We start from the raw sequence: 115,343 nt of genomic DNA on the forward strand, positions 1-115,343 counted from the left end.
GCGCCTGATACGCTTCGACGCCAGCCCTGTTGGGCTGGCGTTTTTGTTTGGCATGCGCCCGTGCAGCCGGGCATACCGTTTCGTCCGCACGCCACGTGTGTGGAATCTGTGAACAATGCCCACTATGTATAGGCGGCCCACGAGCGGACCACCCGACTGAGTACACTTCAATCTGTTCGAAGCATTTGTGTAGGCAAGAGTCAAGTAAGGCGAAGATTGGCAAGCGAAGAGTTTCCCGCGGCGAAGACCGCGTTGGAGGAATACGAGAACATCGAACGCCAGATGGGCGAGCAGGAGGTCTGGTCGAACCCCGACAAGATGCGCAAGCTCGGTCGCAGGCAAGCGCAGCTCGGCACCATAGTCAACGCATACCGCACATGGCTCAACATCAGGAACGACCTCGACGCGGCCCAGGAGATGGCCGGAGAGGATCCGGATTTCGCACAGGAAGCCAAGCGTCTGGAGTCCGAGCTGCCTGAGGCGGAGGAGAAGCTGCGTACGGCGCTCATTCCTCGTGACCCGGACGACGCGCGCGATGTGATCATGGAGATCAAAGCCGGCGCGGGCGGCGAGGAGGCGGCGTTGTTCGCCGGCGATCTGCTGCGCATGTACATGCGGTACGCGGAGAAGCGCGGCTGGGGTGTGACCATCCAAAGCGAGAACTCCACCGAGCTCGGCGGCGTGAAAGACGTGCAGATGGCCATCCGCGCCAAGGGAAACCCGTCTCCGGAAGAAGGGGTGTGGGCATCGCTCAAATACGAGGGCGGTGTGCATCGCGTGCAGCGCATCCCGGTCACCGAGTCGCAGGGACGCATCCAGACCTCCGCCGCAGGCGTCATCGTGTTCCCGGAGGCCGACGAAGACGACGATGAGATCGAGATCGACCCGAAAGATCTGAAGATCGACATTTTCATGAGCTCCGGTCCGGGCGGCCAGTCCGTCAACACGACGTATTCGGCAGTGCGTATGACGCACATTCCCACCGGCATCGTTGTGAGCATGCAGGACGAGAAATCGCAGATTCAGAACCGCGCCGCCGCACTGCGCGTGCTCAAGAGCCGTCTGCTCGCGATGAAGCACGAACAGGAGGCCGCCGAAGCCGCCGACATGCGCCATTCGCAGGTGCGTTCGCTCGACCGTTCGGAAAGAATCCGCACCTACAACTTCCCGGAGAATCGCATTGTGGATCACCGCACGAACTACAAGGCGTACAATCTGGACGCCGTGCTCGACGGCGATCTGCAGGCGGTGATCGACAGCGACATCCAGGCTGACGAGGAGCAGCGGCTCGCAAGTCAGCAGCAACAGCAATAGGCATGCCTGCCGACTTTGGCATGTATCCCAACTGCATTCACACATTACGGAAAAGCCCAGATGACCACAGACCAACTCATTCACCGTTGCGCCGAATACCTGCGCGAAGCCGGAGTCGACACCCCCGAGCATGACGTCAAGCTGATCATGGCGGATGTGCTCGGATGCTCGCCCTCCGATGTCGAATCGGCCGCAATCATGCGCACCGACGTGCGTGCGCTGTGTGCGAAGTACGGCAGGGACGACGACGCGGAGCTCGTGCACACGTTCAAGCACATGGTGTGCCGGCGTCATGCACGCGAACCGTTGCAGTACATCGTGGGCCATGCGCCGTTCCGCTATCTCGACCTCAAGGTGGGGCCCGGGGTGTTCATTCCGCGGCAGGAGACCGAACTGATCGCACAGGACGCCATCGAGTGGGTGACACGGCATGGAATCTATTCGCCACGAATCGTGGACTTGTGCGCGGGCAGCGGTGCGTTGGGACTGGCATTGGCCACCGAGATTCCGGGAGCCCAGGTGTGGGGCGTGGAACTGAGCCCGCAGGCCGCGGTGTGGACGCGCCGCAATATCACGCAGATCTCACGCACATACCCCGATATCACCGCGAACTACCACTTGGAGATCGCCGATGCCACCTGCCCGATCACGCTCGCGCATCTCGACGGTACGGTCGACGTCGTGGTGAGCAACCCGCCGTACGTGCCGCAGTCGCAGGTGCCGCAGCAGCCGGAAGTGCGTGATTTCGACCCGTCGCTCGCGTTGTACGGGGGATCGTCTGATGGCATGCTCATTCCCGAGCAGATCATTCGGCGTGCCTATGCGCTGCTTCGCCCGGGTGGCCTGTTCCTCATGGAGCACGACATCTCGCAGCCCGACCGCACAGTGGCCTTCGCGCGCGCCAGCGGATTCAGTGACGCCCGCACGGGGGCCGATCTCACTTACCGGCCGCGCTATCTGGTGGCGACCAAGTAGGAGACATCCTTTCCCGTAGAACCATGAACATAGCGGCATCACAGCGAATACACAGCTCCGGCGCGTACAATACGGCAGGTCGGAGCGGACACAGCTGGCAACATGCCAGATAGGCAGGAGGCAAGGCACATGGCAGACGTGCGCAGTGCAGACGAACAGACGCTGGCCGACGCAAGGCGAATCATAGCCGATGGCGGTCTGGTGGTCATTCCCACAGACACCGTATACGGCATCGCCTGCGACCCGTGCAACGCCGCGGCCATAGCGCGCATCTACGCCGCCAAGCATCGGCCGGCTGACAAGGCGTTGCAGGTCATTATGCCGGACCTCTCGGTGCTGCCCAAGCTCGGTCTTGCGCTTCCCACGCCGCTCGATGCATTGGCTCGCCGTTTCCTGCCCGGCGCGTTCTCGCCGATTGCCGTGGCTGATGACGATTCGCCGCTGCTCACGGTGCGTGTCGACGATTCCGGCGCGCGTACCCAAGGCATTCGAGTCCCCGATTCCGAGGTGACCTTGCGTGTGCTGCGTGCAATCGGCCCGGTTGCGGCGTCGAGTGCGAACCGCTCCGGCAACGAAAGCGCGCAGACCGTCGATGAGGCTGTTGCGGCGTTGGGTGATTCGGTTGACCTGTACATCGATGGCGGCCCGACCGTGAGCCATACGGCAAGCACCGTGGTGGCCGCCGATCCCGATGCTCCGGATGGGATTGTGATCCTTCGCGAGGGGCGATTGGAAGCCGACGCAGTCAGACGGGCGGTGCGTGAGGAAGCGCGGCATGGGGGTACGGCCGGTCAATGAGGGCCTACATATTCATTGCCATGGTGGCCATGGTGGCCACGTACCTGTACACGCCGCTCATCCGTCACCTCGCCATTCAGCTCGGTGCGGTGGGCGAGGTGCGTGCCCGTGACGTGCACACCGTGCCAACGCCACGCATGGGCGGCGTGGCCATGCTGCTCGGTTTCATCACCGCCATGTTCTTCGCCTCCAGGCTCAACTTCCTGCAAGGCGAATTCCGCCAGAACCACCAGGCCTGGGTGGTGATGGCAGGCGCCGCTATGATCTGCCTGCTCGGCGTGGCCGACGATGTGTGGGATCTCGATTGGATGCTCAAACTCGCCGGCCAGCTGCTCATCTCGGTATTCGTGGCATGGGGAGGTCTGCAGATCATCTCGCTGCCTATCGGCGGCCTGCTCACCGCGTCCCCGATGATCTCCATAGCGATCACGGCCTTGCTGATTGTGGTCTCAATCAATGCGGTGAACTTCGTGGACGGACTCGATGGCTTGGCCGCAGGCATCGTGGCGATCGGCGGCATCGCATTCGGCATATACTCCTATGTGCTGTCACGCCAGCAGGTTTCGTATGCATCAATGGCGACGCTCGTCGACGTGGCGATGGTGGGCATCTGCCTTGGCTTCCTGCTGCACAACTGGCACCCGGCGAAACTGTTCATGGGGGACTCCGGTTCGATGCTGCTCGGCTACCTCATCACCTGCGCGTCGATCATCATCACCGGGCGTCTCGATCCGGCGACGATCAACACCTCGGCCTACGTGCCGGCATTCATGCCGATACTGCTGCCCGTGCTCGTGCTGTTCCTGCCGGTGCTCGACATGCTCATGGCAATCACACGACGCCTGCGCAAGGGGCAGTCACCCATGCATCCCGATCGCATGCATCTGCATCACCGCATGCTCCGCATAGGCCATACTGTGCAGGGGGCCGTGCTTATTCTGTGGGGCTGGGCCGCGTTGATCGCGTTCTCTTCGATGTTCCTGCTGTTCTTCAGATTCGTGGATGTGCTCATCGGGTTCGTCGTGCTGGCGGTGCTACTCACCATCGCCACGCTGTACCCGTATTTCAAGCGCATGGGTCCCGGTGCTCACAGCAATGACGGCGTACTGCCGAAAAGCAATGCACCCAAGCACGTCCAGGAGTCCGGACGGGCATAACCGCCAGCTTCGATCTTCGTGCAAATCCCCGCAATTTCTCTTCCCCCCCCTTTGCCTCCCCGCTTGCTGTTTCCCCTGCGCTTCCCCTGCGTAATTTGGGTCATCTGGATGCCCGATTCTGTCTCTTTTTACGCAGATTGGCAGATTGGCAGATTGGCTGCGTAATCGGGGACAGGTGGAGGGCGTCTTCCGCCTCTTTGCAGGCGGAAGACGACGCGAAAGACATGCGGATTCATAGAGCGGACGTGTGTTTTGGCGTTGGTCGGCGTGGCTCCATATAGTGTTGCTATGGCTACAATTCCTAATGCAGAATCCCCATACACCCCCCTCCCCCCAATCTTCGCCCAGCTGGGCCTCGCCTATGACGATGTGCTGCTGTTGCCGAACGAAACCGACGTGATTCCGTCGGAAGTGGACACCTCCACCCATCTGACCCGCAACATCACGATGAAGGTGCCGGTGCTGTCCGCTGCAATGGACACGGTGACCGAGGCCGACATGGCCATCGCGATGGCACGCAACGGCGGCATCGGCGTGCTGCACCGCAATCTCTCCATCGACGACCAGGCCGCCCAGGTGGATGTGGTCAAGCGCAGCGAATCCGGCATGATCACCGATCCGTTGACGGTGAATCCCGACGCCACGCTCGCCGACCTCGACAAACTGTGCGGCAAGTTCCACATCTCCGGTCTGCCGGTGGTGGACCACGACAACAAGCTCGTCGGCATCATCACGAACCGCGACATGCGCTTCATCGCCTCCGAGGACTACGACCATCTGCGCGTCAAGGACGTGATGACGAAGGAGAACCTCGTCACCGGTCCGTCCGACATCTCGAAGAAGGACGCGCACGACCTGCTCGCGAAGAACAAGATCGAAAAGCTGCCGCTCGTCGACGGCGAAGGCCACCTGACCGGTCTGATCACGGTGAAGGACTTCGTGAAGACCGAACAGTACCCGGATGCCACGAAGGACGGCCAGGGACGCCTGCGCGTCGCCGCCGGCATCGGCTACCTCGGCGACGCATGGCAGCGTGCCTCCGCGCTCATGGAGGCCGGCGTCGATGTGCTCGTGGTCGACACCGCCAACGGCGAGGCGAAGATCGCGCTCGACATGATCCGTCGTATCAAGAACGATTCCGCATTCAATGGCGTTGACATCATTGGCGGCAACATCGCCACCCGACAGGGTGCCCAGGCGATGATCGACGCGGGTGTCGACGCCGTCAAAGTGGGTGTGGGCCCTGGCTCAATCTGCACGACGCGTGTGGTGGCGGGCGTGGGCGTTCCGCAGCTCACCGCGGTGTATGAGGCGGCGCAGGCATGTCGCGCCGCAGGCGTGCCGTGCATCGCCGACGGCGGCATCCACTACTCGGGCGACATCGCCAAGGCGCTCGTCGCCGGCGCCAGCTCCGTCATGCTTGGCGGCGTGCTTGCCGGCACCGAGGAGGCCCCTGGCGAAAAGGTGCTGCTGCATGGCAAGCAGTACAAGCTCTACCGTGGCATGGGTTCAATGGGAGCCATGGCACCGCGAGGTAAGAAGTCGTATTCCAAGGATCGTTACTTCCAGTCGGACGTCACGAGCACCGACAAGATCGTGCCGGAGGGTGTCGAAGGCGAAGTGCCGTACCGCGGTCCGCTGGGCGCCGTGCTGTACCAGATGATCGGCGGCCTGCACCAGTCCATGTTCTACATCGGTGCCCACAACATCGCCGAGATGAGCGAGAAGGGCCGCTTCATTCGCATCACCGACGCCGGCCTGCGTGAATCGCATCCGCACGACATCGTGATGACCGCCGAGGCGCCGAACTACTCCGGCCGCTGAGCACATATCCAACACGGTGGCTCTTAGGAGCCGTATGCAGCCATAAGCGCCGTGACGCAGATACAATCTGTGTCACGGCGCTTTTCCATGCCGGGCACCTGCGGCGACTACGCTATGAGAAACACCGCATATGGGTGAGGCGTCTACAATATGAGCACGAATGGTCCATGAAGGAACCGGCAGGAAAGAGGAACATGGTAGACGCAAACGACGCGCTGACGTATTCGCCTGAGACATCGCGCATGATCTGGATCGACTGCGAGATGACCGGACTCGACATCTTCCACGATGAACTGTGCGAGGTCTCCGTGGTGCCCACGGATTTCGAGCTCAATGTGCTCGACAAAGGAATCGATTTGGTGATCAAGCCGTCGGAGGCCGCTGTCGCCCATATGGACGATTTCGTGCGTGCGATGCACACCCGTTCCGGCCTCATCGACGAGTGGGAGAACGGCTTGTCGGTGCAGGAAGCCGAGCGTCAGGTGATCGACTATGTGCAACAATTCATTCCGCAGGGCGTCAAACCATTGCTCGCCGGCAATTCGGTCGGTTCCGACAAGAAGTTCCTCGACCGCTTCATGCCGAATCTCATGGAGTACCTGCATTACCGCGTGATCGACGTGAGCACGATCAAGGAACTCGCGCGCCGCTGGTACCCGGCGGTCTACGAGAACCGGCCGCCGAAGAACGGCGGCCACCGCGCATGGGCCGACATCGTCGAGTCGCTTGACGAGTTGCGGTACTACCGCGCAGCCATCATGGCGCCCGAACCCGGTCCCGACACCGTGCAGTCCAAGCGCATCGCCGAGCAGATCGTCGCGACGAGCGTGATGAATGAGGCCGAATAACCATCTGCAGTATCGCGGAGCCGGTCATGCACCGCTATACGGCAACGCCGCGCAATAACAAAGGAGCGCATATGGCAGAAGTTGAATGGACGGAAATCAAGGAACCACAGGACATCAAGCTCGTCGTGGCAGACATGGACGCGACGCTGCTGGACGCCGACGGGCAGATTCCCGCGGGGTTCTGGCCGATGCTCGACAGGCTCAACCAGAAAGGCGTCACCTTCGTGCCGGCGAGCGGTCGGCAGTACCAGACGCTGCAGCAGATGTTCTCGCGCAGTGTCAGGCCGATGTCGTTCATCGCCGAGAACGGCAACATCGTCTCGCTGGACGGTAATGTGATCGAAACGCATACGGTGAGCCGTGATCTGGTCAAGCAGGTCATCGACATCTGCGACAAGGCCGCCGAGACGGGCGAATACAACATCGGACTCGTGGTGTGTGGTCTCAATGCCGCGTATATTCAGCGCACCGACGAGGAGTTCATCGCCGAGGTGAGCAAATACTACGCGAAGGTCGAGCCGGTGAACAATCTTCGTGAAGTGCTCGACTACGTCGACGAGAAATTCCTCAAGCTCGCCATCTTCGATTTCGAACCGGCCGAGCCGATGGCCAAGGATCTGCTCGCCGGCATCGAGCAGCCTTACGAATACGTGCTCTCGGGCAAGCATTGGGCGGACATCATGGATTCGCGCGTCTCCAAGGGAGACGGCGTGGTCGTATTGCAGAAGGCGCTTGGCGTGGGTGTCGACGAGACCGCCGTGTTCGGCGACTATCTCAACGACGTGCCGATGTTCGAACACGCGCGCTATTCGTTCGCCGTGGCCAACGCCCACCCGCAGGTGCGCGCGGCCGCCGCCTACATCGCGCCGGCGAACACTGAGGAGGGCGTGATCCGCGTCGTCGACCGCATCGTCAGGTGACAGCTGTACAGCGTAGCGTCACGGCCCTATTGTAGAGAGCATGAAGCAGAGCGAAGCCCTTGAGATTATGCTTGCCGGCGCCAGCGCGTTCCTCACCGGAGCGCCCGGAGCCGGCAAGACGTATGTGCTCAACCGGTTTGTGCAGGCCAAACGCGAACAGGGCTCCACGGTCGCGGTGACGGCCACGACCGGCATTGCCGCGACGCATGTAGACGGCCAGACGATTCACGCATGGAGCGGCATAGGGGTGGCCGATTCGCTCACCGACTCGCTCATCAAGACGATCCGCACACGCCGGCGCAAGCAGATCAAATCGACTGACGTGCTCGTGATCGACGAGATCTCGATGATGCACGCGTGGCTGTTCGACATGGTCGACGAGGTCTGCCGCATCATACGCAAGGATTCGCGCCCCTTCGGCGGCCTGCAGGTGGTGCTCTCCGGCGATTTCTTCCAGTTGCCGCCAGTGGGTGCCTCGCGGCGCAACACGGCCATGACGCCCACGCCCGAGTATGTGTCGATGCGTGAGCGGTATGCGCAGGCGGGAAAGAACCCGGAGGGATTCGTCACTGAATCCTTTGCTTGGGACGCGCTCGACCCGGTGATCTGCTATCTCGATGAGCAGCATCGTCAGGACGACGGGCAGCTGCTGCGTGTGCTCACCGATATTCGTGGCGACATGGTCTCGCAGATCGACAAAGACATTCTCATCACCCGCTACCAGGTGCCACTTGAAGAGGGGAAGCAGGCCGTGTCCCTGTTCCCGCAGAACCGGCAGGCCGATCTTGTGAACGAACGCCAGCTTGCGCAGATTGACGGCGACGAGCATGAGTTCTTCGCCGAGGCGCGCGGGCAGGCGAATCTGATCGAACGGCTCAAGAGGAACATGCTCGCTCCCGAGCACCTCGTGCTCAAGAAGAACGCCGTGGTGATGGCCGTGCGCAACGATGCCGAGGGCCGCTATGTGAACGGCTCGCTGGGCATGGTGATTGGATTCCTCAAGGATGCGCGCGGCGGTTGGCCCATCGTCGAATTCGAGAACGGCAACGTGGTGACCATGAAGCGCGCCGATTGGGAGATGATGGATGGCGATGACGTGCTCGCGTCGGTGTCGCAGGTGCCGCTGCGGTGCGCCTGGGCGATTACGATACACAAATCGCAGGGCATGACGCTCGATTCGGCCATCATGGATCTGTCGCGCACCTTCGCACCGGGCATGGGTTATGTGGCGCTCTCTCGCGTGGAGAAGCTCGACGGGCTGTACCTCAACGGCGTGCATAACCGCATGTTCAATGTGAGCGCAGACGCCGTTCTGCTCGACGATGCGTTGCGTGCCGGATCGGCCCGTGCGGCCGCGCAGCTCGCGGAGCAGGGGGCGGATTCGTTCTCACATCGTTCCCCGGACCATGCCGTACTCGGCGCGACGGGTGAATCCGGCGCAGCGGAATCCACGCAGACCTTGTTCGACGCGCTCGACGAATTCGGTGGCACGGGCGAACCGGCGTTCTGAATTGCTGCACAGATACCGTCGGCTCGCTTTCGTCACGCCCGATGAGCCGCACGATTAGAATGGAACAGTATTTCGTACTGACAGAGGAAAGAGGAAATCCATGAAACACTCGGCAATGTACATCATCTCAGGAATCGGCGCGCTCGTGCTGTTCGTGGCGTTCCTGTTCTACACCTCTGCACCGGTGAATCTGGTGGGCTGGTTCAAACTCTCCGATCTGCTCACGATCATTGGCGGACTCATGTTCATCATTCCGTTCTACATTGTCTCCGTGCGGCGCAAAATGCGCGACAACGCGCCGAATCCGTGGGCGTGGCAGTATCTGCCGGTGATCGGCATGGTGCTCATGGTGATCGGCTTGATCTTCCCGAATGGCAAGCTCACCGTCGGTGTGATCGACCTGTGCGACGTGCTGTACCTGTTCGGTTGCGTGTTCATGCTGATGATCTTCGTCTACCCGTTCGGCTCGGTGAACGAGGAGATGCTTGAGAGCGACGTGGACGAACGCGTTGACGACGACGCGCGCCAATAGGCTCGCAGACCGTTCCGATATCCGGGCGCACCGCTGGCATTCGCTGGCGGGGCGCCCGCTTGCATACACCGGCGATGTCGTGGAATACGCATAATTTGAAGGGTATGACCAAAGCTCTTCGAATGTCCACACTGTTCCTGCGCACGCTGCGTGAAGACCCCGCAGACGCAGACGTCGATTCCGCAAAGCTGCTCCAGCGAGCCGGTTATATTCGCAAGGCCGCCCCGGGCATATGGACGTGGCTGCCGCTCGGCCTCGCCGTTCTCAACAAGATCGAAGACGTCATTCGCGAGGAGATCAACGGCATTGGCGCGCAGGAAGTGCACTTCCCGGCCCTGCTGCCGCGCGAGCCGTACGAGGCGACCCACCGTTGGGAGGAGTACGGCGACAACATCTTCCGCCTGAAGGATCGCCATGAGGCGGATTACCTGCTTGCACCGACGCATGAGGAAATGTTCACGCTGCTCGTCAAAGACATGTACTCGTCGTACAAGGACCTGCCGGTGACGCTCTACCAGATCCAGACGAAGTACCGCGACGAGTTCCGCCCCCGCGCGGGTCTGATTCGCGGCCGCGAGTTCATTATGAAGGATGCCTACTCGTTCACAGTGGACGAGGAGGGCATGCGCCAGGCGTACATGGATGAGCGCGGTGCGTATGAGCGCATCTTCCAGCGTCTCGACTTGAAGTATGTGCCGGTGTTCGCGATGTCGGGCCCGATGGGCGGCTCCGCTTCCGAGGAGTTCCTGGCGCCGATGCCGATTGGTGAGGATACGTTCGCCCTGGCCCCTTCCGGCAAGGCCTGGAACGTGGAGGCTCTGCACACGCCGGCTGTCGAGGCCGTGGATTGTTCGCAGACCCCGGATGCCACCAAGCGGGCCACGCCGAACGCGCGCACGATCGACGAGATGATCGCGTTCGCGAATGCCGAATACCCGCGCGAGGATGGCCGTGACTGGCAGGCCTCAGACATTCTCAAGAACGTCGTCATCGCCGTCAAGCATGCCGAGGACGACGAGCATGACGAACCATGGCGCGAACTGGTGGTTGTGGGCATCCCGGGAGATCGTACGATCGACATGAAGCGCTTGGAGGCGCAGTTCGCCCCGGCCGAGCTCGAGGAGGCCACCGAGGACGACCTCAAGGCGCATCCGGAGCTGGTACGCGGCTACATCGGGCCTATGGGCTTCGGCCCGCAGGCGCGGGGTGACGACGGGACGGCCGAGACGTTGCGGTACCTGATTGACGCGCATGTGGCTGAAGGCTCTGCATGGTTCACCGGCGCCGACGAGGAGGGCGTGGATTACTACGACCTCGTCTATGGTCGCGATTTCAAGGCCGACGACGTGGTGGAAGCCGTTCAGGTGCGCGACGGCGACATGAGCCCGGATGGTTCAGGCCCGCTCAGCTTCGAGCGTGGTGTGGAGATTGGTCAGGTGTTCCAGCTCGGTCTCAAGTATTCTGAGGCGCTCGACCTCAAGGTGCTCAACCAGAATGGCAAGACAGTGCCGGTGTGGATGGGCTGCTATGGCATTGGCGTGAGCCGTGTGCTTGCCTGCATCGCCGAGACGCACCATGACGACAAGGGTCTGGCGTGGCCGATGAACATCGCCCCCGCCCAGGTGCATGTGATGGCCACCGGCAAGGACGAAGCGGCATTCGAAGCCGCCGAGAGGCTGGTCGATGAACTTTCGGCCAATGGCATCGAGGTGCTCTACGACGACCGCAGAAAGGTCTCGCCGGGCGTCAAGTTCAAGGACGCCGAACTCATCGGTGTGCCGATCATCGCCGTCGCCGGCCGTGATACGGTGAACAACGGCACGATCGAGGTTCGTGATCGTGACGGTTCCAACAGTGAGAACATCAGCGTCGATTCAGTGGCGCAGGTGATCGTCGACCGCGTGCATGAGGCATTGAAGTAGGTCAAGGCGAAATATGTGGCAGTGGGCTCCGGGAAACCGGGGCCCATTCATTTCCTGCCATGGCCACCCGAGTTATGCACATGCCTGTGGACGGGTGTGGATAATGGGTCGGTCATCCACCGTTGTACCAACACGCCGTCCTCCGACCACAATGCCCTGTTCGGCTTGGCACGCCGGGTCTCTTGCCTGAAGATGGAACCAAGAACACATCGCACGGAAAGAGGCTTACATGGCATTACAACAAGGAGCGGTCACGATCACGGGGTATCTTGGCGCAGATCCCCAACAGTATGGCAGGAATCCGAGTCGCCCTGCATGCACGTTCCGACTGGGATCCACACGCCGGTATCAGGATCGTAATGGCGTATGGCAGCAACTGCCGACCACATGGCTCACCGTCAAAGCCTTTCGTGGCCTAGCGGCCAACATCATGCAATCGCTGCATAGAGGCGACCCGGCCATAGTCACCGGATTGCTCAACACCGAGCAATGGCGCGACGAGCAGGGTGTGGATCATTCACGTCTGGTGCTCGAGGCGAGCAACGTCGGTTTGGACCTGAACTACGTGGTCACGATGTCGATGCGCACGCCGCGGGAAGGGTACACCGGACAGCAGGCTCCCTCACAGATGGCATCTGACGAGCAGGGTTCCCCCATGCGTCCACAGACCCAGCAGGCTACGTCGGCAGCTCCTCAATCAACCCTGTCACGCTCCTCTATGGCACCGGGCGATGACGGCGGCAATCCCGTGGATCCCTTCAACCAGATGCCGCCGGATTGCCTGTCTCCCGATGCCGCTGCGAGCATGCCACAGCAAGGGGATCAACGGGATGCGGCCCTGGAGCCATTGGTAGGCAACGGGATGCCGCCGCAGGATTTGGAACACGGTTGCGCAACCGACACGACGAACTCGCGAAAGGAGGTGAGGCCTGAGGATCAAGACGAATTCTAATCGCTGCACTTGTTTTCATATGGTTGTGGGGCCCTACGGGCCCCACAACCATATGTGGCCAATATGCTCATTGGCAAGCCTGCCAGAGACTACCAGATGCGCACGCGTTCCTCTGGTTTGAGCCACATGCGGTCGTTGTCGGTGACGCCGAAGGCCTTGTAGAACAGATTCACGTTGCGCGCGATGCCGTTCGTACGGTCCTCGGCGGGGGAGTGCGGGTCGATCTGCAGGTACTGCTCTGCGAGCTCATCGCGCATCTTCGTTCGCCAGATCTGTGCGTACCCGAGGAAGAAGCGCTGCAATCCGCTGAATCCATCGATCTCAGGGGACATCTCCAATGCTCCTTCGATGCCGGACGGCGAGGCGTCGACAGGCAGCCCGTGCTGCTCGTCCAGCGCGAAGGCATAGGCCTTCAACGCGATGTTGACGCCACTGAGATCGCCTATGTTCTCGCCAATCGTAAGCGAGCCGTTGACATGTGGCATCTTGTCGGGCTCGTCGGCGTACTTCTCACGCAGTTGCACCGGCACGAACTCGTCGTACTGGTCGATAAGCGCTTGTGTGAGCTGCTTGAAATGCTTGCGGTCCTCGTCGGTCCACCAATCCTCGAGTTTGCCGCTGCCGTTGAACTGGGAGCCCTGGTCATCGAACCCGTGGCCGATCTCATGGCCGATTACGGTGCCGATGCCGCCGTAGTTCACGGCGTCCTCGGCCTGCGGATTGAAGAACGGGGGTTGCAGAATGGCGGCTGGGAACACGATGATATTACGGGTGGGCTCGTAGTACGCGTTCACCGTCTGCGGGTTCATGAGCCATTCGCCCTTGTTCACAGGCTTGCCGCTCTTCGAAACCTGATAGCCGAACTCGTAGACGGCCGCCGCCCTCATGTTGTCCATGAGCGGGGCATCGGCATGCACGTCGAGCGCCGTGTAGTCGCGCCAATCGTCGGGGTAGCCGATGTACGGCTCGAAGGAGTTGAGCTTGTCAATCGCCTTGCGCTTGGTCTCCTCGCCTAGCCAGTCGCTGTTCACAATCGAGATGTGGTAGGCCTGAATGAGGTTGCTCACCAGTTCCTGCATGCGCTTCTTCGACGATTCCGGGAAATGCAGCTTCACATAGACCTTGCCGACATCTTCGCCGCATATGCCATTGACGAGCGAGACGCCGCGCTTCCACCGATCACGCTGCTGCTTCGTGCCAGAAAGAACCTGCCCGTAGAACGAGAAGTTCGTCTTGTCGAACACGGAGCTCAGCATGCTCGCGTTGTCGATGATCACATGCACGCGCGCCCACAGCTTCAGGTCGTCGAGGCTCGCTGCAGCCCAGAATCCGTCAAGGCCGGTGACGAAGCTCGGCTCGTCCACAATGATGTTCGCGAAGGCTCCGAGCATGTCAACCGGCATCGTGCGGGCGGCATGCGAGGTGTCGTAGCTTTCCTGCACGGCCTTGATCCAACGCTCAATGTCGAAATGGATGAACATGGCCTTGAGCTCGTCAAAAGTGGTGGGGTTGTTCGTCGCCTGCGGGTCCCTCGTCTTCACATTGTCCCAATGGTGCGAGGCGATGCGAGTCTCGACGTCGAGGAACCGTTCGGCGAGATCCTGGGCCTTCTCCTCGTCGTCGGCGTAGCCGGCGTTGCGCAGCTGCTTCGCGACCATCGACACATACTCCTGACGGATCTGCTCATGGTGGTCTTCGCGGTAGTATGCTTCGTCGGGCAGTCCGATGCCCCCCTGGCCGAGGTAGAGCACATTCGTCTCAGGGTGGTTCATGTCGCCGAACACGCTGAAGCCGAAGAGGTCCGGACCGCCGAACGGGCTCAGCCGCCCGAGCACATCGATGAGCCCCTCTTTCGTCCGTGCTTCGTCAATGGCAATGAGATCGGCGCGAATCGGCTCGATTCCAGCTGCTTCAATCGCGTCGGTGTCGAGGAACGCATGGTACAGCGCCTTCGATTTCGACGCCTCCTCGGAATCCGTTTCGAGAATGTCGCGAATCTGCTCCTCGGCGTTTTCCGACAGTCGATTGAAGGAACCGTAGCTGGAGCGGTCATCGGGAAGGCGGTACGTGTCGATCCACGGACCGTTCACATAGCGGAAGAGATCGTCCTTGGGTGAGATCACGGCGGAGAACGAGGCCGGATCGATGCCTGATTGCAAAGTGGTATCCATAACTTCACACTATAGATGTTTCCCGACAGCGCGGCGCTGGGTCACGGTGTAGAATCTGGCACCCGTACAAGCTGAATGGACATATTTCTCGTCCGAAGTCAACTACGCTCGTTGGAGAATACACGGGCGAAACTGTGCAAACAGACCGCGGATAGATAACACTGTAAGTAAACATATCCGCGAATGCAGTCGCCATGCCGGAAAGCATCCGGAGCGCCGGTGCGTTCAGAGAATCTGAAGGAGGAGATATGTCGGAACCGAATCCGCAATATCAAAACCAGCAATACAACCAAAGCCCATTCCGACTGTTCGAGGGAATGCTGCCGACCGGCGCGAAGAACCTCGTGCGCGGCACATACGGCGTCATCGGCGTCGCCGCGCTCGCATTGGGCATCTGCCTGCTCGTGTGGCCGGGCATCACGCTCAAGGTGGCCGCCATCGTGCTTGGCATCTACTTCCTCATTTCGGGCGTCGTGCGCATCGTCAGCTCGCTCGTTGAAATGGGACTGCCCGCCGGCTGGAGGATCCTCGGCGTGCTCATCGGCATCATCCTCGTGATCGGCGGCATCGTCATCTTCAAGAACGTCACGATGTCCACCGCCATGCTCGCCATCATGTTCACGCTCATCGTGGGCATCTGCTGGATCATGGAGGGCGTGATGGCACTTGCCGAATCGTGGAGCGTGCCGAGCTCGGGCTGGGCGATCGCCTACGCGATCATCTCGATCATCGCCGGCTTCGTGCTGCTGTGCATGCCGATGGCGTCCACGCTGTGGCTGATCATCTTCGGCGGCTGCGCCATGGTGGTCATGGGCATCTGCGCGATTGTGCGTGCCTTCACCTTCGGCCGCGTGAAGAAGAACAACTGAAACTCCTTATGAATATATGCGAAACCCGGTGCCATATGCGCCGGGTTTCGCATATCTGCGCGAATATGCGCGGCGTCTCCCATTACAATGTAAGGCGTGCAGATTAGTCTGAAAACGGTTTGGCAAAAGCTTGCTGGAAAAGAGAACACGATGATCGAATTGAAGACACCCCAGGAGATCGAGGAAATGAAGCCGGCCGGCCATTTCGTCGGCAGCATTCTCAACGAGCTGCGTGAGAAGACCAAGGTGGGCACGAATCTGCTGGAGATCGATGAGATTGTGCACAAGCGCATTGCCGACAGGAAGGGCGCGCAATCCTGCTACGTCGACTACGCGCCGGACTTCGGCACGGGACCGTTCGCCCATTACATCTGCATTTCGATCAACGATGCGGTGCTGCACGGTGTGCCGTATGACTACACGCTCAAGGACGGCGATCTGGTCAGCCTCGACCTCGCCATCAGCGTCGACGGCTGGGTGGGTGACTCGGCCATCAGCTTCGTGGTTGGCAAAGACAAGGATCCAAGTGACCTGCGTCTCATCAAGTCCACCGAGGAGGCGCTCGCCGCGGGCATCGCCGAAGCCATTCCCGGCAACCGTCTGGGTGATATCTCCCACGCGATCGGCGAAGTGGCGGCGGAATACGGCTACCCGGTGAACCTCGAATTCGGCGGCCATGGCGTCGGCCACATCATGCACGGCGACCCGCATGTGCCCAACGACGGCAAGGCACACCACGGCTACAAGCTGCGTCCGGGCCTCGTCATCGCCATTGAGCCATGGTTCATGAAGACCACCGACGAGATCTTCCAGGACCAGCGAGACGGATGGACGCTGCGTTCGGTGGACGGCTCGCGTGGTGCCCATAGCGAGCACACGATCGCCATCACCGAGAACGGACCGATTGTGCTCACTGCACGCGAGGGTGATCCGCTGTCAAAGCTCTACAACTGATCGCCACACACCTCAGATTCAAGCCCGCAGATCATGCGGGCTTTTTGTATATTCAGGCCCCGAGTACCATGAGCGTCCACTGGAATTCTGCATATACTTGCATGAGATGGTATATTAAGTGCAAACTTGCGATATGAGATGGAAACGCCGCGGGCAATGTGCGTGCCCTATAGTGTTCGGCAAACCGAATACGGCGAATGCCGACGGGCGAGTAGAGGAGAGCTATGGGAGAAGCGCATCTGCATGTGGAGGCCGACGAATTCAAGCTGCCGGTGGTCAAGGCGACCGCCGGCCCCGATGGCATCGTCATGTCGTCGCTGCGCAACAACAACTGGGTCTCCCTCGACCCGGGCTTCCTCACCACGGCGCAATGCGAATCCAGGATCACGTATATAGACGGCGAGCATTCGATTCTGCGATACCGGGGCTACCCGATCGAGCAGCTGTGTGAGCAGTCGGACTTCCTGGAGGTCTCATGGCTGCTGCGCAATGGTGAGCTGCCCACAAAAGCCGAGTACAACCGATTCGTGGAAGACATCAACCACCACACGATGGTAGGTGAGGATTTCCGTACGTTCATGGGCTCGTTCCCACGCGGGGCGCAGCCGATGAGCGTCATGGCCTCCGCAATCAACGCGCTCGCCGCCTTCAACCCCGACACCACCGACATCAGCGATCCGGAACAGCTCGATGAGGCCGCCATGATCATCATGGCCAAGGCGCGCACGGTGGTCAGCTACATTCTGCGCAGGCGCCGCGACGAACCGATGCTCTACCCGGACTATGCGCGCGGCTACGTCGACGACTTCATTCGCATGTGCTTCGCGGTGCCCTACGAACGCTTCGAATCCGATCCGCTGTATGTGCATGCGTTCGGCCGTCTGCTCATCATCCACGCCGACCATGAGCAGAACTGCTCGACGTCGGTGGTGCGCATCGCCGGCTCCGCGCACGCGAATCTGTATTCGGCCGTCGCCGCTGGCATCAACGCGCTCTCGGGCCCACGGCATGGCGGCGCGAACGAGGCGGTGCTGCGCCAGCTCATGGCAATCCGCGACTCCGGCATGAGCGTCAAGCAGTTCGTGGAGAAGGCGAAGGTGGAAGGCAGCCGCATCTCCGGTCTCGGCCACCGCGTGTACAAGTCGTACGATCCGCGCGCGGCCATCGCCAAGCATTATCTCGAGAAGATCATGGAGAACAAGGCGACGCTCAAACTGCTGCCAGGCGACGAACAGCTCTTCGACGTGGCGTTGCAGCTTGAGGACATCGCGCTCAACGACGATTATTTCGTCTCGCGCAACCTGTACCCGAACGTCGATTTCTACACCGGTCTCATCTACCGTGCAATCGGCTTCGGCCCCTCCATGTTCACGCCGCTGTTCGCGCTGGGACGCATCCCCGGATGGATTGCCCAGTACCGCGAGATGCTCGCCGACCCGATGACGAAGATCGGCCGCCCGCGTCAGGTGTACACCGGTGCCGTGCTGCGCGACTACGTGCCGATAGACGAGCGGTAGTCAACGCCGTTCTATTTGTGTCTATTTGTGATAGGGCTCGTGCGCGTTGATCTTGAACGCGCGGTAGATCTGCTCGAGCAGAATCACACGCATGAGCTGGTGCGGGAACGTCATCTTCGAGAAGCTCAGCGGCATGTTCGCGCGCCTCAGCACACGCGGGTCGAGGCCGAGTGAGCCGCCAATCACGAACTGCAGGTGGCTGACGCCGTGCAATCCCCACTGCGCGATGCGTGCCGCGAGCTGCTCACTCGTCAGCTGATCGCCTTCGATTGCGAGCGCAACAACGAAGGCACCGTCGCGCAGATGCTTGAGGATGCGCTCGCCCTCCTTCTCCTTGATCTGCGCGTTGAGCGTGTCGGAGGCGTGTTCCGGGGTCTTCTCGTCGGCCACCTCAATGACGTCGACCTTCGCGAAGCGCGACAGGCGTTTGCGGTATTCGTCGATTGCGTCGCGCAGATAGCGTTCCTTGACCTTGCCGACGCAGACGATGTCGATGTTCATGTCACTCCTTGTATGAAAAAGCCCCTCCTCAGCCGGGATGGATTCGCAATGTCCGCGAGATTCCGCCGTTTCGCGAAACCTGTTTCGGCTGGGAAGGGGCTTTTGCCGTCAGTTCTTGTGAAGTGCGTCGTTGAGCGCGATGCCGGTCTTGCGCGGACGTGCCTGGATGGCGCCGGTGAGAGAGTTGCGAATGAACAGGATGTTGTTCTTCCCGCTCAGGTCGGCGCCCTTGACCACATCGAGTGCGACCCCGGCCGCCGCCTTCTCCTTGTCCCACACCTCGATCTTCGTGCCGGCGGTCACATAGAGACCGGCCTCCACGACGCAGTTATCTCCGAGCGAGATGCCGATGCCCGCATTGGCACCGAGCAGCGAATGCTCGCCGATCGAGTTGCGCAGCTTGCCGCCACCCGACAGCGTGCCCATGATCGAGGCGCCACCGCCGACGTCGGAACCGTCGCCGACCACGACGCCCTGCGAGACGCGGCCTTCGATCATGCAGGTGCCGAGCGTGCCGGCGTTGAAGTTGACGAAGCCGGCGTGCATGACCGTCGTGCCTTCGCTCAGGTAGGCGCCCAGACGCACACGGTCGCCGTCGCCGATGCGCACACCGGTGGGCACCACGTAGTCGAGCATGCGCGGGAACTTGTCGATGGCGAGCACGTTGACCTCGGCACGCATGCCCGGCATCCCCGCGCCCGCATTGCCCTGCATGACGGCCAGGCGACGCTGTGCGAAGTCATCGACGGCGAACGGGCCGTAGTTCGTCCACACGACGTTGTTGAGCGCTCCGAAGATGCCGTCGAGGTTGAGCGTGTTCGGTTTGGCCAGGCGCATGCTGAGCAGGTGAAGGCGCAAGTAGGCGTCGGGCGCGTCGACCACCGGGTCGTCGAGGCGCGAGACGGTGAAGACCGGCATACGACGCACGCCGCGCAAGTCCTCGCCCTCATGAACCAGATTGCCGAACCCATGGTTCGGCTTGGCTGCCGGCGCCTCTCCCAATGTCAGTTTCGGATACCAAACGTCAAGCACGTTGCCGGCTGCATCAATGCTCGCCAGACCCCAGCCCCATGCACTGCGCGACTGTGTCATCGCCACTCCTTGTCTATTGGATTGTCATATGCCACTGTATACCGCGCACCTGCCGTGGCGCGCCTCGTGTCCGTTCGCGGCACGTCTGCCCACCCTATGCTGCGCTGTCTATGGCAAACGACAGACCATGGTCGGTTACTGCACACGCATGCAACACAACGACCATGGCCGCCGAGCTTTCGTCATCTGCCAGCAAAGAGATGGGCGAGTGGAATAACGGGGCGGGGTATCCGGTTGGCTGAAACAGAAAGCCACCTGCTACACTTGCATATCGCCTGTATGTGAGTGACAAACAAGATAGGGAACCGTGAAAAAGCAAGACAACACCGAGGGACGCCAGACCCGGCGCAGCTACAATGCCACGCGCATTGTGGCCATTGTTGTTGTGTGCGCAATGCTGGTCGGCTTTGCCATGCCATTGATCTTCGCCGGGCTTTGACGCTCGCGCTGTTCGCCACGCAGCCATACTCCGGTGGCGTCCGCTTTCCCGCCAAGGCAACGTTTGCCTGTGACGGTATCTTATATTTCAGTTGAGCAATGTGAACAGATTCCACCGCAACGGTGTTTGCAGTGGACGAGCAAGTGAGAGATTATGGCAGAATTCGATTATTCGCAGGCGATTTCCGACGCCCGCGCCAAGTACGAGTCCATCGCCCTCGCGTTGGACACCGATCGTCTGAAGTCCCAAGAGGCCGAGCTTGAGCAGCAGGCCTCCGCTCCTGGACTGTGGGATGACTCCGAGCACGCGCAGAAGGTGATGAGCCAGCTGAGCGCATGCCAGTCCCAGCTGAAGCATCTGTCGAGCGCCGCGAGCCGTCTCGACGATGTGGCCACGCTCATCGAGCTCGGCCAGGAGGAGAACGACGCCGACACGCTCCACGAGGCACAGACCGAGATTGAAAGCATCCAGAAGGATCTCGACCAGATGGAGATCGAGACGCTGATGGACGGCGAATACGATTCCCGTTCCGCCGTCGTGACCATTCGATCCGGCGCAGGCGGTGTCGATGCCGCGGACTTCGCCCAGATGCTGCTGCGCATGTACCTGCGCTGGGCCGAGCGCAATGGATACAAGGCCAAGGTGATGGACACCTCGTATGCCGAGGAGGCGGGCATCAAGTCCGCCACATTCCAGATCGACGCCCCGTACGCCTATGGCCGCATGTCGGTCGAAGGCGGCACGCATCGTCTGGTGCGCATCTCGCCGTTCGACAACCAGGGGCGTCGCCAGACCAGCTTCGCCGCCGTCGAAGTGGTGCCGCTCGTCGAGGCCACCGATCACATCGAAGTGCCCGACAGTGAGATCCGCGTGGACACCTACTGCGCTTCGGGCCCTGGCGGCCAGGGCGTGAACACCACGTACTCTGCCGTGCGCATCACTCACCTTCCGACCGGCATCGTGGTGACCATGCAGGACGAGCGTTCGCAGATTCAGAACCGCGCCGCCGCCATGGCCGTGCTCCAGTCCAGGCTGCTCGTGCTCCGCCATGAGGAGGAGGCCAAGAAGAAAAAGGAGCTCGCCGGCGACATCAAGGCCAGCTGGGGAGACCAGATGCGCTCCTACGTGCTGCACCCGTACCAAATGGTGAAGGATCTGCGCACTGGTTGCGAGACCTCGCAGACTCAGGCGGTGTTCGATGGCGACATTGACGAGTTCATTCAGGCCGGCATCCGCTGGCGCCACGAGCAGCGGCTCGAAGCCGCGGCCGAGGAAGCCAACGAGTAAATCGCGGCCCGGCGGCAAGCGATGCAAGCAGGGAGGAAGTAGCCCATGGCACTCATCTCAATGGAACATGTGAGCAAGATCTATCCGAATGCCAAGAGACCGGCGTTGCAAGACATCGATCTTGAGATCAGCCGTGGCGAGTTCGTGTTTCTCGTGGGCGCCTCCGGTTCGGGCAAGACCTCGTTGCTGCGCCTGCTGCTGCGCGAGGAGGAGGCGACCAGCGGGGAGATCCGCGTGGGCGGGTACGACCTGCGTCGCCTCCCGAACCGTCAGGTGCCGCAGTACCGGCGTTCCATAGGCATGGTGTTCCAGGACTACAAGCTGCTCAACAACAAGACTGTGTGGGAGAACGTGGCGTTCGCCCTCGAGGTGATCGGCACCTCACGTTCCACGATCAAGTCGCTGGTGCCCAAGGTGCTTAAGACGGTGGGTCTCACGGGCAAGGAGAACAACTACCCGCGCGAGCTCTCCGGCGGTGAGCAGCAGCGCGTCACGATTGCGCGCGCCTATGTGAACCACCCGCAGCTGCTGCTCGCCGACGAGCCCACCGGCAATCTGGACCCGACCACCTCGCTGGGCATCATGGAGGTCCTCGATGCGATCTCCCGAACCGGCACTACCATTGTGATGGCCACACACAACGAGGAGATTGTCAACTCGATGCGCAAACGCGTGGTCGAGCTCAACAAGGGCAGCATTGTCCGTGACGAGAAGAACGGCTCTTATGATTCCGCCATGTACTTCCCGGATGAGCAGGTGGCCGCGATGTCGCATGCGGCGATCAAGGCCGAGGTCGGCATCGGGGCCGTGGCTGGCAGTGAAACCGGCGCGGTGATCGAACCGGCAACGAATCAGCAGAAGTCGCACAGCGGCAAGCATGAGCGTGATGAACGGGCGACCACCATGGTCGACTCGGTCAATGAGATCCTGCAATCCGAGCACAGCAACGAGGGCATAGCCCGTCTGGCCCAGAGCGTGCATGCCGGCAAGACCGGCCGTTACGGCGAGGCATTCGCAGATGTCGAACAGACGCTCACCTGGGGTGGAGGCCTCTCTCTCGAGGAGCTCGCCGAACAGGAGGGCATCGACACCAGCAAGACGCGAGAGGTCTCGACCGCCGCAAAGGCGGACGCCTCCATGGAGCAGGATTCCGGGAAGGCATGGGGAACCGTGACCCTCGAGGAGCCGCGGGGCGAAGCCGACTCCACCGGCAATGCCTCCGCTGGGAAGACGACGCCCGTCGAACAGACGCAGGCGATGGCCCCCGTGACGAAGGAGATCGAACCATCCACGCCACCTATGCCACCGAGTCCGCCGAAGGGGCGGCATTCGCGACCGAGAACCCCGGATGAGCCGAACAAGGACGAGGAGTAGAGCATGCGATTCCGTTTCATTCTTTCGGAGACATGGACGAGCCTTAGACGCAATGTGCCCATGCTGCTTTCGGTGATGCTCGTCACGTTCATCTCGTTCCTGTTCATCGGGGCATCGTTGCTCACTCAGGCGCAGATCACGAAGGCCAAGGGCGATTGGTACGACAAGGTCGAAGTCGTGGTGTGGTTGTGCCCGGACGGCAACAGTCAGTCTGCGAACTGCTCCACAGGCAAGGCTGCCACTACCGCGCAGATCAACGAGCTGCAGAAGGTGATCCAGCAGGAATTGCCGAACGACGTCTCGCAGGTCACGTTCATGAGCCGTGAGGACTTCTACAACAACTCCTTCGTCAAGCAGTACCCGAAGGGCGAATACCAAGGGCGCACGCTCACTGCGGCCGACATGCAGGATTCGCTGTGGCTCAAGCTCAAGAACCCTGAGAACTATCGCGTGGTCTCCGAGGTGCTTTCGAATCGTGATGGGGTTGAGGAGGTGGTTGACCAGCGGCAGATCTTCGAACCGGTGTTCGCCATACTCAACCGCGCCACCGTGGCCACCGGAGGTTTGGCCGTCATCATGGTGATCGCGGCGATCATGCTCACTGGTACGACGATTCGTATGTCGGCTGCGTCGCGAAGAGAGGAGACCGAGATCATGCGCTTGGTCGGCGCCTCCAACTGGACCATCCGTCTGCCGTTCATTCTCGAAGGCGTCATTGCCTCGCTGGCGGGCTCCCTGCTTTCGTGCGGTGCATTGGCATTGTTCGTCAAGGTGTTCGTGACCGACTGGCTGGCGAAGTCGGTGACATGGATTCCATATGTGGACCAGACCACGGTGTGGCTTGTCTCGCCGATTCTCATTGTGGGTGCCATGGTGCTTTCGGTGCTTGCCTCGTCTATCGCCCTGCGTAGATATCTCAAGGCGTAACGGCTCGTGTTTTCCGCGATTCCATTGGCATTGCCGCTTTGTTAATTGTGCAGATTCTGTGAATGAGTTGAATATGGCATGGCGTCCGCCCATTTTCAAGAATGTGATGATACGCTGGTGAGCAGCGTATTAGAAAGGGACTCGATGACGAACAGGAAACGGACCGTACCTGTAGTGGCATCCTCGCTGGCCTCTGTCCTATGCATAGGCGCATTGGCGGTGCCGATGTCGACGTACACGCCTCAGGCATACGCAGACACCTACAGTGACTTGGTGAACGCCCAGAACAGCCATGCCCAGAGCAAGCAGCGCGAGGCGGCGCTACGTGAACAGCTCGCCGGAGTGAACAGCGATCTGGCCGACAAGATCGTGGAACTCGACGACCTCAACAACAACAAGATCCCCGCCGCACAGGCCAAGGTGCAGCAGGCGAACTCCGATGCCGCAGCAGCCAAGTCCGAAGCCGATGCCGCGGCGGAGCGCCTCAAGGCCGCCGAGAAAGACAAGGCCGATCTCGAGGCCAAGATCAAGCAGACCGGCGAGGACTACGACGACGCACATGCCGCCGTGGCACAAAGCGCTCGTGAGTCGATGCATGGCTCAGACACCTCCGATGTCATGAGCGTCATGACCGGCTCGAAGGACACGAAGGACTTCATCAAGTCGATGCAATCGCGTGACGCTCTCGCCCGTAACGAGGCGAATGCGGCATCCGATGCCGCCGTCGACCTCAACACTTCGATGAACCGCGCCGACAGGCTCAAGGCAATCGAGAAGCGAGTCGAGCAGTGCAAGAACGACGCCGATCAGAAGTCCGCCGCCGCACAGTCCGCCGCAACGCAGGCCCAGCAGGAGAAATCCAGCCTCGACAAACTGCGTGCAGCCGGTGAGAGCACACGAGCCGACCTGGAAAACCAGAAGAGCAGCCTCACCACGCAAGCCGCCCAGCAGGCCGCGCAGACCGTGATGCTGCAGTCTGAGATCGATGCGAAGAACCAGCAGTGGGCCGCCGAACAGGCTGCCGCTGCGGCGCAGGTGCAGGAACCTGAGCCACAGGGTACCGTCGAGGCACCTGCTGCTGCGGCACCCCAGCCGTCCGTTCCCCAGCAGACGCAAACGCCGTCCCAGCCGGCGCAGACTCAGCGTCCGTCCACGCCATCACAGCCGTCCACGCCCCCGACTCCGGTCGTCACCCGTCCCTCTACGGGCGGCCAGGGCACATCGAACGGCGATTACGGGAATGCATACGCAGCAGGCCAGTGCACGTGGTGGGCCTATGAGCGTCGCAAGCAGATGGGCATCGGCACGCCATCGTATCTCGGTAACGGCGGCCAGTGGTGGAGTACGGCCCCGTCGTACGGGTTGCGCGTCGACCATAGCCCTCAGGTCGGGGCCGCTCTGTCGTTCCTGCCGGGGCAGGAGGGCGCCTCGAGCCCATGGGGTCATGTCGCGGTGGTCGAGCAGGTCAACGGCAACAGCATCCTCATCTCGGAGTCGAATGTGGCCGGTCTGTACACCATCACATACCGTACGCTGTATAATCCGGGACGGTTCTGGTACGTCCACTGACAGCCGCCAATAACCAAGCATCCATTCGGGGCCCGATATCACAGTATCGGGCCCCGAACTCATATGCGCACCTTCCGCTAGGCAATCCTCGGCTGCAAACTCTCATTTTCTCATCCGCGTTCTCATCTGCGTGGTCCCCAGATGAGTAGTCGTCATGTGTGTGGTTCTCAGATGGGTGGCCTTCATCAGTGAGGCCTTCATCTGAAGAGTCCTCGTCTGTGTAATCCTCGTCTGCGTAAAAAGAGACGAATCTAGTCCCTAGATGTCTCTTTTTACGCAGAGAGTGGAAGAAGGTGAAGGGGAGATAAGGGCCGGCGGCATGGGAAAGCGGGACAGTCGCAGAAGAACGGGGGACTGGTAGGTAGACTGGTTCCCAGAACAATCGAATAGGAGCAACTGTGGCGAAGAAAGAGCAGAGCAACGAGAAGATGATCGCGCAGAACAGGCGCGCGCGGCACGACTACGAGATCGAAGACACCTATGAGGCGGGCCTTGCGTTGACGGGCACCGAGGTGAAGTCGCTGCGCGAGGGGCGTGCCTCGCTGGCGGAGTCGTTCATCTCGATTGACAAGCGGGGTGAGGTGTGGCTCGAAGGAGCGAACATTCCCGAATACCTCAACGGCACATGGAACAACCATGCGCCCAAGCGCAAACGCAAGCTGCTGCTGCACGGCGCGCAGATAGACAAGCTGCGCCGGCAGATTCAAGCGAAGGGCTACACCATTGTGCCGCTGCAGCTGTATTTCAACGAAGACGGCCGCGCGAAGCTCAAGATTGCGCTCGCCCGTGGCAAGAAGGAGTACGACAAGCGGCAGGCGTTGCGTGAAGAGCAAGACAAGCGCGAGGCGTTGCGCATGATGCGCTACAAGAACATGCATGCCCGCGGCTGACTCCTGAATCCGTGAATCTGCGTAAAAAGGGACAAATATAGCCTGTATTCGTCCCTTTTTACGCGGGGAAGCATACGCATGCAGGGGAAGTGTATGCGTGCGGGGGAGGCGTACGCAGCGGAGGTGTATGCAGGGGAAGTGTGCGGCACGGAAGAGATGACGCATGGGTTCGTGCGTAATTTGGGTCGATCTTTGCGCATAGTTGTCCCTTTTTACGCAGATTGGCAACGTGAGCTGTGTGTGGGTGACGCCACATTCGAGAGATTACTTCCAGATTACGAGATTCCTCGGGTGCCGAAACGCGCTGATAACATGTGATTCCTACCCTGACTCGTGTTTGAAGCCGAACACGGAGGAGAGAGCCATGAAGAACACTTGGAAAGCCACGGCGGCATTTGCTGCCATCGTGTTGTGTGCGGGCATGTCAGCATGTGGCACCAGTGATGCAAGCGACAGCGGCAAGTCCAGCGGCACCAGCAGCAGCTCGGCGGCCGCGTCGTTCGACCCGAGCACTGTGGAGACCGACGAGACGATCGCCGCACTCGTGCCGGACTATGTGAAGAAGGACGGCAAGCTCACCGTGGGCACCGACACCACGTATGCGCCGGCGGAATTCATTGGGGAGGACGGCAAGACCGCCGTCGGCTATGATGTGGACCTCACGAAGGCGATCGCCAAGGTGATGGGACTCGAACCGGAGACCGCGGTGTCGGAATTCGACATGATCATCCCGTCCATCGGCAGCAAGTACGACATTGGCATTTCGTCGTTCACCGTGACCCCCGAACGTCAGGAGGCCGTCGACTTCGTCACTTACTACAAGGCCGGCTCCACGTGGGTGACCCAGAAGGGCAATCCCGACAAGGTCGACACGAAGGACCTGTGTGGCGTCAAGGTCGCAGTGCAGACCGGCACCACCCAGGAGGAGGAGCTCAACAAGATGAACGAGCAGTGCAAGGCCGATGGCAAGAAGGCCATCGAACTGCAGACCTTCGCCAAGCAGACCGATGTGACCACCGCCGTCGTTAATGGCAAGGCGGCCGTGTTCTATGCGGATTCGCCAGTCGCCGGCTATGCGATCGAGCAGACCGATGGCGCGCTCGCACCGCTGGGTGCCGACGAAGGCGTGACCGAGGAAGGCATCATCGTCAAGAAGGGCGACAAGCAGATGGATGAGGCCGTCCAGAAGGCCGTGCAGAAGCTCATGGACGACGGCACCTACCAGAAGATCCTCGAGAACTGGGGCGTGAGCTCCGGCGCGATCGACAAGGCCGAGATCAACCCGACCAAGTGAGCGCACGAATCCGCACGCTGAACGCAATCTGACATATATTCGCCGTCGGCAAACATAAGCATCGCATAATATGCATATCTAGGCATATGTATACAGTGTAAGTGTTTGAAAACGGCGACTATTTTTGCCATAGTTGCTTGAGAATACTGAATATATGCAGAACTTCGCCATGTGGAGCACATGGCAGGCACATGAGGAAAAGGAACGCTGACACATGTTTGGCAACGCACAATCCACGATGAAGAAGGTCGCGGCATTCGCACTTGGTGCCGCAGTCATACTCGGTTCCGCGGCATGCGGTACGACTGACGAAACGCAGACCGCGGCAAAGGACTCGCAGAACGCGACCTCGATTGTCGACTCGGTGAAGAAGGACGACAAGATCGCGGCCATGCTGCCGCAGAAAATCGCCGAGTCCGGCAAACTCACCGTCGGCATGGAGATGACCTATGCACCGGCGGAATTCGTGGCGGAGGACGGCAAGACCCCGGAAGGGTATGATGTGGACCTCGCCAAGGCGCTTGCCAAGACCCTGGGCGTGAAGGCGGACTTCATCTCGTCGAGCTTCGATTCGATCGTGCCGAGCGTGGGCAGCAAGTACGACCTCGGCATCACAGCGATGACGATCACCGAGGAACGTGAGGATTCCGTCGATTTCGTGAGCTACTACAAGGCAGGCTCGATGTGGGTGGTGAAGAAGGGCAATCCCGACAAGGTGGACGCCAAGAACCTGTGCGGCACGAAGATCGCAGTGCAGGTGGGCACCACGCAGGAAGAGGATGCCAACAAGATCAAGGAACAGTGCGCCGCCGATGGCAAGGCCGCGGTCGAGGTCATGCCGAGCAAGCAGCAGACCGATGCCGCGACCAACGTCGTGACCGGCAAGGCGGACGTGTTCTATGCGGACTCGCCGGTGGCAGGTTACGCGATCTCGCAGACCGACGGACAACTCGAGGAACTCGGTGAGGTCGAAGGAACAATCAAGCAGGGCATCGCCATCAAGAAGGGCGACACCCAGCTCGCCGAAGCGGTGCAGGCGGCCATGCAACATCTGATGGACGACGGCACCTACATGAAGATCCTCAAGGCGTGGGGCGTGGAGTCCGGTGCGCTCGACAAGGCCGAGATCAATCCGAAGGATTTGAGCTGAAGAATCCGAACGCGTGCCGGCCGGCCGCATATGGAACGTGCGAATCAGACGTGAGCCATATGCGGTCGGTCGGCGCCGTTGCGTAACGGGGTACGTTACAATACTCACATATCGTAGGTAGATGTCTGGAACCGCAACGGCGCAAGCCGGGCGCGCACGGCCGAATGCCACGGAACGCAGAGAAGAAGGAAGGGCGATGCCACATCACGTTGAACACGACAGCGAAGGGCTGCCGATCCCCAATCGCATCAAAGCCAAGCCGGTCAAGCGCCCGGGCCAGATCGTCGCCGCGATCATCGTGGTCATCTTCGCCGCCATGATCGTCAAGGGACTCATCACCAACCCGCGCTTCGAATGGAACGTGGTGTGGAAGTACCTGTTCAATGAGCGTGTGCTCGAAGGCGTGGGCTACACATTGCTGCTCACGGTGATCTCCATGGTCGTGGCCATCGTGCTCGCCGTGGTGCTGGCCGTCATGCGCAAATCGGTGAATCCGGTGCTCCGCGGTGTCAGCTGGTTCTACATTTGGTTCTTCCGCGGCACCCCTGTATACACGCAGTTGGTGTTCTGGGGTCTGTTCGCCGTGCTCATCCCACGTCTGTCGCTGGGCATTCCGCTCACGTCGGTGGAGTTCTGGAGCATCGATTCGCAGGCGATCATAACCGCGTTCAATGCGGCATGGATCGGTCTGGCGTTGAACGAGGCCGCATACCTGGCCGAGATCGTGCGCGCGGGCCTCGACGCCGTCGATCCCGGGCAGGAGGAAGCCGCCAAGGCGCTCGGCATGAAGCGTTCGATGATCATGCGCCGCGTGATTCTGCCGCAGGCCATGCGCATTATCATCCCGCCGACCGGCAACGAGACGATCGGCATGCTCAAGACGACCTCGTTGGTGCTCGCCGTGCCGTTCACCCTCGATTTGCAGTACGCGACGAACGCGATCGCCAACCGCATCTACAAGCCGATTCCGTTGCTGCTCGTGGCCTCGATCTGGTACCTGTTCATCACCTCCATTCTCATGGTGATCCAGTCGATGCTCGAGAAACACTTCGGCAGGGGATTCCAAGCGCGTCCGGTGGGGCCCAAGGGCAAGCAGCCGCCGCTGCCGGGAAAGACGGACGGCGAGCCGAAAGACGACGTGAATAAGACGAACCAGGCCGAATTCATGGGGTATACCGCCTAGCGGTGCCGTGGGCATAAGGAGAGACACATGAGCGAAGCGACGAGAAAAACCAAGTCGAACAGCGACGAATCCACTGCAACGCAAACCCCGAAAGCCAGCGTGGCCACCGACATCGCCGCCGCGATTCCAGCCGTGGAGGCCAAGCAGGTGCACAAGGCATTTGGCGATTTGCACGTGCTCAAGGGCATCGATCTGACCGTCGAGCCGGGCACCGTCACTGTGATTCTCGGGCCGTCCGGTTCGGGCAAATCCACATTTCTGCGTCTCATCAACCAGCTGGAGACGATCACCGGCGGCGAGATCGACGTCGATGGCGAGATGATCGGGTACAAGAAACTGCCGAACGGTGAATTGCAGACGCTGAACGACAAGGAGATCGCCCGCCAGCGCGCCAAGCTGGGCATGGTGTTCCAGAAGTTCAATCTGTTCCCGCATATGACCGCGCTTGAAAACGTGATGGAGGCACCGGTGCACGTGCTGCACATGCCGAAGGCGGAGGCACGCAAGCTTGCCATCAAGGAACTTGAGCGCGTTGGACTCGGCGAACGTCTCGACTACTACCCGGCCCAGCTTTCCGGCGGTCAGCAGCAGCGAGTGGCGATTGCGCGCGCGCTCGCCATGAAGCCGGAGATCATGCTGTTCGACGAGCCCACGTCGGCACTCGACCCCGAGCTCGTCGGTGAGGTGCTCAATGTGATGCGCTCGCTCGCGAACGACGGCATGACGATGATCGTGGTCACGCATGAGATCGGCTTCGCTAAGGAGGTCGCCGACCAGATTGTGTTCATGGACGGGGGAGTCGTGGTGGAACGCGGCACGCCGGACATCATCGATCATCCCAAGGAGGAGCGTTTCCAGGACTTCCTGCAGCACGTGCTGTGATCCGTGCGCCGCTCGTATTCGGACACTCCGTGTGAGGGTCGGCTTGCAAAGATGATTATCTGGGCGTTGCCATGTGCGCTTTGTTGAGTGCGGAGTTGCAAAGGTGGCCATCAGAGAGGCGATTCGTTTGCCGGTGCGGAATCTGCACTGCAAGCGAGACCATCGTGGAAGCTGATAGGTGGTCGTGTTTGCAGATTCGCTCTCGCTCACGCAAAAGTAGATCCCGCATGGTGGTTCGTGTGGGAGTCGGCATGCGAAAGCGGCAATCTGCAGACTCGTCCGTTTGCTGGAGCGCGGCCCAGTGTGCAAGAGCGGCAACCTGGGGACTGATTCACATGTCGCGGGAAGATTCAGTTTGCAAAGGCGACCGTTAAGAAATAATCTGCATGTCTCTGTGAGAACGGAATTGCACAAGCGACAATATGAGCGCATGGAACAGCGGCCGGCGCAAGACATATATAGCTCGGCGCGCGGCTAGGAGACGTAGGGTACTCCTGCTTGCTCGAGTTTGCGGCGAAGCTGATCGGGGTGCATCACGTCGTTGTATGAGAAATGCACGATCTGCGAAACGCCGCAGCGACGGAGCGCCTCATCTCGCTCACGTTCTGCCAGCACGCGCTGCTCAATGGTTTTTGATCCTACCATCTGCGGATTCACGTATTTCTCCATGCCATCGAACTCGCCAACAATGGCTCTGCCGTCGGCCAATCGCCACAGGTAATCCGTGCGATATGTCTTTCTTGTCACGGGGTCGAAAAAACTGATCTGCAATTCCGGAACCACAAAACCCAGCACAATAATCACGGCACGCGCCTTCGATTCGCCGCCGCTCTCACTGCGAGGATCTGCGAAATGCAACAGTCGTAAGACGGGACTCACATCACGCGACATGGTTCCCATGACTTCCATGATCTGTTTGAAGTGCGTGGTGGACGCGGAATCGAACATCGGCAGCGTTTCTTCGAAAGGCAGCAACAAAGCGCAATCTACCAATGTGTGTGCCGGATTCGTGACCAGCAATCCCTGCATGCTGATTGCCGAGTCCATATCCGTGTAAATATGCTGAGTCCGTTCGGAAGTCCAGTTTCGTCGTGCGGCACAGACGATCGTGCCGTCGTGCACTGCGTGGCTCAATGGGAAGCCAAGCAGGGTGGCGGCGGTCTTGCCGGCAAATACCACGCCGGGATTGTACTGATTCACCGTACGGCAGATATGCCATGTTCGCTCTGCCGGGCGCAGGGAATCCCAGTAATCTGGCCGCACATAACAATTCCTGAACACTTGGTTGAGCTCGCCGGATCTCGCTCTGCGGGCTAGCGCGACTCGCTCGTTGCGATTGCATGCATATGCGCAACGATGTCCATGCTGGGCGGAGTCAAGCAGTTGCTCGACCACTCTGTTCCTGCGCATCTCGCCTCCTTTCGTGTGGCATGTAGCCATCTAAGCAGCGTGGGGCGGTGGTGTACAGCGGAATCGGGCATTGTGGTCGGAGGACGCATTATTCACAACGGCGGTCGTCGCAATTGTGGACAGTCACGTGCACGCCCTGCAAAAGCGCTGGCAAGAAGACGAGCGTTGATGAAGTCTGTCGCGATGGATTGCGGGATGTCTTGTAGTGGTTTCAGATGCAAAGATGAATATCGAGATTGTTTTCACGTGCTATATCGGAGTTCATTTTGCAAAGGAGACTCTTCCTGAACCTCTTCGTGTGTCGTAGTAGGACCTGATTTGCAATAGCGGTCAGATAGCGGTTGTTCATATTGCAGGTAGAGCAAATGAAATGCAAGGAAAGCAATATGAGCACTGATTCGCATGCCGCGGTGAGGCTTATTCGCAAAGGTGACTATCGTGATTCTGCTGTACATGCGCAGTTGGTAGCGGAGTTGCAAAGCCGGCTATCGAGATCTTGTTGCGTGTACGCAGTTGAGGGTGAGTCTGCAAGGATGGCTATTGGGATTTTGCTGCAAGTGTCCAGCCGGGAGTGGAGTTGCAAACGCGACTGGCGGAATCTAGCTGCAGATGTTCAACTGAGTGCGGAGTTGCAAAGGTGACTGTGGAAATCCTGTTGTGCTGGTCCAGCTGGGAGCGGAGTTGCAAGTGTGGTCAGGCAAGAGAGTTTCGTTTGCTGTGACGAGATTGCGATTGCAAAAGAAGCAATCTGATGAGTTACCAGAGGGTCATGTTTGCAGATTCGCTCTCGCTCGCGCAAAAGTAGGGCCCGCATGGTGGTTCGTGTGGGGTTCGGTTTGCAAGAGTGGCAGTTTGCAGGCTTGTCTGTTTGCTGGAGCGCGGCTCGGTGTGCAGGAGTGGCAGTCTGGAGACTGATTCACGTGCCGTGGGAAGATTCAGCTTGCAAAAGAGACCGCTAAGGAATTCTTTCTATGCCCTTATGAGAGGGAATCTGCAAAAGAGGTAATCCTCCTTATATGCTTATATGCCGCGGTGGGACTCGGAGTGCGAGAGCGACACTCTAAGGAGCGTCGCGATGCCGTAATGCGGTTCAGTTTGCAAAAATGGCACTCTGGAATCGTCTCACAGTGTTGTACGTGCCCTTATGCTGTATGCGTCTCCGGCTGCATATCGAGTGGCCGCATATCGAGTGGCTGCGTAACAGGGAAGAGAGAGCCGCGAGTGCGCAGTCTCACACCGCATTCCATCAGCATTGCGGATTAGCACAGCGCGGTGCCTCCTCACAGTTTGTTGAGTCAGCCCATTTCCACGATGTCATCAAAGGAAAGTGCCGCGGGCATCCGTGCCCCTTCGCACGGATGCCCGCATTGCCCTAGAATCTCGCCTACGGGGGAGATGCCCTTCTCTCTCGCCAGTTTTCATTGTAAAAGAGCGGCATTATAAAAACCATTGATTGTAGTCCCACAGACTACAAAACTGCTCGGCGTGTCGAAAATTCACAGTTTCGTTTTGCGGGACCATGACGCCACCGCCTCAGCCCGTGATTTCGCGCGGAGTTTGCGCATGGCGCGGCTGATGTAGGTTTTCACCGTGGATTCACTGTCGCCGGTCTCTTCAGCAATGGTGCGCGTGGAAAGTCCCTCCGAGCACAGCTCCATCACGGCCTGCTCGTTCGGTGACATGCTCATGATTGCAGGTTTGCCTTGCATGAGCAGTCTTTCGTGTGCCTGCTGCGGGGTCTCGTATGGCATGCCGTTCGACTTGAGCAACGGCTGGCCGCTCAACAATGTACGCATTCCGTCGGCCAGTTGAGCGAGTTCGTTTTTGAGCAGCAGGCCCTGCATGCCATTGTTCACCGCGTCGCGCTCGTACGGCTCGATCATGTAGGAACTGCATCCGAGAATGGGCGTATGGTCGTTCTCGAATCGGATTGTGGCGCATAGTTCGAACCCCGACATGCCGTGCATAGACAGGTCGGTGACAATCAAATCCGGCACACAGTTCGTGCAGGCGATGCTGTGGTGGTATGCCTCCACAGCATCCCTTCCGCTTTGCATGGACCAGCAGATGTTGAACTCGGGCAGCCCTCCCAAATAGGTTTCCAAGTAGCTGCGCACCAGCGCGTCGTTGTCCACCAGGGCAATGTTCCACGGTTCAGAATCGGGGTTCATATTGGTATACATAACGTGTAACTCTCTTCGCGGCAGGCGAATTCGTGGCGAAGCGGGCGCTTCGTCGCGTCACGTATTCGGCTCCTGCTCATTACAGTGTACTTGAGCAGCATGTGATTTGCGCGGGTTGATTGCCATATGAGCCATGCCATACCGTGTTTCAGATGAGTATTGAGATATTCAACGGTATTCGATGTGCCTAATTTGCAGATTTTCGTAAGACTTGTCGTTTTGCCCTGATGGTATGGGCTTTTGCAGCATCTTCTGTTATGCTGTTCGGCATGTGTGGAATTGTGGGTTATGCAGGTAGTGTTCTTTGTCCTTCGGATAAGCCGCTTGAGGTGTGTTTGCAGGGCTTGGAGCGGCTTGAGTATCGTGGGTACGATTCGGCGGGTGTGGCGCTGGTGGCGCCGGGCATGGATCGGGTGCGGGTGAGGAAGAAGGCCGGTCGTCTGAGCAATCTGGTGGCGGATATCGAGTCGGATCCGTTGCCGGAGGCGACGGTGGCGATCGGGCATACACGTTGGGCGACGAACGGTGTGCCCAATGATGTGAACGCGCATCCGCATTCGAGCATGGATGGCAGGGTCGCGATCATCCATAACGGGATCATCGAGAACGCCTCGCAGCTGCGTTTGGATCTGCAGGCTGAGGGGTACCGGTTCGTGTCGGGCACCGACACGGAGGTGGCGGCCAAGCTGCTGGGCAAGATCGTGGACGCGGTGATTGCGGAGACGGGCGGGCCGGACCTGTTCGAGGCGGTGCGCCGTCTGGGCCGCATGCTCGAGGGTGCGTTCACGATCCTGGCGATCGACTGCCGCCAGCCGGGTGTCGTGGTCGGTGCGCGTCATGATTCGCCGCTCGTCGTCGGCCTTGGGGAGGGTGAGAACTACCTGGGTTCGGATGTGGCGGCGTTCGTCGCGTATACGAGGACGGCGATGGAGATCGATCAGGACCAGGCGGTGATGATCAGCGCCGGGGGTGTGACGGTCACCGATTTCGATGGCAACGTGGTGGAGGATCCCACCGTGTTCGAGGTGGATTGGGATGCGTCGGCCGCGGAGAAGGGCGGTTGGGATTCGTTCATGGACAAGGAGATCCATGAGGAGCCGGCCGCGGTGCAGCGCACGTTGATCGGGCGCCTGGACGATACCGGCAGCATCAACCTGGACGAGGTGCGCATCGATGAGCATGATTTCACGATGATCGACAAGATCATCGTGATCGGCTGCGGCACGGCGTCGTATGCGGGTCTGGTGGCCAAGTACGCGATCGAGCATTGGGTGCGCATCCCGGTGGAGGTGGAGCTGGCGCATGAGTTCCGCTACCGTGACCCGATCCTGACGCCGCGCACGCTGGTGGTGGCGATCTCGCAGTCGGGTGAGACGATGGACACGCTGATGGCGTTGCGTCATGCGCGTGAGCAGGGGTCGAAGGTGCTGGCGATCTGCAACACGCAGGGCGCGTCGATCCCGCGTGAGGCGGATGCGGTGCTGTACACGCATGCGGGCCCGGAGGTGGCGGTCGCCTCGACGAAGGCGTTCGTCGCGCAGATCACGGCGACCTACGTGCTGGGCCTGTACCTGGCGCAACTGAAGGGCACGGTGTTCCGCGACGAGATCCGCCAAACCCTCGACTCACTCAAGGCCATGCCCGCCAAGATCCAATGGGTGCTCGACACGCAGCCGGACCGCGTGCAGCGTGCCGCCGAGCAACTGCAGGATGCGCAGTCCTTCCTGTTCCTTGGCCGTCACGTGGGCTACCCGGTGGCCTTGGAGGGCGCGTTGAAGCTCAAGGAGATCGCGTACACGTTCACCGAGGGCTTCGCCGCCGGCGAGCTCAAGCACGGCCCGATCGCGCTGGTCGACGAGGGCGAGCCGGTGGTGTTCATCGTGCCTCCCGCGCGCGGCCGCAACACGCTGCATGCGAAGGTGATCTCGGGCATCGAGGAGGTCAAGGCGCGCGGTGCGTACATCATCGCCGTGGCCGAGGAGAACGACAAGGACGTGGAACGCTACGCCGACATGATCTTCTGGCGTCCCGAATGCCCCACGCTCATGAGCCCGCTCGTCGACATCGTCCCCCTGCAGCTGTTCGCCATGGACATGGCCAGGCAGAAGGGCTACGACGTCGACAAGCCACGCAACCTCGCCAAATCCGTCACCGTCGAGTGAACGGCGCTCATCGCTGGGTGATCGAGGAACCGCACATCCCGTTCGATCTCACGGTGGTCTATGAGAACGAGCGCATCATTGTCGTGGACAAGCCGCATTTTCTGGCAACCACGCCTCGCGGCATGTGGTATCGCGAAACGGCATTGATGCGCTTGCGCGAACGGTATCGGGAGCCGAATATCATCCCCGCACACAGACTCGACCGTCCCACCGCCGGCATTGTGGTATTCGTGCGGGACCCCGCTGCCCGTGGCGCCTATCAGATGCTGTTTCAGGAGCATCGCACCAGGAAGTGCTATGAATGTCTGGCACCGATTCGTCCGCTTGCCACGCCCCGCACCGGCACCGTCGTGCACGGGTCACCTCCGCGAATCTGGCCATTGGTGCGCCGCTCGCGTATCCGAAAGACGAGGGGCGTGCTGTGCGCGCAGGAAATACCGGGGCAGGTGAATGCGGAGACGGCGATCGAGCTCGAAGCATTGCATGCCCGCATGAGTGCGCGAATGGGCATGTCGATCGGCGTATACCGGCTTCTTCCCCGTACCGGCAAGACCCACCAGCTTCGCGTGCACATGAATTCGCTGGGGTTGCCCATTGTTGGCGATGATTTCTACCCGCGCATAGAGGAACGAGCCTACGACGACTTCTCCCAGCCGCTCCAGCTCGTTGCCCGTTCGTTGGCCTTCACCGACCCGTTCACCGGCGATCCGCTCGAATTCAGCTCAAAGATTGAGCTGGGGATCTAGATTCTATACTGTTGTCGAATTCGAAGGACGGGGAGACATGAACGCGCAGATTTGGTATGTGGTTTTGCTCAGCGTAACCGTGATCGCCGCGCTGATCGGCACCTCCATTGTGCTCGGGCAATCGAAGAACGGGCCAGGGGAGGATCATTACATCGATCTGGATCCGCAGATGCAGGGCGAGCCCTACGCCACGCCTGTCATCGTGGGAGACGACGGCGTGACACGGCAGAAAGACATTGTGCATGACATCAAGCAGATGCCAGACGACACGGCGATTGTCGACGTGCTCTACGCCGGCTCGAAGAAAGGCAGCAAGGACGATACGAAGGCTGAGCACATGACGATGAAGAAAGTGGATGTTCGCCGTCTTGGCCTCAAACCCGGCACCACCGTCACCCTGCATGTTGTGGATGGTGCAATCACGCTCATCGAGCGGTGACGGAGGTCACACATTCTTCGCGTAGATCGAGGCCATGCCTTTGAAGATGAGCGTCGGGTCGACGATGTCGATGAGCGGGCAGTCGAAGATGCGCGACATGCCACCGGTGGCGACCACCTTGAAATCGGTGTCGAGCTCCTCGCGGAACTGTGTGATCGTGCGTTCGATGCCACCTAGGCAGTCGTAGTAGAGTCCGGCCTGCATGGCGTCTTTCGTGTTGGCGGCGAGAATCGATTTGGGTCGTGTGATCTGCACTTCGGGCAGCTGGGCGGTGTTCGAGGCGAGCGCTGCAGCCGCGGTGCCGATGCCGGTGGTGATGAGTCCTGCGAGAATGGCGCCCTTCTCGTCGACGTAGTTGTAGGTGGTGGCAGTGCCCATGTCTATGACCAGCACCGGGCCGCCATAGGTGGTGTAGGCACCTGCACAGTCGGCGAGCAGGTCGGCGCCGAGGGAGCGTGGGTCGTCCATGCGAATGTTCATGCCGGTTTTGATGCCCGGACCGATGATCATTGGGTCGATGCCCAGGAATTTGATCATCGAGGAGATGAACGAATGCATCACTTTCGGCACAACGGAGGAGATGATCGCGTCCTGCACGTCGTCGGGCGAGGAATTGCTCAGTTGCAGGAATTGGAGGATCATGAGGCCGTATTCGTCGGACGTGTGGTTCGACCGTGTGGTGATGCGGTAGGTGTCAACGGTCTCGGTGCCCTCCATGAGACCGATCACAATGTTCGTGTTGCCGATGTCGACTGCCAGAATCATGCCTGCTCCTTGTGCTCGATGCCTCCAACTTAGCAGACGACCCGACGTCCGGGCGGCCGGATGCGATACAATGATCGCGGTGACCGACCCGCCGAGGCGGTCAACCGACAAAACCATGCAGCATACGGGCCCAGTGCGCCCTATGCCGCATATGAACATTAGAGGTACCATGACAGAACCGAAGAACGGCTTGCAGAACAACAATGAGCCGAAGCCGCAGAACGCCGACAATGCGTCTGCGAGCGAGAACAAGGCTGGCAACGCAAGCGCAGCCAGCACCGATGCGTCATTGCAGGCGCACGAGAAAAGCGGGAACACGCATTCGGGTTGGAAAGGCTGGGTGCTTGGCGCCATAGCCGTAATCATCGTGGCGGCAATCGTGTTCGCCGTGGTGAACCATACGCGTGCAGGCAAGGAATCTGCAATCCAGACGGGAACGCCGGCACAGACGGTCACGATCGGGCTCAAGCTGGCGCCGACGAATCTGGACATTCGAAACACCGCGGGCTCGTCACTCGATCAGGTGCTCATCGGCAACGTGTACGAAGGACTGGTGAGCCGCAACGAGGAGAACAAGGTGGTCCCAGCCCTTGCCAAAAGCTGGGAGGTGAGTGATGACGGTCTCACCTACACGTTCCACCTCAATAAGGGCATGCACTTCTCGAATGGCGATGAGCTCGATGCGGACGATGTGGTGTGGTCGATCCAGCAGCTGGAGGAGAAGCAGTACCATGACGCGGACGCGCTGCGCAACTTCAAGTCGATCAGCGCCCCGAACGCAGACACCGTGGTGATCACACTGACCAAGCCATACTCGCAGCTCCTGTGGGCATTGAGCGGACGTGCGGGTCTTGTGTTCGACAAGGACGCCAAGTATGTGGCGAAGACGCAGGCAGTGGGTTCCGGCCCATACAAGGTGGCCAAGTTCACGCCGAACAACTCGATCGAGCTCGTGGCCGACGAGAACTACTGGGGATCGAACAAACCGAAGACGAAGAACATTGTGATCCGTTACTTCGCCGACGACAATGCAGCCGTGAACGCGCTCAAATCCGGCGATGTGCAGGTGCTTGCGCCAATCACTTACGCGCTTGCCGAATCCGCGCTCGACGCCCGGATCGAAACCAAGTCGTCGGATTCCAACGGCACCGAGCACTCCAAGGAGTCGGGCGACCCCACCTCGCGATTCGTGGTGAAAGTGGGCGACGGCACCGACAAATACGTGCTTGCCATGAACAACGCCAAAGGCAAAGCGACTGCCGACAAGAAAGTGCGCGAGGCCATTCGGTACGCCATAGACCATGACCAGCTCATCGCCTCGCGCGGGGGCGTGGATGCCAAGCTCGGCGGCCCGATCCCCTCGCTCGACCCGGGCTACCGGGATCTGAGCTCGAAGTACCCGCACGACATCGAGAAAGCACGCGAACTCATGAAGCAGGCCGGCTATTCCGCCGACCACCCGCTCAAACTCACGTTGACCTACCCGAACACCTACGGCACCGAGCTCGGCGAACAGCTGCGCTCGCAGTTGAAGGAGGCATACATCGAGCTCAAGGTGAACGTGGTCGAATTCTCCACGTGGCTGCAGGACGTCTACACCGACAAGGACTACGACCTGTCGATGGTGGACCACAACGAGAGCCACGATTTCTCGCAGTGGACGCGGCCGGACTACTATTACGGCTACGACAACCGGAAGGTGCAGCAGTTGTACGAGGAGGCGATGGGCGCCACAAACGACGACGAGCGTGATGCCAAACTCGCCGAGGCCGCGCAGACCGTGAGTGAGGATGCCGCGGCTGACTGGCTGTTCAACTACCGCGTCGCCACGGCGATGGGCAAGGGCGTGGAGGGCTTCCCACTCAACATGAACCAGACGTTCATGCCGTTGGCGCAGCTCACCTACACGCCAACTAAGTAGCAAACGGCCTCATAACGGTCTCAAAGGACGCGTGTCTTCATGAAATATGTGTTGCGACGCATCGCCATGTTCCTGGTGGCGCTGTTGGCGATCTCGCTCATCGTGTTCCTCATGCTGCGCGTGCTGCCGGGAGACATCGCCGCCGTGATGGCGGGCACGAACTCGCCGCCCGAGCGCGTGGCCCAGTTGAGGGCCCAGATGGGGCTCGACAAGCCGCTTCCACAGCAATACTTCGAGTGGGTCGGCGGACTGTTGCACGGCGACTTCGGCATGACCATGCTCACCGGCCAGCCCGTGGCTTCCGTGGTCGCCTCGCGTGCCGCCATCACGTTCCCGCTCATTGTGTTGGGCATGCTGGTGGCGCTGCTGTTCGGAATCCCGCTCGGCTACCTCGCCGTGCGCACGACGAACCGTGCGGCCAAGGCACTGTTCCAGACCATCGCGATCATTGGAGGCGCCATTCCGGCCCTATGGGGCGGTCTGCTGCTCATTCTGCTGTTCGCGCGCGGACTGGGCGTGTTCGAAGTGTTCCCGGCGCAGGGATTCCCGAGTCGTGGGTGGACCGATCCGTCCCGCGCATTGCTCAGTCTGGTGTTGCCGGCACTCACCGTGGGCATGATCGTCGGCGCCACGATCATGCGTTATACGCGTTCCTCGTTGCAGACCATCGCCTCCTCCGGCTATGTCGAGATGGCGATGGCATGCGGCATGACGCGCAGACAGGCGTTGTGGCATGTGGGCATGCGACTGGCGATGCCGCAGCTCGTCTCAGTGATCGGCCTCACTTTCGCCGAGATGGTCACCGGAGTCATGGTGATCGAGAACCTGTTCGCATTGCCGGGCATAGGCACCGGCTTGGTGAGTGATCTTGGCCATCGCGACCTCATTGCCGTGCAGAGCGAGCTGTTCATGTTGGCCGCGTTCTTCCTGGTAATCGGACTGCTCGTCGACCTGACACACCGGGCACTCGACCCGCGATTGGGGGAGGGGAGCAATGAATAGGCAATCTGTACGCACGCACTTTCGCCGCGTGGGCATCGTCGTCTCGACGATGTGGTCGCGCGGCACCGGCAGGTTCTCGTTGATCGTGCTCGGCCTGTGGGTGCTGGTCTCGCTCGTCTCGCTGTTCTGGACCCCGCGGTCTTTGTGGCAAACCGATGGCTACAACGTATGGGCGAAACCGTCACGCGAGCACTGGCTCGGCACCGATGGCACCGGTGCCGATGTGCTCAGCTGGCTCATGGCCGGCTCGCGCACGAATCTGGCCATCGTGGTGCTCACCGTCTGTTTCGCCCTCGCCTTCGGTCTGCTGCTCGTGTCGCTGATGGTCTCGCACAGCACATTGCTGGCGAACGGAACCGTGGTGGCGATTGACGCGCTCATCTCGATTCCCACCGTGCTCATCGCGCTCATGCTCGCCGTGCCGCTTGGCGCTTCGATTCTGGGCATTGTGCTCGCCTGTGGTTTCGGGTATGGGCTCAATCTCGCCCGCGTCGCCCGCCCGCAGGCCATGCTTTCTGCCAGAAGCCTGTATGTGGAGTCGGCGCTGTCGAACGGCGCGTCTGCGGCACGGGTGTTCTTCACGCATGTGCTGACGAACATTCGGCCGGTGGTCACGGTGCAGTGTTCGCTCGCCGCAGGAACCGCGGTGTTGGCGGAGACGGGGCTCACCTACCTCGGTGTGGGTGTGCCGTCCGGTGTGCCCAGTTGGGGGTATTCACTCGCCTCGTCGGTCAAGTTCATCACGATCTACCCGCTCACGGTTGTGTGGCCCGGCCTGATCGTCACCGTGGTCGTCATGGCGCTCAATCTGTTCGGAGACGCGTTGCACGATGCCGCCGACCCGCTGAGCAACCCGAGGTTGAGGAGGGTCTCATGAGTGTGGATCTGCAATCCGTGAATGTGTCGATTGCGGGCAGGCAGATCGTTCGCGATGTCTGCCTGCAGATTCGCGACGGCCAGCGTGTGGGACTGATCGGCTCCTCAGGCTCCGGCAAATCGATGATTGCACGGGCGATCATGGGACTGCTGCCGCAAGACACCCAGCTGAGCGGGTCGATCAATGTGAACGGCACGCAGACGGTTGGCATGAACGACGTGCAACTCGCCAGGCTGCGCGGTGCGGCGATGGGCATGGTGTTCCAGAATCCGGCGGCTTCGCTCAACCCGCTGTTGCGCGTGCGCGAACAGATCGAGCTTCCGCTCAAGTTGCACTACGATCTGCCTGCGCAGGACCGCGCCGAACGTGTGGCGAACATGGCCGCGAAAGTGGGTCTGCCGGCCGATGTGCTCGACAGATTCCCCCACCAGCTTTCCGGCGGCCAACAGCAGCGTGTGAGCATCGCGACGGCGCTGATCACGTCACCACGCCTGATCATTGCCGACGAGCCGACCACCGCGCTCGACTCGATCACCCAGCAGCAGATTCTCGAATTGCTCGTCGGACTGGTCGATGAGGCCGGTGCGTCCATGCTGTTCGTCACGCATGATTTCTCCGTGCTGGCGAGCGCCACCCAGTACTGTTATGTGCTGCGGGAAGGGAGTATTGTCGATGCCGGACGCACCGATGCATTGCTTGCAGACCCGGCCGACGAATACACGGCAATGCTGGTGACGGCCGCGCGCGCACTCAGCCTGCATGTCGACGGTAGCGGGGGTGCCAATCATGATTGAGGAACAGCAGAAGCCGGCCGCGCTGCAGGCAAATGCAGCGGTCAAGAGCTTCGGAAGAGGGCGCGGGCGCCATCAGGTGCTCTTCGACGTGAATGTCGAGGTATGGCCCGGCGAATGCCTGGGGATCATCGGCGCCTCCGGTTCAGGCAAATCGACCCTCACGCGCATCATGTTCGGCTTGGAACAACCCGATTCCGGTGATGTGCTGTTCAACGGCGTCAGCATTCTGGGAGCGAGCGGTCGTGCCCAGCTGCGCAGCTTACGGGCAGCTTCGGGCATTGTGTACCAGAATCCGTTCGCCTCACTCGACCCGCGCTGGACGGCAGGGCGTTCGATTGCGGAGCCGTTGCGCCTGGCGGGGGAACGCGACGAGCGCGGTATTGGGGGCCAGGTGTCGCGAGCCATGGAATTAGTGGGCTTGGAGCCATCGGAGTTCATGGGCCGGTACCCGATGGACATGAGCGGAGGTCAGGCACAGCGTGTGGCCATTGCGCGCGCAGTGGTGAAGGATCCGCAGGTCATGTTGGCCGACGAGGCGATGAGCGCCATCGATGTGGCGGCCCGCATGCAGATTCTCGATGCGTTCGCGGCGATTCGCGAACGTGACCCGAACATGGCCATGGTGCTTGTCTCCCACGACCTCGGCGTGGTGCAGAACATAGCCGACCGCATAGTCGTCATGCATGAGGGGCGCGTCGTGGAAAGCGGCCCGTCTGCGCAGATTCTCGAGCAGCCGCAGCAGGAGTACACCCGTCTGCTCATTGCGGCAGCAAGTCTGTGAGTCAGTCTTCTGAAAAGGGGGCCTGTACCCCCAACGACGGTTATGGGGTACAGGCCCTCTGCTCAATGGAATGGTGAGCTCATACTGTTTCAGAGCTGCTGCAGTGCCTGCTCCAAGTCGGCAATGAGATCGCCGTCATCCTCGATGCCGATGGACAGACGCACGAGGTTGGCGGGAACCTCGAGTGTTGTGCCTGAAACAGAGGCATGGGTCATTGCCGCCGGCACTTCAATGAGCGATTCCACGCCGCCAAGCGACTCGGCGAGCGTGAACAGCCGCGTCGAGGAGGCGAAACGCTGTGCCGCTTCAGGGCCGCCGGCAAGTTGCACTGAGATCATGCCGCCGAAACCGCCATGCATTTGCCGCGCGGCGATCTCGTGACCCGGATGGGACTCGAGGCCCGGGTACCAGACGCGCTCGATCTCGGGGCGGCGTTCCAGCCATTGCGCGATTTCCAAGGCATTCGCACTGTGTTTGCGCACGCGCAGGCCAAGTGTTTTCAATCCGCGAATGTCGAGCCACGAATCGAACGGAGACGGCACTGCGCCGGCGGCGTTCTGCAGGAAGGCCACGGCGTCGGCGACCTCGGGGTCGTTGACGAGCACCGCCCCTCCGACCACGTCCGAGTGGCCTCCGATGTATTTGGTGGTGGAGTACACCACGGCGTCGGCGCCATCCGCGAGCGGATGCTGCAGAATCGGTGATGCGAACGTGTTGTCCACCACCACTTTCGTGCCGTGTTCATGGGCGAGCTGAGCCGTCAATGCGATGTCGGTGATGCCAAGCAGCGGGTTCGATGGCGTCTCCACCCATACATACCGATACGATTTGGCACCCAGGGCCGCATTCAGCGCCGCGACGTCGGTGGCATCCACCACGTCGAGTTCCACGCCCCATGGCACGAACACTTTGGACAGCAGGCGATATGTACCGCCGTACACGTCGTTGCCAATGAGAATCGAGTCACCCGGGCGCATTGTGGCACGCAGCAGCACATCGATCGCCGCCAGTCCCGACGAGAAGCTCATTGAGAACGCCGCGCCCTCCACTGCGGCAAGCTGTTCGTCGAACGACGTGCGCGTGGGGTTCACCGACCGTGAGTAGTCGTAGCCGCCGCGCAATCCGCCCACGCCGTCCTGCTTGAACGTCGAGGTCATGTAGATGGGAGTGGAGACGGCGCCGGTGAGCGCGTCCGGTTCCTGCCCGGCATGGATTGCGCGGGTCGCGATGCCGTCGTGAGCGTAGTTGGTGTCTGCCCTGGTCATGATATGCCTGTTCTCGAAAAGTATGTCTGTGTTGATTGTGCTTGGTTGATTGTGCTTGCTGTGTTCGTGTGTGCGATCATACCTCGAGCAGCACGCCGTCGACGAGCGATGGCCGGCTGGTGCGTGCCACGATGTCGGCGTACCCGTGTTCGATCATCCAATCGTCATTGAAAATCTTCTCCAAGTACCCGCGGCCGGAATCCGGCAGCAGCACGACCACGGTCGCGGACTCGTCAAGGTCGTGCTCCCGGGCATACCGGACGGCCGCCGCCACCGCCATACCGCTCGAACCGCCCACAAGAAGCCCTTCCTCGGCAGCCAGACGCCGCGTCATCAGGAATGCCTCGCCGTCGGTGACCTGCTCGACCGCATCGGGGATCGTCTGGTCAAAGGCGCTTGGGTAGAAGTCCTCGCCCACGCCCTCGATGTCGTACCCATGCACATTGGCTGGGCTCGAGTAGATGGAGCCCTCGGGATCGGCGCCTATCACCGTGACCGCGCCATTCGAGACTTCCTTGAGATAACGGCCGGTTCCCGAGATGGTGCCGCCCGTGCCAATGCCTGCCACGAAGTGGGTGACACCGCCCTCGCTTGCCTCCCAGATCTCGGGTCCGGTGGTTTCGTAATGCGAGCGCGGACCGTTGAGATTGCTGTACTGGTTCGGTTTGAACGCGCCGGGAATCTCGCGGGCGAGCCTGTCGGAGACGCTGTAGTACGAACGTGGGTCGTCGGGCTCGACGTCGGTCGGCGTCACCACCACTTCGGCACCGTATGCGCGCAGCACCGCGCGTTTCGTCTCGCTCACCTTGTCGGGCAGCACGAACACGGTGCGATACCCGCGCTGCTGTGCGACGAGCGCGAGTCCCACGCCGGTGTTGCCCGACGTCGGTTCCACGATCACGCCGCCCGGCCTGAGCTTGCCCTCACGTTCGGCGGCGCCGATGATGCGCTCAGCGATGCGGTCTTTCGACGAACCGCCCGGATTGAAGTACTCCACCTTCACGGCGATCTTCGCTCGCACGCCATCGGTGACGTTGTGGAGTTCGACGAGCGGGGTGTTTCCGATGAGTTCTGCAACAGTGGTGTGAATAGCCATAATGAGTCCTTAGAATCCTGATATGCGTGATTGTTTATGTATATTTTCAGATTTCAAACACGCCGCAGGTTTGCGTCGTCACTGACTGCAGTACAGCTGATCTCGATTGCCGTTCATCGACCATGCAGTGGATTCGCCCGCAGATTTTCCAGTACTGCCAAGCGTTTTCGATGTTGGAATGTGTGCATGAAGTGCACAGGTGAAATCGATCTCAAGTTATGCGTCGGTAACCGCGCGCCTGTGGCGTTCGGTCAGCGACAACGACAACATGAGAAATTCGTCATATTTTCAAGAAACACCATGGCGTAGACAAACTTCATAATTCGGCTCACGGCGTTCCGTAATGTGGACGCATGGTCTGCCATCATGGCGAATGGCGGGGCGCTCACGAGGCATTGTCGAAGATTCGAATGACCTCCATGAACCGTTTGCCGTAGCGTTCGAGCTTGTTGGCGCCCACGCCGTTGACCTCGAGGAACTCCTTCGACGTGTGTGGGTGCCGTTCGGCCATGTCGCGCAGTGCGCGATCCGAGAAAACAATGTAGGGCGGTTTGCCTATCTCGCGTGCGATCTGCATGCGCAGGGCACGCAAGTGCTCGAACAGTTCCGCGTCCACGCCGGTGTTGGCGCCCAATCCTGCGGCGGCACGTTCGCCGGCGCTCAGTTTCGTGGACTTCGCGTCTCCGCCGCTGCTTCGTGACTTCGACTTGCGCTCCGATTTCTTGATCTCGTATCGGAACGTGGGTGCCACTGTTTCGGCGGCTCGGGGGCCGAACTGCACGAGTGGCAGCCGCCCTTCACTCACTACGAGGAAGCCGTCGGCCACCATCTGGTTGAGCACGTCGCGAATCTTGGCTTCGTTCACTTCGCTCAGGCGGCCGTACGTGGGCGCCGCATCCAATCCGCGATTGGCGAGATCCTGCGCTTTGGAGCCGCGCAGCACCTGCACGACCTTGCCCATGCCGTAGTGCTGGCCCAGATCGTGCACGCACATGCTGATCGCGCGTGCGACTGCGGAGACGTCCACCGTTTCGAAGGTGCTTTCGCAGTTGACGCATCCGCCTATGCAATGGCCGTCCGCCGAGCGTTCGGTTCCGTTCGATTCCCCGAAATACCGTGTCATGTAGTCGTGCAGGCAGTCCGTGGTTCTGCAGTAGCCGATCATGGCATCGAGCAGTTGCCGTTTCGAGCGCCGCACCACCTCCTGCTCCTCGGGGGTGAGCCGCTCGTTGCGATCCGCCATGTCGAGCAGGCGACGCCGTGTCACAATGTCCGACTCGTTCCACAGCAACGTGCATCGGCTCGGTTCGCCGTCGCGCCCCGCGCGCCCGGCCTCCTGGTAGTACGCCTCTATGCTCTCGGGCATGTTGTGGTGGATCACATAGCGAACGTTCGATTTGTCGATGCCCATGCCGAACGCGTTCGTCGCAACGACGAGCGGCACCGTGTCGGTGACGAAATCACGTTGCGCGCGCTCGCGAACATTCGCCGGCATGCCGCCGTGGTATGCCGCGGCGATGGGTCCGTCTTCCATCTGGGAGCCCTGTGCCTTGCGTAACTGCGGCACCATGATGTTGAGTGTCTGCGCGAGCGCCTCCGTCTCCTTGCGGGTCGCGCAATACACAATGCCGGATTCGTCGGCATGCTCGGCCACGTAGTGCGCTATCCAGTTCGCCTTTTCGCGCGTGTTGAGCTTGAGCATGTCGAAATACAGATTCGTTCTATCGAATCCCGTCACCATGACGAGCGGGTTGCGCAATCCCAGCAGATTGACGATGTCCCGGCGCACGCGTTCGGTCGCCGTCGCCGTGAACGCGGCCACCGTGGGGCGGTCTGGCAGCGAGTCGATGAACTCGCCGATCGCCAGGTACGACGAGCGGAAATCCTGACCCCACTGCGACACGCAATGCGCCTCGTCGACGGCGAACAGCGCGATATCGGCATGTGTGGCGAATGCGCGGAACCGAGCCGTCTCCAACCGCTCTGGAGCGACGTACAGCAGCTTCACCTTACCGGCATTGGCGGCGTCGAACACCTGCTGTTGCTCGTCAGGGGTCTGCGTGGTGTTGATGAATGCGGCCGGTATGCCGATCTCGTTCGCACCGTCCACCTGGTCGCGCATCAGCGAGATCAGCGGGGAGATCACAATGGTGATGCCATGCAGCAGCAGCGAGGGAATCTGGTAGCAGACCGATTTGCCGGAGCCCGTGGGCATCACGCCGAGCACGTCGCGTCCTTCGAGAATGGCGTTGATGAGCTCCGCCTGGCCGGGGCGGAAGCTCTCATAGCCGAAGTACTTGCGCAATGTGGCGAGTGCGGAGTTCTCTTCACGCTCGTTCGTCATAGTGTTCCAGTGTAATCAGTGGGCGCGTGGAGCATGGCGACACTCCAGAATGACATTCTCGCTAGGGAGTGAACAAATCTGCGTTAGAGAGTGAACGTTGCAGATTGTCTCAACATGTTAATCCTTGAAATTCCAGCGTTTTCTAGACTACGTACCAGGCACCTGTTCACCCCATAATGCGGATCTGCTCACTCCATAGCGCAGGAAATCCTACTGTGAACGATGTGGATAACTCATTTCCACATATCCACAATGCCCGGTTGAGATTGTGCCCGAATCTGCGCGACCATAGGGTCGAAATATGAGTTTCGAAGAGAGTGATTCGCTTACGCGATTGCGTGAGGCGAGCGAAGAGGCGGCGCGTGAGTGCAGGAGGTTTCGTGCTGAACATAGGTTCGGTTTGGTCTATGTGTTTGGCATGACCAGAGCATTGCGGTTGGCGGGGGTGGAGATTCCGCGGATTGATTTGAGTGCGCATCCGCGCCTCAGCGAGCAACGCATGCAGCTGGTGGTGCGAAACAAGAATCTGGAACCACGTGTGCGAGCTCAGGACGCCAATCACATGCTGGCGGTGTACGTGTGGGATGCTCCGATGGATTTCGCATGTCTCGGCGATGACCTCATATTCACATCGCCGATTTGCACATGGGCGATGCTGGCTCGGTTCTTGAGTCTGGAGGAACTCATCGTTCTTGGCGACTCCATACTGCGGCGCAACACTGTGCATCGGCAATACTCACAGGCGGATTTCAAGAACTATCTCATAGCGCTTCGTGCGGTGAAGGGGCGCCGTGCTCCTCGCGGCATCGTGAAATGCGAACGTGCGCTCACGCTGATGAGACCGGGCACAGACTCGAGTCGGGAGACTAAATTGAGGTTATGCATTGTGCAGCACGGTTTGCCCATGCCTATGATTAATCACCGGATTCGTGCCATCAACGGTAATGTCTATTACCTCGACCTGGCTTATCCTGACGCCAAAATCGCGATTGAGTACGACGGCATGTTCCATTCGGGGCAATGGCTGCACGACAGTGACCGGCGAAACGCAATCGAGGCATCCGGCTGGGTGTTCATACAGGTGACGAAGACCTCATTAAGCGACCATTCTCACCGACTTATGCTCGTTCGGCGAATTGCCCACGAGTTGGAGATGCGCACTGGCATCCACTATTTTGTTGACGCGCAGACTCCGCTCGCTGAGTTAGTTAAGAGACGTTAGCTATGGCGTGAACAAAGTTTCGTTATGGAGTGAACGTCTCTTGTGACTGTATGTCAGAAAACGGCGATTTTCCAACGTTTCATAGATTTCCAGATTCGTTTATGTTCACTCCGTAGCGCAGAATTGTTCACTCCATAACGAAAAGAATTGTTCACTCCATAACGAAACTCGGTTAAGCGATGAGCGTCTCCCACTGCTCGCGTGTCATTCGATTCACATGTTCGGTGCGCGTTTCGCCAAGCAGCGGCACCGGCACGTTCTGTGTGACGCGTATGGGTTCGAAACCGATCTTCTCCTGAGTGCGCGCCGATTTCGTGTTGCCCTCGTAATACGCGCACCAGATTGCGCTGAGTCCCAGATTTTCGAAGCCGCGGCGCAACAGTTCGCGGGCCGCTTCGGGAATGTAACCGTTGCCCCAGAACGGTTCGCCAATCCAGAATCCCATTTCTGCCTGCGTCGTGTCGTTTGCCGGGAAGAAATCGGAGTTGCCGGCGAGCTTGAGGGAGATTGCTCCGATTGCGGTGTCCGGATCGTCGGCGAGTGCGATTGCATAGTCCTCCGGGCCATCGAACACATTGCGGATCACGTCAAGGCTTTCCTCGATGCTCTGGTGAGGCGGCCAGCCGGCGATGGGGCCGATGTTTGGGTTCTTCGCGTATTCGTACAGTGTCGCCGCGTCCGATTCCCGCCATGGCCGCAATACGAGACGTTCGGTGTGCAGTGTGGGCATGGTGTTCCTTTCTGGTTGCGTATTGCTTGCCAGCGTACCGCATGGCCGATTCTCTATGCCCTGGCATCCCAGCGCGGGCATCCGAATAGCAAGTCTTGGATTGGGGTGGCAGAGGGAGACCGCATGCCGGGATGACGACCGCCTCATCCGCAAGGTTGAGAAGGAGCCTTGGCGGCGTGGAGATTCATTCCCCGGCCTGATGGGATGCGCCGGGTTTTCTTCGTATCTTGGAACCATCACAACAAGGGCGGCGAGACCGCCACGGATGAAAGGAAATACGATGCGCAGCATTCTGAACATGATTCTCGGACTCGACAACACGATGAGCGGCGTGCCGGTGACGACGATGAACTCGGCGGTCACGCTCTCACTGATGAACGACGGCGCGGACGCACGCGTCAACAACTAGGTTGCCGCTCGAATTCGGGCGGCAACCCGAACAACAACCAGCCGTCGGGGAAGACGGCGCACGGCAAGGCAATGAAGCCTGGCATCCAAATGATTGTTCGCAATGCGTCACGTGACGCACACGCGGCTCATCTACATGCGCGGGTGGCGGATGAGATGGAAGATCAGCATTCCAACGAACCATAGGAGAGTCGGGACAAGCACGTCCAACACGCCCCGGACGGTGGTAAGTGAATGCCAGCCATTCTGGAAGCCGGTGAGCACTACCGTGATTACGGCGAACACAACGGTGCCAAGGGCCATTCGCAGCACTTCACGTGAATCTGGTTCGCGCATGGTTGACAAGGGTACTCCCTTCGCCTACTCAATGACGTCCCGGCGTGCCATCTCGCGTTTCCAACGGCGGATCTTCATGCGGAACGACGTGAATGGCGCCACCGTGTTGACGTGGATCCACTTCCACACCGGCCACGCGGAAGGGGTGGAGGAAGCCCACTGACGGTGTCCCGGCTCGAACAGTTCCTCTTGGGAGAACGCCGTAATCATCCAGCACAGGTAGCTGATCTGCTCGTTGAAGGTCTCGATCATCTGGTCGGGAGTGGTGTCGCGCTAGGTTTCGTAGAACATCTCATACAGCTCACCTAATCGGTTCCACGAATACTCGGGGGCGGGCATGTGCATCACGTGGCCTTCCTGCTCGGCATGCTCCCAATCCAGCAGCAGACCTATCCAGCCAAGTTGGTAGGCGAGCATCTGCCGCCTTTCTTCATGATTGCATCGACCAGGTCGGTTCCGGATTCATATGTCGCCATGATGTTCCTTCCTCTATTCTGTGTTCGATGTGGTGTCCCGCGTCGTGGATTCTACGGATTGCATGGATTGCCGAGCGGCTTCACGGAGTTCGCGAATGGCGAGGTGCTTGCGCAAAGCCACTGCCATGTCGAGGTACGGGTCGCCGCTGCGGGATTGTGGCTGTGCAGAGTGCCATGCGTTGTGCTGATGCGCGGGACGTCATACTTGCTGTTCGCGGCGGCAGTAGTGGTGCCGGTGTATTGCCTGGTGTTCTGGCTGTTGACGGGTTCCTACCACCCGTCCACCATTGCGGCCTTCCTGCTGGTCGAATGGCTGTGTGTGGGAGTCGGTGTGTATATGCTGCGATCTGTGAGAAGCCTCGACGATTACGCGAAGTGATACGGTGGGCGAACATCGGGGCCACATTGCCATGTTCGATGGACTTGCGGCGGCGGAGGATCCGTCTGCCACACTCGATAATACAGTATGAGATGCAGAGCCTTTTGCAATCCACTGGACAATGAGGTACGAGGAGACCCAATGACGCAGGGCATGGAAAACCGAACAATGGCACAGTGCGAGGGCGCCGATGACAAATGCAACATCTGCCCGGTCAGGTCGTGGGTACAGCAGCATAGGACGCTGCTCATCGTGTGTTTCGGCGTACTGGGAGTGCTACTGCTGCTTATGCTCGGCAGCCGTAAGACCGTGCTCAACATCGCGAATCAGCCCTCGCAGGCTGGCGGCAACGCGGCGAAGGTGATGGTCATCGATAATCATGGGTTCTCGATGTTCCAGTGGCTCACCATCGGCAATGGTTCGAACAACCGCCCGACGAACAGCGGCAATACATCGAACTGCGCAAATGCGAAGCGTGACTAAGACGGCGACGGTATCATTTGTGCTTAGGCATTGCGCGCGAGGAGGCTCGCGATGCGCTGTGCCAGCATTTCCGGTGTCATGAGCGCGTACAGGTCTGCCGAGAGTTCGTCGATGATCGATGGCGCAAGCGCATCTGTTAACGCCTTCTCATTCCCGTTGAAATGTCGGAATAGCGCATGGAAGAGAAGTGAATCATGGCGTATCCGTGTGACTGAATACGCGCCATCCTCCAAAGCCCATGCCACCTTCGTGTGCTCGTCGTCATCCAGTTTCTCTTTGTTCGGATACAGTTTGCGTTCCATGAGTTCGTAGAGCACGTCGAGCAGATCGATCCGGTCGGTGGCCGAGCCTTCATCGAGGGTGTGCGCAATGAGCTGTGGGTCGACCTGTTCTAACGATTGGCGCATATTGGAGTTGGGTATTTCGTTTCGGGGATTGCCTCGGAGATTCCATGCTCACATGGTAAAGCAGATGCCTGGCAACAGAGTCGTCTTGATTTCCCTGTTGCAGCTCCGCAAATCCACGTTGTATCCTGGTCCCGATAGTTTTCCGGAATATACAGGCTATGGGGGATGCATGGAAGAGCCGAAACTGATTAAAGTGGTCGGAGCCGCCATCATCAAAGATGGCAAGGTGCTGTGCGCGCAACGCGGCGCAGGCAAATCTCTCGCCGGGTATTGGGAGTTTCCCGGTGGCAAGATCGAAGCGGGCGAGACACCTCAGCAGGCGCTCCAGCGGGAGATCGAGGAGGAGCTGCTCTGCGAGATTGACATCGACAAGAAGGTGTGCACCAGCGACTACCTCTACGATTTCGGCAACGTGCAACTCACCACCTTCCTGTGCCATCTCATCGAGGGAATGCCCAGACTTACGGAACATGAGTGCATCGAATGGGTGGAGCCTTCGCAGATGCCCCGTCTGCGCTGGGCGCCAGTGGATCATGATGCCGTGACGCGAATCTCCGGCATGGCATTCTGATGTTTCCGAATAACCCCGATCATAAGCGAATCATAAGTGACGGAACATAAATATGAGCAGCCAGTTTCAAGCGGACAACACCTTCGTCAGGCAGAGCCAGTCTGCAACCGAACCGCTGGAATCTGCGGATCACGGCATCGTCGATGGTGTGCTGAGCGGTTTGATCCGACAGAATGATCTGGCACAGGAACGATTCGTGCCCAAGCTCATTTCAAATCAGCCGGGAAGCACAATGGGGGATGCGATTCGAGAGGAGCTAAGGGAAAGCGAGACGTTCGACATCTCCGTGGCATTCGTCAGTGAGAATGCGCTGAAATCGATGTACCAATCGTTCCTGGACCATGCAGAGAACAGCGAAAAAACCAATCGGATCATCACCTCCACCAAGAACTATTTCAATACGCCCAAGGCCTTCAAGGAACTCCTGAAACTCCAACGTGAGGCCAACGTGGAAGTGCTCATTTGGGAACAACAAAGCACTGAAGGAGTTTCAGCCAATCAGCCGTTCCATCCGAAAGGGTACCTTTTCACACGACGTATGGAGGAGGGTGATCGCAGCTACTACAACCTGTATGTTGGTAGTTCGAATCTCACGTCATTCGCTTTGCAGAATCAACGTGAATGGAATCTTCGTGTCTCGTCGACGGGCGAAGCGCAACTCATTGAACAGGTCAGGGAGGAGTTGGCAGACCAGGTCAGTCAGTCCGTGCCGTTGACCGATGCATGGTTGGCGCAATACGAGGAGGAATTCAGGAACTACACGCCTCCACGCACGCAGATTCTACGACAAACGCGCACGGCAAGGATCGAACCGAATGCGATGCAGCGTGACGCGCTCGCCAACATTCGGAAACTGCGTGAGGAGGGTGAACGGAAAGCTGTCGTCATTTCGGCGACAGGCACGGGCAAAACCTACCTCTCCGCCTTTGATGTACGTCAATTCCAACCGAAACGCATGCTGTACGTGGCCAATCGCGATACGATTCTCAAGTCGGCTCGCGAATCGTATCAGCGTGTGCTCGGTTGCGACGAGGGCGAACTCGGTCTGCTCACCGGTAACAGTAAGCAGCATGACGCAAAGTATGTGTTCGCGACAGTCGACACGTTGCGTCGCCATATGATGGAGTGGTACGAGCCCGATGATTTTGATTACATCCTCATCGATGAGGCTCATCATTCTGGTGCAAACAACTATCGCTCGGTCATTGACTACTTCTCCGAAGCCGATTTCATGCTGGGCATGACGGCGACGCCGGAACGAACTGATAATTTCGACATCTTCACCCTGTTCGATCACAACATCGCCTATGAGATCCGTTTGCAGAAGGCCCTCGATGAGAATATGCTGTGTCCGTTCCATTATTATGGCGTACACGAATTCCTGGGAGCAGACGGCACCCGAGTTGATGCGACTGAGGGGATTTCGAAAAAAGACAAGCAGCAGATCCAGTATTCACTCGAAGAACTGACCGAGCCTTCACGCGTGCAGTACATCATTCGTAAACTCGAACAATACGGCTCGTACGACCAACCTGTGACGGGACTGGTGTTCTGCTCCGGGGTGGAGGAGGCAGAACGACTCTCGGAACTGTTCAATCAGCAGACCAACCAGCAGGCGGAACGCAATTACAGAACTGTCGCCATCAGCGGCAAAACCGCAGGGAGAGATGTGGAAGGAGCCATTGATCGGCTTGAATCCGGTGATCTTGATTACATCTTTACCGTTGATAAATTCAATGAAGGTGTCGATATCCCTGCCATCAATCAGATCGTGATGTTGCGCAACACCGAGTCCAGCATCGTGTTCACGCAGCAGTTGGGACGAGGATTGCGCAAGTTCCCGCACAAGACCTGCGTTACCGTCATCGATTTCATTGGTAACTACGAGAACAACTATCTCATTCCGGTTGCGTTGTACGGCAATGCTGGCGATAGCGATAGCGCGCGCAAGAACATGCAACGAGAATCGATCGGCCTGTCGTCGATCAGTTTCGATGAGATATCACGCAAGCAGGTGCTCAAATCGTTGGATACGGCTTCGTGGTCCGATATGAGGATGTTGCGCGACAAGTATTCGGTGATTCGCAACGAGCTTGGTCGGATTCCGATGCTGACGGATATCTATCGCCATGATCCATCCTTGGTGATGACAATGGCGCAGAAAGCCAACAGTTATTATGACTTCGCGCGTGACACGGAAGCCATGCTATCGCGCAAAGGTCATGATGAAGGATTCGCGGATGCGCTTGTGCCGATCGATACGCAAGGAGAACAGTGGCTCAAAATGGCCACCGAAGTGCTGTTGGTTGCAATCCGTCCGCAAGAGCTTGTCATCCTTGACGAATTGATCAAGTCATGCGCTGGTGGCTCTGTCTCGCTGATCCCGACGGAACAGTTGAGGGAAACAGTTGCGCGACGATTCCCCGCGTCGTACCACACCGCTGCACAGTTCGAATCGGCGCTCAGCGTGCTCGACTGGTCGTTCTTCGACGCATCCACCAAGAAATCGTATGGGGAACGCGCGCTCATCGAACGCATCGGAGACGGGATTTGCCTTGCGCCGGAGTTCATCGCGATGCTCAAGAACAACGCCACGTTCCACCGCTTCTTCGTGGACAATGTGCGCACTGGCCTGAAACGATTCGAAGACCTTCTCGAGGAAGCGGCGAAAACCGGCCATTCGTTGCAAGACGACCGCGGATTCGTCTACGAGCATCGGTACAAGATGTTCGAAGTGGAACGTCTGCTCGGGTGGAGCAAGCAGATCAACGGCAGCAGCGTCGGTGGCTATCTGCTCCCCAAAGACGAAAAAAGCATGCCAGTGTTCATCAAATATGCGAACAGCCAGTACGCCGACCGTTTCCTCAATCCACAGGAAATGCACTGGTATAGCAAAGACAGGCGTAGCACCGCATCCCGCGAAATCAAATGGATGGAAGAAGGAAAGGGCAACGAGGAATGGAGTGAGAATCATTTCATCCCGCTGTTCGTCATGCGTAAGGCGGACGCCGAGAAGCTGAAGATGTACTATTACGTGGGTCGTGTGGGGTCATATTCGAATCTGCACGAGACGAAGCGTGACAATGACGGCGAGAGTATTGGTCTTGTGGAGATGGATCTGCGGCTGACCAAGCCTTTGAGCACGGAACTGTATCAGCATCTGACAGGGGATGCGTAGCGCGATATGCGCTCGGTCAGCGGAATGCGCACCTATCGGAGGGATATGAGACCATATCTTCTCGAACGGCAACAAGCGCACGGCGAGGAAGAGGGCGCTCGCGATTCCCGTCATGCAAGCCTGGAGCGTGCGAATGAAATCGGTCTTCCTGGAATCTGGTGAATACTGCCATGTGTGAGGGGTTTTAGATCACGCCAGATGCGTGATCTATGCAGTTGTATTGATGACTGGGCTTATCTTGCAACTATGGAAAAGCAGATTGAAGCGTGGAAAGAATTGCGGCGTCTCGACGCGCTAATGCGACGACTTGGGAATCGATATCCTATTGTTCGAGCCTTCTCTCGTCTTGAATCCAAAATCTCCTGCAGTCTCGATGGGTACGATGCTTCACTTGAAGATGTTCTTTCCTATCCAGAGCGCTACATCATCGAGCGTCGTAGAACCGTGGGTTCTGAACGTGCGATATTGAACTATTTGTATACGTTGGGATACGGTACCGTGATGGTTCGCGGTGGGCAGCCATTGGATTGGAAATTCGTTCGTGAATTGCATCGGCAGCTTTGCGACGGATTGACGGCTGCCGAACCGGTGCTGGTTGCACCTAGAAATATGGCATCGGGAACGATGGATGACCTGTTCGCGTGGTGGGATAACAATGATATCTCCGACTCGGTGATTGATGACATCATTCGGTTTCATTACCGTTTTCTAGCGCTACGCCCATTCGCACAGGGCACTGGCAGGATGAGTCGGTTGCTTCTCTTACTGCAACTCATTGCCAGAGGCGTGCTTCACGAGCCGATACTCACCATGTCGATATGGCTTGAAGGCAATATCGCGGAATACCGCACATGTTTGGATGAGGCAATACTACGTGGGAACGAGCAGCCACTGCTGATGTTCTTCCATGACGGCTTTAGCGATTGTGCCGGCGCCGCGTGTAACAGCGTCGTCAGTCATTCTGACTCCTACCGTATGTAGGTTCCGGCTTCTACCGTAGTAAGTATTGCATTTTGCGAGATCCTGAATTTGGCCTCCTCTACTTGTGTAAGAGGGAAAAGAATATAGGAAGCTGAGCGCCGAATTTCGGTAAAACGGACTAAATAGTCGACGCTGCCATCGCGAATGACGATAATGCGTTATACATTCCATGCGGTGCGAGCGAATCATTGTTTGGATATTGGTAATTACTTAGAGGTAAGAACGAAGCGGATGAGATGCCACATGATGCATCGCGGCTAGAGATGCTCTGGCATGGCAAGAGTGATCGTATCTCTAAGTCACCTGAGTTCTCCAAGTTTTTATGATACCGGTTTTGATAATTTCTTGATTTATTTTGCCGCAGGTCACAATGGGCCAGATGAATTGATCTGAAGATCCAGATCATTTACAATGCAGTCAGGTCAACAGCGGATGCGGAAGGTGTGCATTATGCAGATCATGGCTGAGACGAAGTCGTTGGAAGAATTGATGCCGATGCGAGGCAATAACGCCTACATCATTCCTGAATATCAGCGATATTATTCGTGGGGGGAGGAACAGATCGAACAACTGTTCAACGATATTCAGCAGGAGGATCCTGGATATTATGTCGGCAATCTCCTCGTCACAAACCACCGGGATTCCGAATCAACTGTAGATGTCATCGATGGTCAGCAGCGACTCATCACGCTGTCATTGTTCCTCTTGGCAGTATGGGAGCATGCGACGAAATTCATGGATGAACCGCAGAAAGACTCTGGCAAATATATCAGTGAGGAACAGGAGGAACTCATTGGCCTTCGTCGCGATATCAAGCGCCAGCTGCTCCTCGAAGAGAAATCCAGAATGCCACGCCTTCAATTGTTGGAACCGGATAGCAATGGATATCAGGCGCTCCTTGGGGTGGTGTTCGGTGAGCGGCCGGTCAAGATCTGGCATCGCACTTTGCCGAAACGGTACAAATATATTTCGCAAAAGCTGTTCGCTGATGAGTTTCGCACGCCTGAAGAATTGCAGAGTTTCTACAATAAGCTCAATTCAATCATCACATTGCGAGTCAAAGTCACTGGCCTTGAGGATGCACTCACTGTATTCTCGTCGTTCAACTCGAAAGGCAAGCCGCTGACGCTCCTTGATCTCCTCAAAGTTGAGTTCATCAGGGCGGGCAACGAGTATCTCCATCAAGACAGCGACGAAGTGCTCAGGTCATGGGACCGTTTAATGAGTGAGTTCAGCGATCAGCAAGGCAATACCAACGATGCTGCTGTCACCCAGTTCCTTCTTAACAACTACGATGCGTTCGAGAACGACAGCCGCTCTTCCGTTACCAAAGGCAAAGCGCTGCGATATTACCAGAGACTCATTGATGGTAAATATAAAAAAGGGGAGGACTATCTGCGCACGATGGTCCGTCGCGCGCAGACATTCGCGCAGATCGTTATGCCGGAGAGAGCTGCATCGGAGCATCGGGAGATCACAGAACGTCTCAGCAAACTTGGCAAGCTTGAGTCAACCCAGCTCTACCCGTTGCTGTTCTTTCTGCTGGAGAACCGTAGCTGGCTGGATCTGGACGCTAAACGGTTGAGCACATTGTTGGATGCGATGGTCGCGTTCTACGTGCGCCGAAATATCACGCTGGTACCGAAATCGTCGAATATTCGTGCGATGATGCTCGATTACATTCGTGAGATCCAGTCGAAAAAGCTTAAGGGCGATGATGTAGTGCGGTGCATTGTCGGCAAATTGGGCGCGCTCCCGCAGATCAATGACGATGCCGTTCGCAGTGCACTGCTCGAGTCCGGCATGTATGACAAGAACAAGAACACCACGCGCTTTCTACTCATCGAGCTTGAACGCCGACTGCCTGGCAGTGACCTATTCAACAAGGCGACACCTGATAACCTCGATGAGTACGACAATAAGACGCCGCGCTGGACGATCGAGCACATCTTGCCTGAGGGTGCCAATCTGCCGGAGTGGTGGAAGGAGGCGATTTCGCCGGATGACCCGTCGAACGCCGGAGAAATACAGGAACAGGTTGTGCATATGCTCGGTAACCTTACGCTAACTCCGTATAACTCCAACCTAAAGCAGCTGCCGTTCGCCGCGGATCCGCCGTATCAGGAGGGAGAGGCGAATTATGTGAGGTCGAAGCGGGACTACCGGCGCGACGGTCAGTTCGTTGGTCTGCGTGAGAACTTAAAACTCAACAGTTCGCTTACTGAACCGAGACAGCCGATCGATGAGAAGCGTGATTGGACGGCGGCAGATATCAAGCGTCGTACCGCCGAACTCGCCGATGCCATTGTCGAACTGTTCGATTTCCCGGAGGTGGAGGCTCCCGGTGACAGTGCCGTAGAAAGTCATCTAAGCAAGGTGACGGATCCCAAGGCTTCCTGACTTTTCCGCAGCTGAATTCCACCAGTCGACTGTGTGAGACAAATGCAGGTGCTGTGCAAAAAGTGACATAGACTGCAATGTTTTTGGACTTGGCACGGTTCCTCATTGCCGTGCATGAAGAATGTCCACAAGGTGAATCAGTCGCGACGAATTCAGTGGTGAATAGGTGGTTGCGGGAGTATAAGCTGCTATTTGTCTATAGTGGAGGTGTCGAACATAGCGAACCTGGAGGTGGGCAATGCTGGCGTCGGATGTCGCACGGCACATCGTGGCGCACTATGGCGACGCGTGGTTCCTCACGAATCTGAAGCTGAACCTGCTCGTCTACTGGTGTCAGGTCGGGGCATTGCGCGACGCCGGTGCGCCTTTGTTCGCCGATGAGATCGCGGTCGGCGAATGCGGGCCGGTCATACCTGCGATCTGGGCGGAATACGAGGCGTTCGGCTCGCGCATGATCCGCCTGCGCGACGAATGGCAAGTCAAAGCGCTGGGGGAGAACACCGAGAGCCTCGTCGCGAGCGTGATGCGTGAGCTCGGTTGGCTGACGGCGGCCGATCTGCTGAATCTGTCAAACCATCCGGATGGGGCGTGGAATGCGGCGCGTGAGCAAGGCTATGAGAGCATTTCCGTGTCGCATATCGCCGGCTCTGCCGACATGCGACGCGAAGTGAGTGAGCGCACGCTGGCCGCCTGTGTGGACGGGGTGGAGCGCAAATACCCGAATGCGCTCAGATTGCTGGAGCATTCGTGATGGAAGGGGAGCGGAAGATGGGCAATGCCGAAGACGGTGCCGAACCGATTGCGCTCGACGGCAAGCAGATGCGCATGGATGCGCTTGCGGAATCGGTGTTCGAAGTGTATGTGGAGACGATTCGCGGCACCGGACTCGACATCACGCCGACGGCGCCCGCTGCGGTGGATGAGCGAATCCTCGGACGTGTGCAGTCGGTGCTCGGCTCTACGTTCCTGACGTTCTTCGGCATAACGCCGCGCGAACGATATGCCGACGTGTTCGAGCAGATCTCCGATTTCGCGTCGCGTTTCGCGAAAGACCATATTTTCCCGGACGGCAACAAGCGCACGGCGGTGAAGATGGCGCTCGCGATCCTCGCGATGCATGGCTGGAACGTGCGCGCAGACGATGCCGAGGAGCCGGAACGCAACGAGCTGTACCAGTGGGTGCAGAGCATCGTCACCGGCCGTTGCGATGCCGGGGAGCTCGCCGCCTTCCTGCGCGGGCACGCGGTGCGTTTGGAAGATTAGAGAATCTGCTCCATGCCGTATCTGTACACGCTCATGCCGAGTGACTCGTAGAACTTGACGGCGGCTGGATTCGCAGCCCAGGCGTTGAGCGTCACATTGTGGTAGCCGTGTGCACGGGCATAGTCGAGCACATGGTCGTACAGCTCAGTGCCCACGTGTTTGCCGCGCGCACGCTCGTCCACGCAGATGTCGTCGATGTACAGCGTGCGAACCGGCTGCAGATTGTTGGCGCCCGCATGGTTCTCATCCATGCAGAACGCGTAGCCGAGCAACGTGCTATCGGTGTCGGTTGCGACGAAAATCGGGCGGGAATCGTCTGCGATGATCTGTGCGAGTTCGGTGGGCGTGTATTTCGTCTTGCCCTCGATGAACAGGTCGGGGCGACCGTGTGCATGCACGTCGTTGACCTGACGCAACAGTTCCATGATGGCATCGATGTCGCCGGCGTTGGCATGACGGATGGTGAGGTTCGACATGATTCCCTCGTGTTTCTGCAGGGTTGCTTTCGGTTATTCAGTGTAGATTCCGGTGTGGCCGCCAACTCAGCCGATGAGCCACTTTGCATTGCTCAAGCTATGCAGCGGGATGAACGGGATGAGAATCGGTGTGTGTTCGGAATAGTGCCGGTATTGCGGGTCGTCTGCATATTCCTTGTTCTGCCGCAGCTCGAGTCTGCGCGCGCCGCCGAACATGATCCAGCAGATGCACAAGTAGCCGCCGATTGCGGCGATCCATTGCCAGGCGCCGTCGAGTATCGTGACGCCGGAGACGAACACGCCCGTCCAGGTGACGATCTCGCCGAGGTAATTCGGGCAGCGCACCATGCGGAAGAGCCCGACATCGCAGAAGCGGTGTGGGTGTTGCTGCTTGAACCGGTTCTTCGTGAGATCCGCGGCGGATTCGAGTATGATGCCAACGCCCATGATCGCCGCGCCCACAATGGCGACGGCGTCGGTTCCCGCATGGTTCTGCAAGCGGAAGGCAATTGGCGAGGCCTCGCATGCGTAGAGGAGCGCGCAGCCGACCCATGTGAGAAGCCTGAGCGGGAGCTTGACATTGTTCCCGTTGTCGATTGCCTGTTGCATCACCTTGTGGTAGGAGGAGCTGCGGTATTCGCGTGCGAGCAGATAGCCGCCGAGCCGTAGTCCGTACACGACCAGCAATGCGGCCATGATGGCGGTCACGGCCGTCAGCTCATGCCGCACGCCGAACATGATGAGCAGCGCGGTGCCAATGGCCGCGATGGAGAAGCCGTAGCCTATCGAGATGAACCAGATGTAGCGGTGAAAACCCACTGCGCTGACCGCCAGTGCCACGAGGAAAATAATCAAGAATGTCATACTTCAAGCATATTCGCTCGGTTTGGGATGTCGCGGGTTTATGGCGAATAGAGCCGTGGGCGCATTTCGCCGTTTCGGGTGGAATGCGCCCACGCAGGGTGTATGGATCAGAATGCTTCGACGGTGCGCATCGCATCGATGATCTGGTCGGCGGTCACGTCGGGGACGGCCGCGTGGAACGGGGAGCCTGGATCTGCGGCGAAATCGGCCACCGTCTTGAGATTCTCGTCGGTGAATGGCAGGTTCATCTGCTTCCAGGAGTGGGGAAGCCCGATCTTGTTGTAGAAGGGCAGTAGATCGCGCGCCTCGTCTTCCTTGCCTTCGGTGATGAGCTGCACGAGCACGCCGTAGGCCACTTTCTCGCCATGCATCGTCTCCGCGGAGCCGGGGATGCGGGTCAGCCCGTCGTGCACGGTGTGGGCGCCGGATTCGCGGGCCCGCACGCCGCCGAAGCCGCCTACGGTGCCGGCGATGCCGATGATCGTGTCGATCAGTGTGCGTACATGCGGGTCGTCGTATGCGCCTTGGTTCAACGCGTCAAGCGCAGGCTCGCTTTCGCTCAGCAGTGTGTCGCGCACAAGACGCGCGCTCTGCCGCGACAACTGGTCGAATACGGTCAGGTCGTCAGCTTGGGCGAACACAGGGTCGGACTCGTAGAATTTCGCAATCGTGTCGCCAATGCCGCCAATGAATTTCTCCGGAGGCGTCTGGGCGATCATGGCTGAATCGACGAGCAATGCGACGCTGTTCCTCGGGTGCACGGGCACGCCGAGGAAGCGGTGTTCGTCGTCATAGTCCACCGAGTATGGCGAGTAGGCGGCGCAGGCGCAGGCCAGCGTGGGGACGATGATCAGGTCGACGTCCATCATCTCGGCCACGTTCTTTGCAGTGTCCGACAGTTTGCCGGCGCCGATGGCAATGATTGCGTCCGCGTCGAGCGCCTTCGCCTGTTCGGCGAGTTCGCGTGCGTTGCGTTCGCTCGACGAACCGTCGTAGCGCAGAACGGGTGCGAAGAACTCGTCTTCTCCCGTATAGTCGAGGAACGCGTCGGCGGATTTGACGCCGGTGATGATGACGGGGTGGTCATAGTCCTCGATGTACTTGCGGACCTCTTTGGCCACTCCCGGTGTGCTGATGTAACGGTTGGGACGGGACGGACGTCGGAATCCTGAACATTGGTTGCCATGGGTGTGCTGTTCTTTGCGAGATGAAACGGATATGTATAGGTGGCATGCCGCGGCAGAGCGGCAGTGGTCTGGATTCACAGGCTCATCCGTGCTATCTGCGGTCACGCGCATGTGCCCCGCGGTGAAGAGCTTGTGGCAACCGCGGTGTGTTGAGGACAATAGTAGGCAATCTGTTGACCAGGTCAGCCTGAAGTGAATAATTAGATAAACAAAAAAAGATTGCCTAGTAAAGATGTGCGGGCAGGTGCTGGAAGCGACGGCGGGTGCCGGCGCTACACTGAGTGGGACGCACTGTTACAACGGAAAGGGCGGTCATGGCAGACGAACCGAATACGCAGAGCAAGCCGGTGGTCGAAAGCTTCCAGCTCGACCATACGAAGGTGAAGGCGCCGTATGTGCGCTACATCGATACGGAGACCGGCCCGAACGGCGATGTGATCTCGAACTACGACCTGCGCTTGGTGCAGCCGAACGAGAACGCGATTCCGACGGGTGGGCTGCATACGATTGAACATACGATTGCAGTGCTGCTGCGCGAGCGCATTCCCGGCTACATCGACTGCTCCCCATTCGGCTGCCGCACCGGATTCCATCTGCTCACGTGGGGGGAGCATTCCACCGAGGACGTCGCCAAGGCGCTCAAGGAATCGCTCGAGTTCATCGCGAACGAAGCCACGTGGGACGACGTTCCCGCCACAACCATCGAAAGCTGCGGCAACTACCGCGACCACAGCCTGTTCACGGCGAAGGAATGGGCGAAGGACATTCTGGCCCAAGGCATCAGCTCCGATCCGTTCGAGCGCAAGGTGGTCTGAGTCTTCCCGGGAATGTTCATATGCGCCGTCATATAGCAGGCGGCGCATATATTGTGTGAGCCGGAATGCCATACAGGCTGTGCAGGAATTCGCGAATGAGAGGAGAAACGGTATGCAGGACGCCACGAACAGGCGTTTTCGCCACGCGACCATGAAGGACTACCCTCAGATGGAGCGCATCTACGCGCATGCCCGCGAACTCATGGCGCGCAATGGGAATCCGACGCAGTGGGGGAACGCGTTCCCGAAGCCGCAGACGGTGAAGGAAGACATTCGCGAGCACCGGGCGATCCTGCTGGCAGATACTTTGGGCGGCAAGGAACGCATTCTCGCACAGTTCGCGCTGTGCCCGGGGCTGGACCCGACCTATGCGAAGATCGAAGGTGCGTGGCTCGACAACGACTCCTATGTGACGATCCATCGCATCGCCTCGTCGGGCCTGGTGCGCCATGCTGCACGCGACTGCATCGAATGGTGCCTCAAACACTATGGCAATGTGCGCGTGGACACACACCCCAACAACAAGGCCATGCAGCATGTGCTCGAAAGCTGCGGATTCGCCCGTTGCGGCCTGATCCAGCTCATCGACCGCACCGAAGACACGACGCGCATCGCCTACCAACGCCACGAGTGGTGAGCCAATGGGCCCGTGGGGTGCGAGTCCACGTCCCACGCATACCCGCTTACGCACTCGTCATACGAACAGGCCACAATGGTGTGCATGAGCGTGAGTGCACTTGAAGAATGGCAGTTTTCCTCCGAACAGGGCGAGCGCAACTATAATCAGGCGCTGCGTGAATACCCTGCGCAGGTGATCGTCGATCTCGCCGCGTTGCGAGACAACATGCGCCACTTGGTCGATATCACCAATCGCGAGGGCGGTCCCACCGAGGTGATGGGAGTGGTGAAGGCCGATGCGTATGGGCACGGTCTGGTCCCCTCCGCTTTGGCTGCGCTCGCCGGCGGCGCCACGTGGCTCGGCGTGGCGCAGGCCCGCGAGGCGCTCGCATTGCGCAATGCCGGCATTGGCGTTGATCGGGCCCGCGTGCTCACGTGGGTGAACAATCCGCTGCATGCTCCCTACGATGACCTCATTGCAGCCGATGTGGACCTTTCGGTGGCCACCCTGACTGCGATTCAGAAGATTGCTGAGGCCGCGCGAGCCGTTGGCAAGCCAGCGCGCGTGCACATCAAGGTGGACACCGGCTTCGGGCGCAACGGGTTCACATTGGCCCAGATCGACTCCGCCATCGACTTGCTGCTGCCGCTGGTCGACGAAGGGGTGTTTGAGATCGTGGGCCAATGGAGCCATCTGGCGGTGGCGGATGCCCCTGCCGTCGGCGAGTTCGTTGAGAAAACCGACGAACAGATTCGGGTATTCGAGGAGTTCACCTCGCGCCTGCATGCACGCGGGATCGAACCGCGAATCCGGCATCTCGCCAACACGGCTGCCACACTGAGCCGCCCCGAGATCCATTACGACCTGGTGCGACCGGGCGTAGCGTTGTATGGCTATGAGGCGGATCCGGCAATGGGCACGCCGTCGAAGTACGAGCTCAGGCCGGCGATGACGTTGCAGGCGCAACTGAGCTCCGTGAAGAACGTGGGCGCCGGTGAGGGGCTGTCCTATGGGCGCGTGTATGTGACCGATGAGCCCACGAGCGCGGCGATTGTGCCGGTGGGCTATGCGGATGGCATTCACCGTTCCGCCTCGGGATTTAACGAGGCCGGTTCGAAGCACGTGAACAAGCCGGGCGCGCCGGTGCGGGTGATGACGCGCGATGGTGCGCGCATATTCCATGTGAGCGGCCGCGTATGCATGGACCAGTTCATACTTGACCTGCATGGCGACGCCGAGAACATGGGTGTGCATATAGGCGATACGGTGGAGCTGTTCGGGCCAGGGCGCGGCGAGGACTATCTTGAGCCGACCGCCGACGACTGGGCGCGGGCGGCCGATACGATCAGCTATGAGATCTTCACCTGTTTGCGCAACCGTGTGCCGCGATTGTATGCGAATGCGTTCGAAGTGCTCGACGAGACGGACCTGGGCAAGCTCGACCAGAGCACGCTGCTGTGATGTGCCCGTACACCGCCATTGCATGAATCGCCGCGAAGGCGCGCAGATTCTGCGGAAAATACGCCGATGACGCTGGGGAATCCTTCGCCTGCCTGATATGCTATGCCACATGGCCGGGATGATTAAGAAGGAAGACATTGAGCGCGTACGCAACGCGGCGGATCTGTACGACATCGTCTCCGCCACGGTGGCGCTCAAGCCCTCGGGTGTGGGCGCCTATGTGGGCCTGTGCCCGTTCCACGACGAGCGCACGCCGAGCTTCAACGTCCGTCCGTCGGTCGGCTCATGGCATTGCTTCGGCTGCGGTCGTGGCGGTGATGTGTTCAGGTTCGTGCAGGAGCAGGAGAACATAGACTTCCGCGAGGCGGTGGAACTGCTTGCCGACAAGTACCATATCGAGCTGCATTACGAGAACGCCGGCGGTGCGAACGACTCGCATAGGGGCACCAAGCGCGCACGTCTTCTTGAGGCGAACGAGGAGGCCCAGAAGTTCTTCGTGAGCCAGATTCTCACCGAGGAGGCGCTGCCCGCCCGCAAGCTGCTCGCCGGCCGCAATTTCTCGCAGCAGGACTGCGCGCGGTTCGGCTGTGGGTATGCGCCGCAGGGCTGGGACAACCTGGTGCGTCATCTGGCCGACAAGGGCTTCACCCAGCAGGAGATGCTCGACGCCGGGCTCGCGCGCCAAGGAGCCCGGGGCATATACGATTACTTCCGCGGACGAGCCACATGGCCCATTCGCGACTCGACGGGCCGTACCCTCGGGTTCGGCGCCCGCAAGCTCTACGACGACGATTCGATCGCCGCGAAATACATCAACACGCCCGACACCCAGCTCTACCACAAGAACCAGGTGCTCTACGGCATCGACCTGGCCAAGCCGCAGATCGTGAAGAAACGTCAGGTCGTGATCGTCGAAGGGTACACCGATGTGATGGCGATGCATCTGGCAGGCGTGGACACCGCCGTGGCCACCTGCGGCACCGCCTTCGGCGAGGAGCATGCGAAGATCGTGCGCCGTCTCATCTCCGACGATTCGCTTGGCGGCGTGCAGCTCACCGGTCCGCTCAGGGTGGAAGGCGAACCGCTGAGCTCGCGCATCGTATTCACCTTCGACGGCGACGCGGCCGGCCAAAAGGCAGCATTACACGCCTTCGGCCTTGATTCCTCGTTCCAGACACAGACCTTCGTGGCCGTGGCAGACAACAACCTCGACCCCTGCGACCTGCGCATCGAGCGCGGCGACGACGCCTTGCGCGCCCTCGTGGTCAACGCCCGGCCGTTGTACGACTTCGTGATCGACGTAGCCATAGGCAAGTTCGACACCCAATACGGCACCGGCCAGATGGGTGCCGTCAAGGCGGTGGCGCCCCTGATCGCGCGCATCAAAGACAAGAGCCTGCTCGACCTCTACACGCGCAAGGCCGCCCGCAGGATCGGCATCGATCTGACGATCCTGCAGCGTGAGGTGCAATCCGCACGACGTGCGCAGCATGTGCCGAATGAGGACGCCTATGCGTCACGCCAACGCGGTTACGACCGCAACTATGAACGCGAACGTGAACAGCCCCCAATGAACGAGGCGCGTATGCGTGAAATCGAGCGTGGCAATGCGAGATCCCAGCATTTCCACCGCATCGACGACAACGTGTTCATCACCGAGATGCAGTTCATGGCCACGCTGGTGCAGATTCCGCGCGCCGTCAACGCCGAGCTGTTCAAGGCCCTCACCGTGCATTGCTTCTCCACGCCGGTGTTCCAGACGATGTTCGAGGCGGTGGAGGCCGCCGGTGGCCTTCCGGAACCCGGCACGTCGCCCGGGCAGTGGCTCCATGCGCTCACCAAGGCGGGAGGCCCGCTGCTGGCACCGGTCATCACCGAGCTGGCCGTGATGAATCTGCCATTGCCCCAGAACATGGCGAACGGCAATGCGGCCCAGACAGGCCAACAGGAGCCGGGCAGCCAGTCCGCCCAGCCGATGCCCGAGGCAAGCGCGGAGCAGAGGCAATATGCCAACCAGCTCACCGCCAGTCTCATCGACACAGGTTACATGCGAAGAATCGGCATCCTGCGCCAGCAGGCGAGTCGTGCGACGAACACGCATGACCAGATCCGGTTGTTCGGCGCGATCACCGAGGTCGAGCGCGAGCGCAAGGACCTGCAGTCGCAGATCTTCGGCTCCGCGGCCGGCTGAGTCGATGCATCGGACCGAGCCGGTGCCGGCCATGACCGTTTTGACTCTGTGGAAAACTTTTTTGGGCAAAACGGTCGGCAACGAACGGCAATGTTTGCAAGTGCAAATGGCGTCATCCACACGTATTTGGTCGGGAAAACCGTGCACGAAATCCCATGTGGCACCGGTATTTCGTGTAGGATAGTAACGTTTTCGACAGAGTGTGGAGGAGTGAATGCGACATCGTGTGGGTGCATTCCTGCGTGGCGAAACCATTCTCATAGTGGCTACGCTGCTCGCATTGATTTCCTGTTTCATTGTTCCCCCAGACTGGCACTATCGCGAATACGTGCATGTGAGCACCATTGCGCAGCTGATCTGCCTCATGCTCGTCGTATGCGGGCTGCAGCGCGTGGGCGTGTTCCGCATCATCGGCGCGAAGCTGCTCGAACACGTGGATACCGCACGCGGACTCGTGCTCACGTTCATCTCGCTCACGTTCTTCTCGTCCATGCTCATCACGAACGATGTCGCATTGCTCACATTCGTGCCGTTCGCACTCGCCGTGCTCAAGATGGCGAAGATGGAGGACCGCGCGATTCTCGTGTGCACATTGATGACGATCGGGGCGAACACGGGCAGCATGCTCACGCCGATCGGCAATGCCCACAACCTCTACTTCAAGGCGCTCACCGGCATGTCCACCGGGCATTTCCTGGCGGTGATGGGGCCCTATACGGCGGTCTCGGCGGCGATGCTCATTGCCATCACCTGCATTGTGTTCCGCGGGCGCAGGCTCGAGGGCATCAGCGGCATGGACTCCAAATCGATCGAGCATGGCGTGCTTGCGCCGGATTCCACGAAACCGCAGCCCGACGAGATCCACGTTACCGGCTATGGCGCCGGTTATGGCGGCTGGCGTGTGATTGTCTACGCCATCACGTTCATCGTCTGCGTGCTCGCCGTGGGCGACCTCATTCCGCTCTGGGTCATGTGCGTGGTCGTGTTCGCCGTCATGATGGTGTGCGACCGCCGCTCGTTCCGCCACGCGGACTGGGGCCTGCCGCTCACGTTCATCATGTTCTTCATTTTCATCGGCAACATGAGGCGTGTGCCCGAATTCGCCCAGCTCGCGCAACAGTGCGTGGGCGTGCACCCGCTCGGCGTCTCGATCCTGTTCAGCCAGGTGATCTCCAACGTGCCGACCTCGCTGCTGCTCGCCGGCTTCTCGAACGCCTACGTGCCACTCATCATCGGCACGAACCTCGGCGGCTTGGGCACGCTCATCGCCTCGATGGCTTCGCTCGTCACCTACAAGCACTTCACGAAGATGTATCCCAACCAAAAAGGCAAGTACCTCAAGGAGTACACGAGCTTCTGTGCGCTGTTCGTACTTGTGCTGTTCGGTCTGAGCTGCATTCTCGAATAGTATGCGGATGGTGGCGTGATGATGGTGCTGTTGCGAAACGGGAGGTCGGAGTGCTGTGCGGCATGCTCGTGGCGGTGGGCGGCAACTTCGCGATGCTCGCCGCCAAGCAGATTCGCCGCCGTGCCTAGAGCGACCGGCGTGCGCTGTGCAGCCCTATGGCTATACTAGGTACGGTTTGGCCCCGTAGCTCAGCTGGATAGAGCATGTGACTTCTAATCTCAAGGTCGACGGTTCGAGCCCGTCCGGGGTCACTTCAAGCGAGGATTCCATGGAATCCTCGCATTTTCGTATGTATGGGGCGTTAGTCGAGCAGTCCGTGGATGCGCGAGCAGATCGACTCGACGGTCATGCCATAGCGGCTGTTGAGCTCGGCGAGCGGCGTGCGGTCGGTGAACTCCTTGTCGGCGCCGAAATTGAGCACGCGCATGGTGCAATCCGGCATCATGTTCGCGTAGAACGCCGTGATCTTCTCACCCCAGCCACCCTCGAGCTGGCCGTCTTCGAGCGTGACCACCACGCGGTGATCCTCGGCGAGCGAGCGCAGCGTCTGCTCGTCAAGCGATGAGAACTGCAACGGGTTGATCAGCGTGGCGGCGATGGCAGGGGAGGAGTCTGCAAGCCGTTCGACCACGGCATGTGCGGTCGCGAACGCATTGCCCAGGCCGAGCACGGCGACGTCGGTGCCGTCCGAGACCACGTCATAGCCGAACCAGGGTTTGAGCAGATCGGTCTTCTGCGGGGCGAGCGATGCCTCCGGGTCGAGTTCGCCGGCACGCTCATCCTTGAGAATCGTGTCGCCCGGCACGCGGATCACCACCGGATGCGTGTTGCGTGCTGACGTCGACCAGCCGAGCATGTCGAGGAACATGCGGCGCGAAGTGGGAGCCAGGCAGGTCAGCCCCGGAATGTTGCCGAACATCGCGATGTCGAAGGCGCCCGAATGCGTGTTGTCGGCGTCGGAGAGACCCGCGCCGAAGGAAAGGAGCGTCACCGGGGTGTCGTTGAGGGCGAGCTCCTGCTGCAATTGGTCGAAGGTGCGCTGGAAGAACGTGGCGGAGGTGGCCACGACGGGTCTGCCACCGGCCTTGGCGATGCCAGAGGCAAAAGCCACGGCATGTTCCTCGGTGATGCCGGTATCCACATAATGTGCGCCGGCGCGCTCACGGAAGTCCTGCGTGATGCCGTTGGAACCGGGCGTGGCAGGCGAGATGACCACCAGCCCCGGTTCGGTGGCGAAACGGCGTTCCAGCGACGCCATGGCAAGACCGCCATAGTATTTGCGGGCGCCAAGCGAAGAATCTGCCCGTGAGAGCGGATTCTGCCAATGGTTCGCCTCACAGCGGCCTTCGCACACGCCTTGTGCGGCATCCTCGGCGTCGAGCCCCAACCCCTTCGTTGTGTGAATGTGCACGACCACCGGATGGTCGATGCCGTGCACCTCCTCGAAGGCACGAATCAGCTCATGCACATCGTTGCCGTGCTCCACATAGCGGTAGTCGAGTCCGAAGTCGCGGAACAGATTGCGTTCGCCCCTGCCGTGCGACTCACGCATTGCGGCCAGCGTCGCATACATGCCACCATGGTTCTCGGCAATCGACATCTCGTTGTCGTTGACGAGAATGATCATATTGCCGCCTTGCTCGGCGGCGTTGTTGAGCCCCTCAAACGCAATCGCCGAGCTGAGGGCGCCGTCGCCGATCACCGCGATCACATTGTTCGTCTGCGCCGTGCCCCCCGCAGCCCGTACCATGTCACGTTCCTTCGCCATGCCGCATGCCAGCGAGATCGACGTGCCGGTGTGCCCGAGCACGAAATGGTCGTGCTCGCTTTCCCCTGGGTTCGTGAAACCGGTCACCGTGCCGAACAGCTCGGCCCTGCGGAACGCCTCGGCGCGCCCCGTGAGCATCTTGTGCACGTAGCTTTGGTGCGACACGTCGAACACGATCTTGTCGAGCGGCGATTCGAACACGACATGCAATGCCACGCACGCCTCGACCAGACCAAGATTGGAACCGATATGGCCGCCGTACCTCTTGCCGTATTCGACAAGCGTCTCACGGATCTGCGCGCACAGGGCATCGAGCTGCGTGGGATCCAGCAGCTTCACGTCGGAAGGCGACAGCACTTGAGACAGAAGGTCGTGTGTCATGAGATTAGTGATCCCTCTCTATTCCGCCGGGCAGGCGTTCGCAAGAATATGCGGGCATTCCAACATTCGCGTCGCATATGGTCAACTTCATGCACATATTATAGTGTGAGAGCTATAAGGCATCAATCATGCCAGATAATGCCGCAAAAGGAGTGCTCGCGCAAGCCGCGACACACCTTTGGCGTACAGTGAACAAGTCAGGGTGAGCCGCGCGCCTCCCACACGGATCGGGTGCGGGCGCACATGCGCTGGAGGTAATATGACCGCAAACAAGCCGCAAGTGGCAGTGATTATGGGCTCGGCGAGCGATTGGGAGACCATGAGGTACGCCTGTGAGATGCTCGACCGCTTTGAGGTCCCGTACATGAAGCAAGTGGTCTCCGCACACCGCACCCCCGAACTCATGGGTGAATTCGCGCACAATGCTCGCGCCAACGGGCTCAAGATCATCATCGCCGGTGCCGGTGGAGCCGCCCATCTGCCCGGTATGGTGGCCGCACAGACCACATTGCCGGTCATCGGTGTGCCGGTGCGCTCCCACGCGCTCTCCGGCTGGGATTCGCTGCTCTCCATCGTGCAGATGCCGGGCGGCATTCCGGTGGCCACGACGGCCGTGGGCAATTCGGGCGCCACGAACGCGGGTCTGCTCGCCGTAAGCATGCTGAGCATGAACGACGAGCGTCTGGCGGACGCACTGCAGGCATACCGCGACGAACTCAAGGAGAAGGTGGAGCAGTCCAATGCCGAGCTTATCTGACGAAACCGGCGGCCAGATCACGCGTCTGCTGCCGGGGGCGACCATCGGCATCGTCGGCGGAGGCCAGCTCGGCCGCATGATGGCGCTTGCCGCGAAATACATGGGCTTCCGCATCGGCACGCTTGACCCGACACCCGATTGCCCCACCGCGCAGGTTGCCGACTTCCAGATTGTCGCCGACTACGACGACCAGGATGCGATTCACGAGCTCGCCGAACGCAGCGACGTGCTCACCTACGAGTTCGAGAACGTGGATGCCGACGCATTGGATGCGGTCCGCGACATTGTGGCGATTCCGCAGGGCACCGACCTGCTGCGCGTGACACAGAACCGCATCGCCGAGAAGACGTTCATCAATGACCATGGCATCGCCACGGCACCATGGCGACCGGTGGGCTCACGCGCAGAGCTCGACGCGGCGCTCGCCGAGATCGGCTACCCGGCCGTGCTCAAGACCTGTGAAGGCGGTTATGACGGCCATGGGCAGATCGTGTTGCGCACACCGGACGATCTGGCCGAGGTCTGGCCTGATGAGGGCTTCCCGCAGGCGATACTCGAGGGGTTCGTCGATTTCGCGTTCGAGGCCTCCATTCTGGTGAGCGGCAACGGCGATGATTACCAGACGTTTCCGATCGTGCGCAACATTCACCGCGACAACATCCTGCATCTCACGCTTGCCCCGGCGGACGTGGACGAACAGGTGGCGCGCACCGCGCATGAACTGGCGCTCGAGCTCGCGCGCGGCTTCAAATTGGCGGGCACGCTCGCCATCGAACTGTTCGTCAAGGCGGACGGCACCGTGATCGTCAACGAGCTCGCACCGCGCCCACACAATTCCGGTCATTACACGATCGAAGCCTGCGATTTCGACCAATTCGACATGCATGTGCTCGGCATCGCCGGCTGGAATCTGCCCACACCGCGTCTGCTCAGCCCCGCGGTCATGGTGAACGTGCTCGGCCAGCATATCGCACCCACGCAGGCCGTGGAGCCGATGCATCCCGAATGGCATGTGCACGACTACGGCAAGGCCGAGGCCAAGTTCAACCGCAAGATGGGGCACATCACCGTGCTGTGCGAGAATCCCCGGGATGCAGCGCAGTCATTGGAACAGACAGGCTGCTGGGATTGTTGAACAGTCTGGTACAGATTCACGGATTCGCAAGGTGAGGAACATGGGCGAGCGCAATACACGGCAGAAGGACGTCATTCGGGAGGCGTTGCAGGGTGCGGACGACTTCATCTCCGCACAGCAGCTGCATGCGCGGCTCGAGGACGCCGGCGAGCATATTGCACTCGCCACCGTGTACCGCCAGCTGGGGACGATGGCCGACGCCAAGCAGGTGGACACCGTGCGGCTCAATGGGCAGCAGCTGTTCAGACTGTGCAACGCCGGCGGCCATCACCATCACCTCATGTGCGTGTCGTGTGGCAGAACGGTGGAGATCGATCCTCCGAGCGAGGCGTGGCTGCAGTCCGTGGCTCAGCAACATGACTTCACCATCGAGTCGCATACGCTCGAGGTGTTCGGCCTGTGCGCGGACTGCCGTGCCGCACGCGGTGACTGTGCAGCCTGACACTTCACGGCAGACTTTAGCGCCAGCTCACGCGTGTTCTGCGTAAAAGGGGACAAATACATGCATGTATTTGTCCCCTTTTACGCAGAACACTGATGGTTTACCGTGGTTCGCCAGCTTGGTCGTCCACCGGCTTGCCACCTTTGGCGTCATGTACCTCGGACTCGTGTGCAGCATCGCGTGGGCTGCCTGCAGGCTGCCCATGGCCCGTTGCCTTCCCGTCATCCTTCGGCTTGGCCGGTTTGAAGCTCGAAAGCATGCCCAGGGCATCCCTGAACGTCAGGGCGGGCAGGTAGGCGCGGATGATTGCAATGCCCAGATTGGCAAGCAATGCGGAATCCGAGTAGCTGATGTAGACCGGACGCTCGATCGGCTGGAACTTCTTCTTGAAGTTGTAGAGCGACTTGAACCCATAGGCCGGTTCGAGCAGATCCGCCACAAGCGCGAGCGAATGCTGGAGCATCGTGGTGCCATCGACATTCGAGCTGTCGTCGCTCTTCGCGTCGGTGAAGTTCTTGAGTCCCGTAAGCGGTGCCGCCGACAGGCTCACGAACTGCACCTGGTTGCTCGGATCGGCCACACCCTGGTCATGCATGCGCTGGGCCATGCGTGCGATGAGGAACTCCATGATGCCGTTGTAGCTTCCGGAACGGTAGCGCATGAAGTCCAGCGTCCAGCCGATCACGCGCCCGTTGTTGAATGTGGGCAGCCAGCTGGTGACCGCCTGCACTATGCCGTCGGAATCTATGGCATAGAGCACCTGAACGCGCGGGTCCTTGAGCTCCTCCACGCCGCCGAGCGTGAACTTCATCTCAGGCAGCGCCTTGCCTTCGCTCCACTGCTCGGAAATCTCCTCGATCTGCACCTGCACCTCATGGGGCGCCTCATCGTAGGTGCTCATCTCATCGACAATGCCCTCACGCTTCGCTTTGTTGATGGCCGTGCGAATGTCCTGCCACTTCTTGCCGGTGGTCTTCCAGCTTTGCGGGTCAATGAGCATCTCGTCTCCCACCACAATGGAGTGCCATCCGAGCTGCTGCAGGTGATCCTTGGCCTCCTCGTGGATGGCGTAGAACACCGGGGACCATGAATGGTCGGAGCAGTAGCGGGCGAACTCGTCCATATCGCTCATCCATTCATCCGGGTCGCCGAACGGTCCGGTGGTGGTCAATGCGATGTGGTTGAGCACACGGTAGGCGACAGCGGACCTTTTGCTGGGCGACAGCCAGTATTCGTTGCCCTCCCACGTCGTCATGAAGCTCATGGACTCGCCGCCGTCTTCCACCAGTTCCTCGGCCAGCGCATGGGCCTTGTGGTCATAGTCGATTGACGCGTTGAGCCACGCGAAGGAGACCACGACGAGCACGATCCAGAACACAATGCCCACGCCCTGCAGAACAAGCGAAGCCAACGGGGTGACGGCGATGAACGAGATGCTCGAATCCGTCAGATACCCGATCGGCAGGAACCTTGCAGGCCACTCGCGTAGCACCATGCCCACATTCGGATGCGGCGTGAAATCCTGAGGTCGCAAACAGGCGAACAGCAGGTAGATGGCCGAACATACGACGAAGGCGATCACAATGGCAGCCACACAGCGGCGAAGCGTCCGCGGTTTCGTGCGAATGGAGAAATGCGGGAGCTCTATGATCACGGCAATCGCGTATATGAGCGGTATAAGCGCATTGACGAGAATCATGCGCGGTATGTTGCCCATGGTGATATGCAGCTGATCATCCAACGAATACGGCAACAGGTAGTAGGAGATGGCGAAGAACGCGCTCGCCGCATAGAACACGATGCTGCTGATCGCGGCGGTGCGCCGTCCCAGCCACATGCCCCATGCCAGGGCGAGCATCACCAGCAGCGGCAGCACCGATCGCACCACGTCCCCCGGTTGGCTGGCACGCATGAGCGAATACTGTTGGAGGCAGCCGTCGACCACATGGCCGTGCATGCAGGCCGCCAACACCCCGGTGTTCACCGATTCGGGGCTGAGCACCAGTGCCACCGACACGAGAGGGCCGGCATGGGATCGCGACGAAGTCGCCACCATGGGTCCCAAGGCGAGCACCACGCCGATCGCGCCGAAGATGCGGCGAATCTCCTGCGACGAACTGTACTGCCAATGCCACTGCTCGGCTTCGATTGGCTTGCCGGCAATCGCACGGCCTATGATCTGCCCGATGATCGCGGCGAACAGCACGCAATAATCGCCGGGATTGCCGCCGTAGAGCACCACGACCATGATGGCCGTGTAGCCGATGATGCGTATGCGTCTGCGCCACAATTGGTATGAGAACGCCGTCGCCGCCATGAGCGCGCCGATCACCAGCACGACGGGGGAGAGCGTGAAGCTGATGTTCAGCACCTCCGCACGTTCGCCGAGCATCGCGCTGATCGCCGAACAGATGATCAGGCCTACGAGTGTGCCGGATGCGGCGCTCACCAGACTGATGGCGGCTGTGCGGGACTTGCCGAGATAGGGTTCCGCCAAGCACAGCACCAACAGGATCAGCAGCGCATCCACGATCATCTGGAACACCGAACCGGTGAGGAACAGCGAGGCGATGAGATGCCCCACATTGAACTCGTGCAGACTCGTGGTGAGCGCATGGCGTGGCATCTTGTGGTGCTCGATGTTGTACCATGCCCACCAGCACACATTGATCATGATGAAGCCGAAGGTGACCCACAGGGCGAAGCTCTGCTCGTGGATCCAACGCCGGATGTCGTTCAGCAGCTGGTTGCTCACCGGTTGCGCCGCATACCGCTTCGGCGCTTTGGGAGGTTTGGGGCTGGTCGGCGGTTTTGCCGCCGCTTGCGTCTGCCCGCTGGCGACGCCGTCATTCGAATCCGTTGCGCTCACGATATCTCCTTCACTTCTGAATCGGTCGGGAACTGCACATTCTCGTTGCCCAATCCCATGCGTTCACATAAATACGGCAGGGCCACGGCGAAGACGGCATTGACGGCATGCCAGTCGTGGCCCCAGTTGCTCACTGCGAATCTGAACACCGTCCACCCGTTTTCCCGGGCGGTGTCGCCGATCTTGCGTATGTTGTCGACGGATTCGCCGTCGCGTGCGCCCGCACCAAGGATCATGAGCTGTTTCGATGGCGCATTGTTCCGAATCGCATTCTGCGGCACCTGCCGTTCATATGCCGCCTTATCCCCGGAGAAATACGCCTCGACCATATGGTCTACGCTGCCCTCGGTCGGAGCGACCTCACCATCTACTGCCAGCACATTGCCGTAGATGTTCGGATGGTTCGGCGCCAGCTGCGTCGCGCATGTGCCGCCCTGCGAGAACCCTCCGATCGTCCACTGTGATGCCTTGTCGTTGACGGGCAGGTTCGCTTTGATCCAATCGGGTACGTCCTGTGCAAGATACGTTTCGGCCTTGCCCCATTTCGTGGTGTCCGCACACAGGCTGTTGCGCGTCGCAGCCGTGTTTTGGTCGGGGCTGACCACAATCGGGGCGAGACCATGGTGCTCGGCGGCGAATCTGCCCAACACCTCGATTGCGTTGCTTGCGGTGAAGAAACGCGTGGGGGAGCCCGGTTGGCCGGCGAACATCACCATGACCGGCAATTTCGGCGGGTGCTTGGCAAAGGCCGCCGGTGGCAGCCACACGAGCGCCTCGCGCGCCTTGAACCCGGATTTCGGATTCGGGATGTCCACATGCACGAGTTTGCCCGATTGGGGAATCTGCGTGGTGTTGCGGCTCTTTGCCACCGCCTGCTCGTTCCATTCACGTACCGAGATCGTGTTGAGCGAAAGATCCAGCGTTGAGATGTGCGGGTAGGGCGAGTAATCGAATAGACTGCCCATCGTCTGGTATTCACCATAGATTGCGTTCGCACGCACCGCGGTGGCGAGCAGCGTGACCGGGATCATGACGATGGAGAGCACGCGCAGCCAGCCATGGGTCATCACCGCGGCGGCGATCATGAATGCGAACAGGAACACGCCCACACCGATTGCGATGATCACCGGCCAGCCGAGCGAGACCCCGAACAGCAGGAGCACATCCGAACACACATAGGTCGCGGCGAGACCGACGATTCCGGCGAGCAACCCTATGCCGAGCTGCCTGAGGAAGCGCTTGCGCGACTCGCCTTTCCTCTGGCATATGAGCAATACGACGATGCCGATCGCCACCAGTGTCCATATGGTGACGGGGAACCAGCCGCTGATTACATCGATGGCGTAGAACCAGTCCTTGATACCTGCCATATGCGTTCCGCTCCTCTATCGGTTGTCTTTTCCTACCATAGTGAGAGACGGAAGCGACTCGCATGCGTTCTGTAATGCGCTGAAAACGATACGGAACATCATTGATATGAATGACCGTCGCCGGTCAGTCCAATCCTTCAAGAATGAACTGGCCGGCAACGGTCTGCCGGAATGTTATAGCCTATCCACGTGCTATGCCTGCAAAGCCTTGGCGCCGATATCATGGCGGTAGAACATGCCTGCGGTGTCGGCGTTATCGAGAATTTCGTAGACCTTCTTCCGAGCGCTCGGAATGTCGTCTGCGCTCACTTCGACGAGCAGCACGCGACCGGAGTCGGCAACCAGATCGTCGCCCTCGCGCTTCACGCCGGCATAGAACACATGGGAGTCGGTACCGGTCTTGAACTGCGGTACCTTGGCCCCCTTGAGCACATTGGTCGGGTAGCCGTCGGCGGCAAGCACCACGCCGAGCGTCGTGCCCTCCTCAAGCCAGGTGAACTCAGGCGCTTCGCCATCAAGCATGGCCTGAATGGCCTGCCCGAGATCGCTGTGCAGACGGGGGAGAATCACCTCGGTCTCCGGGTCACCGAACCGTGCGTTGAACTCGATCACCTTCGGGCCGTCGGCCGTGGCGATCAGGCCCGCATACAGAATGCCCACGAACGGTGTGCCTTCGGAGGCCATGGCTTCGACGGTTGGCTTGACAATGGTCTCAAGGGCCTCGTCGACCACGTCCTGGCCGATCTGGGGCACAGGGGAGTAGGCGCCCATGCCACCGGTGTTCGGGCCTTCATCGTTGTCATAGGCGCGCTTGTGGTCCTGCGAGATCGGCATGGGCCAGAATTCGGTGCCGTTCACGAAGCTCATGAGCGAGAACTCCTGTCCCTCCAGGTAATCCTCAATCACCACACGGGCGCCGGCGGAGCCGAAACGGTGGTCCACGAAAATGTCGTTCAACGCATCCAAGGCCGTTTCGACGTCCATCGCCACCGTGACGCCCTTGCCGGCGGCCAGACCATCGGCCTTGACCACGATCGGCGCACCATGCTCGTTCACATAGTCGGTGGCGCTCCTAAGATCGTCGAAGGTGCGGTATGCGGCCGTGGGAATGTTGTGGCGTTCCATCAGACGCTTGGCGAAATCCTTCGAGCCCTCGATCTGCGCGGCCGCCTTGCTCGGTCCGAACGCCTTGATGCCGGCCGCGGCCAGCGCATCCACAATGCCTTCGATGAGTGGCACCTCAGGACCCACGAACACCCAGTCGTAGTCGTTGTTGCGCACGAAATCGATGAGCGCGGCCTGATTCGACGGGTTGAGCGAGAGCGTGCGGATGCCGTCGAGCTCCATGCCCGGGTTGCCGGGGGCGACGGTGACCTCCTCGACGCTTGCTCCCTTGAGCAGTGTGTAGGCGATGGCATGCTCACGTGCGCCGGAACCGATAACAAGAACCTTCATATTCCTTTTCACTTCCTTGGGGAAACTGTGCCAGTATGGGTTTGGTCTCAGGCCAGGTCGACGCGTTCGTTGACCTGTTCGATCACATGGCCGACGCGATAGGCCTTCTCACCTGCATGCTCGAGAAGGTTCATCGCCTCGTCAACACGGTCGGGGCGAATGGCCACGACCATGCCCAGGCCCATGTTGAAGATGTTGTACATCTCCATATGATCCACATCGCCCGCTTTTTCGATCACGTCGAAGATCGGCGGCACCGGCCACGAGCCAAGCTCGATGGAGGCGGCCAGACCCTCCGGCAGCATGCGAGGCACGTTCTCGATGAAGCCGCCGCCGGTGATGTGGGCGACGCCGCGAACGAGATTGGCCTCGAACAGTGGCATGAGCGCCTTCACGTAGATCTTCGTGGGGGTGAGCAGCACATCGCCGAGTTCCCGATCGTCCAGCTCGGGAAGACGCGTATGCACGGTATAGCCGGCCTGCTCGAACAGTGCCTTGCGCACCAGCGAGAAACCATTGGAATGCACGCCGGTCGAAGGAAGCCCGATGAGCACATCGCCCGCCTCAATCGTCGACCCGTCCACGATCTTCGATCGCTCCACGCAGCCGACGGTGAAGCCGGCCAGATCGTACTCATCCTCGTCGTACATGCCGGGCATCTCCGCGGTCTCGCCGCCGATGAGCGCGGCGCCCGCCTGGACGCAGCCGTCGGCCACGCCGGAGACGACCTGTTCGAGCACCGCCGGGTCGTTCTTGCCGCAGGCGATGTAATCGAGGAAGAACAGCGGCTGGGCTCCCTGCGCCACGACGTCGTTGACGCACATGGCCACGCAGTCGATGCCGATCGTGTCATGCTTGTCCATGAGCTTGGCGATGACGAGCTTCGTGCCCACACCATCGGTGCCGGAGATGAGCACCGGTTCGTTGTAGCCAAGTGAGGCGAGGTCGAAGAGGCCTCCGAAGCCGCCGATGCCGCTCACCACGCCCGGTCGGTTGGTGCGTGCGACGTGTGATTTGATGCGCTTGACCACCTCGTAGCCCGCTTCGACGCTCACACCCGCGTTTTCATATGCTTGTGGCATTGTGACCTTTCTGTTCGCCGAAATCGGCAAGTCGATTGATGAATCTGTATGAATCTGTATCGGGAAAATCTGGGAACTAGATATTGGGGACGAGATACTCGGTGGGTTCCTGGGAGGCATGCTCGCCGAACGGCTTCTGCATCATCGTGTACTCGGTGCCCTCGTACATCGTCTTCTTGCCGTTGTAGCCGGGCAATGTCACGCGGTCTTCGGGGGTGAGCGAGTTGAGGAAGCCCTCCTCGTAATCATCGAGCGCGGTGGGGTAGTCGCCGTTGAAGTACGCGACGCACAGGCCGCCGTACGGGGCGTCGGCGTGCAGGCCGATCGACTCGATCAGGCCGTCCACGGAGAGGAACGCGAGCGAATCCGCGCCGATGAACTCGCGGATCTCCTCGACCGATTTCTTCGCGGCGATGAGCTCCTGCGTCGTCGAGATGTCGATGCCGTAGAAGCACGGGTACTTGAGCGGCGGCGAGCTGATGCGCATGTGCACTTCGGCCGCCCCCGCCTCCTTGAGCAGCTGCACGATGCGTTTCGACGTGGTGCCACGCACAATGGAGTCATCGATGACGGCGATGCGCTTGCCCTTGACCACCGACTTGACTGCGGAAAGCTTCATACGCACGCCCTGCTCACGCAATGCCTGCGTGGGCTGAATGAATGTGCGGGCGACGTATTGGTTCTTGATCAGACCCATCTCATTGGGCAACCCGGCCTCCTCGGAGTAGCCGGAGGCGGCGGAGAGCGAGGAATTCGGCACGCCGATCACCATGTCGGCATCGACTGGGGACTCCTGTGCGAGACGGGCGCCCATGCGTTTTCTTGCGGAGTGCACATTCACGCCGTAGATGTCGGAGTCGGGGCGGGCGAAGTAGATGTATTCCATCGAGCAGATTGACAGCTGCGTGCGGCTCGTGTACGTCTGCGTGCGGTAGCCGCTGTCGTCGATCACGATCATCTCGCCGGGCTGAATGTCTCGGATTCGTTCCGCACCCACCACGTCAAGCGCACAGGTCTCGGAGGCGAGCACGTACGCGCCGTTCGTCATGCGGCCCAGCGAGAGGGGGCGGAACCCATTCGGATCGAGTGCGCCGATCATCTCATGTTCCGTCATGATTAGGTACGCAAAGCCGCCGTGCACGGTGTTGAGCGCTTCCTGCAGCTTGTCGGTGATGCCGCTGCGCATGGAACGGCGGATGAGGTGCATGAGCACCTCGGTGTCGGAGTTCGAATGGAAAATGGCGCCTTCGTCTTCGAGCGCACGCCGCAGCGAGAAGCAGTTCGTGAGGTTGCCGTTATGGCACAACGCCATGTCGCCGTCATGGAAGCGGAACACGAAGGGCTGAATGTTGTCGATGCCGCCCGAGCCGGCCGTCGCATAGCGCACATGGCCGATTGCGGCATCGCCTTGAAGTCGTTGAATGTCTTTTTCGTCCTGGAACACCTGCGTGAGCAATCCGAGCCCGCGGTGCCCTACCAGGTGGCCGTGGTCGTTGGAGACTATGCCGGCACCCTCCTGACCACGATGTTGCAATGCGTGTAATCCGAAGTAAGTGAGGCGTGCGGCATCGGGATGTCCCCATACGCCGAAAATGCCACATTCCTCATGGATCTCTTCGAGTTCTGCAGACAAGCCGAAGCTCCTTCCACAACTGGAATAAGGGATTCGCTACGAGATAAACCCTAGCAAGTCCCGGCTACACCGGCAAACTCGGATTTTATGGAAATGGCGGATTTCCGGCGAATTGTGACGGTGCGCCCATTCACATGCTGGACTCGCGGACGCCGACGTTGATGCATCGCGCCCCTTTGGTGTGACGCCTATTGCCGATTGACAGATTCGAACGTTTGTTCGATAATCTGTGGTATGGGAGAGCGAACATACTTGGCGGTGGATCTCAAATCGTTCTATGCATCCGCCGAATGCGTGGCGAGGGGCCTGGATCCGCTTGACGCCAATCTGGTGGTGGCGGATGTGTCCCGTACGTCGAAGACCATATGCCTTGCGGTGTCGCCGGCGCTGAAATCGTTCGGGTTGGGGTCGCGCGCCAGACTGTTCGAAGTGGAGGAGCGTGTCGGGGTGCTCAACGAGCAGCGGCGTCTGCGTGCGCCGGGGCACAGGCTTGCGGGGTCGTCGGTGAGCGCGGCGCAACTGCAGGCTGATCCACGGCTCGGCATTGAATATATTGCCGCCAAACCGCGCATGTCATACTATTTGGACACCAGTGCGAAAATCTACGGCATCTATTTGAACTACGCCTCGAAAGAGGATATCCACGTGTATTCGGTGGACGAGGTGTTCATCGATGTCACGAAATATCTCAAGTATTTCGGGTGCTCGGCCCATGAACTGGCACGTCGCATCGTGGCCGACATTCTCGAGCAGACGGGCATCACGGCCACGGCAGGCATCGGCGCGAACCTGTATTTGGCGAAAGTGGCGATGGATATCGTTGCTAAGCACATCCCCGCGGATGAGGACGGCGTGCGCATTGCCGAACTCGATGAACGCAGGTATCGCGAACTGCTGTGGTCCCACCGGCCTCTCACCGATTTCTGGAGGGTGGGCCGTGGCATAGCCCGCAAATTGGAGCGGCAGGGAATCATGACCATGGGAGACATTGCACGGTGTTCGTTGGGAAGGGCCGGCGAATATTACAACGAGGATCTGCTCTACAGGTTCTTCGGCGTGAATGCGGAAACGCTCATCGACCATGCTTGGGGTTGGGAGCCATGCACAATCGCCGATATTAAGGCATATACGCCGGAGAATTCCAGCCTGAGCATAGGTCAGGTGCTTGCGCGTCCCTATCCGCATACACAGGCCCACACCGTAGCGAGTGAGATGGCGGACTGCTTGGCGCAGGATCTCGCTGCCAAGGGGGCGGTGACGGACCAGGTCGTGCTGACAGTGGGATTCGACAGGGAGAGTCTTATGGACGGCCGGTACCTCGGGCCCGTAGGCAAGGATCACTATGGGAGACCAGTGCCCAAAAGCGTTCATGGCTCATGTGATCTGGGGCGGTTCACGTCATCGGCCACTGCCATTCGACAGGCGGTGGTGGATGTTTTCGAACGCATTGCGGATTCGCGGCTGTATGTCAGACGCCTCACGGTTGTAGCCGGCCGGGTTCGTATGCTGGGGGAGACCCAGACCTTCGAGCAGCCGAGTCTGTTCGAGGATCTGGAGGGCTCGCAAACACAGCAGCAGGCTACGGCAGATCGCAAGGAACTGAGTCTGCAGCGCACCGTCAACGCACTGCGCAGCCGGTTCGGCGCGGCATCGGTGATCAAAGGCGTGAACCTCGATGAGGGGGCGACCGGTATGGAACGTAGCAAGCAGATCGGAGGCCATGCGGCATGACGCTCGAGAACCTGCACCGCTACGACGACATCATCGACCTGCCACATCACCGATCCACCAAGCACCGGCATATGAGCAACTTGGAACGCGCGGTGCAGTTCATGCCGTTCGCCGCGTTGAAGGGGCACGACGAGCGCGTGAGAGAGGTGTCCAGCACGCCCTGCACCCGCATTGCATTGGCCGATGACGAAAGAGAGACACTCAACGATCGTCTTGTTGAGGTAATCGGTCAACTCGAATCGCATCCCTATGCATCCATCACCTATTTCCAGCCGGAGGGCGGCAGAGATGCCGGCGAGTATATGACGGCGGAAGGGGCTGTGCGGCGATTCGACCAGATGCGCAGGGTCATCGTTATGGAGGATGGCACACGTATAGCCCTGGTGAACATCGTGGACATTCGCTGCTGAGTCGGCATGAAGGTGCTTTGCGCTCACGGCGTCGCATTCGTGCGTGCCTATGATGGCGTCATGGCATACGACAATGGCAATGTGATCGACGTGCGGGCGAACACGACGCTGAGCACGGAGAATGCGATCAAAGGCAACGTACTTGTATTGGGCAACTCGGGTGTGGGCAAGTCGACGTTGATCAACGCGGTGATAGGGGACACTGTGGCCAAAACGAGCTTCGGCACGCGGGGCACCACCAGTGAGCTCGCCGTCTATGAGAGCCCAACGGTGCCGTTCCGGGTCATCGATTCAATAGGGTTCGAACCGTCTCCCATCAAAAGCCTCAGAGCGGTGCATGCGGTGCGCAAATGGTCGAAGGCGAGCGCCAAGGAAGGTCATGAGCACAACAAGATCGACGTGATCTGGTTCTGCGTGGACGGGACAGCGGCAAAGCTGTTCCCGGAGACAATACGGAATCTGTCCACGGCCGTGTCGATGTGGCGGTCGGTGCCGATCATCACCGTGATCACGAAATCGTATTCGAAACCGGACCGCGAGCTGAATGTGCAGATGGTGCGGCAGGCGTTCGCGGGGCAGCGGATGGAGAGGAACCTGCGCGCGATCATACCTGTGGTGGCGCAGACCTATGTGATCGACGAAACCGCGTTCGCCGGCCCCGAGGGAATCTCCGATCTCATAGACGAGACGATGAAGGCGATGCCGGAGGGGATGCGCGGTGGCTCGCATGATCTCATGGCGTTCAAACTCACCCGCAAACGAGTGCTCGCGCAAGGTCTGATCGGCGCTTGTGTGGCGGCGGGTGCCACAGTGGGCGCCGTGCCGATTCCAATCGCCGACTCCTTGGTGCTCTCCCCGCTGGAACTGGGCGAGTTGCATGGCCTGGCGCGACTGTATGGCATAGACAAGGATGAAGGGTCGAAGCAGTTCCTGGATTCCATCGTGCAGGTGGGCACGGCAAGCGTGGTGGCGCATTCCGCAATCAGCGCGGTGAAATCGATTCCGGGCGTCAACATCGCGGCCAGTGTGCTCAATGCGATTGTGGCGGCGAGCATCATCGCCGCACTCGGTGAGGGTGCCGTCATAGCCTTCGAGCAGGTGTACAGCGGCAAGCGCAGCGTGAACGACGTCACCTGGGTGCAGAATCTGATGCAGGAGCAGTTCGGCGAAGGGTTCCTCGGCAAGGTGAGCGGTGTGGCGCAGGCGTCGGCCAAGGCCGGCGATGCGAAGGACATGCGTGAGATGATCGTGGAATTGGTCAAGGCCGCGTTCATGAATCGGGGGGAGTAATCGAGTAATATGCCCGGCGACATCCCTCTTCTTGCGAACGCATCGTGCTTCTGTAAGAGTGTAGGATGTCTCATCCAACATCTCCTGCTAATGTGACCCGACATGAATTTCTCTGATAGAGTAGTTCAGGGTAGGTGATGCAAGAGAAAGGCTGTCGGCGAGGTGGATGGAAACAATGATGCCGGGAGGTCGATTCCGGCGATTTCGAAGAAATGGAAGATTGCCGGTGTTGTTATTGCCGCGTTGTCCTGCATGGTGGTCGGATGTCTCCTCATGTTGGGGTTCTACTCGCTGTTCCCGGGAACGATGCCAGCGTTCCTGAAGGAGAAGGTGGGTACCTCTGATACCCAGGTAATTCGCTCCATGGAGCGGACGAAAGAGGTGGCACTGTTGCGGCTCGGTATTACGGGCATCATATCGCAGGAGAACAAAAGCCATTTCTTCAATATGGAGATTCCCGGTACGGAGCGGGCGCGGTTCATTCAATATACGTTCGACGCGAAGCTTGGATTCGAAGGAAAGGACGTTTCCATTAAGGAAACGGGCAAGAACACGTTCGATGTCGAAATTCCTGAATTCAAATTCATCGGCTACGACCATCCCGAATACCGAATGATCGTCGAGCAGAATGGCGCGCTAAGCTTCGGTACCCAACAAATAGATTCCCTCGACATGATCAATAACATCCTCACTGAGAAGACGAAGCAGGAATATGTCGATTCGAACAGGGATCTGCTCGAAGAGCAGGCGAAGTCGTTCTATGCCTCCATCGTCATGGGTGTAAATCCAGAGGCGAAGCTTAATTTCACATTCCAAACCCCAAAGGGTTCGTGAGATTGCAGGGGCGTGCTGTTGGATCTTTGGGGGAATCTGCTGAGCTGCTAGATTCCTAGGGGATGCTGTTTATAAAGGCCGCTCTGAGGTTGGCTAATCATTGGTTGATTAGCCAACCTCAGAGCGGCCTTGTGCTGTTGTGGGTGAATGAGCGTGTGCGATTAGTCCTATCGCATGTCAGATGGCAACGGGTGCGCCTTGGCGGTGAACTCGGTCGAGATAATCTGCCAGACCGCGACCTTGCTCACCTGACGCGGCAGCAGCTCTACGTTGTGCATGTCCGTGCGTTGCTTCATCAGCAGTTTCAGCGCGTCGATCTTCTCGTGCTCGTCGTTGAGCAGGCTCGCTACTCCGGTGCCGATGATCGAACGGTATGCCGTCGAGGTGGCGCATGGTGTGCGACCGGTATAGATCAACGAGTCGCAGTCCATCTCGAATGCGACCGGCAATGCGTTGCCGGATGCGTGAATCGCCTCGATCTTGCGCCCCTGCGTCGCCGAATGCATGAGCAGACGCAGGTTATGGGAGGAATCATCGTTGTTGTAGACGAAGGCGAAATTGACCGGTACGATGGTGAGTCCCTGCGCATCTTGATAGGCCACACGCACTTCAGTGCAGTTGCGCAGGATGTCAATTATCTCCTCGAACGAGCGAACTTCACGGTCGGCTCGACGCATTGGGCGTGTTGTCGATGGTTTCTCCGGTGTAGATGGGTGCATCTGCCTTTCTCCTTGTATTTTAATCTGTGGGGGCAGTGAACGCTTGCGTGCGTAATGGCAGGAAGTCTATCGTATGAGTCAATAACGCGGCGACAGTCATGTGACATAACAATGGTGGCAGGGGTTCTGGTTTATTCGCAGATTATGCAGTTGCCTGCTCCGTGGGGGTGGGGTAGGCGTCTTTGAGCAGTGTCGAGAAGGACTCGCTCGCCATTCCGTAGAATGCGCCGATGATGAGCTGGAATGTGAGGTCGTCAGGCAAATCACTGTCGGAGGCCAGCGATTCCATCAACGTGTTGAACCGTTCCGGGTTGCTCTTCCAGAGTGTCGACATCTCATGCAGCGTCAACAGTTTCGAAGCGACGCTCGCGAATTTGGGTGATTCGAACAGCGCATTGAGTGTCTCGGATCGATAGTTGCGCATTTGCGAATCCGCATCCTCTCCGATGATCCATCCCCGGAGCGCCGCGACCGACTCTCCGCTCATTCCCAAGTATTCACTGGCATGTTCCAGATCGAAACTCGTCTCATCCGTCTCGCCGGTGAGATAGCCGACATCGACCCCGAAGAAGTCGGCGATCATCGCCATCGTTTCGTATTTCGGGAATCCGATTGTGCCGGTGGAGGTTTTATTGCCCGAATTGAGCCATCTGCTTACGTCTTTTTGATGGAACCGTGAGAGATATTGCTTGTTCAGCTCGCTCACGAATGCGGCTTGAGTCAGTTCGTGGGCATCCATAAGTTCCTGCAAACGGCTCCGCCATATCTCCATATTAGATTGAGATATACCATACATGACATGTTTTCTTTCAACTCAACGTCTAATTTATAACATTATACGTCATTGACACCATATTGAGTTGCGAATTAAATGGATTCCAGATGAAGCAACTCGTCGGAATCGTTGAAATTTCGGGCATTCATGCAGATGGAGGAAGGATTCGCGAAAAAAACATGCCCCTTGATGACGAGGAATGCAAGCCCGCTGGGCTTGGCGGTCCAACCGGCCGTTCGAACCACCTCGTCAGAAAGGAATGCAGCCATGTTTGCCCAGATAGCCAGCATGATTCTGCGAGGTATACGCGAATTTGACGAAGTGGCCCGTGAGCTGGAGAAGGACATCTCAGGCGACGGAAGCCAGCAGACGAATTCAGGGCAATCGACGGACGCGAAAACGGAAAGATAGCGCAGCGTGGCATTCGCGTAGATGCAAATCAAATAGCAGGCGGTGAGGGAGCGGAACTACCCTCACCGCCGCACATCACCAATACGAACAACGGAAGGGAATCATGGCAGACCAAATCTATATGGCGTCGGTGGAGAGCACCTACGCCGCCATGGAACAGATGCTTCAATTCAGCGCAGTGCTGGACGTCGTGAGCCGAAATGCAGATGAGCGCACTGTCACGTTCAGTGTGCCGGGAATCAACGGATTATTCACTGCGAAGGTCGCAGAAGGGGATGCCGCGGGTTCAAGCAAGGTGACGGTGACGGCACCGATCGATGGAGGCGATAAAGCACAGGAGTCGGTGGCGAAATTCTACAAGGACCTCGGTGATCAGCTGATGGTCCAAGGTGCGGTTCAGTCTGCGCCGCAGCAGACCCCCGTATTCGACGCCCAGAATCAGCCGACGCAGACGTTCCAGGCGCCCGTTCCGGCCGCTGCCGGCAACGGCGGAAATCCGGCGCAGGGAACGAAGAATAAGTTCGTCGCGATGCTGACCGACACCAATACGGGCAAAACTTCTGTGATGGCGATTGCCGCGGCAGTTGTGTCCGCAGTGTTCCTCATTTTCGGATTCGTGTCTCTCGGCATGCACCCTCCCGTCGTGGTGGGCATTATCTTCGCGGTGGTCGCCGCGGTGCTGTGTGCGCTGGCCTATACGAAGACACAACCGGGTAGGGAACATGGTCGCATGCTCACCGTCGTTGCCGCAGGTGTCACCGTGGTAGCGCTGACTCTCTCGCTAGTCGGTGCGGCTGGCGGTTCCAAGTCGCATGGCAGTATGAAGGAAGCATCGTCGTCGAGTTCCCCTTCGTCTTCCGACGATGATCCATTCTGTAAGCCCATTAGTTGGCCTAGCGCTGGTGTTGGGGCGAAGGCTCCGAAACCAAACAGTCTGAAGGGGTACGTGTGGACCGACGATGCCGATTATGTGAATATCAAGCTGTGTGATGTAGATGATGCCGCATATACGGACTATCTCAACAAGGTGAAGGACAGCGGCTTCGTTGAAGATTATAAGAGCACATCTGGTGACTACAGTGCAAAGGACAGCGAAGGCAATTTCATTGATCTGACGTTCTTTAGCTCGCTCACCGAGCTGGATGTAACAGTCAAATCAGCTGAACGATATCAGAATGATTTGAGTGAAAAAGAAAAGCAGGAGGAGGAAGCGGAAGCAAAGAAGAAAGCTGAGGAAGAGGCAAAAAATAAAGCCGAAGCAGAAAAAGCCGCAGCAGAGGAGGCAAAGAAAGCGGAAGAGGAACAGAAGCGGCTGGCCGAGGAGGAGAAGAAACTCAAAGAGGAGGCCGCCGAGAAGCAGAACACGCAGAGTAATGCTGCCAATGGTGTGACTCCCGACGTGAAGGAGGCCTTGGATGGTTATGAGACCTTCATGAATAAGTATTGTGATTTCATGGAGAAATACGCCAAGGAAGGCCGTCCTGCAGGCATGCTTACTGATTATCTTGAGATGCTCAACGAGTACACCGATTACACACAGAAATTGAGCAATCTGGATCAGTCAGCATGGACCGACGCAGACATGAACTACTTCATCGAAGTAACCAACCGTGTCAACCAGCGTCTTGCCTCGGTCAGCTGATTTCATCGCATCCTCGGAAGACGATATGAGCGCCTCGACTCCCGCCGTGAACCGTGTGCCTGTGGCGCGGCAGACATTCCGCGCCCCGGTCGCTGAAGTGTACGCCGCGCTCGTCCAGACATTGCACTTCAGTGCGGGGTTTGACGTCGTCGCCAACGATGACGTCACGCATTCCGTGCGATTCCGGCTGCCAAATGACAACGGCGAGTACGAGGCCCGGGTCATCGCTGATGGCATGCACAGTGCGGTGATCATCGAAGCTCCGGCGGGGACGGCGGGCGGAAGCGCAGCCTACAGTCGGCTGTACCGAGAATTGGCCGAACAGATTGTTGCGCAGAGCACCGTTGTACCCCATGACGTCATCGCCAAACGCAGATTCCGGCAAGCCATTGTCGCAGACAATGATGGTCCGAGATCAAAGTGGGCGATTGGTGCCGTCGTCTTCGCATGTGGTGCGCTGCTGGGAGCGTTGGCGATGTTCAGCGACCTGCGTCCGGACTGGCAGGTGTGCGTCACGCTCATCGTCTCGCTGTTTGTCGTATGCGGCATCGCGTTCGCGGTTACCGGCCGCAACGGTAAGGTCTCCGGGAGAAATCTGGTGCTGATCGCTTTCGCCATCTCCTGCCTGGCATCGGTGCTGCTGTTATGCGCGACCATAGTGGTGCAGATCAGGTATTCTACCACTCTTGCGATATCCGAGACGATGGCGCAAACAGCATCAGCGCTGCCCCTCGAAATGCCAAAACAACAATAACCGATCAATCATCAATCTGGAACAACTATTGAGGAGTAATATGAACAAGAAATCATTGGCAGGCCCACGCGCCCTCACGATCATTGGATCGCTTGCCATGCTCGTCTCACTCGTACTGCCGTACGCCACGTCGAGCAATGACACCATGACGGCGTTCACCATCGCCGAACGATGGAAGGAAATGCAGTCGGTCGCGAACATGAGCGTGGGTGTTTCCGAAATCATTCTCGTGATGATCATTGCCATTGCAATCTTCACCGTGCTGGCACTCATCTTCGCCCTTGCCGCGAAAGGCATTCCGACGCTTGTCTTTGTCGTTCTCGCCATACTCGCATACGTCTACTTCAACCTGAGCTTCACACCATACGGTTCATATGGCTTCGGTTTCGGCGTCTACCTGTTCTATGTGGCCGCCATTGCAGTCATCGCCGGATCCATCTGGATGATCGCAATCAAACGCCACAACAAAGCAGCCATCCCCAACATGTGACGGGTGAGACAGTTCTGACGAGTGGAAATCGAGACAGGCCGAGCATGTTCCGCGAGAAGTAGGGAGGAGCTGTATGCGTAGCGTCAATCTGCTGCCAAATGAGGGGATTGTTGCGCAATTCGACAGTGTACGCTGTGAGAGTCCTGATTTCAAAGGATGCGAATCTGGAGAACTGACCTTCACCACCATGAGTCTCATCTTCTCCTACACCCAGGTCAAGGTGTTTGGCAAAGACATTGAGCACACCTTCTTGTGGGCATTGCATGACATCAAAGTGGTGGACGGCAGGCCCCAGCTCATTATCGACAAGGGTGACGCCCACCAATGCGACATTCTGCTCCGTAAGGGAAAGCTGGAACTGCGCATGGACTCGCATGCGGATCTGGTGACGTTGGCGAACGGCATCAACAAGCTGATCACGGGGAACGATGAAGACATTGTCGGCGCACCGAAAACCTTCATCTCGGGAATCGCCAGCATGCTGAGCGACGCGGGCAAGGAGGTCACCGAAGCCTTCGGCCTGAGAAACACGGCAAATCCCAAGAGCGCCGAATCGAAAATGGTCTCGCGCGCCTGCGCAGGTTGCGGTGCCCCGCTGCACGGGCGCCAAGGTACCAGCGTCACCTGTGAATACTGCGGTAGGTCAGAGCAACTCTGAACCACCACGAACTCTGTGAAAGAAGGCAGCAATGGCATTGATCAGAGCATTCGCCGGAGCATTGAGCGGCACCTTCGCCGATCAATGGCTCGACATCATCACCGTTGGGCAATTCGACGAGCATGCTGTGCTCATGCCCGGCATCTACCAGGAGACCAACCGTGACCGCGGCTCCAATACGAAGCATTCGGAGGCGGTGATCTCCAACGGTTCACGCATCTACGTGCCGGAGAACACGGCCGCATTCATCTTCGACCAGTCCGGCATCGAGAACATCATCACCGAGTCAGGCGGTTACGAATACCGCACCGGCGGCACCGATAGCGTGTTCGCAGGCAACGGCATAGGCAAGTCGATCTTCGAGCAGATAGGCGAGCGGTTCAAATACGGCGGCGAGCCGGTGGCGAACAAACGCATCGCCTTCGTGAATCTGCGTGAGATCCGCGGCATCAAATTTGGCACGCCGGCACCGCTCATGTACCACGACAGGTTCTACCAGACCGATCTGGAGATTCGTGCGCGTGGCATGATGTCGGTGCAGGTGGTCAACCCGCTCGCATTCATTCGCCAGTTCGTGCCTCCGAACGTGGACTACATCAGCTTCGACGACCCGAACACGAAATCGCAGATCCTCTCCGAATTCATGCAGTCGTTCTCGGTGGCGCTCAACTCGCTGTCAAACGAATACCGCATCTCCGCGCTGCCCAGCCAGGCGAATTCCATTGCGCTCGCGATCTCAGGGGATTCGTCGAATGCCGGCACATGGGAGTCGCGTTTCGGTCTGCACTTGGTGGGCATAGGCATCGAGAGCATCGAATTCACCGACGAATCGCGTGAGCTTGTCAAGCAATACTCGTCGAACCGCATGAATCTTTCGGCATACGAGAACATCTCGCAGCAGGCTTCGAACATCGCCGCGCAGCAGAAGATCGCCGAGGGCGTGCAGCAGAACGGGTTCGGCGACATGGGTGGCATGATGCTCGGGCTTGGTTTCGCGCAGGGAGTCAATCCGATGACCGGCGCGATGCCGGGGCAGTCTGTGCCTACTCAGACGAATCCGGCCGCGGCAGCCGCAGTGGCAGCGGATGCGCAGGGCACCGTCGCGCAAGCTGCCGCACAACCTCCGGCTGCACAGGGAACGCAATCCGCCATGTCGGTGACGGAGCAGATGGAGGCGCTTAAGTCGCTCAAGGAGCTTCTCGATGCGGGAATCCTTACGCAGGAGGAATTCAATGTGAAAAAGCGGCAGATTCTCGGCCTCTAGGAGACCTATCGGCGATTGTTGGGGCGGGTCGGAAAACCATCTTCGATTGTTAGGTGGGTGCTACGAGTAGAGGCGGCCCGAACTCAAGCAAAAATACGACAGAATAATATGTTATGTCTAATAAAATGGCGTTAGGAAGGAATAAGTGCCGAGGATAACCGCCTAACAATCAAAGATGGTTTTCCGACCCGCCTAATAATCGAAGAAAAGAAGTCGAATGCGTTGATGAACAGAAGGGCGGTGTATGCCATATATGGCATACACCGCCCTTCGCTATGGTCGATCAGCGTCTATAACCGTCTCAGCCGAAGTACTCGACGCCGGCTTCGAAGATCGGCTGGTAGATGTTGCCGGGCACATTGCGGTACAGGCCGTCGCCGGTGCGCTCGGAGTGGCCCATCTTGCCGAACACGCGGCCATCCGGGCTGGTGATGCCCTCGATGGCGAGCATGGAGCCGTTCGGGTTCACACTCAGGTCCATGCTCGGCACGCCATGTTCGTCAACGTACTGTGTGGCAACCTGCCCGTTTGCGATGAGCTGGTCGAGCATGCCGTCGGAAGCGACGAAACGTCCCTCGCCATGGGAGATGGCGATGGTGTGCATATCGCCCACCTCCGTCTTGGCAAGCCACGGCGACAGGTTCGACGCGACGCGTGTGCGTACAAGACGGCTCTGGTGGCGTCCGATGGTGTTGAACGTAAGCGTCGGGCACTCCGCGGTCATAGGCACAATGTCGCCGAAGGGCACGAGACCGAGCTTGATGAGCGCCTGGAACCCGTTGCAGATGCCGAGCATGAGACCGTCACGGTTGTTGAGCAGGTCGCGCACGGCCTCGGTGACCGCCGGTGCACGGAAGAACGCCGTGATGAACTTCGCGGAGCCATCCGGTTCGTCGCCGCCTGAGAAACCGCCGGGGATCATGATGATCTGGCTGTTATGGATGGCGTCGACGAGCGCCTGCGTGGACTCGGCGACAGCTGAGGGCGTCAGATTGTTTACAATGAGCGTCTGCGCCTCGGCCCCGGCGCGTTCGAACGCTGCCGCGGTGTCGTATTCGCAGTTGTTGCCGGGGAACACCGGGATGATCACGCGCGGCTTGGCGATTTTCGCACCCTTGTACACGGTCGGTTCCATCGTCTCGAACGAGATCGCGTCGACCGCCTCGGCTTCGGCATCGGTTTCACCGCTGCGGTAGGGGAACACCGATGCAATGCCGTTCTCCCACACCTCCTGCAGATTCGCGAGGTCGAGCGTCTCGCCGGCTGCGTGGAACACGTAGTCCGCGGTGGTCTCGCCGATCGGCCCGATCTCGACCAGATTGGAGACTGTCGGCATGTTCGCGGATGGCGCGAGCTCGACGATGAACGAGCCATACGCCGGTGCGAACAGATCGTCGACGGCGATGGAGTCGTCGAGCGCCACGCCGATGCGGTTGCCCACGCACATCTTGAACAACGCTTCTGCGGTGCCGCCGTAAGCCGGGGTGGAGATGGCCAGCGCATCGCCGTCGGTCACCAGGTTCTCGATGGTGGAGAACACCTCGAGCAGTGCGTCCTTGTCCGGTGTGATACCGTCCGCCAGATAGCGTGGCGCGATGCGGACCACACGGTCGCCGGGGTGCTTGAACTCCGGCGACGTGGCACGGTTCATGTCGCCGACCGCCACGGCGAAGGAGACGAGGGTGGGAGGCACATCGAGGTCTTCGAAGGAGCCGGACATGGAATCCTTGCCTCCAATGGCGCCGACCCCGAGGTCCACCTGCGCCATGAGGGCGCCGAGCACGGCCGCAAGCGGTTTGCCCCAGCGCTCTGGCTCGTCGCGCAGCTTCTCGAAATACTCCTGGAAGGTGAGGTATGCCTTTTCGTGTTCGAAGCCCGCCGCCACGAGTTTCGCAAGCGATTCGACCACCGACATGTAGGCGCCCGTGTACTGGTTGCGTTCCATGAGGAAGGGGTTGAAGCCCCACGCCATGGCCGAGGCGGTGGTGGTCTCGCCGAACACCGGGAACTTGGCCACCATGGCTTCCGCCGGCGTCAGCTGTTCCTTGCCGCCGAACGGCATGAGCACGGTGGCGGCTCCGATCGTGGAGTCGAAGCGTTCCGACAGGCCCTTGTTGGAGGCGATGTTGATGTCGGAGAGCATCTCGTTCATACGCTCACTGAGTGAGCCGGACGAGAATGGGGCACGGTAGGAGCCCTGCTGGGGCACGTGGGCATCCTGATGCTTGGCGGCGCCGTTCGAAGCGAGGAACTCACGCGAGAGATCGACGATCGGCTCGCCGTTCCATTCCATCACCATGCGAGGGTCTTCGGTCACGGTCGCAATGACCACGGCTTCGAGGTTCTCCTCGGCGGCATACTTCAGGAACTCGTCGACGTCTTCCGCAGCCACATCGACCGCCATGCGCTCCTGCGACTCGGAGATGGCAAGCTCGGTGCCGTCGAGGCCGTCGTATTTCTTGGGTACCTGATTGAGGTCAACGTGCAGGCCGTCGGCTATCTCTCCGACGGCAACGGACACGCCACCCGCGCCGAAATCGTTGCATCGCTTGATCAAGCGGCAGGCATCACCGCGGCGGAACAGACGCTGCAGCTTGCGCTCCACTGGGGCGTTGCCCTTCTGCACCTCGGCTCCATCGAGTTCAAGCGACTCAACGTTGTGTGCCTTGGACGAACCGGTGGCGCCGCCAATGCCATCACGGCCGGTACGGCCGCCAAGCAGAATGATCTTGTCGCCGGGGGCCGGGGTCTCGCGACGTACATGGCTTGCCGGCGTGGCGCCCACAACGGCGCCGATCTCCATACGCTTGGCCACATAGCCCGGGTGGTAGATCTCATTGACCTGACCGGTGGCCAAGCCGATCTGGTTGCCGTACGAGGAGTAGCCGTGCGCCGCGGTGGTGACGAGCTTGCGCTGGGGCAGCTTGCCTTCCAGCGTCTCGCTGATCGGCACGCGGGGGTCCGCGGCACCGGTCACGCGCATCGCCTGATACACGTAGGAGCGTCCCGAAAGCGGGTCGCGAATGCAGCCGCCGATGCAGGTTGCCGCGCCACCGAAGGGCTCGATCTCGGTGGGGTGGTTATGGGTCTCGTTCTTGAACAGGAAGAGCCAGTCTTCGCTCTCGCCATTCACATCGACCTTCACCTTGACGGTGCAGGCATTGATCTCCTCCGATTCGTCGAGGCCGGTGAGCACGCCGTTCTTCTTGAGCCACTTCGCACCGATCGTGCCCATGTCCATGAGGCACACGGGTTTCTCGTCGCGGCCGAGCTCATGGCGCATCGCCATGTACTTGTCGAAGGCGGCCTTCACCACGGCGTCGTCGATTTCAACGGAGTCGAGCTCGGTGCCGAAAGTGGTGTGGCGGCAGTGGTCGGACCAATACGTGTCGATCACCTTGATCTCGGTGATGGTGGGATCTCGTTGCTCACCCTGGAAATACTCGCGTACGAACCTCAGATCGGCCTCGTCCATTGCCAGGCCCCGATCGGCGATGAACTCGGCAAGCTGTGCATCGTCCATTTCGCGGAAGCCATCGAGCACTTCGACCGGCTGGGGGGTGGGGGCATAGGTGGCGAGCGTCTCTCGGGTCTCCAGCCCGGCTTCGCGGGTCTCCACCGGATTGATCACGTACTTTTTGATCGCGGCGAGGTCGTCGTCGCCCAACTGGCCATCGAGCACATACACGCGGGCCGAGCGCACGGTCGGTCGTTCGCCCTGGCTGATGAGCTGGATGCATTCGCTTGCGGAATCCGCGCGCTGGTCGAATTGGCCGGGCAGCGATTCCACCGCAAACACCGTGTCACCGGAGACATCCGGCAGTTCGATGCTCACATTGTCCACCTGCGGCTCGCTGAATACGGTGGGGATCGTCTGGCCGAACAGCTCCTCGCTGATTCCCTCGACGTCATACCGGTTGATGATGCGGACGTTGTTCAAAGATTCAATGCCGAGAATCGTGCGCAATTCGTTCGTCAGCTGCTGCGCCTCGACGTCGAATCCGGGCTTCTTCTCTACATGGACGCGAAAAACCACTGTGCTTCCTCGTTCTTTAGCAATAATCTGGGATTGTACCGTTGAAAACAATATAGGAAAACAAGAAAGGGCCTGTTCCATGGCTCAAGTCATGGAACAGGCCCCAATGTCACTCGGCGCGCTCGACGCCCTCGGCTTCGGCGAGCTTGACCAGCCGGTCGTAGATCTCCTCGTAGGCGGGGATGATGTTGCCCAGATCGCGGCGGAACAGATCCTTGTCGAGATGCTCGATCTGGCCGGAGCCGTCCTTCAGGTCCCACAAACGGCAGGTGTCCGGGGTGATCTCGTCGGCGAGCAGAATTCGCCCGTCACCGGTCTTGCCCTCCTCGATCTTGAAATCGACGAGCTGCACGTCGATCTTCGAGAAGATGTCTTTCAACGCATCGTTGACTGCACGTGCCTGGCGGGAGATCTCGTCGAGCTCCTCTTCGGAGGCGATGCCGAGTGCCACGATGCCGTCGTCGTTGATGAACGGATCACCGAGCTCGTCGGATTTCACGCAGAATTCGAGGATCGGCTTGTCGAGCGCGGTGCCTTCCTCGACACCGTACCTCTTGGCGAAGGAACCGGCCGCCGTGTTGCGCATGATGATCTCGAGCGGGTACATGTCCATTTTGCGAACGAGCTGCTCGGTGTCGGAGATGCGCTTGACGAAGTGGGAGTCGATGCCGCGCGCCTTGAGCAGGTCGAAGATGACGGAGGTGATCTGGTTGTTGAGTTCGCCCTTGCCTTCGATCTGTGCCTTCTTGGCGCCGTTGCCGGCGGTTGCCTGGTTCATGTATTCGACCCAGAGAACATCGGGGTCATCGGTTGCGTACAGTTTCTTGGCCTTGCCCTCGTAGAGCTTGTCCAGCTTCTGCATGTGCTGCCTTCCGTTGTCAACAATGAGTGGACGTTTTCAGCGTACCAACCCAACACGCCAAAAACGCCCAGTTTACTCACTGTTTTCAGTATTCGACACGCGGTTTTCGTGAGGTTCGCGAGCGGTGGCGTCGACACTACTTCGCCGGATTCACCACTATGCGCAGATTCTGCGCGCACTCGTTCGCCTTGATGCGCGCCTCGTCGATGTCGGAGCCGATGGCGAGCGTCACGCCCATGCGGCGATGGCCCTCCACCCGCGGCTTCGAGAAGATGCGCAAATCGGTGCCCGGTGTGGCGAGTGCGGTCTGGAGGTTCGAGAATTCGACTTCGCCGTTGCCCTCGACGACGATCGCATGGCTCGCCGCGCCGTAATACTTCGGCAGGTCGAGTCCGATATGCGCCTTGGAGACCGGGATTCCGAGCACGGCGCGCGCATGCAGGTCGAACTCGCTCAAATACTGGCTGATCATGGTGACCATGCCCGTATCGTGCGGGCGGGGGGAGACCTCGTTGAAGAGCACGGTGCCGTCTTTGAGCACGAACAATTCGACGCCGAACACGCCCCATGCGGTGTCGGTGCCGGCATGGGCGATGAGACCCTGCACGGCCTGCGTGGCAATGCGTTTGACCTCCTGCCGATGATCGGGCTCGACGGCCGCAGGCTGCCAGGAATCACGGTAATCGCCGCTTTCCTGCCGCTGGCCAATCGGTTCGCACACCACAATGCCTGCCGATGAGCTCACGGTGAGCATGGTGAGTTCGTAATCAAGGTCGACGAGCTGTTCGATGATCACGCGGGAGACATCGCCCTCCCCATGCGCACGGCGACCGGTTTGCGCCTCATTCCATGCGTCCTCGATCTTGTCGGCGGATCGCACCACCGACTGGCCGTGGCCCGAGGAGCTCATGACCGGCTTGACCACGCAGGGGAAGCCGATGCGAGTGGCCGCCTCTTTGAGTTCCTGCAGGCTTCCCGCGAATTCGAATTTCGTGGTGGGCAGTCCCAGCTCGTCGGCGGCGAGCTGGCGAAGACGCTCACGATCCATGCAAATTGAGGCGATGGCAGCGCTCGGCACCACGCGGATGCCGGCCTGCTCCGCTTCGAACAGCACGTCGGTGGCTATGGCCTCGATTTCAGGAATGACGATGTCGGGTTTGACGTCGCCTATCACATTGCGTAATGCATCGGCGTTCGCCATGTCGAGCACCCGTGCCTCGTGGGCGACCTGTGCGGCCGGTGCGCCGTTGTAGGAATCAGCGGCGCACACCCATGCGCCGAGCCGCATGAGTGAAATCGTCACCTCCTTGCCGAGTTCGCCCGAACCGAGCATGAGAATGCGGGTGGGATGTTCACCGAATGGTGTGCCGAGAATCATGGAATCTGTAGTCATGGTTCCATTGTGCCATCAGTCGTGTCATTCGCGGCGTGGGGGAGTGGATTCGCAAAAAGACAATGCGCGAATACCGTGAAATATACAGTCCAGCGGGTTAGATGAGCACTATGGAAGCACACAACGAAGCAGCGTCGCCGCAGTCGGCGTCCGACAACGCAACCGATAGGCCACTGACGATCGCACTGGTTGTGGACACTTTCGGCAACCGCGGCAACGGCACCTCGAACTCAGCGCTCCAATGGGCGCAGGAACTCGAACGGCAGGGTCACAAGGTTCGATTGGTGGGGATCAATGCCCCCGAATATCCGGCCAGAGAGAACCACATTCCGTTGGTGAGCTGGATTTCGGCCAAGCAGCAGATGCATTTCGCCCAGCCGAGCGCCACACTGTTCGACCGCGCCTTCGATGGTGTGGACGTCGTGCACATCTACACACCGTTCAAATTCGGCCGGCATGCCATGGCGGCGGCCCGTGCCAAGGGCCTGCCGGTCACTGCTGGCTTCCATGTGCAGCCGGAGAACGTCATGTATTCGGCAGGGCCGGCCCGATGGATCCCCGGCATGGATCGGTTCATCTACTGGCTGTTCAGGCGCTGGCTGTATTCCAGGGTCGACGCCATCCATGTGCCCACGAATCTGGGGAAGCAATTGCTGCTCGACCACGGGTATGCCAAACCGATCTTCGTCATCTCGAACGGCTACGCACCGCGGTTCATACCGAAGGAGCAGCGCAAGGGCGATGCCGCACCGCAGATTCCCGTGCGCATCATCGCTTCGGGTCGCCTTTCGAACGAGAAGAACCATGTCGAGCTCATCGAGGCGATCTGCCGTTGTGCGCATGCGGACGACATTCATCTGACGATTGCCGGCACGGGGCCAATCCGGAACAAACTCGTGCGTTTCGCCAAGAGGAAGCTCAAGCGTCCTGCCTCGATCGGCTTCCACAAGAACTCGACGATGCCCCAGTTGTTGCGGTCGGCAGACCTGCTCGTGCATCCTTCGATCGCCGACCTCGAATCGGTGAGCGTCATCGAAGGCATGGCCTCGGGCTTGGTGCCGGTGATTGCCGATTCGAAACTGAGTGCGGCAGGCCAGTTCTCGCTCTGCCCGCAATCCTCATACCCAGTGGGCGATGTGGACGCGTTGGCCGAACGCATAGACTGGTGGATCGACCATCCCAGGGAGCTCAACACGTGGGGCGACACCTATGCGCGTCATACGAAGGACACGTATTCGGTGGAGGAGTCGGTGAGGCGTTTCGTCGAGATGGAACGCCAGATCATCTCCGACCACACGGTTTCCTCACGCTAACTGTAGCTGATCGTTATGGGCTGGGCCCTGCGGATATGAAATCCGCAGGGCCCAGCCTGTTACGGGAATCAGAGCAGCTTGATGAGCTCGTCCACCTGCTCGTCGGTGGTAGCCCAGCTCGTGCAGATGCGCAGCATCACATGGTCGGCATCCACCTGCTCCATGAATCCGAGCTTGACGGACTTCGTGAGTTCCTGCGCGCGCTGCGTGGTCACCACGATGAAGATCTGGTTGGTCTGCGAGATGTATTCGATGTCGTAATGCTTCTCGAAGAGTGCCTTGCGAATCTTGTCCGCCTCGGCGTTCGCATGCTTGGCGAGCTTGAAGTAGAGGTCGTCGGTGAACAGCGTGTCGAACTGCAGTCCCAACAGCCAGCCCTTCGCCAGCAGTGCACCGTGCTGCTTGACGATCGTCGTGAAGTTCCTCGGCGAATTACCGCGCGGGAACACGACGGCCTCTCCGAACATCGTGCCGCATTTGGTGCCGCCAATGGTGAAGACGTCCGCCAGACGGGCGAGATCGGGCAGCTGCACGTCGTTCATGTCCGCCGTGAGCGCCATGCCCAACCGCGCGCCGTCCACATAGAGAGGCAGATTGTGGTCATGCGCGACCTGTGAGATCGAGGCGAGCTCCTCACGCGTGTACACGGTGCCATATTCGGTGGGCTGCGAGATATACACGCAGCCGGGGTAGACCATATGCTCATGGTTGAGGTCGTTTTCGAAGCTCTGACAGTATTCGTCGAGCTGTTCGCCGGTGATCTTGCCGTCGTGCTGGGGGAGTGCGAGCACTTTGTGTCCAGTCGCCTCGATGGCGCCGGCCTCGTGCGTGTTGATGTGCGCGCTCTCCGGGCATACGACGCCTGCGTATTGCGGGGTAATGGCGCTGAGCACGGTCTGGTTCGTCTGTGTGCCTCCCACGAGGAACCAGACGTCGGCCTGTGCGGCATCACAGGCTTTGCGAATCTTGTTTGCGGCCGCATCGCAATACTGGTCCTTGCCATAGCCGGAGTTCTGTTCGTTCGCCATGGCCTGCATGCGGGCGACGATCTGCGGGGCGGCGGTGGAGGAATAATCGTTTTCGAAAGACAGCATATGCACTCCTGCTCATTGTGGTTACGTGCGGTTCTGCTGTGTAGTCTACGCCCGGGAACCGAGCGCAAGCACCATTGCCGCGCACGGTGAACGCCATGGCAAAATGGGGAGGGTGGCGGGACGCCATCGTTATTCATCGTTACCGAAACGAGGAAACCCCGGGATTCGTTCGGTTTGGAAACCGTTGGAATCTCGGGGTTTGGCCGGGGTGGCTAACGCGGCTCGAACGCGCGACCTTCTGAACCACAATCAGATGCTCTACCAACTGAGCTATAGCCACCATGTTTACGTGTCTGCTGAGCATCACGCAACAGATGAAAACTATACACGAGGGTTCCCCGAAAACCGGGGTCGGCGTGTCGCCTATACAATCAATGCGGGCGTAGGTATACTTGGATATACACCAAGAAGAAACGAATTCCAAGGGTTTTGGGCACGCATAGGAGCGTGCGGCGCAGGGAGCGCCAATGCGGCATAACTCAACGGACAGAGCAGAGAAGTCCATGAAGTCATATAAGCGGGTGCGATGGCGATTGCACGGCCTCGAGGCGAGGGGCCGGCAGGGGAAGTATTGGAAACCAAAATGGAAACGCAATCGCCGCTATGTGCAGAAAGGCCATATGGTTGATGCGCGTGGCGATATGAGTCGCGTATGGTGGGCCGGCGGCACCCGGGGTGTGCGGGTGAGTCGGCAAATGTCGCAAATACGGTGGTCGAATTGGTGGCAGTGAATCGAATGCAAGCCATGCGCATGCGGCTGAGGCATCAGGGTGGATGCCCGGCCTGTCGGCGACAGCAAGCCGAGGCATGCGGCAGAGAGCGAGAAATGTGTGCCATATGTGATGGCCGGCGAATGGTGGAATATCCCGTTCGCCCCGTTGTTGAGTATGGTGATGGGAAGCTAGACGGCCCCGGAGGCACCTAGACACTCCGGGGCCGTCTTTTGTCTGCCGTCATGGTATAGTAGACGTTTGTGTGTGCCAGCAGTGCACCTTATGTGACAGGTGTACATGCTGGGATATCCCCGAGTTCGCGATGATCACGCGCAGTAATGCGGCGGTGAGAGGGCGAGGGGTCATCGGGCCGGTGAACGTTGGCTAGCTAATCCGATTCGGAGAAGTGGGTCACAAAGGCGCGGCTCCACAAAGAAGAACATTACAAACTGAATCGGAGAATCAAGTTGCCTACTATTGAACAGCTTGTCCGCAAGGGACGCAAGGCAAAGCCGAAGAAGTCCAAGACTTTGGCTCTCAAGGGCAGCCCGCTGCGTCGCGGCGTGTGCACGCGTGTTTACACCACCACCCCGAAGAAGCCGAACTCGGCACTGCGTAAGGTCGCTCGTGTTCGTCTGAGCTCCGGCATCGAAGTCACCGCCTATATTCCGGGCGAAGGCCACAACCTGCAGGAGCACTCCATCGTGCTCGTGCGCGGCGGCCGTGTCAAGGATCTGCCGGGCGTGCGTTACCACATCGTGCGTGGTGCACTCGATACCCAGGGCGTCAAGGACCGCAAGCAGGGTCGTTCCCTGTACGGAGCAAAGAAGGCGAAGTAAGAGATATGTCACGTAAAGGACCTTCCAAGAAACACCAGGTGCTTCCAGATCCGATCTACGGCTCGATCGTGGTGGCACAGCTCATCAACAAGATCTTGCTTGACGGCAAGAAGTCGATCGCGGAGGACATCGTCTATTCCGCACTCGATATGGTCAAGGACAAGACCGATCAGGAACCGGTTGCAGTGCTCAAGCGCGCTCTGGACAACATCCGTCCGTCGCTCGAGGTCCGCTCCCGCCGTGTCGGTGGCGCCACCTATCAGGTGCCGGTCGAGGTCAAGCCCGCTCGCGCGAACACGCTGTCGCTGCGCTGGCTGACCGACTTCTCCCGCGCCCGTCGCGAGAAGACGATGGCCGAGCGTCTCGCAAACGAGATCCTCGACGCGTCCAACGGCCTTGGCGCATCCGTCAAGCGTCGTGAAGACACCCACAAGATGGCAGAGGCCAACAAGGCCTTCGCTCATTACCGCTGGTAATTAAGTCGAGCAACGAAGAGTTAAGGAACATTCATGGCACTGGACGTGCTTACCAACCTCAACCAGGTTCGTAACATCGGCATCATGGCACACATCGATGCCGGCAAGACCACCACTACCGAGCGTATTCTGTTCTACACCGGTAAGAACTACAAGATCGGCGAAACCCACGAGGGTGCTTCGACGATGGACTTCATGGCTCAGGAGAAGGAACGCGGCATCACCATCCAGTCCGCTGCGACCACCTGCTTCTGGAACCGCCAGACTCATGATCCGGACGAGAAGTTCCAGATCAACATCATTGACACCCCTGGCCACGTGGACTTCACCGCCGAGGTGGAGCGTTCGCTTCGCGTGCTCGACGGCGCCGTCGCAGTGTTCGACGGCAAGGAGGGTGTGGAGCCCCAGTCGGAGACCGTGTGGCGTCAGGCCGACAAGTACGGCGTTCCGCGCATCTGCTTCATCAACAAGATGGACAAGCTCGGTGCCGACTTCTACTACTCGGTGAGCACCATCAAGGAGAAGCTTGGTGCGACTCCGCTCGTCGTCCAGCTGCCGATCGGTGCTGAGAACGATTTCTCGGGCGTCGTCGACCTCATCCGTATGAAGGCATACGTTTGGAACGACATCAAGGACGACCAGGGTGCCCACTATGACACCGTGGAGATTCCGGACGATCTCAAGGAACGCGCTGAGCAGTACCGTTCCGAACTGCTCGATCAGGTTGCGGAGACCGATGAGGAGCTGCTCGAGAAGTATCTCGAGAACGGCGACCTCTCGGAGCAGGAGATTCGTGGCGCCATCCGTCAGCTCACCATCGCCCGCGAGGCTTATCCGGTGCTCTGCGGTTCCGCCTTCAAGGACAAGGGCGTGCAGCCGATGCTCGATGCCGTTGTTGACTATCTGCCGAGCCCGGAGGACGTTCCTTCCATCGTCGGCTTCGATCCGTCCGATGAATCCGTCGAGATCGACCGCAAGCCCACCATGGACGACCCGTTCTCGGCCCTTGTGTTCAAGATCTCGACGCACCCGTTCTATGGCAAGCTCGTGTTCGTGCGCGTCTATTCCGGCTCCGTCAAGCCGGGCGACAACGTGCTCGATTCCACGAAGGGCAAGAAGGAACGCGTCGGCAAGATCTTCCAGATGCACGCTGACAAGGAGAACCCGGTAGACGCAGCCGAGGCCGGCAACATCTACACCTTCGTGGGCCTCAAGAACGTTACCACCGGTGACACGCTGTGTGACGAGAAGCACCCGATCTCCCTCGAGTCCATGACCTTCCCGGATCCTGTGATCGAGGTGGCCGTGGAGCCGAAGACCAAGGCCGATCAGGAGAAGATGAGCCTGGCCCTCGCCAAGCTCTCCGACGAGGATCCAACCTTCCAGGTGAAGACCGATGAGGAGTCGGGCCAGACCCTCATCTCCGGCATGGGCGAGCTCCAGCTCGACATCATCGTCGACCGCATGCGCCGCGAGTTCAAGGTGGAGTGCAACGTCGGCAAGCCGCAGGTCGCCTACCGCGAGACGATCCGCAAGGCCGTCATGAACCAGGAATACACGCACAAGAAGCAGACCGGTGGTTCCGGCCAGTTCGCGAAGGTGCTCATGAACTTCGAACCGCTCGACACCGAGAACGGCGAAGTCTACGAGTTCGTGAACGAGGTCACCGGCGGCCACATCACCAAGGAATTCATTCCTTCGATCGATGCCGGTGTGCAGGAGGCCATGGAATCCGGTATTCTCGCCGGCTTCCCGGTCGTTGGTGTCAAGGCCACCGTCACCGACGGTCAGGTCCACGACGTCGATTCCTCGGAAATGGCCTTCAAGATCGCCGGCTCCATGTGCTTCAAGGAAGCCGCCCCGAAGGCGAAGCCGGTCATTCTCGAGCCGATCATGGCCGTCGAGGTCCGCACCCCGGAAGAGTACATGGGTGACGTCATGGGCGATCTGAACTCCCGTCGTGGCTCCATCCAGTCGATGAACGACGCCACCGGTGTCAAGGTCATCGACGCAAAGGTGCCGCTGAGCGAGATGTTCGGCTACATTGGCGACCTGCGATCCAAGACCCAGGGTCGTGCAATGTTCACCATGCAGATGGACTCGTATGCTGAGGTCCCGAAGGCCGTCGCAGACGAGATCATCAAGGCCCAGCGTGGCGAGTGACATCCGTTACGAATCACGCACAACACAACTTGAACCTGTCTCCAGTCGGCGCTAGAATTCTGTAGCGCTGACTGGGTTCGGGTCCAAAGTGGCAAAAACCCAGAAACCCAGTAAAATGTAGCAAGTGCCTTGAGTGATCAAGGCTTACTACGAGAACGTCCAGGAGGACAAAAACATATGGCAAAGGAAAAGTACGAGCGTACTAAGCCGCACGTTAACATTGGTACCATCGGCCACGTCGATCACGGCAAGACGACCCTGACTGCAGCAATCTCCAAGGTTCTGCACGATGAGTACCCGGATCTGAACCCTGAGTACGACTTCAACCAGATCGATGCCGCTCCCGAAGAGCAGCAGCGTGGTATCACCATCAACATTGCCCACATCGAGTACCAGACGGCCAAGCGTCACTACGCCCACGTCGACTGCCCGGGCCACGCCGACTTCGTGAAGAACATGATCACCGGCGCTGCCCAGATGGATGGCGCCATCCTCGTTGTGGCCGCCACCGACGGCCCGATGGCCCAGACCCGCGAGCACGTGCTGCTCGCCCGTCAGGTCGGCGTCCCGAAGATCCTCGTCGCTCTGAACAAGTGCGATATGGTCGATGACGAAGAGCTCATCGAGCTCGTCGAAGAAGAGGTCCGCGACCTCCTCGACGAGAACGGCTTCGACCGCGACTGCCCGGTCGTGCACACCTCCGCTTACGGCGCTCTGCATGACGACGCTCCGGATCACGACAAGTGGGTTGCCACCATCAAGGAGCTCATGGACGACGTCGACGAGTACATCCCGACCCCGGTCCACGACCTCGACAAGCCGTTCCTGATGCCGATCGAGGACGTCTTCACCATCTCCGGCCGTGGCACCGTCGTCACCGGTCGTGTCGAGCGCGGCAAGCTGCCGATCAACACGAACGTCGAGATCGTCGGCATCCGCCCGACCCAGACCACCACCGTCACCTCCATCGAGACCTTCCACAAGCAGATGGATGAGTGCGAGGCCGGCGACAACACCGGTCTGCTGCTCCGCGGCATCAACCGCACCGACGTCGAGCGTGGCCAGGTCGTGGCTGCTCCGGGTTCGGTCACCCCGCACACCAAGTTCGAAGGCGAAGTCTACGTCCTTACCAAGGATGAGGGCGGCCGTCACTCGCCGTTCTTCTCGAACTACCGTCCGCAGTTCTACTTCCGCACCACCGACGTCACCGGCGTCATCACGCTGCCGGAAGGCGTCGAGATGGTTCAGCCTGGCGATCACGCGACCTTCACGGTTGAGCTGATCCAGCCGATCGCTATGGAAGAGGGCCTCACCTTCGCAGTGCGTGAAGGCGGCCACACCGTCGGCTCGGGCCGTGTCACCAAGATCCTCGCCTGATTCCAATGAATCAAGCGTGCGACAGACGCGCATGAACTAGCGTTCCCAAAAGGCTCCACAGGAAACTGTGGGGCCTTTTGCGTTGTCCGAAGGCACCGATTCCGAAGTGTCCTTGCGCATATCTGTCAACACAGGGGATCGTCTATCGTGTTGCCGAATGGCAACAGCTCGGGTGGAATTCACCAAGGGGAGAAAAGGAGCACCGCAATCTACAAATAACAAAAGGCGCCGCAACAGCGGCGCCCAGAAACGGCAAAGCTCAATAAAAAACAGTCAGTGGCTCAGTCGGCGGAATCGATGGGTGTGGATTCCTTTGCGGCCGGCATCATACGGTCCACGGCCATCAGAATGTAACCGAGCACAATGAATGCGGCAAGCAGAATCAGGCACCAACGCACCACGCCTGCAATGCCCTGCTGATTGGCATCGATGAAGAAATACGGGTAGAGTTTCGGCACCGCGGTGTCAAAGTTGACCAGCCACGCGCGCATATAGACGAAGGCGAGGTAGACAAGCGGGAACACCGTGGAATAGAGCGGGTACGTCCACTTCACTTTCCTATGCTCGTAGAACAGGAGCCAATCGGCAACGAACATGAGCGGCAGCACCACATGGAACGTGATGCTCGTGACTTTGAAGTTCTCGAGCGGGTTGCGATCCGGTGCATTGGCAAGCAGCAGGTTGAACACGAAGAACGTGAGGAGAATGGCAGTGACCGAAATGAACTTCAAGGCGGGGGAGAGCTTCACATAGCCGTCTTGCTTGCGGTTGGCCGTCTGCACGAGTTCGAAGAACATGACGGCAATGCACAGGTAATTCGACAGGTTCGTGAAATACACGTAGAACACGTTGTCGAAGCTGCCGTCATACATGCCGAAGCTGCCGAGTATTCCCACTATGCCGAATGCACAGTAGAACGATTGGAAAATGAGTTGAGCGGTTCTGCTCCGTACCATAGAAAAACCTTTCCGCAATGCCCCTGAATTCGGGCGACCCGCATATTCTATGACACGATTCCATACAAATACTATGTGGATGCACACAAAATTCGTCATGTTCAAGTGTGCATCCACACAGCAAACCGGGAGTGTTCGCGTTACCTCACGTCGATGGTGTTGAGGCCCTCGGCATGAAGATCCACTTCGGTGACCGTGCGAATCGAATCGTCGGCGGAGAGTTCGATGACCACCGGATTCATTGCCTTGATGGCGGCGTCGGAGAACTCGGTGTGGCCGGACGGCGAGCTCTTGAGCAGGATCATAGGCAGATCGGAGGTGAGCGTTTGCGTGGCATCGTCGATATTGCCGTTTATCATGAGCACCTGACCGTTCTCCTGACCGGAGACATCCATCAGCATGCGAACGATGTCGCCGCGGCGCATGCTTGGGCAGGCGATCGTATCGAGCTTGTCATCGCGAATGATGCGGTGGATCGCATCGACACCCTTGAGCTTGGCATCGATCACCGTGGCGTTCTCGGGAATCTCGGCCAACGCGCCGCTCTCATCGATCACACCGAGTCTTGCGGATTCGGGCAGATTCGCGAGCAGGGACTCGAAGAGCGCGAGCTTGGCGGCGATGGTGGCGCGACCGACGATGATGACCGAACGGCGGTTCGCGAGTGCATCGGTGATGCGTGAATCTTTGATTTCCTCTGACATGGACATCCTTACTCCTTGCACTGCACGGGTGTGCAGACGGCATACAGATTGTTGATATACCCCGTCAATCTGTGGAATGGTGCGAAGATGCCGTGTATTGCCGCCGGGCGAACAGAAAAATGCGGTGCGATGACCAGGCGATGCAGGTCTGAGAAATGGACGCGAACGTGCGTGCACGACGAAAACGGTGTACAACAGTGCACATATGACTGTAGAGAGGTGCTGGCATAATATGCAAGGCTCTATATAGCTGTATAGTCGACACGAATAGGTGAGTAATTTGGCACAGACTACTAACGACATCAAGAACGGTTCCATTCTGAATCTCGATGGCCAGCTCTGGCAGGTCATCAAGTTCCAGCACGTCAAGCCGGGCAAGGGCCCCGCTTTCGTGCGCACCACGATCAAGAACGTGCTCTCCGGCAAGATCGTCGACAAGACATTCAACGCCGGCATGAAGATGGATTTCGAGACCGTCGACAACCGCACGCTGCAGTACTCGTATGAGGACGGCGACAACTTCGTGTTCATGGACATGACCACCTTCGACCAGATCATGATTCCGAAGACGCTCGTGGGCGACAAGGCCAAGTACCTCCTCGAAGGCACCGACTGCATCGTCTCCTTCCACGACGGCCAGCCGCTGTCGGTGGAACTGCCGGCATCCGTCGTGCTCACCATCACCCACACCGAGCCGGGTCTGCAGGGTAACCGTTCGAACGCGGGCACCAAGCCGGCCACCGTCGAGACCGGTGCCGAAATCCAGGTCCCTCTGTTCATCGGCGAGGGCGAGAAGGTGAAGGTCAACACCGACGACGGCTCCTACCTGGGCCGCGAGAACTGAGATCGGCCACTCGCACTCACAGAAGCAGGACTTGCGGGCGGGGATTGGCATCGCATGCCGGTGCCCCGCCCACAGTGAAGAAAAGGATAAGCTTGTATGGCACGTTCGACCGCTCGTCGCAGGGCTCTGAACACGTTGTATGAAGCGGATGAGAAGGGGCAGGATTTCCTGTCCCTTCTTGATGAACGCATCGCTCAGCCCGGTGCACAGACGCCGCTTCCCGAATACGCCATTGAGATTGTGCGTGGCGTGGATGAGCACCGGCGTGACATCGATTCCCAGCTCAATACGCATTCCACCGGTTGGAAGGTCAAGCGCATGCATGCGATCGACCGCAACATTCTGCGCATTGCGACGTGGGAGATTCTCTACAACGACGATGTGCCCGACAAGGTGGCCATTGACGAGGCGCTGAATCTGTCGAAGACGTTGTCAGACGATGCGGCCCCTTCGTTCATTCACGGTGTGTTAAGTGCCATTGTGGCGGCGAAGGACAAGCAGTCCCCGCAGTCCACACCATTGGATGATTCCGACAAGGACGAATCCGACCAAACCAATTAGCAGGTAATCGCGTTCGGCCGGATCGCGACTCTCAACCGGCCGCTTTCCTCAAATACTTTTGACGAATGGGGGTATGGTGACTCAGTTCGATCCGGCGAATGAATACACGGCTCAGGATGCCGTTCTCGTGCTTGAAGACGGGCAGGTGTACGTTGGCGAGCCATTCGGTGCCACGGGATCCACCTGCGCGGAGATCGTGTTCAACACCGCGATGACCGGCTACCAGGAAACACTGACCGACCCGAGCTACGATCGTCAGATCGTGGTGCAGACGTTCCCGCACATCGGCGACACCGGCGTCAACGATGACGATTTGGAATCCTCCCGCATCTGGGTCGCGGGCTATGTGGTGCGCGACCCGAGCATGGTGGTGAGTAACTGGCGCGCCGCAGGGTCGTTGGATGACGATCTCATGGCCAACCACATCGTGGGCATCTCGCATATCGACACCCGCAAACTCGTGCGACACCTGCGCTCGGCAGGTGTGATGCGTGCGGGAATCTTCTCGGGAGCGGCGCTTGTCGGTTCCAACGGCGAGCCCCGCGAGATTTCCGACATGCTCGAAGAGGTGCAACGAACCCCGCAGATGAAGGGCATGAGCCTCTACGACGAGGTGAGCACCCCGGAAGCCTACGTGGTCGAGCCGGCTGGCGACTTCGAAGGCAAGGAGCCGTTGTTCACCGTGGCCGCGGTCGATCTGGGCATCAAGGCCATGACCCCACACCGCATGGCCGAGCGAGGCTGCCGTGTGGTCGTGCTGCCTTCCACCGTCACCTTCGATGAGATTCAGGAACTCAACCCCGACGGGGTGTTCTTCTCGAACGGGCCGGGCGACCCGGAACAGGCCGGCCAGATGGTCTCGTTGCTGCGCCAGGTGCTCGACGCCGGCTACCCGTTCTTCGGCATCTGCTTCGGCAACCAGTTGCTCGGGCGTGCCCTTGGGTTCGGCACCTACAAACTCAAGTTCGGTCATCGTGGCATCAACCAACCGGTCAAGGATGTGACCACAGGCAAGGTGGAGGTCACCGCCCACAATCATGGCTTCGCAGTGGATGCGCCAATCGGTGAGACGGTGGACGCCCCGTTTGAGAACGGTCGGTACGGCAAGGTGTTCGTGAGCCATGTCGATCTCAACGACAATGTGGTGGAAGGCCTGCAGTGCGTCGATATTCCGGCGTTCTCGGTGCAGTATCACCCCGAGGCGGCGGCTGGACCGCATGATGCCGCCTATCTATTCGACCGCTTCGTTTCCATGATGGACAATTCCCGAGATTCCAAGGCTTCCAAGGAGGAGAACGCGAATGCCTAAGCGCACAGACATCAAGTCGGTGATGGTCATTGGCTCCGGCCCGATCGTGATCGGCCAGGCGGCCGAATTCGATTACTCGGGCACCCAGGCATGCCGGGTGCTGCGCGAGGAAGGCGTGCGGGTCATTCTCGTCAACTCGAATCCCGCCACGATCATGACCGATCCGGAGATGGCCGATGCCACCTACATCGACCCGATCTCGACTCCCATTCTCGAGAAGATCATCGCCAAGGAACGCCCGGATGCATTGCTGCCCACGCTTGGCGGCCAGACCGCATTGAACGCCGCAGTGGCTCTTGGCGAGGCCGGTGTGCTCAAGAAATACAATGTGGAGCTCATCGGCGCCTCGCTGGAAGCCATCGACCGCGGTGAGGACCGCGAGTCGTTCAAGAAGGTGGTGAAGGAGGCAGGCGCCGAGTCGGCGCGCTCCGACATCGCCCACACCTTGGAGGAAGTGGACGCCATTGCCGAACGATTCGGCTTCCCGCTGGTCGTGCGTCCGTCGTTCACCATGGGAGGCCTTGGCTCAGGCATCGCGCATGACACCGAGGAGCTGCACCGCATCGCCGGTGCTGGCATTCACTATTCGCCGACCGACGAGGTGCTCATCGAAGAGGGCATTGAGGGCTGGAAGGAATACGAGCTCGAGCTCATGCGCGACCGCAACGACAACGTCGTGGTCGTCTGCCCGATCGAGAACGTCGACCCGGTCGGCGTGCACACCGGCGACTCGATCACCGTCGCCCCGGTCTTCACGCTGACCGACCGCGAGTATCAGAAGCTGCGTGACATTGGCATCGCAATCATTCGCGGTGTGGGTGTCGACACCGGCGGCTGCAACATCCAGTTCGCCATTCACCCCGACACGGGCCGCATCATCGTCATCGAGATGAACCCACGCGTATCGCGTTCCTCCGCGCTGGCGTCGAAGGCCACAGGCTTCCCGATCGCCAAGATAGCCACGAAGCTCGCGCTCGGCTATACGCTCGACGAGATCCAGAACGACATCACGAGGTCGACACCTGCCAGCTTCGAGCCCACCATCGACTATGTGGTCACCAAGGTGCCGCGGTTCGCTTTCGAGAAGTTCCCGGGCGCCGATCCGACGCTGACCACTTCGATGAAGTCGGTGGGCGAGGCCATGGCCTTGGCTGGGAACTTCCAGGAGTCGCTTGGGAAGGCCATGCGCTCCATAGACAAACGCCATATGGGCTTCAGCTGGGACGGCGAGAAGCCTAGCGAGGGCGAGGTGCACGAGCTGCTCGAGCAGATGCGCATTCCCACCGAACACCGTTACCTGCAGGTCATGCGTGCGATCTGGGGAGGTGCGACGCCGGAACAAATCTTCAACGCCACGAAGATCGACCCGTGGTTCATCGACCAGTTCTTCCAGATTAACGCTACCGCCATGCAGGTGCGCGGCGCAGAGACGCTCTCGAAGCGCCTGCTCAGGAAGGCGAAGCTCGCTGGTCTGTCGGACGTGCAGATCGCACATCTGCGCAGACTCGGTGACGAAGGCGAAAACACGATTCGCGAACTGCGCTGGAACTACGGGCTGCACCCGGTGTTCAAGACGGTCGATACCTGTGCCGCCGAATTCGCCGCGCAAACACCGTACTACTATTCGTGCTATGCCGATGAGACCGAACTGCGCAAGAGGGAACGCGAGGCTGTGATCATTCTCGGCTCCGGACCCAACCGCATCGGCCAGGGCATCGAGTTCGACTACACATGCGTGCACGCTGTGCAGGAGCTCGGCAAGGACTATGACACGATCATGGTCAACTGCAATCCCGAAACCGTGTCCACCGACTACGACATGTCGGATCGCCTATATTTCGAACCGCTCACCTTCGAAGACGTGCTTGAGATCTATGAGGCCGAGAAGAAGCAGGGCCCGATCAAGGGTGTGATCGTGCAGCTCGGTGGCCAGACGCCGCTTTCGCTCGCCGCACGTCTCAAGGCCGCCGGCGTGCCGATTCTCGGCACGACCCCCGAGGCCATCGACTTGGCCGAGAACCGTGAGCTGTTCGGTGAGGTGCTGCGTCAGGAACATCTCAACGCGCCGCGTTTCGGCACCGCGCTGAGCCTCGAAGAGGCCCGTGAGGCCGCCCACAACATCGGCTACCCGGTGCTGGTGCGCCCCAGCTACGTGCTCGGCGGCCGCGGCATGGAGATCGTGTACGACGATGCGCAGCTGGAGACCTATGTGAACCGCGCACTGAGTGAGGCGAAAGCCGACACCGTGGTGTCGGGGCGTCTTCCCTCCCCGTTGCTCATCGACAAGTTCCTGCAGGACGCCATCGAAATCGACGTCGATGCGCTGTTCGATGGCGAGGAAC

General features: G+C 59.5%; 97 protein-coding genes, 2 tRNA genes and 1 pseudogene (1 of these 100 only partly in view). 69 read left to right on the top strand and 31 right to left on the bottom strand.

Translation table 11 applies throughout. The features are described from left to right. The first annotated feature begins 216 nt into the window (after positions 1–216). From prfA to OGI63_RS04320, 11 genes are all read left to right on the top strand, one after another. The gene (prfA, locus tag OGI63_RS04270; RefSeq protein ID WP_004218748.1) at positions 217–1,314 is read left to right on the top strand and encodes a peptide chain release factor 1; all 1,098 of its coding nucleotides are present in this window, start codon (positions 217–219) and stop codon (positions 1,312–1,314) included. A 60-nt stretch (positions 1,315–1,374) separates the two neighbouring features. Beyond that, on the top strand, positions 1,375–2,289 hold the full coding sequence (gene prmC / locus OGI63_RS04275) for a peptide chain release factor N(5)-glutamine methyltransferase (protein WP_004218749.1): 915 nt from the start codon (positions 1,375–1,377) through the stop codon (positions 2,287–2,289). Between the two features lie 129 nt (positions 2,290–2,418). After that, complete coding sequence (locus OGI63_RS04280; protein ID WP_004218750.1) at positions 2,419–3,087, top strand: L-threonylcarbamoyladenylate synthase; 669 nt, start codon at positions 2,419–2,421, stop codon at positions 3,085–3,087. Next, positions 3,084–4,244: an MraY family glycosyltransferase gene (locus OGI63_RS04285; protein WP_004218752.1), complete on the top strand. Its 1,161-nt coding sequence runs from the start codon at positions 3,084–3,086 to the stop codon at positions 4,242–4,244. The genes OGI63_RS04280 and OGI63_RS04285 overlap by 4 nt, the downstream gene beginning before the upstream one ends. Before the next feature lie 288 nt (positions 4,245–4,532). Then, entirely contained in the window at positions 4,533–6,068 is a 1,536-nt protein-coding gene (gene guaB / locus OGI63_RS04290) for an IMP dehydrogenase (RefSeq protein ID WP_004218753.1), read from the top strand. Between the two features lie 194 nt (positions 6,069–6,262). Next, entirely contained in the window at positions 6,263–6,916 is a 654-nt protein-coding gene (gene orn / locus OGI63_RS04295; RefSeq protein WP_012754416.1) for an oligoribonuclease, read from the top strand. A gap of 71 nt (positions 6,917–6,987) precedes the next feature. Continuing rightward, positions 6,988–7,836, top strand: coding sequence for a Cof-type HAD-IIB family hydrolase (locus OGI63_RS04300; RefSeq protein ID WP_004218756.1), 849 nt, complete (start codon positions 6,988–6,990; stop codon positions 7,834–7,836). Positions 7,837–7,876: 40 nt separating this feature from the next. After that, positions 7,877–9,346, top strand: coding sequence for a PIF1 family DEAD/DEAH box helicase (locus tag OGI63_RS04305; protein ID WP_004218757.1), 1,470 nt, complete (start codon positions 7,877–7,879; stop codon positions 9,344–9,346). 100 nt (positions 9,347–9,446) lie between these two features. After that, a complete protein-coding gene (locus OGI63_RS04310) occupies positions 9,447–9,878 on the top strand; it encodes a hypothetical protein (protein WP_004218759.1) in 432 nt (143 codons plus the stop codon). Between the two features lie 104 nt (positions 9,879–9,982). After that, positions 9,983–11,800 (top strand): proline--tRNA ligase, encoded by a 1,818-nt coding sequence (locus OGI63_RS04315; protein ID WP_012754370.1) that lies wholly within the window; start codon positions 9,983–9,985, stop codon positions 11,798–11,800. Between the two features lie 229 nt (positions 11,801–12,029). Next, positions 12,030–12,752, top strand: coding sequence for a single-stranded DNA-binding protein (locus tag OGI63_RS04320; RefSeq protein ID WP_004218762.1), 723 nt, complete (start codon positions 12,030–12,032; stop codon positions 12,750–12,752). An 89-nt stretch (positions 12,753–12,841) separates the two neighbouring features. On the opposite strand, the gene OGI63_RS04325 is transcribed toward OGI63_RS04320, so the two are convergent. Further along, positions 12,842–14,923 carry a M13 family metallopeptidase gene (locus OGI63_RS04325; protein ID WP_004269060.1) on the bottom strand — a complete coding sequence of 694 codons (2,082 nt, stop codon included), beginning with the start codon at positions 14,921–14,923 and terminating at the stop codon, positions 12,842–12,844. 248 nt (positions 14,924–15,171) lie between these two features. Here OGI63_RS04325 and OGI63_RS04330 point away from each other — a divergent pair, with 248 nt between their 5' ends. From OGI63_RS04330 to OGI63_RS04340, 3 genes are all read left to right on the top strand, one after another. After that, positions 15,172–15,792 (top strand): HdeD family acid-resistance protein, encoded by a 621-nt coding sequence (locus OGI63_RS04330; RefSeq protein WP_004218765.1) that lies wholly within the window; start codon positions 15,172–15,174, stop codon positions 15,790–15,792. Positions 15,793–15,942: 150 nt separating this feature from the next. After that, positions 15,943–16,746 (top strand): type I methionyl aminopeptidase, encoded by an 804-nt coding sequence (gene map, locus OGI63_RS04335; RefSeq protein WP_004218766.1) that lies wholly within the window; start codon positions 15,943–15,945, stop codon positions 16,744–16,746. Positions 16,747–16,970: 224 nt separating this feature from the next. Next, positions 16,971–18,263 (top strand): citrate synthase, encoded by a 1,293-nt coding sequence (locus OGI63_RS04340; protein WP_004218767.1) that lies wholly within the window; start codon positions 16,971–16,973, stop codon positions 18,261–18,263. Positions 18,264–18,284: 21 nt separating this feature from the next. Here the strand turns inward: OGI63_RS04340 and rlmH are convergent, their stop codons facing one another. Next, positions 18,285–18,764 (bottom strand): 23S rRNA (pseudouridine(1915)-N(3))-methyltransferase RlmH, encoded by a 480-nt coding sequence (gene rlmH, locus OGI63_RS04345; RefSeq protein WP_004218768.1) that lies wholly within the window; start codon positions 18,762–18,764, stop codon positions 18,285–18,287. A gap of 108 nt (positions 18,765–18,872) precedes the next feature. Continuing rightward, the gene (dapD, locus tag OGI63_RS04350) at positions 18,873–19,856 is read right to left on the bottom strand and encodes a 2,3,4,5-tetrahydropyridine-2,6-dicarboxylate N-succinyltransferase (RefSeq protein ID WP_004218769.1); all 984 of its coding nucleotides are present in this window, start codon (positions 19,854–19,856) and stop codon (positions 18,873–18,875) included. Between the two features lie 307 nt (positions 19,857–20,163). Between dapD and OGI63_RS04355 the strand changes: the two genes are divergently transcribed. The 10 genes from OGI63_RS04355 to OGI63_RS04400 all read left to right on the top strand — a co-directional run bounded on the left by OGI63_RS04355 (position 20,164) and on the right by OGI63_RS04400 (position 30,851). Continuing rightward, entirely contained in the window at positions 20,164–20,295 is a 132-nt protein-coding gene (locus tag OGI63_RS04355; RefSeq protein WP_004218770.1) for a hypothetical protein, read from the top strand. Between the two features lie 153 nt (positions 20,296–20,448). After that, entirely contained in the window at positions 20,449–21,582 is a 1,134-nt protein-coding gene (gene prfB / locus OGI63_RS04360) for a peptide chain release factor 2 (RefSeq protein ID WP_004218771.1), read from the top strand. Positions 21,583–21,627: 45 nt separating this feature from the next. Beyond that, positions 21,628–22,956: a cell division ATP-binding protein FtsE gene (gene ftsE / locus OGI63_RS04365; protein ID WP_004218772.1), complete on the top strand. Its 1,329-nt coding sequence runs from the start codon at positions 21,628–21,630 to the stop codon at positions 22,954–22,956. A gap of 3 nt (positions 22,957–22,959) precedes the next feature. Next, positions 22,960–23,883, top strand: a complete 924-nt coding sequence (gene ftsX / locus OGI63_RS04370) for a permease-like cell division protein FtsX (RefSeq protein WP_004218773.1) — start codon at positions 22,960–22,962, stop codon at positions 23,881–23,883. A gap of 144 nt (positions 23,884–24,027) precedes the next feature. Then, positions 24,028–25,452, top strand: a complete 1,425-nt coding sequence (locus OGI63_RS04375) for a CHAP domain-containing protein (RefSeq protein WP_014483149.1) — start codon at positions 24,028–24,030, stop codon at positions 25,450–25,452. A gap of 398 nt (positions 25,453–25,850) precedes the next feature. Next, complete coding sequence (gene smpB / locus OGI63_RS04380) at positions 25,851–26,342, top strand: SsrA-binding protein SmpB (protein ID WP_004218775.1); 492 nt, start codon at positions 25,851–25,853, stop codon at positions 26,340–26,342. 364 nt (positions 26,343–26,706) lie between these two features. Further along, a complete protein-coding gene (locus OGI63_RS04385) occupies positions 26,707–27,636 on the top strand; it encodes an ABC transporter substrate-binding protein (protein WP_004218778.1) in 930 nt (309 codons plus the stop codon). Between the two features lie 214 nt (positions 27,637–27,850). Next, a complete protein-coding gene (locus OGI63_RS04390) occupies positions 27,851–28,786 on the top strand; it encodes an ABC transporter substrate-binding protein (RefSeq protein WP_004218779.1) in 936 nt (311 codons plus the stop codon). A 196-nt stretch (positions 28,787–28,982) separates the two neighbouring features. Next, positions 28,983–29,969, top strand: coding sequence for an amino acid ABC transporter permease (locus tag OGI63_RS04395; RefSeq protein ID WP_004218787.1), 987 nt, complete (start codon positions 28,983–28,985; stop codon positions 29,967–29,969). A gap of 27 nt (positions 29,970–29,996) precedes the next feature. Further along, a complete protein-coding gene (locus OGI63_RS04400) occupies positions 29,997–30,851 on the top strand; it encodes an amino acid ABC transporter ATP-binding protein (protein ID WP_004218790.1) in 855 nt (284 codons plus the stop codon). Positions 30,852–31,325: 474 nt separating this feature from the next. Here OGI63_RS04400 and OGI63_RS04405 read toward each other — a convergent pair whose 3' ends face one another. Beyond that, positions 31,326–32,030: a hypothetical protein gene (locus tag OGI63_RS04405; protein WP_225842309.1), complete on the bottom strand. Its 705-nt coding sequence runs from the start codon at positions 32,028–32,030 to the stop codon at positions 31,326–31,328. 1,727 nt (positions 32,031–33,757) lie between these two features. Further along, entirely contained in the window at positions 33,758–34,444 is a 687-nt protein-coding gene (locus OGI63_RS04410; protein WP_004218794.1) for a response regulator transcription factor, read from the bottom strand. A gap of 269 nt (positions 34,445–34,713) precedes the next feature. Here OGI63_RS04410 and glmS point away from each other — a divergent pair, with 269 nt between their 5' ends. Genes glmS through OGI63_RS04425 form a run of 3 tightly spaced genes read left to right on the top strand, consistent with a single transcriptional unit; the run spans position 34,714 to position 37,791 of the window. Next, positions 34,714–36,606, top strand: a complete 1,893-nt coding sequence (gene glmS / locus OGI63_RS04415; protein WP_004269062.1) for a glutamine--fructose-6-phosphate transaminase (isomerizing) — start codon at positions 34,714–34,716, stop codon at positions 36,604–36,606. Then, entirely contained in the window at positions 36,603–37,352 is a 750-nt protein-coding gene (locus OGI63_RS04420) for a pseudouridine synthase (protein WP_014482742.1), read from the top strand. Before glmS ends, OGI63_RS04420 begins: the two co-directional genes overlap by 4 nt. Positions 37,353–37,389: 37 nt before the next feature. Next, on the top strand, positions 37,390–37,791 hold the full coding sequence (locus OGI63_RS04425) for a hypothetical protein (RefSeq protein WP_004218797.1): 402 nt from the start codon (positions 37,390–37,392) through the stop codon (positions 37,789–37,791). 6 nt (positions 37,792–37,797) lie between these two features. Here OGI63_RS04425 and OGI63_RS04430 read toward each other — a convergent pair whose 3' ends face one another. Then, a complete protein-coding gene (locus tag OGI63_RS04430) occupies positions 37,798–38,556 on the bottom strand; it encodes a type III pantothenate kinase (protein ID WP_004218800.1) in 759 nt (252 codons plus the stop codon). Positions 38,557–38,725: 169 nt separating this feature from the next. Here OGI63_RS04430 and OGI63_RS04435 point away from each other — a divergent pair, with 169 nt between their 5' ends. From OGI63_RS04435 to OGI63_RS04455, 5 genes are read left to right on the top strand one after another with little or no spacing between them, the layout of a single operon-like run. After that, positions 38,726–40,477: an ABC transporter substrate-binding protein gene (locus OGI63_RS04435; RefSeq protein WP_004218801.1), complete on the top strand. Its 1,752-nt coding sequence runs from the start codon at positions 38,726–38,728 to the stop codon at positions 40,475–40,477. Positions 40,478–40,516: 39 nt separating this feature from the next. Then, positions 40,517–41,479: an ABC transporter permease gene (locus OGI63_RS04440; protein WP_004218802.1), complete on the top strand. Its 963-nt coding sequence runs from the start codon at positions 40,517–40,519 to the stop codon at positions 41,477–41,479. Further along, positions 41,472–42,356, top strand: a complete 885-nt coding sequence (locus OGI63_RS04445) for an ABC transporter permease (protein WP_004218803.1) — start codon at positions 41,472–41,474, stop codon at positions 42,354–42,356. The genes OGI63_RS04440 and OGI63_RS04445 overlap by 8 nt, the downstream gene beginning before the upstream one ends. Then, positions 42,353–43,150, top strand: coding sequence for an ABC transporter ATP-binding protein (locus OGI63_RS04450; RefSeq protein WP_004218804.1), 798 nt, complete (start codon positions 42,353–42,355; stop codon positions 43,148–43,150). Before OGI63_RS04445 ends, OGI63_RS04450 begins: the two co-directional genes overlap by 4 nt. Next, entirely contained in the window at positions 43,143–43,931 is a 789-nt protein-coding gene (locus OGI63_RS04455; protein WP_004218805.1) for an ABC transporter ATP-binding protein, read from the top strand. The genes OGI63_RS04450 and OGI63_RS04455 overlap by 8 nt, the downstream gene beginning before the upstream one ends. Before the next feature lie 89 nt (positions 43,932–44,020). Here the strand turns inward: OGI63_RS04455 and OGI63_RS04460 are convergent, their stop codons facing one another. The 3 genes from OGI63_RS04460 to recQ all read right to left on the bottom strand — a co-directional run bounded on the left by OGI63_RS04460 (position 44,021) and on the right by recQ (position 48,636). Next, a complete protein-coding gene (locus OGI63_RS04460) occupies positions 44,021–45,196 on the bottom strand; it encodes a cystathionine gamma-synthase (protein WP_004218806.1) in 1,176 nt (391 codons plus the stop codon). Between the two features lie 76 nt (positions 45,197–45,272). Then, complete coding sequence (locus OGI63_RS04465) at positions 45,273–46,292, bottom strand: pyridoxal-phosphate dependent enzyme (protein WP_004218807.1); 1,020 nt, start codon at positions 46,290–46,292, stop codon at positions 45,273–45,275. Between the two features lie 385 nt (positions 46,293–46,677). Further along, positions 46,678–48,636, bottom strand: coding sequence for a DNA helicase RecQ (recQ, locus tag OGI63_RS04470; RefSeq protein ID WP_004218809.1), 1,959 nt, complete (start codon positions 48,634–48,636; stop codon positions 46,678–46,680). A gap of 301 nt (positions 48,637–48,937) precedes the next feature. On the opposite strand from recQ, the gene OGI63_RS04475 reads away from it, so the two are divergent. Next, on the top strand, positions 48,938–49,858 hold the full coding sequence (locus OGI63_RS04475) for a DUF559 domain-containing protein (protein ID WP_004218811.1): 921 nt from the start codon (positions 48,938–48,940) through the stop codon (positions 49,856–49,858). 172 nt (positions 49,859–50,030) lie between these two features. On the opposite strand, the gene OGI63_RS04480 is transcribed toward OGI63_RS04475, so the two are convergent. After that, positions 50,031–50,588 (bottom strand): GNAT family N-acetyltransferase, encoded by a 558-nt coding sequence (locus OGI63_RS04480; protein ID WP_004218813.1) that lies wholly within the window; start codon positions 50,586–50,588, stop codon positions 50,031–50,033. Positions 50,589–50,868: 280 nt separating this feature from the next. On the opposite strand from OGI63_RS04480, the gene OGI63_RS04485 reads away from it, so the two are divergent. After that, positions 50,869–50,997, top strand: a complete 129-nt coding sequence (locus OGI63_RS04485; protein WP_004218814.1) for a hypothetical protein — start codon at positions 50,869–50,871, stop codon at positions 50,995–50,997. 131 nt (positions 50,998–51,128) lie between these two features. On the opposite strand, the gene OGI63_RS04490 is transcribed toward OGI63_RS04485, so the two are convergent. Both OGI63_RS04490 and OGI63_RS04495 read right to left on the bottom strand, forming a co-directional pair. Further along, positions 51,129–51,332 carry a hypothetical protein gene (locus OGI63_RS04490; RefSeq protein ID WP_004218815.1) on the bottom strand — a complete coding sequence of 68 codons (204 nt, stop codon included), beginning with the start codon at positions 51,330–51,332 and terminating at the stop codon, positions 51,129–51,131. Between the two features lie 24 nt (positions 51,333–51,356). Beyond that, positions 51,357–51,749: pseudogene (locus OGI63_RS04495) on the bottom strand (ClbS/DfsB family four-helix bundle protein). Positions 51,750–51,995: 246 nt separating this feature from the next. On the opposite strand from OGI63_RS04495, the gene OGI63_RS04500 reads away from it, so the two are divergent. After that, positions 51,996–52,187: a hypothetical protein gene (locus tag OGI63_RS04500; RefSeq protein ID WP_225842312.1), complete on the top strand. Its 192-nt coding sequence runs from the start codon at positions 51,996–51,998 to the stop codon at positions 52,185–52,187. Positions 52,188–52,355: 168 nt separating this feature from the next. Further along, a complete protein-coding gene (locus tag OGI63_RS04505; protein WP_225842314.1) occupies positions 52,356–52,670 on the top strand; it encodes a hypothetical protein in 315 nt (104 codons plus the stop codon). 23 nt (positions 52,671–52,693) lie between these two features. Here the strand turns inward: OGI63_RS04505 and OGI63_RS04510 are convergent, their stop codons facing one another. Then, positions 52,694–53,077, bottom strand: a complete 384-nt coding sequence (locus OGI63_RS04510) for a hypothetical protein (RefSeq protein ID WP_004218819.1) — start codon at positions 53,075–53,077, stop codon at positions 52,694–52,696. Positions 53,078–53,246: 169 nt separating this feature from the next. On the opposite strand from OGI63_RS04510, the gene OGI63_RS04515 reads away from it, so the two are divergent. From OGI63_RS04515 to OGI63_RS04540, 6 genes are all read left to right on the top strand, one after another. After that, on the top strand, positions 53,247–53,648 hold the full coding sequence (locus OGI63_RS04515) for a (deoxy)nucleoside triphosphate pyrophosphohydrolase (RefSeq protein ID WP_004218820.1): 402 nt from the start codon (positions 53,247–53,249) through the stop codon (positions 53,646–53,648). A 52-nt stretch (positions 53,649–53,700) separates the two neighbouring features. After that, entirely contained in the window at positions 53,701–56,826 is a 3,126-nt protein-coding gene (locus tag OGI63_RS04520) for a DUF3427 domain-containing protein (RefSeq protein WP_004218821.1), read from the top strand. Positions 56,827–57,072: 246 nt separating this feature from the next. Continuing rightward, positions 57,073–57,807 carry a Fic family protein gene (locus OGI63_RS04525; protein ID WP_225842317.1) on the top strand — a complete coding sequence of 245 codons (735 nt, stop codon included), beginning with the start codon at positions 57,073–57,075 and terminating at the stop codon, positions 57,805–57,807. Positions 57,808–58,257: 450 nt separating this feature from the next. Then, positions 58,258–60,207: a DUF262 domain-containing protein gene (locus OGI63_RS04530; protein WP_004218823.1), complete on the top strand. Its 1,950-nt coding sequence runs from the start codon at positions 58,258–58,260 to the stop codon at positions 60,205–60,207. Between the two features lie 238 nt (positions 60,208–60,445). Beyond that, positions 60,446–60,958, top strand: a complete 513-nt coding sequence (locus OGI63_RS04535) for a Panacea domain-containing protein (RefSeq protein WP_004218824.1) — start codon at positions 60,446–60,448, stop codon at positions 60,956–60,958. 17 nt (positions 60,959–60,975) lie between these two features. Next, positions 60,976–61,470 (top strand): Fic family protein, encoded by a 495-nt coding sequence (locus tag OGI63_RS04540; RefSeq protein ID WP_004269065.1) that lies wholly within the window; start codon positions 60,976–60,978, stop codon positions 61,468–61,470. On the opposite strand, the gene OGI63_RS04545 is transcribed toward OGI63_RS04540, so the two are convergent. The 3 genes from OGI63_RS04545 to OGI63_RS04555 all read right to left on the bottom strand — a co-directional run bounded on the left by OGI63_RS04545 (position 61,467) and on the right by OGI63_RS04555 (position 63,931). Next, a complete protein-coding gene (locus tag OGI63_RS04545) occupies positions 61,467–61,946 on the bottom strand; it encodes a GNAT family N-acetyltransferase (RefSeq protein WP_004218826.1) in 480 nt (159 codons plus the stop codon). The genes OGI63_RS04540 and OGI63_RS04545 overlap by 4 nt on opposite strands. Before the next feature lie 66 nt (positions 61,947–62,012). Continuing rightward, positions 62,013–62,810 (bottom strand): DUF1295 domain-containing protein, encoded by a 798-nt coding sequence (locus OGI63_RS04550; RefSeq protein ID WP_004218827.1) that lies wholly within the window; start codon positions 62,808–62,810, stop codon positions 62,013–62,015. Between the two features lie 107 nt (positions 62,811–62,917). Then, positions 62,918–63,931, bottom strand: coding sequence for an iron-containing alcohol dehydrogenase family protein (locus tag OGI63_RS04555; RefSeq protein ID WP_004218828.1), 1,014 nt, complete (start codon positions 63,929–63,931; stop codon positions 62,918–62,920). 380 nt (positions 63,932–64,311) lie between these two features. On the opposite strand from OGI63_RS04555, the gene OGI63_RS04560 reads away from it, so the two are divergent. The 6 genes from OGI63_RS04560 (at position 64,312) to OGI63_RS04585 (ending at position 70,742) form a co-directional block, all read left to right on the top strand. Beyond that, the gene (locus OGI63_RS04560) at positions 64,312–64,812 is read left to right on the top strand and encodes an S-ribosylhomocysteine lyase (protein WP_004218832.1); all 501 of its coding nucleotides are present in this window, start codon (positions 64,312–64,314) and stop codon (positions 64,810–64,812) included. Positions 64,813–64,924: 112 nt separating this feature from the next. After that, positions 64,925–65,449 carry a GNAT family N-acetyltransferase gene (locus OGI63_RS04565; protein WP_004218833.1) on the top strand — a complete coding sequence of 175 codons (525 nt, stop codon included), beginning with the start codon at positions 64,925–64,927 and terminating at the stop codon, positions 65,447–65,449. Positions 65,450–65,524: 75 nt separating this feature from the next. Continuing rightward, complete coding sequence (gene alr, locus OGI63_RS04570; RefSeq protein ID WP_012754372.1) at positions 65,525–66,892, top strand: alanine racemase; 1,368 nt, start codon at positions 65,525–65,527, stop codon at positions 66,890–66,892. A 109-nt stretch (positions 66,893–67,001) separates the two neighbouring features. Next, positions 67,002–69,083 carry a DNA primase gene (gene dnaG, locus OGI63_RS04575; protein ID WP_004218835.1) on the top strand — a complete coding sequence of 694 codons (2,082 nt, stop codon included), beginning with the start codon at positions 67,002–67,004 and terminating at the stop codon, positions 69,081–69,083. 214 nt (positions 69,084–69,297) lie between these two features. Further along, entirely contained in the window at positions 69,298–70,491 is a 1,194-nt protein-coding gene (locus OGI63_RS04580; RefSeq protein ID WP_004218836.1) for an SLC13 family permease, read from the top strand. A 177-nt stretch (positions 70,492–70,668) separates the two neighbouring features. Next, positions 70,669–70,742 (top strand) — tRNA-Arg (locus OGI63_RS04585). Between the two features lie 50 nt (positions 70,743–70,792). Here OGI63_RS04585 and OGI63_RS04590 read toward each other — a convergent pair. Next, a complete protein-coding gene (locus OGI63_RS04590) occupies positions 70,793–72,640 on the bottom strand; it encodes a 1-deoxy-D-xylulose-5-phosphate synthase (RefSeq protein WP_004218838.1) in 1,848 nt (615 codons plus the stop codon). Positions 72,641–72,899: 259 nt separating this feature from the next. Between OGI63_RS04590 and purE the strand changes: the two genes are divergently transcribed. The 3 genes from purE to OGI63_RS04605 are packed head-to-tail and all read left to right on the top strand — an operon-like array spanning position 72,900 to position 74,974. Further along, the gene (gene purE / locus OGI63_RS04595) at positions 72,900–73,397 is read left to right on the top strand and encodes a 5-(carboxyamino)imidazole ribonucleotide mutase (protein WP_004218839.1); all 498 of its coding nucleotides are present in this window, start codon (positions 72,900–72,902) and stop codon (positions 73,395–73,397) included. Next, on the top strand, positions 73,381–74,532 hold the full coding sequence (gene purK / locus OGI63_RS04600; RefSeq protein ID WP_004218841.1) for a 5-(carboxyamino)imidazole ribonucleotide synthase: 1,152 nt from the start codon (positions 73,381–73,383) through the stop codon (positions 74,530–74,532). Before purE ends, purK begins: the two co-directional genes overlap by 17 nt. A gap of 40 nt (positions 74,533–74,572) precedes the next feature. Then, entirely contained in the window at positions 74,573–74,974 is a 402-nt protein-coding gene (locus OGI63_RS04605) for a Fur family transcriptional regulator (RefSeq protein ID WP_004218843.1), read from the top strand. 100 nt (positions 74,975–75,074) lie between these two features. Here the strand turns inward: OGI63_RS04605 and OGI63_RS04610 are convergent, their stop codons facing one another. The 5 genes from OGI63_RS04610 to purF form a co-directional block, all read right to left on the bottom strand. Beyond that, positions 75,075–77,843 carry a bifunctional lysylphosphatidylglycerol flippase/synthetase MprF gene (locus OGI63_RS04610; protein ID WP_004218844.1) on the bottom strand — a complete coding sequence of 923 codons (2,769 nt, stop codon included), beginning with the start codon at positions 77,841–77,843 and terminating at the stop codon, positions 75,075–75,077. Beyond that, on the bottom strand, positions 77,840–79,213 hold the full coding sequence (locus OGI63_RS04615) for an alpha/beta hydrolase-fold protein (protein WP_004218845.1): 1,374 nt from the start codon (positions 79,211–79,213) through the stop codon (positions 77,840–77,842). Before OGI63_RS04615 ends, OGI63_RS04610 begins: the two co-directional genes overlap by 4 nt. A 192-nt stretch (positions 79,214–79,405) precedes the next feature. Continuing rightward, positions 79,406–80,668 carry a phosphoribosylamine--glycine ligase gene (gene purD / locus OGI63_RS04620; RefSeq protein ID WP_004218846.1) on the bottom strand — a complete coding sequence of 421 codons (1,263 nt, stop codon included), beginning with the start codon at positions 80,666–80,668 and terminating at the stop codon, positions 79,406–79,408. A 47-nt stretch (positions 80,669–80,715) separates the two neighbouring features. Beyond that, positions 80,716–81,750 carry a phosphoribosylformylglycinamidine cyclo-ligase gene (purM, locus tag OGI63_RS04625; protein ID WP_004218847.1) on the bottom strand — a complete coding sequence of 345 codons (1,035 nt, stop codon included), beginning with the start codon at positions 81,748–81,750 and terminating at the stop codon, positions 80,716–80,718. A 76-nt stretch (positions 81,751–81,826) separates the two neighbouring features. Beyond that, positions 81,827–83,383: an amidophosphoribosyltransferase gene (gene purF, locus OGI63_RS04630; RefSeq protein WP_004218848.1), complete on the bottom strand. Its 1,557-nt coding sequence runs from the start codon at positions 83,381–83,383 to the stop codon at positions 81,827–81,829. A gap of 234 nt (positions 83,384–83,617) precedes the next feature. On the opposite strand from purF, the gene OGI63_RS04635 reads away from it, so the two are divergent. The 4 genes from OGI63_RS04635 (at position 83,618) to OGI63_RS04650 (ending at position 87,648) form a co-directional block, all read left to right on the top strand. Further along, positions 83,618–85,114, top strand: coding sequence for a DNA methylase (locus tag OGI63_RS04635; RefSeq protein WP_012619940.1), 1,497 nt, complete (start codon positions 83,618–83,620; stop codon positions 85,112–85,114). Further along, positions 85,111–85,524: a hypothetical protein gene (locus OGI63_RS04640; RefSeq protein ID WP_004218851.1), complete on the top strand. Its 414-nt coding sequence runs from the start codon at positions 85,111–85,113 to the stop codon at positions 85,522–85,524. The genes OGI63_RS04635 and OGI63_RS04640 overlap by 4 nt, the downstream gene beginning before the upstream one ends. A 6-nt stretch (positions 85,525–85,530) precedes the next feature. Further along, on the top strand, positions 85,531–86,814 hold the full coding sequence (locus OGI63_RS04645; RefSeq protein ID WP_004218852.1) for a YcjF family protein: 1,284 nt from the start codon (positions 85,531–85,533) through the stop codon (positions 86,812–86,814). A 162-nt stretch (positions 86,815–86,976) separates the two neighbouring features. Next, positions 86,977–87,648 carry a hypothetical protein gene (locus OGI63_RS04650; protein WP_004218854.1) on the top strand — a complete coding sequence of 224 codons (672 nt, stop codon included), beginning with the start codon at positions 86,977–86,979 and terminating at the stop codon, positions 87,646–87,648. A gap of 167 nt (positions 87,649–87,815) precedes the next feature. On the opposite strand, the gene OGI63_RS04655 is transcribed toward OGI63_RS04650, so the two are convergent. Beyond that, on the bottom strand, positions 87,816–88,325 hold the full coding sequence (locus OGI63_RS04655) for a pyridoxamine 5'-phosphate oxidase family protein (RefSeq protein ID WP_004218856.1): 510 nt from the start codon (positions 88,323–88,325) through the stop codon (positions 87,816–87,818). A 184-nt stretch (positions 88,326–88,509) separates the two neighbouring features. Beyond that, entirely contained in the window at positions 88,510–89,106 is a 597-nt protein-coding gene (locus OGI63_RS04660; protein WP_004218857.1) for a hypothetical protein, read from the bottom strand. Between the two features lie 550 nt (positions 89,107–89,656). On the opposite strand from OGI63_RS04660, the gene OGI63_RS04665 reads away from it, so the two are divergent. The 5 genes from OGI63_RS04665 to OGI63_RS04685 all read left to right on the top strand — a co-directional run bounded on the left by OGI63_RS04665 (position 89,657) and on the right by OGI63_RS04685 (position 94,361). Then, the gene (locus tag OGI63_RS04665) at positions 89,657–91,195 is read left to right on the top strand and encodes a DUF6591 domain-containing protein (RefSeq protein ID WP_004218861.1); all 1,539 of its coding nucleotides are present in this window, start codon (positions 89,657–89,659) and stop codon (positions 91,193–91,195) included. 25 nt (positions 91,196–91,220) lie between these two features. Next, positions 91,221–91,949, top strand: coding sequence for a hypothetical protein (locus OGI63_RS04670; RefSeq protein WP_004269066.1), 729 nt, complete (start codon positions 91,221–91,223; stop codon positions 91,947–91,949). A gap of 40 nt (positions 91,950–91,989) precedes the next feature. Next, on the top strand, positions 91,990–92,439 hold the full coding sequence (locus OGI63_RS04675; protein WP_004218863.1) for a hypothetical protein: 450 nt from the start codon (positions 91,990–91,992) through the stop codon (positions 92,437–92,439). Between the two features lie 73 nt (positions 92,440–92,512). Then, positions 92,513–93,097: a hypothetical protein gene (locus OGI63_RS04680; RefSeq protein ID WP_004218864.1), complete on the top strand. Its 585-nt coding sequence runs from the start codon at positions 92,513–92,515 to the stop codon at positions 93,095–93,097. Between the two features lie 31 nt (positions 93,098–93,128). Then, positions 93,129–94,361, top strand: coding sequence for an SPFH domain-containing protein (locus tag OGI63_RS04685; RefSeq protein ID WP_004218865.1), 1,233 nt, complete (start codon positions 93,129–93,131; stop codon positions 94,359–94,361). A 301-nt stretch (positions 94,362–94,662) separates the two neighbouring features. Here the strand turns inward: OGI63_RS04685 and OGI63_RS04690 are convergent, their stop codons facing one another. The 3 genes from OGI63_RS04690 to purT form a co-directional block, all read right to left on the bottom strand. Beyond that, positions 94,663–98,397: a phosphoribosylformylglycinamidine synthase gene (locus tag OGI63_RS04690; protein ID WP_004218867.1), complete on the bottom strand. Its 3,735-nt coding sequence runs from the start codon at positions 98,395–98,397 to the stop codon at positions 94,663–94,665. Positions 98,398–98,506: 109 nt separating this feature from the next. Beyond that, positions 98,507–99,259 (bottom strand): phosphoribosylaminoimidazolesuccinocarboxamide synthase, encoded by a 753-nt coding sequence (gene purC / locus OGI63_RS04695; protein ID WP_004218868.1) that lies wholly within the window; start codon positions 99,257–99,259, stop codon positions 98,507–98,509. Between the two features lie 136 nt (positions 99,260–99,395). After that, the gene (gene purT / locus OGI63_RS04700) at positions 99,396–100,652 is read right to left on the bottom strand and encodes a formate-dependent phosphoribosylglycinamide formyltransferase (RefSeq protein ID WP_012619943.1); all 1,257 of its coding nucleotides are present in this window, start codon (positions 100,650–100,652) and stop codon (positions 99,396–99,398) included. Between the two features lie 110 nt (positions 100,653–100,762). Between purT and OGI63_RS04705 the strand changes: the two genes are divergently transcribed. Next, a complete protein-coding gene (locus tag OGI63_RS04705) occupies positions 100,763–101,965 on the top strand; it encodes a glycosyltransferase (RefSeq protein ID WP_004218871.1) in 1,203 nt (400 codons plus the stop codon). 68 nt (positions 101,966–102,033) lie between these two features. Here the strand turns inward: OGI63_RS04705 and OGI63_RS04710 are convergent, their stop codons facing one another. Further along, entirely contained in the window at positions 102,034–103,059 is a 1,026-nt protein-coding gene (locus tag OGI63_RS04710) for a threonine aldolase family protein (RefSeq protein ID WP_004218872.1), read from the bottom strand. Between the two features lie 207 nt (positions 103,060–103,266). Continuing rightward, a tRNA-His gene (locus OGI63_RS04715) sits at positions 103,267–103,339 on the bottom strand. Between the two features lie 900 nt (positions 103,340–104,239). On the opposite strand from OGI63_RS04715, the gene rpsL reads away from it, so the two are divergent. The 4 genes from rpsL (at position 104,240) to tuf (ending at position 108,627) form a co-directional block, all read left to right on the top strand. Beyond that, on the top strand, positions 104,240–104,611 hold the full coding sequence (rpsL, locus tag OGI63_RS04720) for a 30S ribosomal protein S12 (protein WP_004269067.1): 372 nt from the start codon (positions 104,240–104,242) through the stop codon (positions 104,609–104,611). Positions 104,612–104,616: 5 nt separating this feature from the next. Further along, positions 104,617–105,087, top strand: a complete 471-nt coding sequence (gene rpsG / locus OGI63_RS04725; RefSeq protein ID WP_004218876.1) for a 30S ribosomal protein S7 — start codon at positions 104,617–104,619, stop codon at positions 105,085–105,087. A gap of 33 nt (positions 105,088–105,120) precedes the next feature. Continuing rightward, positions 105,121–107,250 (top strand): elongation factor G, encoded by a 2,130-nt coding sequence (gene fusA / locus OGI63_RS04730; RefSeq protein ID WP_004269068.1) that lies wholly within the window; start codon positions 105,121–105,123, stop codon positions 107,248–107,250. 177 nt (positions 107,251–107,427) lie between these two features. Further along, positions 107,428–108,627, top strand: coding sequence for an elongation factor Tu (tuf, locus tag OGI63_RS04735; RefSeq protein ID WP_004218878.1), 1,200 nt, complete (start codon positions 107,428–107,430; stop codon positions 108,625–108,627). Positions 108,628–108,908: 281 nt separating this feature from the next. On the opposite strand, the gene OGI63_RS04740 is transcribed toward tuf, so the two are convergent. Further along, entirely contained in the window at positions 108,909–109,583 is a 675-nt protein-coding gene (locus OGI63_RS04740) for a Pr6Pr family membrane protein (protein ID WP_004218879.1), read from the bottom strand. A gap of 140 nt (positions 109,584–109,723) precedes the next feature. After that, on the bottom strand, positions 109,724–110,293 hold the full coding sequence (locus OGI63_RS04745; RefSeq protein WP_004218880.1) for a hypothetical protein: 570 nt from the start codon (positions 110,291–110,293) through the stop codon (positions 109,724–109,726). 274 nt (positions 110,294–110,567) lie between these two features. Between OGI63_RS04745 and efp the strand changes: the two genes are divergently transcribed. From efp to carB, 4 genes are all read left to right on the top strand, one after another. Then, positions 110,568–111,131 (top strand): elongation factor P, encoded by a 564-nt coding sequence (efp, locus tag OGI63_RS04750; protein WP_004218881.1) that lies wholly within the window; start codon positions 110,568–110,570, stop codon positions 111,129–111,131. A 96-nt stretch (positions 111,132–111,227) separates the two neighbouring features. Then, positions 111,228–111,692, top strand: coding sequence for a transcription antitermination factor NusB (gene nusB / locus OGI63_RS04755; protein WP_004218883.1), 465 nt, complete (start codon positions 111,228–111,230; stop codon positions 111,690–111,692). A gap of 73 nt (positions 111,693–111,765) precedes the next feature. Then, a complete protein-coding gene (gene carA, locus OGI63_RS04760) occupies positions 111,766–113,001 on the top strand; it encodes a glutamine-hydrolyzing carbamoyl-phosphate synthase small subunit (protein WP_004218884.1) in 1,236 nt (411 codons plus the stop codon). Further along, on the top strand, positions 112,994–115,343 hold the 5' portion of the coding sequence (carB, locus tag OGI63_RS04765) for a carbamoyl-phosphate synthase large subunit (protein WP_004218885.1). Its footprint extends 1,061 nt past the window's final position; 2,350 of the gene's 3,411 nt are visible here — the first part of the coding sequence; the start codon lies at positions 112,994–112,996; its stop codon lies beyond the right edge, outside the window. The genes carA and carB overlap by 8 nt, the downstream gene beginning before the upstream one ends.

It is taken from the genome of Bifidobacterium sp. KRGSERBCFTRI, assembly GCF_025908335.1.

Bases quoted from the DNA above. Each gene is read 5' to 3' on its own strand.
- OGI63_RS04680 (WP_004218864.1), top strand. From the start codon at position 92,513: ATGCGTAGCGTCAATCTGCTGCCAAATGAGGGGATTGTTGCGCAATTC.
- map (WP_004218766.1), top strand. From the start codon at position 15,943: ATGATCGAATTGAAGACACCCCAGGAGATCGAGGAAATGAAGCCGGCC.
- OGI63_RS04315 (WP_012754370.1), top strand. From the start codon at position 9,983: ATGACCAAAGCTCTTCGAATGTCCACACTGTTCCTGCGCACGCTGCGT.
- OGI63_RS04675 (WP_004218863.1), top strand. From the start codon at position 91,990: ATGAACAAGAAATCATTGGCAGGCCCACGCGCCCTCACGATCATTGGA.
- OGI63_RS04560 (WP_004218832.1), top strand. From the start codon at position 64,312: ATGGCAGACGAACCGAATACGCAGAGCAAGCCGGTGGTCGAAAGCTTC.
- OGI63_RS04615 (WP_004218845.1), bottom strand. From the start codon at position 79,213: ATGGCAGGTATCAAGGACTGGTTCTACGCCATCGATGTAATCAGCGGC.
- OGI63_RS04565 (WP_004218833.1), top strand. From the start codon at position 64,925: ATGCAGGACGCCACGAACAGGCGTTTTCGCCACGCGACCATGAAGGAC.
- OGI63_RS04320 (WP_004218762.1), top strand. From the start codon at position 12,030: ATGGCATTACAACAAGGAGCGGTCACGATCACGGGGTATCTTGGCGCA.
- OGI63_RS04450 (WP_004218804.1), top strand. From the start codon at position 42,353: ATGAGTGTGGATCTGCAATCCGTGAATGTGTCGATTGCGGGCAGGCAG.
- guaB (WP_004218753.1), top strand. From the start codon at position 4,533: ATGGCTACAATTCCTAATGCAGAATCCCCATACACCCCCCTCCCCCCA.
- OGI63_RS04305 (WP_004218757.1), top strand. From the start codon at position 7,877: ATGAAGCAGAGCGAAGCCCTTGAGATTATGCTTGCCGGCGCCAGCGCG.
- recQ (WP_004218809.1), bottom strand. From the start codon at position 48,636: ATGACGAACGAGCGTGAAGAGAACTCCGCACTCGCCACATTGCGCAAG.
- purE (WP_004218839.1), top strand. From the start codon at position 72,900: ATGACCGCAAACAAGCCGCAAGTGGCAGTGATTATGGGCTCGGCGAGC.
- purK (WP_004218841.1), top strand. From the start codon at position 73,381: ATGCCGAGCTTATCTGACGAAACCGGCGGCCAGATCACGCGTCTGCTG.
- purT (WP_012619943.1), bottom strand. From the start codon at position 100,652: ATGACTACAGATTCCATGATTCTCGGCACACCATTCGGTGAACATCCC.
- OGI63_RS04410 (WP_004218794.1), bottom strand. From the start codon at position 34,444: ATGTATACCAATATGAACCCCGATTCTGAACCGTGGAACATTGCCCTG.
- OGI63_RS04425 (WP_004218797.1), top strand. From the start codon at position 37,390: ATGAACGCGCAGATTTGGTATGTGGTTTTGCTCAGCGTAACCGTGATC.
- OGI63_RS04655 (WP_004218856.1), bottom strand. From the start codon at position 88,325: ATGCGTCGAGCCGACCGTGAAGTTCGCTCGTTCGAGGAGATAATTGAC.
- glmS (WP_004269062.1), top strand. From the start codon at position 34,714: ATGTGTGGAATTGTGGGTTATGCAGGTAGTGTTCTTTGTCCTTCGGAT.
- carA (WP_004218884.1), top strand. From the start codon at position 111,766: ATGGTGACTCAGTTCGATCCGGCGAATGAATACACGGCTCAGGATGCC.
- OGI63_RS04445 (WP_004218803.1), top strand. From the start codon at position 41,472: ATGAATAGGCAATCTGTACGCACGCACTTTCGCCGCGTGGGCATCGTC.
- OGI63_RS04400 (WP_004218790.1), top strand. From the start codon at position 29,997: ATGAGCGAAGCGACGAGAAAAACCAAGTCGAACAGCGACGAATCCACT.
- alr (WP_012754372.1), top strand. From the start codon at position 65,525: ATGGTGTGCATGAGCGTGAGTGCACTTGAAGAATGGCAGTTTTCCTCC.
- OGI63_RS04430 (WP_004218800.1), bottom strand. From the start codon at position 38,556: ATGATTCTGGCAGTCGACATCGGCAACACGAACATTGTGATCGGTCTC.
- rlmH (WP_004218768.1), bottom strand. From the start codon at position 18,764: ATGAACATCGACATCGTCTGCGTCGGCAAGGTCAAGGAACGCTATCTG.
- OGI63_RS04310 (WP_004218759.1), top strand. From the start codon at position 9,447: ATGAAACACTCGGCAATGTACATCATCTCAGGAATCGGCGCGCTCGTG.
- purD (WP_004218846.1), bottom strand. From the start codon at position 80,668: ATGAAGGTTCTTGTTATCGGTTCCGGCGCACGTGAGCATGCCATCGCC.
- OGI63_RS04300 (WP_004218756.1), top strand. From the start codon at position 6,988: ATGGCAGAAGTTGAATGGACGGAAATCAAGGAACCACAGGACATCAAG.
- ftsE (WP_004218772.1), top strand. From the start codon at position 21,628: ATGGCACTCATCTCAATGGAACATGTGAGCAAGATCTATCCGAATGCC.
- orn (WP_012754416.1), top strand. From the start codon at position 6,263: ATGGTAGACGCAAACGACGCGCTGACGTATTCGCCTGAGACATCGCGC.
- OGI63_RS04515 (WP_004218820.1), top strand. From the start codon at position 53,247: ATGGAAGAGCCGAAACTGATTAAAGTGGTCGGAGCCGCCATCATCAAA.
- OGI63_RS04440 (WP_004218802.1), top strand. From the start codon at position 40,517: ATGAAATATGTGTTGCGACGCATCGCCATGTTCCTGGTGGCGCTGTTG.
- OGI63_RS04375 (WP_014483149.1), top strand. From the start codon at position 24,028: ATGACGAACAGGAAACGGACCGTACCTGTAGTGGCATCCTCGCTGGCC.
- prmC (WP_004218749.1), top strand. From the start codon at position 1,375: ATGACCACAGACCAACTCATTCACCGTTGCGCCGAATACCTGCGCGAA.
- OGI63_RS04535 (WP_004218824.1), top strand. From the start codon at position 60,446: ATGCTGGCGTCGGATGTCGCACGGCACATCGTGGCGCACTATGGCGAC.
- OGI63_RS04740 (WP_004218879.1), bottom strand. From the start codon at position 109,583: ATGGTACGGAGCAGAACCGCTCAACTCATTTTCCAATCGTTCTACTGT.
- OGI63_RS04500 (WP_225842312.1), top strand. From the start codon at position 51,996: ATGCGCGGGACGTCATACTTGCTGTTCGCGGCGGCAGTAGTGGTGCCG.
- rpsG (WP_004218876.1), top strand. From the start codon at position 104,617: ATGTCACGTAAAGGACCTTCCAAGAAACACCAGGTGCTTCCAGATCCG.
- OGI63_RS04660 (WP_004218857.1), bottom strand. From the start codon at position 89,106: ATGGATGCCCACGAACTGACTCAAGCCGCATTCGTGAGCGAGCTGAAC.
- OGI63_RS04475 (WP_004218811.1), top strand. From the start codon at position 48,938: ATGAGTTTCGAAGAGAGTGATTCGCTTACGCGATTGCGTGAGGCGAGC.
- OGI63_RS04580 (WP_004218836.1), top strand. From the start codon at position 69,298: ATGCGACATCGTGTGGGTGCATTCCTGCGTGGCGAAACCATTCTCATA.
- OGI63_RS04280 (WP_004218750.1), top strand. From the start codon at position 2,419: ATGGCAGACGTGCGCAGTGCAGACGAACAGACGCTGGCCGACGCAAGG.
- OGI63_RS04545 (WP_004218826.1), bottom strand. From the start codon at position 61,946: ATGTCGAACCTCACCATCCGTCATGCCAACGCCGGCGACATCGATGCC.
- nusB (WP_004218883.1), top strand. From the start codon at position 111,228: ATGGCACGTTCGACCGCTCGTCGCAGGGCTCTGAACACGTTGTATGAA.
- dapD (WP_004218769.1), bottom strand. From the start codon at position 19,856: ATGACACAGTCGCGCAGTGCATGGGGCTGGGGTCTGGCGAGCATTGAT.
- OGI63_RS04645 (WP_004218852.1), top strand. From the start codon at position 85,531: ATGAAGGTGCTTTGCGCTCACGGCGTCGCATTCGTGCGTGCCTATGAT.
- purC (WP_004218868.1), bottom strand. From the start codon at position 99,259: ATGCAGAAGCTGGACAAGCTCTACGAGGGCAAGGCCAAGAAACTGTAC.
- OGI63_RS04460 (WP_004218806.1), bottom strand. From the start codon at position 45,196: ATGACCAGGGCAGACACCAACTACGCTCACGACGGCATCGCGACCCGC.
- OGI63_RS04390 (WP_004218779.1), top strand. From the start codon at position 27,851: ATGTTTGGCAACGCACAATCCACGATGAAGAAGGTCGCGGCATTCGCA.
- prfB (WP_004218771.1), top strand. From the start codon at position 20,449: ATGGCAGAATTCGATTATTCGCAGGCGATTTCCGACGCCCGCGCCAAG.
- OGI63_RS04455 (WP_004218805.1), top strand. From the start codon at position 43,143: ATGATTGAGGAACAGCAGAAGCCGGCCGCGCTGCAGGCAAATGCAGCG.
- OGI63_RS04385 (WP_004218778.1), top strand. From the start codon at position 26,707: ATGAAGAACACTTGGAAAGCCACGGCGGCATTTGCTGCCATCGTGTTG.
- dnaG (WP_004218835.1), top strand. From the start codon at position 67,002: ATGGCCGGGATGATTAAGAAGGAAGACATTGAGCGCGTACGCAACGCG.
- OGI63_RS04485 (WP_004218814.1), top strand. From the start codon at position 50,869: ATGCGCAGCATTCTGAACATGATTCTCGGACTCGACAACACGATGAGC.
- OGI63_RS04490 (WP_004218815.1), bottom strand. From the start codon at position 51,332: ATGCGCGAACCAGATTCACGTGAAGTGCTGCGAATGGCCCTTGGCACC.
- OGI63_RS04540 (WP_004269065.1), top strand. From the start codon at position 60,976: ATGGGCAATGCCGAAGACGGTGCCGAACCGATTGCGCTCGACGGCAAG.
- OGI63_RS04510 (WP_004218819.1), bottom strand. From the start codon at position 53,077: ATGCGCCAATCGTTAGAACAGGTCGACCCACAGCTCATTGCGCACACC.
- fusA (WP_004269068.1), top strand. From the start codon at position 105,121: ATGGCACTGGACGTGCTTACCAACCTCAACCAGGTTCGTAACATCGGC.
- OGI63_RS04640 (WP_004218851.1), top strand. From the start codon at position 85,111: ATGACGCTCGAGAACCTGCACCGCTACGACGACATCATCGACCTGCCA.
- OGI63_RS04670 (WP_004269066.1), top strand. From the start codon at position 91,221: ATGAGCGCCTCGACTCCCGCCGTGAACCGTGTGCCTGTGGCGCGGCAG.
- OGI63_RS04505 (WP_225842314.1), top strand. From the start codon at position 52,356: ATGGCACAGTGCGAGGGCGCCGATGACAAATGCAACATCTGCCCGGTC.
- OGI63_RS04710 (WP_004218872.1), bottom strand. From the start codon at position 103,059: ATGCTGTCTTTCGAAAACGATTATTCCTCCACCGCCGCCCCGCAGATC.
- ftsX (WP_004218773.1), top strand. From the start codon at position 22,960: ATGCGATTCCGTTTCATTCTTTCGGAGACATGGACGAGCCTTAGACGC.
- purM (WP_004218847.1), bottom strand. From the start codon at position 81,750: ATGCCACAAGCATATGAAAACGCGGGTGTGAGCGTCGAAGCGGGCTAC.
- OGI63_RS04480 (WP_004218813.1), bottom strand. From the start codon at position 50,588: ATGCCCACACTGCACACCGAACGTCTCGTATTGCGGCCATGGCGGGAA.
- OGI63_RS04330 (WP_004218765.1), top strand. From the start codon at position 15,172: ATGTCGGAACCGAATCCGCAATATCAAAACCAGCAATACAACCAAAGC.
- OGI63_RS04705 (WP_004218871.1), top strand. From the start codon at position 100,763: ATGGAAGCACACAACGAAGCAGCGTCGCCGCAGTCGGCGTCCGACAAC.
- tuf (WP_004218878.1), top strand. From the start codon at position 107,428: ATGGCAAAGGAAAAGTACGAGCGTACTAAGCCGCACGTTAACATTGGT.
- OGI63_RS04605 (WP_004218843.1), top strand. From the start codon at position 74,573: ATGGGCGAGCGCAATACACGGCAGAAGGACGTCATTCGGGAGGCGTTG.
- OGI63_RS04435 (WP_004218801.1), top strand. From the start codon at position 38,726: ATGACAGAACCGAAGAACGGCTTGCAGAACAACAATGAGCCGAAGCCG.
- OGI63_RS04325 (WP_004269060.1), bottom strand. From the start codon at position 14,923: ATGGATACCACTTTGCAATCAGGCATCGATCCGGCCTCGTTCTCCGCC.
- OGI63_RS04520 (WP_004218821.1), top strand. From the start codon at position 53,701: ATGAGCAGCCAGTTTCAAGCGGACAACACCTTCGTCAGGCAGAGCCAG.
- OGI63_RS04665 (WP_004218861.1), top strand. From the start codon at position 89,657: ATGGCAGACCAAATCTATATGGCGTCGGTGGAGAGCACCTACGCCGCC.
- OGI63_RS04635 (WP_012619940.1), top strand. From the start codon at position 83,618: ATGGGAGAGCGAACATACTTGGCGGTGGATCTCAAATCGTTCTATGCA.
- OGI63_RS04745 (WP_004218880.1), bottom strand. From the start codon at position 110,293: ATGTCCATGTCAGAGGAAATCAAAGATTCACGCATCACCGATGCACTC.
- OGI63_RS04550 (WP_004218827.1), bottom strand. From the start codon at position 62,810: ATGACATTCTTGATTATTTTCCTCGTGGCACTGGCGGTCAGCGCAGTG.
- OGI63_RS04590 (WP_004218838.1), bottom strand. From the start codon at position 72,640: ATGACACACGACCTTCTGTCTCAAGTGCTGTCGCCTTCCGACGTGAAG.
- OGI63_RS04285 (WP_004218752.1), top strand. From the start codon at position 3,084: ATGAGGGCCTACATATTCATTGCCATGGTGGCCATGGTGGCCACGTAC.
- OGI63_RS04340 (WP_004218767.1), top strand. From the start codon at position 16,971: ATGGGAGAAGCGCATCTGCATGTGGAGGCCGACGAATTCAAGCTGCCG.
- OGI63_RS04465 (WP_004218807.1), bottom strand. From the start codon at position 46,292: ATGGCTATTCACACCACTGTTGCAGAACTCATCGGAAACACCCCGCTC.
- OGI63_RS04685 (WP_004218865.1), top strand. From the start codon at position 93,129: ATGGCATTGATCAGAGCATTCGCCGGAGCATTGAGCGGCACCTTCGCC.
- OGI63_RS04525 (WP_225842317.1), top strand. From the start codon at position 57,073: ATGGAAAAGCAGATTGAAGCGTGGAAAGAATTGCGGCGTCTCGACGCG.
- OGI63_RS04395 (WP_004218787.1), top strand. From the start codon at position 28,983: ATGCCACATCACGTTGAACACGACAGCGAAGGGCTGCCGATCCCCAAT.
- OGI63_RS04530 (WP_004218823.1), top strand. From the start codon at position 58,258: ATGCAGATCATGGCTGAGACGAAGTCGTTGGAAGAATTGATGCCGATG.